General features: G+C 72.4%; 111 protein-coding genes, 2 tRNA genes, 2 pseudogenes and 1 other annotated feature (2 of these 116 only partly in view). Of the genes and pseudogenes, 59 read left to right on the forward strand and 56 right to left on the reverse strand.

All coding sequences use genetic code 11. The features are described 5' to 3' along the window. Both JSQ78_RS12850 and JSQ78_RS12855 read right to left on the reverse strand, forming a co-directional pair. On the reverse strand, positions 1-852 hold the 5' portion of the coding sequence (locus JSQ78_RS12850) for an ISL3 family transposase (RefSeq protein ID WP_211448112.1). The gene continues 459 nt to the left of window position 1, outside the view; the window shows 852 of its 1,311 coding nt (coding positions 1-852); the start codon lies at positions 850-852; its stop codon lies off the left edge, out of view. Positions 853-1,211: 359 nt separating this feature from the next. Beyond that, positions 1,212-1,835, reverse strand: coding sequence for a FlaG family protein (locus JSQ78_RS12855; protein ID WP_211448114.1), 624 nt, complete (start codon positions 1,833-1,835; stop codon positions 1,212-1,214). A gap of 185 nt (positions 1,836-2,020) precedes the next feature. On the opposite strand from JSQ78_RS12855, the gene JSQ78_RS12860 reads away from it, so the two are divergent. Further along, on the forward strand, positions 2,021-2,533 hold the full coding sequence (locus tag JSQ78_RS12860; RefSeq protein ID WP_211448116.1) for a hypothetical protein: 513 nt from the start codon (positions 2,021-2,023) through the stop codon (positions 2,531-2,533). A 138-nt stretch (positions 2,534-2,671) separates the two neighbouring features. On the opposite strand, the gene JSQ78_RS12865 is transcribed toward JSQ78_RS12860, so the two are convergent. The 3 genes from JSQ78_RS12865 to JSQ78_RS12875 are packed head-to-tail and all read right to left on the reverse strand — an operon-like array spanning position 2,672 to position 5,035. After that, positions 2,672-3,895, reverse strand: a complete 1,224-nt coding sequence (locus JSQ78_RS12865) for a pyridoxal phosphate-dependent aminotransferase (RefSeq protein ID WP_211448118.1) — start codon at positions 3,893-3,895, stop codon at positions 2,672-2,674. A gap of 35 nt (positions 3,896-3,930) precedes the next feature. Further along, on the reverse strand, positions 3,931-4,803 hold the full coding sequence (locus JSQ78_RS12870; protein ID WP_211448120.1) for a PfkB family carbohydrate kinase: 873 nt from the start codon (positions 4,801-4,803) through the stop codon (positions 3,931-3,933). Positions 4,804-4,807: 4 nt separating this feature from the next. Beyond that, positions 4,808-5,035 (reverse strand): hypothetical protein, encoded by a 228-nt coding sequence (locus JSQ78_RS12875; protein ID WP_211448122.1) that lies wholly within the window; start codon positions 5,033-5,035, stop codon positions 4,808-4,810. 126 nt (positions 5,036-5,161) lie between these two features. Here JSQ78_RS12875 and JSQ78_RS12880 point away from each other — a divergent pair, with 126 nt between their 5' ends. The 5 genes from JSQ78_RS12880 (at position 5,162) to JSQ78_RS12900 (ending at position 14,252) form a co-directional block, all read left to right on the forward strand. Then, entirely contained in the window at positions 5,162-6,799 is a 1,638-nt protein-coding gene (locus tag JSQ78_RS12880; protein ID WP_211448123.1) for an HNH endonuclease signature motif containing protein, read from the forward strand. A 79-nt stretch (positions 6,800-6,878) separates the two neighbouring features. Further along, positions 6,879-7,451 carry a TetR/AcrR family transcriptional regulator gene (locus JSQ78_RS12885; RefSeq protein WP_211448125.1) on the forward strand — a complete coding sequence of 191 codons (573 nt, stop codon included), beginning with the start codon at positions 6,879-6,881 and terminating at the stop codon, positions 7,449-7,451. Continuing rightward, positions 7,451-10,369, forward strand: coding sequence for an MMPL family transporter (locus tag JSQ78_RS12890; RefSeq protein ID WP_211448127.1), 2,919 nt, complete (start codon positions 7,451-7,453; stop codon positions 10,367-10,369). The genes JSQ78_RS12885 and JSQ78_RS12890 overlap by 1 nt, the downstream gene beginning before the upstream one ends. Further along, a complete protein-coding gene (locus tag JSQ78_RS12895; protein WP_211448129.1) occupies positions 10,366-12,549 on the forward strand; it encodes a hypothetical protein in 2,184 nt (727 codons plus the stop codon). Before JSQ78_RS12890 ends, JSQ78_RS12895 begins: the two co-directional genes overlap by 4 nt. Positions 12,550-12,560: 11 nt before the next feature. Then, positions 12,561-14,252, forward strand: coding sequence for a long-chain-fatty-acid--CoA ligase (locus tag JSQ78_RS12900; protein ID WP_211448131.1), 1,692 nt, complete (start codon positions 12,561-12,563; stop codon positions 14,250-14,252). 249 nt (positions 14,253-14,501) lie between these two features. On the opposite strand, the gene JSQ78_RS12905 is transcribed toward JSQ78_RS12900, so the two are convergent. Then, positions 14,502-15,518, reverse strand: a complete 1,017-nt coding sequence (locus JSQ78_RS12905) for a zinc-dependent alcohol dehydrogenase (RefSeq protein WP_211448133.1) — start codon at positions 15,516-15,518, stop codon at positions 14,502-14,504. Between the two features lie 91 nt (positions 15,519-15,609). Here JSQ78_RS12905 and JSQ78_RS14040 point away from each other — a divergent pair, with 91 nt between their 5' ends. Beyond that, positions 15,610-16,536: a LacI family DNA-binding transcriptional regulator gene (locus JSQ78_RS14040; RefSeq protein ID WP_211448135.1), complete on the forward strand. Its 927-nt coding sequence runs from the start codon at positions 15,610-15,612 to the stop codon at positions 16,534-16,536. 21 nt (positions 16,537-16,557) lie between these two features. On the opposite strand, the gene JSQ78_RS12915 is transcribed toward JSQ78_RS14040, so the two are convergent. Beyond that, positions 16,558-17,397: a sugar phosphate isomerase/epimerase family protein gene (locus JSQ78_RS12915; protein ID WP_211448137.1), complete on the reverse strand. Its 840-nt coding sequence runs from the start codon at positions 17,395-17,397 to the stop codon at positions 16,558-16,560. A 101-nt stretch (positions 17,398-17,498) separates the two neighbouring features. On the opposite strand from JSQ78_RS12915, the gene ilvD reads away from it, so the two are divergent. The 9 genes from ilvD to JSQ78_RS12960 all read left to right on the forward strand — a co-directional run bounded on the left by ilvD (position 17,499) and on the right by JSQ78_RS12960 (position 26,359). Continuing rightward, complete coding sequence (gene ilvD / locus JSQ78_RS12920; protein ID WP_211448139.1) at positions 17,499-19,196, forward strand: dihydroxy-acid dehydratase; 1,698 nt, start codon at positions 17,499-17,501, stop codon at positions 19,194-19,196. A 32-nt stretch (positions 19,197-19,228) separates the two neighbouring features. Beyond that, positions 19,229-21,016: an acetolactate synthase large subunit gene (locus JSQ78_RS12925; RefSeq protein ID WP_211448141.1), complete on the forward strand. Its 1,788-nt coding sequence runs from the start codon at positions 19,229-19,231 to the stop codon at positions 21,014-21,016. Then, a complete protein-coding gene (gene ilvN / locus JSQ78_RS12930) occupies positions 21,016-21,531 on the forward strand; it encodes an acetolactate synthase small subunit (RefSeq protein ID WP_021010026.1) in 516 nt (171 codons plus the stop codon). Before JSQ78_RS12925 ends, ilvN begins: the two co-directional genes overlap by 1 nt. 26 nt (positions 21,532-21,557) lie before the next feature. After that, positions 21,558-22,583, forward strand: a complete 1,026-nt coding sequence (gene ilvC / locus JSQ78_RS12935; RefSeq protein ID WP_211448143.1) for a ketol-acid reductoisomerase — start codon at positions 21,558-21,560, stop codon at positions 22,581-22,583. A gap of 182 nt (positions 22,584-22,765) precedes the next feature. After that, positions 22,766-24,268: an FAD-dependent oxidoreductase gene (locus JSQ78_RS12940; protein ID WP_211448144.1), complete on the forward strand. Its 1,503-nt coding sequence runs from the start codon at positions 22,766-22,768 to the stop codon at positions 24,266-24,268. A 32-nt stretch (positions 24,269-24,300) separates the two neighbouring features. Continuing rightward, on the forward strand, positions 24,301-25,290 hold the full coding sequence (locus JSQ78_RS12945; protein WP_211448146.1) for a DUF2332 domain-containing protein: 990 nt from the start codon (positions 24,301-24,303) through the stop codon (positions 25,288-25,290). A gap of 95 nt (positions 25,291-25,385) precedes the next feature. Next, positions 25,386-25,577 carry a hypothetical protein gene (locus tag JSQ78_RS12950; protein WP_211448147.1) on the forward strand — a complete coding sequence of 64 codons (192 nt, stop codon included), beginning with the start codon at positions 25,386-25,388 and terminating at the stop codon, positions 25,575-25,577. A 45-nt stretch (positions 25,578-25,622) separates the two neighbouring features. Beyond that, positions 25,623-26,015 (forward strand): hypothetical protein, encoded by a 393-nt coding sequence (locus tag JSQ78_RS12955; RefSeq protein WP_211448151.1) that lies wholly within the window; start codon positions 25,623-25,625, stop codon positions 26,013-26,015. Next, on the forward strand, positions 26,012-26,359 hold the full coding sequence (locus JSQ78_RS12960; RefSeq protein WP_211448153.1) for a hypothetical protein: 348 nt from the start codon (positions 26,012-26,014) through the stop codon (positions 26,357-26,359). The genes JSQ78_RS12955 and JSQ78_RS12960 overlap by 4 nt, the downstream gene beginning before the upstream one ends. Positions 26,360-26,374: 15 nt before the next feature. Here JSQ78_RS12960 and JSQ78_RS12965 read toward each other — a convergent pair whose 3' ends face one another. After that, positions 26,375-26,770, reverse strand: coding sequence for a DoxX family protein (locus tag JSQ78_RS12965; protein ID WP_211448155.1), 396 nt, complete (start codon positions 26,768-26,770; stop codon positions 26,375-26,377). Positions 26,771-27,282: 512 nt separating this feature from the next. On the opposite strand from JSQ78_RS12965, the gene serA reads away from it, so the two are divergent. Continuing rightward, on the forward strand, positions 27,283-28,875 hold the full coding sequence (serA, locus tag JSQ78_RS12970) for a phosphoglycerate dehydrogenase (RefSeq protein ID WP_211448157.1): 1,593 nt from the start codon (positions 27,283-27,285) through the stop codon (positions 28,873-28,875). 18 nt (positions 28,876-28,893) lie between these two features. On the opposite strand, the gene JSQ78_RS14045 is transcribed toward serA, so the two are convergent. Beyond that, complete coding sequence (locus JSQ78_RS14045; RefSeq protein ID WP_283245024.1) at positions 28,894-29,430, reverse strand: TetR/AcrR family transcriptional regulator; 537 nt, start codon at positions 29,428-29,430, stop codon at positions 28,894-28,896. Here JSQ78_RS14045 and JSQ78_RS12980 point away from each other — a divergent pair. Both JSQ78_RS12980 and JSQ78_RS12985 read left to right on the forward strand, forming a co-directional pair. Further along, a complete protein-coding gene (locus JSQ78_RS12980) occupies positions 29,399-31,003 on the forward strand; it encodes an MFS transporter (protein WP_211448159.1) in 1,605 nt (534 codons plus the stop codon). The two genes, JSQ78_RS14045 and JSQ78_RS12980, sit on opposite strands and share 32 nt — an antisense overlap. Positions 31,004-31,075: 72 nt before the next feature. Then, positions 31,076-31,801 (forward strand): alpha/beta hydrolase, encoded by a 726-nt coding sequence (locus JSQ78_RS12985; protein WP_211448160.1) that lies wholly within the window; start codon positions 31,076-31,078, stop codon positions 31,799-31,801. A gap of 18 nt (positions 31,802-31,819) precedes the next feature. Here JSQ78_RS12985 and JSQ78_RS12990 read toward each other — a convergent pair whose 3' ends face one another. Both JSQ78_RS12990 and JSQ78_RS12995 read right to left on the reverse strand, forming a co-directional pair. Continuing rightward, entirely contained in the window at positions 31,820-33,004 is a 1,185-nt protein-coding gene (locus JSQ78_RS12990; RefSeq protein ID WP_211448161.1) for a sensor histidine kinase, read from the reverse strand. A gap of 111 nt (positions 33,005-33,115) precedes the next feature. After that, positions 33,116-33,373 (reverse strand): DUF6458 family protein, encoded by a 258-nt coding sequence (locus JSQ78_RS12995; RefSeq protein ID WP_211448163.1) that lies wholly within the window; start codon positions 33,371-33,373, stop codon positions 33,116-33,118. 170 nt (positions 33,374-33,543) lie between these two features. On the opposite strand from JSQ78_RS12995, the gene JSQ78_RS13000 reads away from it, so the two are divergent. The 4 genes from JSQ78_RS13000 to JSQ78_RS13015 all read left to right on the forward strand — a co-directional run bounded on the left by JSQ78_RS13000 (position 33,544) and on the right by JSQ78_RS13015 (position 36,884). Further along, positions 33,544-34,626 (forward strand): 3-isopropylmalate dehydrogenase, encoded by a 1,083-nt coding sequence (locus JSQ78_RS13000; RefSeq protein WP_211448165.1) that lies wholly within the window; start codon positions 33,544-33,546, stop codon positions 34,624-34,626. Continuing rightward, on the forward strand, positions 34,623-35,711 hold the full coding sequence (locus tag JSQ78_RS13005) for a branched-chain amino acid aminotransferase (RefSeq protein ID WP_211448167.1): 1,089 nt from the start codon (positions 34,623-34,625) through the stop codon (positions 35,709-35,711). The genes JSQ78_RS13000 and JSQ78_RS13005 overlap by 4 nt, the downstream gene beginning before the upstream one ends. Next, entirely contained in the window at positions 35,711-36,487 is a 777-nt protein-coding gene (locus JSQ78_RS13010; protein ID WP_211448169.1) for a fumarylacetoacetate hydrolase family protein, read from the forward strand. The genes JSQ78_RS13005 and JSQ78_RS13010 overlap by 1 nt, the downstream gene beginning before the upstream one ends. A 70-nt stretch (positions 36,488-36,557) precedes the next feature. Continuing rightward, positions 36,558-36,884, forward strand: coding sequence for a helix-turn-helix transcriptional regulator (locus JSQ78_RS13015; protein ID WP_211448171.1), 327 nt, complete (start codon positions 36,558-36,560; stop codon positions 36,882-36,884). Here JSQ78_RS13015 and JSQ78_RS13020 read toward each other — a convergent pair. Next, positions 36,853-37,557 carry a permease prefix domain 1-containing protein gene (locus tag JSQ78_RS13020; protein WP_211448173.1) on the reverse strand — a complete coding sequence of 235 codons (705 nt, stop codon included), beginning with the start codon at positions 37,555-37,557 and terminating at the stop codon, positions 36,853-36,855. The two genes, JSQ78_RS13015 and JSQ78_RS13020, sit on opposite strands and share 32 nt — an antisense overlap. Before the next feature lie 23 nt (positions 37,558-37,580). Here JSQ78_RS13020 and gltX point away from each other — a divergent pair, with 23 nt between their 5' ends. The 4 genes from gltX (at position 37,581) to JSQ78_RS13040 (ending at position 40,997) form a co-directional block, all read left to right on the forward strand. Next, the gene (gene gltX, locus JSQ78_RS13025) at positions 37,581-39,083 is read left to right on the forward strand and encodes a glutamate--tRNA ligase (protein ID WP_211448175.1); all 1,503 of its coding nucleotides are present in this window, start codon (positions 37,581-37,583) and stop codon (positions 39,081-39,083) included. Then, positions 39,083-40,000 carry an NAD(P)/FAD-dependent oxidoreductase gene (locus JSQ78_RS13030; protein WP_211448177.1) on the forward strand — a complete coding sequence of 306 codons (918 nt, stop codon included), beginning with the start codon at positions 39,083-39,085 and terminating at the stop codon, positions 39,998-40,000. The genes gltX and JSQ78_RS13030 overlap by 1 nt, the downstream gene beginning before the upstream one ends. 72 nt (positions 40,001-40,072) lie before the next feature. Then, positions 40,073-40,819: a hypothetical protein gene (locus tag JSQ78_RS13035; RefSeq protein ID WP_211448179.1), complete on the forward strand. Its 747-nt coding sequence runs from the start codon at positions 40,073-40,075 to the stop codon at positions 40,817-40,819. Positions 40,820-40,925: 106 nt separating this feature from the next. Next, positions 40,926-40,997: transfer RNA gene (locus JSQ78_RS13040), tRNA-Gln, on the forward strand. 535 nt (positions 40,998-41,532) lie between these two features. Here the strand turns inward: JSQ78_RS13040 and JSQ78_RS14130 are convergent. Beyond that, positions 41,533-42,231, reverse strand: a pseudogene (locus JSQ78_RS14130) (pyridoxal-phosphate dependent enzyme); the annotation flags it as partial. On the opposite strand from JSQ78_RS14130, the gene JSQ78_RS13050 reads away from it, so the two are divergent. Beyond that, complete coding sequence (locus JSQ78_RS13050) at positions 42,206-42,604, forward strand: DUF1304 domain-containing protein (protein WP_211448180.1); 399 nt, start codon at positions 42,206-42,208, stop codon at positions 42,602-42,604. The pseudogene JSQ78_RS14130 and the gene JSQ78_RS13050 overlap by 26 nt on opposite strands. After that, the gene (locus tag JSQ78_RS13055; protein ID WP_211448182.1) at positions 42,604-43,005 is read left to right on the forward strand and encodes a DoxX family protein; all 402 of its coding nucleotides are present in this window, start codon (positions 42,604-42,606) and stop codon (positions 43,003-43,005) included. Before JSQ78_RS13050 ends, JSQ78_RS13055 begins: the two co-directional genes overlap by 1 nt. A gap of 4 nt (positions 43,006-43,009) precedes the next feature. Here JSQ78_RS13055 and JSQ78_RS13060 read toward each other — a convergent pair whose 3' ends face one another. From JSQ78_RS13060 to JSQ78_RS13095, 8 genes are all read right to left on the reverse strand, one after another. Continuing rightward, positions 43,010-44,263, reverse strand: coding sequence for a YihY/virulence factor BrkB family protein (locus tag JSQ78_RS13060; RefSeq protein ID WP_211448184.1), 1,254 nt, complete (start codon positions 44,261-44,263; stop codon positions 43,010-43,012). Positions 44,264-44,431: 168 nt separating this feature from the next. Beyond that, positions 44,432-46,435, reverse strand: a complete 2,004-nt coding sequence (locus JSQ78_RS13065) for an FAD-dependent monooxygenase (protein WP_211448186.1) — start codon at positions 46,433-46,435, stop codon at positions 44,432-44,434. Positions 46,436-46,457: 22 nt separating this feature from the next. Further along, complete coding sequence (locus tag JSQ78_RS13070; protein WP_211448188.1) at positions 46,458-47,267, reverse strand: HpcH/HpaI aldolase family protein; 810 nt, start codon at positions 47,265-47,267, stop codon at positions 46,458-46,460. After that, on the reverse strand, positions 47,264-48,100 hold the full coding sequence (locus tag JSQ78_RS13075; protein ID WP_211448190.1) for a 2-keto-4-pentenoate hydratase: 837 nt from the start codon (positions 48,098-48,100) through the stop codon (positions 47,264-47,266). Before JSQ78_RS13075 ends, JSQ78_RS13070 begins: the two co-directional genes overlap by 4 nt. Continuing rightward, on the reverse strand, positions 48,097-49,191 hold the full coding sequence (hpaD, locus tag JSQ78_RS13080; RefSeq protein WP_211448192.1) for a 3,4-dihydroxyphenylacetate 2,3-dioxygenase: 1,095 nt from the start codon (positions 49,189-49,191) through the stop codon (positions 48,097-48,099). The genes JSQ78_RS13075 and hpaD overlap by 4 nt, the downstream gene beginning before the upstream one ends. A gap of 25 nt (positions 49,192-49,216) precedes the next feature. Beyond that, positions 49,217-50,710: a 5-carboxymethyl-2-hydroxymuconate semialdehyde dehydrogenase gene (gene hpaE / locus JSQ78_RS13085; protein ID WP_211448194.1), complete on the reverse strand. Its 1,494-nt coding sequence runs from the start codon at positions 50,708-50,710 to the stop codon at positions 49,217-49,219. A 59-nt stretch (positions 50,711-50,769) separates the two neighbouring features. Next, complete coding sequence (locus JSQ78_RS13090; protein WP_211448195.1) at positions 50,770-51,471, reverse strand: GntR family transcriptional regulator; 702 nt, start codon at positions 51,469-51,471, stop codon at positions 50,770-50,772. Next, positions 51,468-52,982, reverse strand: coding sequence for a fumarylacetoacetate hydrolase family protein (locus tag JSQ78_RS13095; protein ID WP_211448197.1), 1,515 nt, complete (start codon positions 52,980-52,982; stop codon positions 51,468-51,470). The genes JSQ78_RS13090 and JSQ78_RS13095 overlap by 4 nt, the downstream gene beginning before the upstream one ends. A 169-nt stretch (positions 52,983-53,151) precedes the next feature. Here JSQ78_RS13095 and JSQ78_RS13100 point away from each other — a divergent pair, with 169 nt between their 5' ends. Next, positions 53,152-54,564 (forward strand): MFS transporter, encoded by a 1,413-nt coding sequence (locus tag JSQ78_RS13100; protein ID WP_249295720.1) that lies wholly within the window; start codon positions 53,152-53,154, stop codon positions 54,562-54,564. 64 nt (positions 54,565-54,628) lie between these two features. Here the strand turns inward: JSQ78_RS13100 and JSQ78_RS13105 are convergent, their stop codons facing one another. Both JSQ78_RS13105 and JSQ78_RS13110 read right to left on the reverse strand, forming a co-directional pair. Next, positions 54,629-55,045, reverse strand: a complete 417-nt coding sequence (locus tag JSQ78_RS13105; protein WP_211448201.1) for an HtaA domain-containing protein — start codon at positions 55,043-55,045, stop codon at positions 54,629-54,631. Next, entirely contained in the window at positions 55,042-55,965 is a 924-nt protein-coding gene (locus tag JSQ78_RS13110) for a LysR family transcriptional regulator (protein WP_211448203.1), read from the reverse strand. The genes JSQ78_RS13105 and JSQ78_RS13110 overlap by 4 nt, the downstream gene beginning before the upstream one ends. A gap of 98 nt (positions 55,966-56,063) precedes the next feature. On the opposite strand from JSQ78_RS13110, the gene JSQ78_RS13115 reads away from it, so the two are divergent. After that, on the forward strand, positions 56,064-59,018 hold the full coding sequence (locus tag JSQ78_RS13115) for a cytochrome P450 (protein ID WP_211448205.1): 2,955 nt from the start codon (positions 56,064-56,066) through the stop codon (positions 59,016-59,018). Between the two features lie 31 nt (positions 59,019-59,049). Here the strand turns inward: JSQ78_RS13115 and JSQ78_RS13120 are convergent, their stop codons facing one another. Beyond that, positions 59,050-60,246, reverse strand: a complete 1,197-nt coding sequence (locus tag JSQ78_RS13120; RefSeq protein WP_211448207.1) for a RimK family alpha-L-glutamate ligase — start codon at positions 60,244-60,246, stop codon at positions 59,050-59,052. A 37-nt stretch (positions 60,247-60,283) separates the two neighbouring features. On the opposite strand from JSQ78_RS13120, the gene JSQ78_RS13125 reads away from it, so the two are divergent. Both JSQ78_RS13125 and JSQ78_RS13130 read left to right on the forward strand, forming a co-directional pair. Beyond that, positions 60,284-60,772, forward strand: a complete 489-nt coding sequence (locus JSQ78_RS13125) for an ATP-dependent zinc protease family protein (protein WP_211448208.1) — start codon at positions 60,284-60,286, stop codon at positions 60,770-60,772. After that, complete coding sequence (locus JSQ78_RS13130) at positions 60,765-61,730, forward strand: succinylglutamate desuccinylase/aspartoacylase family protein (RefSeq protein ID WP_249295721.1); 966 nt, start codon at positions 60,765-60,767, stop codon at positions 61,728-61,730. Before JSQ78_RS13125 ends, JSQ78_RS13130 begins: the two co-directional genes overlap by 8 nt. Positions 61,731-61,849: 119 nt before the next feature. On the opposite strand, the gene JSQ78_RS13135 is transcribed toward JSQ78_RS13130, so the two are convergent. Next, the gene (locus tag JSQ78_RS13135) at positions 61,850-62,602 is read right to left on the reverse strand and encodes a TSUP family transporter (RefSeq protein WP_211448210.1); all 753 of its coding nucleotides are present in this window, start codon (positions 62,600-62,602) and stop codon (positions 61,850-61,852) included. Between the two features lie 18 nt (positions 62,603-62,620). Then, positions 62,621-63,055 carry a helix-turn-helix domain-containing protein gene (locus JSQ78_RS13140; RefSeq protein WP_211448212.1) on the reverse strand — a complete coding sequence of 145 codons (435 nt, stop codon included), beginning with the start codon at positions 63,053-63,055 and terminating at the stop codon, positions 62,621-62,623. Positions 63,056-63,083: 28 nt separating this feature from the next. On the opposite strand from JSQ78_RS13140, the gene JSQ78_RS13145 reads away from it, so the two are divergent. Further along, a complete protein-coding gene (locus JSQ78_RS13145) occupies positions 63,084-63,830 on the forward strand; it encodes an NAD(P)/FAD-dependent oxidoreductase (RefSeq protein WP_211448213.1) in 747 nt (248 codons plus the stop codon). Positions 63,831-63,854: 24 nt separating this feature from the next. Here the strand turns inward: JSQ78_RS13145 and JSQ78_RS13150 are convergent, their stop codons facing one another. Together JSQ78_RS13150 and JSQ78_RS13155 are read right to left on the reverse strand one after the other, a co-directional pair. After that, a complete protein-coding gene (locus tag JSQ78_RS13150; RefSeq protein ID WP_211448215.1) occupies positions 63,855-64,616 on the reverse strand; it encodes a sulfite exporter TauE/SafE family protein in 762 nt (253 codons plus the stop codon). A gap of 28 nt (positions 64,617-64,644) precedes the next feature. After that, a complete protein-coding gene (locus JSQ78_RS13155) occupies positions 64,645-65,286 on the reverse strand; it encodes an MBL fold metallo-hydrolase (RefSeq protein WP_211448217.1) in 642 nt (213 codons plus the stop codon). Between the two features lie 76 nt (positions 65,287-65,362). Between JSQ78_RS13155 and JSQ78_RS13160 the strand changes: the two genes are divergently transcribed. After that, positions 65,363-66,253, forward strand: coding sequence for a diacylglycerol/lipid kinase family protein (locus tag JSQ78_RS13160; RefSeq protein WP_211448218.1), 891 nt, complete (start codon positions 65,363-65,365; stop codon positions 66,251-66,253). An 83-nt stretch (positions 66,254-66,336) separates the two neighbouring features. Continuing rightward, positions 66,337-66,409 (forward strand) — tRNA-Glu (locus JSQ78_RS13165). A gap of 311 nt (positions 66,410-66,720) precedes the next feature. Here JSQ78_RS13165 and JSQ78_RS13170 read toward each other — a convergent pair. After that, positions 66,721-67,707, reverse strand: a complete 987-nt coding sequence (locus JSQ78_RS13170; RefSeq protein WP_211448220.1) for a malate dehydrogenase — start codon at positions 67,705-67,707, stop codon at positions 66,721-66,723. Between the two features lie 136 nt (positions 67,708-67,843). Here JSQ78_RS13170 and leuC point away from each other — a divergent pair, with 136 nt between their 5' ends. From leuC to JSQ78_RS13205, 7 genes are read left to right on the forward strand one after another with little or no spacing between them, the layout of a single operon-like run. Continuing rightward, positions 67,844-69,289, forward strand: coding sequence for a 3-isopropylmalate dehydratase large subunit (gene leuC, locus JSQ78_RS13175; RefSeq protein ID WP_211448222.1), 1,446 nt, complete (start codon positions 67,844-67,846; stop codon positions 69,287-69,289). Beyond that, complete coding sequence (leuD, locus tag JSQ78_RS13180) at positions 69,289-69,957, forward strand: 3-isopropylmalate dehydratase small subunit (RefSeq protein WP_211448224.1); 669 nt, start codon at positions 69,289-69,291, stop codon at positions 69,955-69,957. Before leuC ends, leuD begins: the two co-directional genes overlap by 1 nt. A 41-nt stretch (positions 69,958-69,998) precedes the next feature. After that, the gene (gene murA, locus JSQ78_RS13185; protein ID WP_211450649.1) at positions 69,999-71,315 is read left to right on the forward strand and encodes a UDP-N-acetylglucosamine 1-carboxyvinyltransferase; all 1,317 of its coding nucleotides are present in this window, start codon (positions 69,999-70,001) and stop codon (positions 71,313-71,315) included. After that, positions 71,315-72,130 (forward strand): lysophospholipid acyltransferase family protein, encoded by an 816-nt coding sequence (locus tag JSQ78_RS13190; RefSeq protein WP_211448226.1) that lies wholly within the window; start codon positions 71,315-71,317, stop codon positions 72,128-72,130. The genes murA and JSQ78_RS13190 overlap by 1 nt, the downstream gene beginning before the upstream one ends. Next, positions 72,123-73,121 carry an NAD(P)H-dependent glycerol-3-phosphate dehydrogenase gene (locus JSQ78_RS13195; protein WP_211448228.1) on the forward strand — a complete coding sequence of 333 codons (999 nt, stop codon included), beginning with the start codon at positions 72,123-72,125 and terminating at the stop codon, positions 73,119-73,121. The genes JSQ78_RS13190 and JSQ78_RS13195 overlap by 8 nt, the downstream gene beginning before the upstream one ends. 2 nt (positions 73,122-73,123) lie before the next feature. Then, on the forward strand, positions 73,124-74,233 hold the full coding sequence (locus JSQ78_RS13200; protein WP_211448230.1) for a D-alanine--D-alanine ligase family protein: 1,110 nt from the start codon (positions 73,124-73,126) through the stop codon (positions 74,231-74,233). Then, positions 74,158-74,778: a DUF488 domain-containing protein gene (locus tag JSQ78_RS13205; RefSeq protein WP_249295722.1), complete on the forward strand. Its 621-nt coding sequence runs from the start codon at positions 74,158-74,160 to the stop codon at positions 74,776-74,778. The genes JSQ78_RS13200 and JSQ78_RS13205 overlap by 76 nt, the downstream gene beginning before the upstream one ends. A gap of 148 nt (positions 74,779-74,926) precedes the next feature. Here the strand turns inward: JSQ78_RS13205 and JSQ78_RS13210 are convergent, their stop codons facing one another. The 7 genes from JSQ78_RS13210 to JSQ78_RS13240 all read right to left on the reverse strand — a co-directional run bounded on the left by JSQ78_RS13210 (position 74,927) and on the right by JSQ78_RS13240 (position 79,843). Continuing rightward, positions 74,927-75,700 carry an alpha/beta fold hydrolase gene (locus tag JSQ78_RS13210; protein ID WP_211448232.1) on the reverse strand — a complete coding sequence of 258 codons (774 nt, stop codon included), beginning with the start codon at positions 75,698-75,700 and terminating at the stop codon, positions 74,927-74,929. A 194-nt stretch (positions 75,701-75,894) separates the two neighbouring features. Continuing rightward, complete coding sequence (locus tag JSQ78_RS13215; protein WP_211448234.1) at positions 75,895-76,098, reverse strand: hypothetical protein; 204 nt, start codon at positions 76,096-76,098, stop codon at positions 75,895-75,897. Between the two features lie 121 nt (positions 76,099-76,219). Next, entirely contained in the window at positions 76,220-77,302 is a 1,083-nt protein-coding gene (locus tag JSQ78_RS13220) for a Glu/Leu/Phe/Val dehydrogenase family protein (RefSeq protein ID WP_211448236.1), read from the reverse strand. 177 nt (positions 77,303-77,479) lie between these two features. After that, positions 77,480-78,214: a PRC-barrel domain-containing protein gene (locus tag JSQ78_RS13225; RefSeq protein WP_211448237.1), complete on the reverse strand. Its 735-nt coding sequence runs from the start codon at positions 78,212-78,214 to the stop codon at positions 77,480-77,482. 145 nt (positions 78,215-78,359) lie between these two features. Then, complete coding sequence (locus tag JSQ78_RS13230; RefSeq protein WP_349305120.1) at positions 78,360-78,608, reverse strand: acylphosphatase; 249 nt, start codon at positions 78,606-78,608, stop codon at positions 78,360-78,362. 23 nt (positions 78,609-78,631) lie between these two features. Beyond that, entirely contained in the window at positions 78,632-78,961 is a 330-nt protein-coding gene (locus JSQ78_RS13235) for a hypothetical protein (protein ID WP_211448239.1), read from the reverse strand. 99 nt (positions 78,962-79,060) lie between these two features. Beyond that, the gene (locus tag JSQ78_RS13240) at positions 79,061-79,843 is read right to left on the reverse strand and encodes a YoaK family protein (RefSeq protein WP_211448241.1); all 783 of its coding nucleotides are present in this window, start codon (positions 79,841-79,843) and stop codon (positions 79,061-79,063) included. A 68-nt stretch (positions 79,844-79,911) separates the two neighbouring features. Between JSQ78_RS13240 and ychF the strand changes: the two genes are divergently transcribed. From ychF to JSQ78_RS13260, 4 genes are read left to right on the forward strand one after another with little or no spacing between them, the layout of a single operon-like run. Beyond that, positions 79,912-80,985: a redox-regulated ATPase YchF gene (gene ychF / locus JSQ78_RS13245; protein WP_211448243.1), complete on the forward strand. Its 1,074-nt coding sequence runs from the start codon at positions 79,912-79,914 to the stop codon at positions 80,983-80,985. A 33-nt stretch (positions 80,986-81,018) separates the two neighbouring features. Further along, positions 81,019-81,300: a type II toxin-antitoxin system RelE/ParE family toxin gene (locus JSQ78_RS13250; protein WP_211448245.1), complete on the forward strand. Its 282-nt coding sequence runs from the start codon at positions 81,019-81,021 to the stop codon at positions 81,298-81,300. Then, a complete protein-coding gene (locus JSQ78_RS13255) occupies positions 81,287-81,589 on the forward strand; it encodes a HigA family addiction module antitoxin (RefSeq protein ID WP_095796343.1) in 303 nt (100 codons plus the stop codon). Before JSQ78_RS13250 ends, JSQ78_RS13255 begins: the two co-directional genes overlap by 14 nt. Then, positions 81,586-82,410: an alpha/beta fold hydrolase gene (locus JSQ78_RS13260; RefSeq protein WP_211448246.1), complete on the forward strand. Its 825-nt coding sequence runs from the start codon at positions 81,586-81,588 to the stop codon at positions 82,408-82,410. Before JSQ78_RS13255 ends, JSQ78_RS13260 begins: the two co-directional genes overlap by 4 nt. 251 nt (positions 82,411-82,661) lie before the next feature. Here the strand turns inward: JSQ78_RS13260 and JSQ78_RS13265 are convergent. Continuing rightward, a protein-coding gene (locus JSQ78_RS13265) for an IS3 family transposase (protein WP_502756122.1) occupies positions 82,662-83,926 on the reverse strand; the annotation gives its coding sequence in 2 pieces (ribosomal slippage) (positions 82,662-83,641 and positions 83,641-83,926; 1,266 coding nt in all). Next, positions 83,514-83,641 (reverse strand) — a sequence feature (AL1L pseudoknot). (Overlaps the previous gene by 128 nt.) On the opposite strand from JSQ78_RS13265, the gene JSQ78_RS14135 reads away from it, so the two are divergent. Continuing rightward, positions 83,917-84,522 (forward strand): restriction endonuclease, encoded by a 606-nt coding sequence (locus JSQ78_RS14135; protein ID WP_502756153.1) that lies wholly within the window; start codon positions 83,917-83,919, stop codon positions 84,520-84,522. The two genes, JSQ78_RS13265 and JSQ78_RS14135, sit on opposite strands and share 10 nt — an antisense overlap. Positions 84,523-84,588: 66 nt before the next feature. On the opposite strand, the gene JSQ78_RS13275 is transcribed toward JSQ78_RS14135, so the two are convergent. From JSQ78_RS13275 to JSQ78_RS13300, 6 genes are all read right to left on the reverse strand, one after another. Next, entirely contained in the window at positions 84,589-85,254 is a 666-nt protein-coding gene (locus JSQ78_RS13275; protein WP_211448248.1) for an arsenate reductase/protein-tyrosine-phosphatase family protein, read from the reverse strand. Between the two features lie 2 nt (positions 85,255-85,256). Beyond that, the gene (locus JSQ78_RS13280; protein WP_211448249.1) at positions 85,257-85,667 is read right to left on the reverse strand and encodes an arsenate reductase ArsC; all 411 of its coding nucleotides are present in this window, start codon (positions 85,665-85,667) and stop codon (positions 85,257-85,259) included. 107 nt (positions 85,668-85,774) lie between these two features. Then, on the reverse strand, positions 85,775-86,749 hold the full coding sequence (locus JSQ78_RS13285) for a metalloregulator ArsR/SmtB family transcription factor (protein WP_211448250.1): 975 nt from the start codon (positions 86,747-86,749) through the stop codon (positions 85,775-85,777). Beyond that, positions 86,746-87,885, reverse strand: coding sequence for an ACR3 family arsenite efflux transporter (gene arsB, locus JSQ78_RS13290; RefSeq protein ID WP_283245025.1), 1,140 nt, complete (start codon positions 87,883-87,885; stop codon positions 86,746-86,748). Before arsB ends, JSQ78_RS13285 begins: the two co-directional genes overlap by 4 nt. Beyond that, positions 87,882-88,856, reverse strand: a complete 975-nt coding sequence (gene trxB / locus JSQ78_RS13295) for a thioredoxin-disulfide reductase (protein WP_249295723.1) — start codon at positions 88,854-88,856, stop codon at positions 87,882-87,884. The genes arsB and trxB overlap by 4 nt, the downstream gene beginning before the upstream one ends. Positions 88,857-89,262: 406 nt before the next feature. Continuing rightward, positions 89,263-89,577 carry a thioredoxin family protein gene (locus JSQ78_RS13300; RefSeq protein ID WP_211448253.1) on the reverse strand — a complete coding sequence of 105 codons (315 nt, stop codon included), beginning with the start codon at positions 89,575-89,577 and terminating at the stop codon, positions 89,263-89,265. 54 nt (positions 89,578-89,631) lie between these two features. Here JSQ78_RS13300 and JSQ78_RS13305 point away from each other — a divergent pair, with 54 nt between their 5' ends. Beyond that, on the forward strand, positions 89,632-90,030 hold the full coding sequence (locus JSQ78_RS13305; protein WP_211450653.1) for a heavy metal-responsive transcriptional regulator: 399 nt from the start codon (positions 89,632-89,634) through the stop codon (positions 90,028-90,030). A 689-nt stretch (positions 90,031-90,719) separates the two neighbouring features. On the opposite strand, the gene JSQ78_RS13310 is transcribed toward JSQ78_RS13305, so the two are convergent. Continuing rightward, positions 90,720-91,319, reverse strand: a complete 600-nt coding sequence (locus JSQ78_RS13310; protein ID WP_211448255.1) for a cadmium resistance transporter — start codon at positions 91,317-91,319, stop codon at positions 90,720-90,722. 205 nt (positions 91,320-91,524) lie between these two features. Beyond that, positions 91,525-92,103 (reverse strand): signal peptidase II, encoded by a 579-nt coding sequence (locus JSQ78_RS13315; RefSeq protein ID WP_211448257.1) that lies wholly within the window; start codon positions 92,101-92,103, stop codon positions 91,525-91,527. A gap of 101 nt (positions 92,104-92,204) precedes the next feature. On the opposite strand from JSQ78_RS13315, the gene cmtR reads away from it, so the two are divergent. The 5 genes from cmtR (at position 92,205) to JSQ78_RS13340 (ending at position 97,643) form a co-directional block, all read left to right on the forward strand. Beyond that, positions 92,205-92,558: a Cd(II)/Pb(II)-sensing metalloregulatory transcriptional regulator CmtR gene (gene cmtR, locus JSQ78_RS13320; protein WP_211448259.1), complete on the forward strand. Its 354-nt coding sequence runs from the start codon at positions 92,205-92,207 to the stop codon at positions 92,556-92,558. Then, positions 92,555-93,220, forward strand: a complete 666-nt coding sequence (locus tag JSQ78_RS13325; protein ID WP_211448261.1) for a cation diffusion facilitator family transporter — start codon at positions 92,555-92,557, stop codon at positions 93,218-93,220. Before cmtR ends, JSQ78_RS13325 begins: the two co-directional genes overlap by 4 nt. Before the next feature lie 92 nt (positions 93,221-93,312). After that, positions 93,313-93,945 (forward strand): DsbA family protein, encoded by a 633-nt coding sequence (locus JSQ78_RS13330; RefSeq protein WP_249295725.1) that lies wholly within the window; start codon positions 93,313-93,315, stop codon positions 93,943-93,945. 335 nt (positions 93,946-94,280) lie between these two features. Then, on the forward strand, positions 94,281-95,006 hold the full coding sequence (locus tag JSQ78_RS13335; RefSeq protein WP_211448263.1) for a competence/damage-inducible protein A: 726 nt from the start codon (positions 94,281-94,283) through the stop codon (positions 95,004-95,006). Positions 95,007-95,072: 66 nt separating this feature from the next. Beyond that, positions 95,073-97,643: an excinuclease ABC subunit UvrA gene (locus JSQ78_RS13340; RefSeq protein ID WP_211448265.1), complete on the forward strand. Its 2,571-nt coding sequence runs from the start codon at positions 95,073-95,075 to the stop codon at positions 97,641-97,643. 164 nt (positions 97,644-97,807) lie between these two features. Here the strand turns inward: JSQ78_RS13340 and JSQ78_RS13345 are convergent, their stop codons facing one another. The 4 genes from JSQ78_RS13345 to arfB all read right to left on the reverse strand — a co-directional run bounded on the left by JSQ78_RS13345 (position 97,808) and on the right by arfB (position 100,513). Next, a complete protein-coding gene (locus JSQ78_RS13345) occupies positions 97,808-98,137 on the reverse strand; it encodes a hypothetical protein (protein WP_211448267.1) in 330 nt (109 codons plus the stop codon). Positions 98,138-98,190: 53 nt separating this feature from the next. Then, entirely contained in the window at positions 98,191-99,504 is a 1,314-nt protein-coding gene (locus tag JSQ78_RS13350; protein ID WP_211448268.1) for a hemolysin family protein, read from the reverse strand. Positions 99,505-99,654: 150 nt separating this feature from the next. Further along, entirely contained in the window at positions 99,655-100,005 is a 351-nt protein-coding gene (locus tag JSQ78_RS13355) for a TraR/DksA family transcriptional regulator (RefSeq protein ID WP_211448270.1), read from the reverse strand. 67 nt (positions 100,006-100,072) lie between these two features. Next, the gene (arfB, locus tag JSQ78_RS13360; protein WP_211448272.1) at positions 100,073-100,513 is read right to left on the reverse strand and encodes an alternative ribosome rescue aminoacyl-tRNA hydrolase ArfB; all 441 of its coding nucleotides are present in this window, start codon (positions 100,511-100,513) and stop codon (positions 100,073-100,075) included. Positions 100,514-100,642: 129 nt separating this feature from the next. On the opposite strand from arfB, the pseudogene JSQ78_RS13365 reads away from it, so the two are divergent. Beyond that, positions 100,643-101,085 (forward strand): annotated as a pseudogene (locus JSQ78_RS13365) (GyrI-like domain-containing protein). Positions 101,086-101,110: 25 nt separating this feature from the next. On the opposite strand, the gene JSQ78_RS13370 reads toward JSQ78_RS13365, so the two are convergent. Then, positions 101,111-101,689 carry a hypothetical protein gene (locus JSQ78_RS13370; protein ID WP_211448273.1) on the reverse strand — a complete coding sequence of 193 codons (579 nt, stop codon included), beginning with the start codon at positions 101,687-101,689 and terminating at the stop codon, positions 101,111-101,113. Positions 101,690-101,783: 94 nt separating this feature from the next. Here JSQ78_RS13370 and JSQ78_RS13375 point away from each other — a divergent pair, with 94 nt between their 5' ends. Next, positions 101,784-103,448, forward strand: a complete 1,665-nt coding sequence (locus tag JSQ78_RS13375; protein WP_211448274.1) for an ABC-F family ATP-binding cassette domain-containing protein — start codon at positions 101,784-101,786, stop codon at positions 103,446-103,448. Further along, complete coding sequence (locus JSQ78_RS13380; protein ID WP_211448275.1) at positions 103,445-103,642, forward strand: hypothetical protein; 198 nt, start codon at positions 103,445-103,447, stop codon at positions 103,640-103,642. Before JSQ78_RS13375 ends, JSQ78_RS13380 begins: the two co-directional genes overlap by 4 nt. On the opposite strand, the gene JSQ78_RS13385 is transcribed toward JSQ78_RS13380, so the two are convergent. Next, positions 103,634-104,245: a dihydrofolate reductase family protein gene (locus tag JSQ78_RS13385; RefSeq protein ID WP_211448276.1), complete on the reverse strand. Its 612-nt coding sequence runs from the start codon at positions 104,243-104,245 to the stop codon at positions 103,634-103,636. The two genes, JSQ78_RS13380 and JSQ78_RS13385, sit on opposite strands and share 9 nt — an antisense overlap. A 131-nt stretch (positions 104,246-104,376) precedes the next feature. Here JSQ78_RS13385 and JSQ78_RS13390 point away from each other — a divergent pair, with 131 nt between their 5' ends. Next, positions 104,377-104,694 carry a hypothetical protein gene (locus tag JSQ78_RS13390; protein WP_211448277.1) on the forward strand — a complete coding sequence of 106 codons (318 nt, stop codon included), beginning with the start codon at positions 104,377-104,379 and terminating at the stop codon, positions 104,692-104,694. A 21-nt stretch (positions 104,695-104,715) separates the two neighbouring features. On the opposite strand, the gene JSQ78_RS13395 is transcribed toward JSQ78_RS13390, so the two are convergent. The 4 genes from JSQ78_RS13395 to JSQ78_RS13410 form a co-directional block, all read right to left on the reverse strand. Then, positions 104,716-105,165 carry an Lrp/AsnC family transcriptional regulator gene (locus JSQ78_RS13395; protein ID WP_249295726.1) on the reverse strand — a complete coding sequence of 150 codons (450 nt, stop codon included), beginning with the start codon at positions 105,163-105,165 and terminating at the stop codon, positions 104,716-104,718. Next, positions 105,162-106,502: an aspartate aminotransferase family protein gene (locus JSQ78_RS13400; protein ID WP_211448280.1), complete on the reverse strand. Its 1,341-nt coding sequence runs from the start codon at positions 106,500-106,502 to the stop codon at positions 105,162-105,164. The genes JSQ78_RS13395 and JSQ78_RS13400 overlap by 4 nt, the downstream gene beginning before the upstream one ends. Before the next feature lie 88 nt (positions 106,503-106,590). Then, the gene (locus JSQ78_RS13405) at positions 106,591-107,007 is read right to left on the reverse strand and encodes a universal stress protein (protein ID WP_211448281.1); all 417 of its coding nucleotides are present in this window, start codon (positions 107,005-107,007) and stop codon (positions 106,591-106,593) included. Next, complete coding sequence (locus JSQ78_RS13410; protein WP_249295727.1) at positions 107,004-108,533, reverse strand: APC family permease; 1,530 nt, start codon at positions 108,531-108,533, stop codon at positions 107,004-107,006. Before JSQ78_RS13410 ends, JSQ78_RS13405 begins: the two co-directional genes overlap by 4 nt. A 161-nt stretch (positions 108,534-108,694) precedes the next feature. On the opposite strand from JSQ78_RS13410, the gene JSQ78_RS13415 reads away from it, so the two are divergent. Next, positions 108,695-109,933 carry a saccharopine dehydrogenase family protein gene (locus JSQ78_RS13415; protein ID WP_211448283.1) on the forward strand — a complete coding sequence of 413 codons (1,239 nt, stop codon included), beginning with the start codon at positions 108,695-108,697 and terminating at the stop codon, positions 109,931-109,933. Between the two features lie 3 nt (positions 109,934-109,936). On the opposite strand, the gene thpR is transcribed toward JSQ78_RS13415, so the two are convergent. Beyond that, positions 109,937-110,311 carry the 3' portion of an RNA 2',3'-cyclic phosphodiesterase gene (gene thpR / locus JSQ78_RS13420; RefSeq protein ID WP_211448285.1) on the reverse strand. Its footprint extends 177 nt past the window's final position, so only the last 375 of its 552 coding nucleotides appear in the window; its start codon lies beyond the right edge, outside the window — the gene reads right to left on this strand; it ends in the stop codon at positions 109,937-109,939.

Consider the following 110,311-nt stretch of genomic DNA (forward strand, 5'->3'; position numbering starts at 1 on the left):
GCCCTTTCTGCCCCGATGCCCGTGGATCTGCTGCTGGATCCGCCGCCGGCAGCTGTCGAGCGCGTTCCCGGCGAGCCGGACGACGTGGAACGGATCCATCACGGCGACCGCCTCGGGCAGCTCCTCGGTGGTGGCGGTCTTGAAGCCGGAGAACCCGTCCATCGCGACGACCTCGACCCGGTCGCGCCAGGCCTGGGATCGGGCGGCGAGCCAGTGCTGGAACGCCTGCTTCGAGCGGCCCTCGACCATGTCCAGCAGCCGCGCCGGCCCCGTCCCGTCGCGGATCGGCGTGAGGTCGATGATGACGGTCGCGTAGCGGTCGCCGTGACGCGTGTGGCGCCAGACGTGCTCGTCCACGCCCAGCACCGCCACGCCGTCGAAGCGGGCAGGATCATCGAGCAGGCGCCGCCTGCCCTCCTCGAGCACGGCGGTGTTGGCGGTGTGCCAGGCGACGCCGAGCCCGGCCGCGACGCGCGAGACCGTGAGGTGGTCGAGCACCAGCGCGTCCAGCGCCCACCGCAGACCGGTGCGAGAGATCTTCGACCGCGGCTCCGCCGCCCGCGTGGTGTCCTGCCGCCAGATGCGGCCGCAGCCGGTGCAGCGGTAGCGGCGGACGCGGACCAGCAGCGCGGTGGGCCGGTGCCCGAACGGCGCGTGCGCCAGCCGCCGCGTGACCGTATCGCGCGGCACCCCTTGGCAGCCGCAGTCGCGGCACCACTCGTCAGCCTGCACGACCCGGCAGAAGAGCACCGCGCGGTCGGGCTCGAGGCGTTGGCCGATGGCTTCTAAGCCGAGCTCGTCGAGTCGGCAGAACGTGGTCAGGCAGGGCGCGTCAAAGGTAACGTCGGACACGTCGAGGTCTTTCGGACGGTGAGCGTAGGAACTTCCATCCTGGAAGACCTCGACCCCTACCCGGCCAGCGACGCACCTCGACCGTCTACACCGTCAACTGCGATGAGCCGCGAAAGCGTTGGACACGCGCGATCGATCGCCCTCTCCTCTTTGCGCAGGCGCTGGCGCAGCTCTACCCGTCGCAGACGTACGCGCGCGCGTCGCACGATCTGGGCGTGGCCCCCGGCCGACTCCGCCGCTGGGCTGGCGAGAGCGAGGAGCGAGACGGCATCGCTCCGGTTTTCAGCCTGCTGGCACGTCGACGCTAGTCGTGAAGCGCCCCGCCCCTCTTCGGAGGTGGCGGGGCGCTTTCGTCGTGCTTAGGGATGCTCGGGGTCGCCTGCGGCCGCTGGGCCTGCTGCACCCGGAGGTGCGGTCAGGAGGCGCTTGCGGAAGTCTTCGACATGGACCTTCGTCGGCTGTGTCAGGTTGCCGGCTCGCAGCCATTCAGCGCAGACGTCGCGGCCAGCTAATGCAGCGCTGTAGATCGTGTCCGCGTAGGTGGGCTGGTGCGGGTCGAGAAGGTGCGTCGCGTGTAGGTTGCCGGCGAGCTCCCCGATGAACTCGACGACGTTCGTCAACGCCTCTCGCGCTTCCCGGTCCGGGATGAGCTGAGCTGTCGCGAAGTGGTGTGAGAGGCTGTCGACCCATCCGTCGCGACCGTCCTCGCCGTCCATCCGGTAGCTGTGTCGGGCGCCGATCTCTTTGATGTACTCCTCGAGCAGAGCGGCCACGCGCTCGCGTGCGTGCGCTTCTGACCGTTCAAGCCGCGCCTCAGCCGCAACTTGCTCGCGGATCTGCTTCTCGTGCGCCCGGTTCTTGGCCGCCTCGCGCTTGGCGTCGGTGCGCTCTTCACGTGCCCGCTTGGCGGCGCGTCGATCGCTAAGCCATGTCCCGATCCACCCCAGAAGGGCCCCGCCAGCAACCAGGAGAAACTCGTTCATGTCGCCACTCTAAGCAGTGGGAAGGTTCAGACTCGGGCCGAGTGCGACCGCGGTCTCGCCGCGAAGCCGGGTTCGTACGTGGCGGTTAGCGGCTTCTGCGGCACGAGCGGCCGAGCGCGAGCGCCCCGCCCTCCTCGGAGGTGGAGGGGCGCTTCTTGCGTTGACGCGGCACTAGCGTTTGCGGCATGAGCCCCATCGTCGCTGTGTGCCCGGAGCATGGACCGTTCGCCGTCCGGGGGATCGTCGTCAGGAGCACGGCGCGCCTCAAGATCTCGGGCTCGAGTACCAACTGCTCCACGTGTGGGGCGCACTCGCCCATCATGGATGGGGAGTACAGCATCGATTCGCACGGCATCGCGACCGCGCTTTCCGCGCCGCAGTGGTCCCTCGATGCCCTCCGCGCCATTCAGGAGCCGGTGCAGCGAGCGGCCGCGGCGGTCGCCGATGCGGCGGTCGCCGAACCGGACGCGCTGCGCGAGGTGCAGAGGATGCTCAACGAGATCAAGGTCCAGAACGATGCGCTCAGCTCACGCCTCGACGAGGCACTCCGCGGGAAGCGCCGCTGGACGATCGGGCTCGTGCTCACAGCGCTTGCGACTGCACTTGGCGCGGCCGTTGACGGTTCGACCGTTGTAGCGGCGGCTCCTGACATCGCGCGAGCGTTTCTCGAAGCGCTGGAGCATCTGCAGCAGCCCTGACGCGCGCGGTCCGGTTATGCCCGACTGGCGTGCTTGGCAGGTCGCGCAACCTTACTGGGCTCGAAGGGCGCCGAGTCCCGGGGGGTGTACAGCGAGAGGGCCCGGCGTGTTGCCGGGCCCTTCGTCATGCCGCGGGCGCTACTGCCGGTATGACGACAGGAAGTTCCCGATCCGCTCGACCGCGGTGACGAGATCGCGCTTCCAGGGCAGCGTCACGATGCGGAAGTGGTCGGGCGCGGGCCAGTTGAAGCCCGTGCCGTGCGTGACGAGGATCTTCTCCTGCCGCAGCAGGTCGAGCGCGAGCCGCGCGTCGTCGTGGATCTCGTGCACCTCGGGGTCGAGCCGCGGGAACGCGTAGAGCGCGCCCTTCGGGTTCACGACGCTCACGCCGGGGATCGCGCCCAGCCCCTGCACCGCGGCGTCGCGCTGCTCGAGCAGACGCCCGCCGGGCAGGATGAGGTCCTCGATCGACTGGTGGCCGCCGAGCGCCACCTGGATGCCGTACTGCGCCGGCACGTTGGGGCACAGCCGCGTCGAGGCGAGCAGCGTGAGCCCCTCGAGGAAGCCCTGCGCATGGTCCTTCGGCCCGGTGATCGCGAGCCACGCGGCACGGAAGCCCGCTGCGCGGTAGGTCTTCGACAGCCCGTTGTAGGTCAGCGTCAGCAGGTCTGGTGCGAGCGTCGCGATCGAGACGTGCTCGGCGTCGTCGTAGAGGATGCGGTCGTAGATCTCGTCGGCGAGGATGAGCAGTGAGTGCCGCCGCGCGAGGTCGACGATGCCCTGCAGCACCTCGCGCGAGTAGACGGCGCCCGTCGGGTTGTTCGGGTTGATGACGACGATCGCCTTCGTGCGCGGCGTGATCTTGGCCTCGACGTCGGCGAGGTCCGGCGCCCAGCCCGCCGACTCATCCGTCAGGTAGTGGATGGGCGTGCCGCCGCCGAGCGAGGTCATCGCCGTCCAGAGCGGGTAGTCGGGCGCCGGGATGAGCACTTCGTCGCCCGCGTCGAGCAGCGCCTGCATCGTCATCGTGATGAGCTCCGAGACACCGTTGCCGAGGTAGACGTCGTCGACCGTGAGCTGCGGGAAGCCCGGAACGTCCTCGTAGCGCGCGACGACCGCACGGCGGGCGGGCAGCACGCCCTTCGAGTCGGAGTAGCCCTGCGCGGCGTGCAGGTTGGCGATCATGTCCTGCACGATCGTGTCGGGCGTCTCGAAGCCGAACGGCGCGGGGTTGCCGATGTTGAGCTTCAGGATCCGATGGCCCTCCGCCTCGAGCCGCGCCGCCTCGGCGGCTACCGGGCCGCGGATCTCGTAGAGCACGTGCTTGAGCTTCGACGACTGGTCGAGCGACTTGAGAGCCATTGCCCCATGCTAGGCGCGCTCCCGTGCCGCACCCGTCAGGCTGGCAGCTGCAGCAGCCCTCCAGCGGAGCGCGTCGTGGCGGCCGCGACGGCCATCGCACGCTCGAGCGGGCCGGCCCAGCCGCGCGCGCCGGAGACGACGGATGCGGTGAGTGACGCGAGCACGCTGTCACCGGCCCCGATCGTGTCGACGATCGGCGCCGCGAGCGCCGGCACAGCGGCGTCGACCGCGCCGTCGGCGGTGAGGATCGTCGCGCCGCCGGGACCGCGCGTGACGGCGACCGCGCGGGCGCCGGCCGCGACGAGCCGCGCGGCGGTCTCGTCGGCGTCCTCGCCGTAGAGGAGCTCGGCGTCCTCGTCAGAGAGCTTCACGAGCAGCGCGCGGGCGGCGAGGGCGTCGAGGCCCTGCGCGAAGCGCGCGACCGCGCCGGTCTCGCGCAGATAGGCGGGGCGGGCGTTCGGGTCGATGAGGAGCCGCTCGGCGGATCGATCGAGCGCGAGGAGCGGCGCGACCTGCCGCTCGTGCTCGAGGGCGAGGCAGGAGACGACGACGAGCGGAGCGTCGGCGAGCAGCGGCTCTAGCCCCTCGAGGTCGACGAAGCGCTCGACGCCCGCGGCGTTGAACTCGTAGCGCATCGTGTCGCCGTCGCGCACGGCGGTCGCGACAGCGGTGCCGAGCGGCGCGGGTGTCGCGACGAGCTCGACGCCGTGGCGCTCGCAGTGCTCGCGCAGCACTCGGCCGGGTTCGTCGTCGCCCACCATCGCGATGAGCCGCGCGGGCACGCCGAGCCGGGTCAGGCCGATCGCGACGTTGAGCGCGGCGCCGCCGGGGTGCGCGGCGCCGTCGATCGCGTCGACGAGCGCGTCGCCGATGACCACGACGGGCGCATCGGCCGGAGACGCCGCCATCGCGTCAGCGGCGCTTCTTGGCGGCCTTCTCGAGCTCGCGCTCGAGCTCCTGCTGCCGCGTGCCCTCGTCGCGCTGGTTCACGGCGCCGATCGCGAGCGCGACGCCGATGCCCCAGCTGACCCACAGCAGGGCCAGCCGCCAGTCGCGCGGGCCCTTCTGGGTCGCCTTCGCGATGCCGATGCCGCTCGCGACCGATGTCACGACGCCCGGGTTGAACAGGTACTTGCGCATGCCGCCTCCTCGTCCGAGCAAACCTAGCGCGCGACCAGCACGGGTTGCCGAGAGCGGGTTCGGACGCTCTCCACAGGCGCGTCTCCCGGCCGCTCGCGTGTGGGTGGTGCCGAGGAGGATATGAGCATGACGACGGGACCGGGTGAGGGGGCGGGTGCGCTGGAAGCACCGCCGCTCGAACCGCGCTCGGCTGCAGAGATCGAAGCGGATGCGGAGCTCGACGCGTTCTGGCTCGAGCTGTCCGAGCAGCTCGTCGCGATGACCGAGGAGCAGGTGACGGCCGCGGCCGAGCGGGGCGCGCCGATCCCGCCGCTGCCGCGCCCGCCGGAATCGGCGGCCGGGCGGCGGTTGCGGCTCGATGCGGAGTTCGTGGAGCGGTTCGCGGCGCTCGAGGCCGAGGCGTCGCGCATCGAGGGGGAGCGGCGGGCGCTCATGGCCGGGCACCTGCAGCGGATGATCGACCAGCCCGGCGACACCGGCGCGATGCTGCGCGAGCTCGCGTCGTTCGCGGCGGTCGAGGTCGGGCTCGCGTCGACGACGGTCGAGCGGCGCATGAGCGACGCGTGGGCGATCGTGACGACGCTACGGGCCGCGCACGACGCGGCGGCTGAGGGCAGGATCACGGTCAGCCACCTGCGAGTGATCGAGGCCGAGACGCGGCCGCTGCGCGAGGACGAGCAGCTCACGGCCGCTGATCGCGAGCGCGTCGTGGCGGCGCTCGTCGACGCGGCGGAGCGCTCGAGCGTGAGCCGGCTCCGATCGCGCGCGAAGCAGATCGTCAACGACGCGCTCTCGACGCCGCTGCAGATCCGGCACGAGACGGCTCGGCAGCGGCGGCGGGTGGAGGTGTCGGATGCGGGTGATGGGATGGCGCACCTGTACGCGTTCCTGCCGGCGCTGGAGGCGTTCGCGGTGCACGATCGGCTGACGCAGGCGGCGCGCGGGAAGCCGAAGGAGGATCCTCGCTCGTTCGACCAGTTCCGGGCGGATGCGTTCCAGGAGCTGCTGCTGTCCGGCGTCGTGCCGGAGGACCTGCACGCCACCTCCGGCATCCAGGTCAAGCCGATGATCGTGATGCCCGCGGACGCGTTCTGCTTCGACGGCACCGCCGCCGAGGCCGAGGCGGCTGGGCACCGGTTCCCGGCGATGCTCGACGGGAAGGTGCTCGTCGATCTCGACACCGCGCGTCGGCTGGCGGGGGAGGCGCCCACGTGGCTGCGGCTGTTCACGCACCCGGTCACCGGCGTCGCGGTGACGGTCGACTCCTACACGCCGACCGCGGCGCAGCGGCACGCGCTGCTCGGCCGCGACGTGCGCTGCCGAGCACCCGGTTGCGACCGGCCGGCCCGCCGCGCCGATCTCGACCACACGAGACCGTGGTCGGAGGGAGGCGAGACGAGCCTGTCGAACCTCGCCCACATCTGTCGCCGCGACCACTGCCTCAAGCACGACTCCCGCTGGGCCGTCGAGCAGCTGCCCGGAGGGGTGCTCCGCTGGACGTCACCGATCGGACAGGTGATCGACGACGCGCCCGAACCGGTCGGCCCGGTCTTCACCGACATGCCCCGCACGAGAGCCAGGCCGCCGAAGCGCACTCGCGCCCAGCGGCGAGCCGACCAGCGCGAAGCGCTCGATCGCCTCGGCCATTGGGACGATCCGACGACCTGGCCGGAGCCCGATCCCGCCGTGCTCCGCGAGTGGTACGGGCCGTCGCTCGAAGCGGCTCCGCAGGGCGAACCCCACGCACCGCCGCTGCCGTTCTGACGGCGTCGTGGCGCGCGCCAGGCCATGCGGCGGACCGATCGGTCAAACTCTGACCGATCGGTCAGTACGATGGTCGATCGTGACCACTCGCGACACGATCCTGCAGGCGGCGCTCGAGCGCTTCGCCCGCACCGGGTATCTCGGCAGCTCGATCCAGCAGATCGCCGACGACGTGGGTACCTCCAAGTCGTCCGTGCTCTACCACTTCGAGTCGAAGGAAGCGCTCCTCGCGGCCGCGATGCAGCCTGCGATCGACGCGATGTCGGCGCTCGTCGCCGCGCTCCCGCAGGCCGACCCCGACAAGCTCGAGGCGGTCCCGGCGCTCGCGACCGGCTTCGTCGACGTGCTCATGGCACACAGCGCCGCCGTCTCCATCTTCGTCACTCAGCGTGGCGCGCTCCACGACGTGCCCGTCATCGGCCGCGCGAACGCCCTCGTCGACCAGATCGCGAGCACCCTCGTCCAAGAGGCGCCGAGCGCCCGCGTGCTCACGCGCGTCTCGATCGGCCTCGCGGGCGTCGCCTTCATCCTCGGCGACGCGCTCGACGACGAGCGCGAGCACGTCGACCCCGCCGAGATGCGCGAGATCTTCATCGACACCCTCCTCGAGCTGTGCCTCGCGCAGCCTCAGTCCCTCGAGAGGACCTGCTGATGGCCACCTGGCTCTCCCGCATCGGCGCCGGATCGATGCGTCGCGCCCGCCTCGTCATCGCCGCATGGCTGCTCGCCGTCGCCGCCGTGCTCGGCGGCGCCTTCGCACTCGGCCCCGACATGCAGGAGTCGTTCGACATCCCCGGCACCGAGTCCCAGGAGGCCCTCGACCGCCTGGGCAGCGTCTTCCCGCAGGTCGCGGGCGCGGCGGTGCAGGTCGTCTACGAGGCGCCCGAGGGCGACTCGATCGAGCAGCACCGCGACGCGATCGAGCGGCAGGTCGACGAGATCACCGCGATCGACGGCATCGCGACCGCGGTCGCCCCGTGGGACGAGTTCGCCGCCGATCAGATCTCCGACGACGGCCGCATCGCCTACGCGCAGGTGCAGTTCGAGCCGCGCGAGACGGGTGGCACCCCCGCGGGCCTCGACGAGCTCGTGGCGACGGCGGATGCGCCGCGCGCGGCGGGACTGACCGTCGAGTTCGGCGGCCAGGTCTTCCAAGCCTCGAGCGTGCCCATCTCCTGGGTCGAGGGCGTCGGCGTGCTCTTCGCCGGCATCGTGCTGTTCGTCACCTTCTGGTCGCTCCTGACCGCGGGGCTGCCGCTCATCACCGCGATCGTCGGCGTCGCGATCACGATGGGCGGGGTGCTGGGCGCCTCCGCGCTCGTGACGGTCTCGAACTCCGCGCCGCTCATGGCGCTCATGATCGGCCTCGCCGTCGGCATCGACTATGCGCTCTTCATCCTCTCGAAGCACCGCTCGCAGCTCGCCCGCGGCATGGGCGTGATCGAGTCGGGCTCCCTCGCGGTCGGCACAGCCGGCACCGCGGTGCTCTTCGCCGGCCTCACGGTCGTCGTCGCGCTCGCGGGCCTGCTCATCGTCGGCATCCCCTTCCTCTCGATCATGGGCATCGGCGCCGCGATCTCGGTCATCATCGCCGTCGCGGCCGCCGTCACGCTCCTGCCCGCGATCATGGCGCTGCTCGGCGAGCGGCTCCGGCCGAAGCCCGGCAGCCGCGCCGCGAAGCTCGCCGAGCGCGACGTCGACGAGCGGCCGACGCTCGGCATGCGCTGGGTCACCGGCATCACGAAGCGCCCGTGGCTCGCCGTCGTCGGCGTGCTCGCCATCGTGGGCGTCGCCGCCATCCCCGCCGCGAGCCTCGAGCTCGCACTGCCCGACAACGGCCGTGAGGCGCAGAGCTCGACGCAGCGCATCGCCTACGACACGCTCCAGGAGGGCTTCGGCGAGGGCGTCACCGGCCCGCTCGTCGTGATGGTCGACATCACGCAGGTCACCGACGTGCTGCCGGTGCTCGAGGCGCTCGCCGACGACCTCGCCGAGATCCCCGGCGTCGAGCGCATCGGCAGCGCCTTCCCCGACGAGACGGTCGACACCGCGATCGTGCAGGTGATCGCCGAGACCGGTCCCGCCGACCCCGCCACCGCCGACGTCGTGCGGGCCATCCGCGACGCCGCCCCCGCGCTCGAGGAGGAGCACGGCACCGCGATCGCCGTCACGGGAGCGACGGCCGTGCAGATCGACGTCTCGCAGCGGCTGCAGGACGCGCTGCTGCCCTTCGGCATCGTCGTCGTCTCGCTCGCGATCGTGCTGCTCATGCTCGTCTTCCGCTCGATCCTCGTGCCCGTGACCGCCGCGCTCGGCTTCATCGGCTCGGTGCTCGCCGCCTTCGGCGTCGTCGTCGCGGTCATGCAGTGGGGCTGGGGCATCGAGCTCCTGCATGCCGAGCCCGGGCCGATCCTGTCGTTCATGCCGGTGCTGCTCATGGCGGTGCTCTTCGGCCTCGCGATGGACTACCAGATGTTCCTCGTCTCGGGCATGCGCGAGGCGCACGCGCACGGCCACGACCCCGTGAGCGCCGTCCGCCACGGCTTCGCCGCGAACGCGCGCGTCGTCACCGCCGCCGCGCTCATCATGTTCTTCGTCTTCTTCGCCTTCGTGCCCGAGGGCATGGCGATGATCAAGGCCATCGCGCTCGGCCTCGCCGTCGGCGTCGCGGTCGACGCGTTCCTCGTGCGCATGACGCTCATCCCCGCGCTCATGACGCTCATGGGGGAGCGCGCGTGGTGGCTGCCGCGCTGGCTCGACCGCGCGATGCCCGAGATGGACGTCGAGGGCGAGGCCCTCGGCCGGCACCGCGAAGCGCTGTCGTGGGCGGCGGATGCGGGAGGCCACCTCGCGCTCGAGCGCTTCCGTCCCGAGGTGGACTGGCGGCAGCCGGGCGACGCGTCGTGGACGCTCACCGCCCCGCGCGGCGCGGTCGTGCGCCTCGGCGGCGCCTTCGCCGACCGCCAGCGGCTCGCGCACGCCCTCGTCGGCGACGTCGACGCGGCCGGTCGCGCGCAGCTCGGCGGCGCCGCGCTGCCGGGCGACGTCGCGACCATCCGGGGCCGCGTCGCGATCGTCGACCTCGACGGCCACGTCGAGTCGGCGCAGCAGGCCGCGCGAGCCGCGCTGGCGCTCCGCAGCCTCTTCGCGCCCGGCCCCGTGCTCGACCGCCGGGCGGAGGCGCTCGTCGATCGCGCCGCCGAGGCGCTCGGCGCGCCGATCGACGCCGCCGCGCCGCTCTCGCGCCTGACGCCGCTCGAGCGGGCCGCGGTGCTGCTCGCGACTGCGGCGCGGCGCAGCCCGAGCCTCGTGTGGATCGACGCCGCCGCCGGCGCGCCGACCGGCGCCGCGGGCGTCGCGGCGCGCCTCATGGGGCCCGACACCACGATCGTCACGAGCGAGGCCGCGCCGGAGGCGCACGGCCGCGCCGCGATCGATGTCGAGCCCGCCGACGCGGCCGAGGCGGACCGCCTCGCCGCCGAAGCATCCGCCGCGTCCACCGCAGCCACCGGCGCGGAGCCGGACGACCCGCCCACCGAGGCGCTCGCGACCACGGGAGCAGACCGATGACCACCTCGCTCAAGAAGGCCGTCGCCCTCACGACGGCGGCCGCCACGCCCTTCGCCGTCGCCGCGCTCGCGGCGTGGTCGATCGGCCCCGCCCTCGACGGCGACCGCGACGTGCCCGCAGCCGTCGTCAACAGCGACCGCATGCTCACGACGACCGCCGAGGACGGCACCGAGTCGGTCATGTTCGCCGGCCGGCAGGTCGTCACCGACCTCGTCGGCGACGAGGAGGACGGCTTCGAGTTCCGCATCCTGAACGCCGAGGACGCCGAGGAGGCGCTCGCGGAGGGTGACGTGCGCGCCGTCGTCACGATCCCGGAGGACTTCTCGGAGCGCGTCCTGAGCCTGCAGGGCGACGACCCGCGGCAGGCCGGCATCGAGATCGTCACCGACGCGGCCTCGAGCGGCCTAGCGTCGCGCCTGGCGATCGAGACCGGCGAGTCGATCGTCGCCTCCTTCGGCGACATCGTCACGGCCGGCTTCATCTCGGGGCTCTACGGCGGCCTCGGCACGCTCGGCGAGCAGCTCGGCACTGCGGCGGACGGGGCGGATGCGCTGGGCGCGGGCGGCGGAGAGCTCGAGTCCGGGCTCGCCGACCTCGCTGACGGCCTCGACCAGCTCGGCGCCGGCGCGGGGTCCGCACAGGACGGTGCCGACCAGCTCGCCGAGGGTGCGGGACAGCTCGCGACGGGGCTCGGCGGCGCTGACGTCGGGATCGGGCAGCTCTCCGGCGGCGCGGCGCAGCTGCGCGACGGCCTCGGCGCCTACACCGACGGCGTCGACGCGCTCGCGGCCGGCGCGAGCTCCCTCAGCGACGGGGTCGACGCCTACACCGACGGCGCCGAGCGCTTCGCCCGCGGCGTGCAGCAAGCGGGTGACGAGCTGCGCACGGGCCTCGGCGGCGCTGCGGAGGCGGGCGGCATCGGCGACCTCGAGGCCGCGCTCGACGGGCAGGCCGCGCTCGCGGGATCGCTGCTCGCCGCGCTGCGAGCCGATCCGGCGACCGACCCCGCCGCGCTCGCGCAAGCGCAGCAGCTCGCGGGCGCGCTCGGGCAGCTCTCGCAGCAGGACATCAGTGGCGACCTCACCGCGGGCCTGCTCGCGGCGACGGCCGACCTCTCTGCGCTCGACACCGCGGCCGACCGGCTCGTCGCGGGCGGCGCGCCGCTGCGCGACGGCGCCGCGCAGCTCGCCGACGGCGCCGCACAGGCCTCTGCCGGGTCGCCGGCGCTCCGATCCGGCGCCGCGCAGCTCGCGAGCGGGCTCTCGCAGCTCGAGGGCGGCTTCGGCGCGTCGGTCTCGGGCGCCGCGCAGCTCGCCGGCGGCGCCGACGAGCTCGCGGCGGGCCTCGGCGACCTCGACTCCGGCGTCGGGCAGCTCGCCGGCGGTGCGCGCTCCGCGCAGTCGGGCGCCGGCGAGCTCGGCGACGGCGCGCGCGAGCTCGGCGACGGGCTCCGGCAGGGCGTCGACGCGCTGCCGCAGCTGAGCGAGGCAGAGCTCGACGACCTCGCCGACGTCGCGACGAACCCCGTCGGCTTCGACCTCGAGGAGCGCCGCGCGCTGCCGAGCGGCGAGGCTCGCATCGGCTCGCTCGCCGTGCCGGTCGGCCTGTGGCTCGGGGCGCTCGCGCTCGTGCTCGTGCTGGCCCGCTCCGCCCGCCGGGTCGCGGCGTCGGCGGAGACCGACGGCCGCGTGCTCACCGCGCTGCTCGTGCGCTCCGCGTGGATCGTCGCCCTGCAAGCGGTGCTCGCCGCGCTCGTGGTGCACGCGATCGGCGGCGTCGCGTGGTCGGCGCTGCCCATCACGCTCACGGTCTCGCTGCTCTTCGGCGCCGTCGCGACGCTCGCGAACCTCGCGCTCACCGCGTGGCTCGGCCCGGTCGGGGCGGTCGTCTCGCTCGTGCTGCTCGCCCTGCAGGCCGTCGCCGCGGGCGGCGTGCTGCCGCGCGACGTGCTCGGCTCCGCCTTCGCGTCGATCGCGCCGGTGCTGCCCATGACGCACGCCGTCGACGCGCTCGTCGCGGCCGCCGCGGGCTCAGGCTGGTCGGGCGGCGCGATCGCGATGCTCGTGCTCTTCGTCGCGATCGGGGTGCTCGCCTCGCTCCTCGCCGTGCGGTCGATGCGGCGGCGCGAGACGGCCGAGCGCATCCGGGCCCTCGATAGCCTGGCGCCCGTGACGGCGTGAGGGAGGCCGACATGGAGGGGACCGAGGTGGACGGTGGCGATGTGACCGATCGGCCGTGGCTGCGGCACTACGGCGAGGGCGTGCCGGCCGAGATCGAGGTGCCCGGCGGCTCCCTCATCGACCTCCTCGGCGACGCCGTGCGCCGCTTCGGCGGCAGCGTCGCGCTCGAGTTCTTCGGCGCCGAGACGACCTACGCCGAGCTCGGGCGCCGCGTCGCTCGAGCGGCGGAGGGCCTGCGACGGCTCGGGGTCGAGGCGGGCGATCGCGTGGCGATCGTGCTGCCGAACTGCCCCGAGCACATCGTCGCCTTCTACGCCGCGCTGCGGCTCGGCGCCGTCGTCGTCGAGCACAACCCGCTCTACACGCGCGCCGAGCTCGAGCACCAGTTCCGCGACCACGGCGCGACCGTCGCGGTCGCGTGGGACAAGGTCGCGCCGCTCGTGCAGGAGATGCCCGGGGTGCGGCACGTCGTCGCGGTCGACATGACCGCGAGCATGCCGCTCGGCAAGCGGCTCGCGCTGCGGCTGCCGATCGCGAAGGCGCGCGCCGCCCGCGCGCAGCTCACCGCCCCCGCGCCCGGCGCGATGGCGTGGCCGCGGCTGCTCGACCAGGGCGCGATCTTCGAGTCGCACGCGCGACCGGGCGCCGACGACCTCGCCGTCATCCAGTACACGAGCGGCACGACGGGCTCGCCGAAAGGCGCGATGCTCACGCACCGCAACCTCGGCGCGAACGCCGCGCAGGGCCGCGCGTGGGTGCCCGGCCTCGTCGCGGGGCAGGAGACGGTCTACGCCGTGCTGCCGATGTTCCACGCCTACGGGCTCACGCTGTGCCTCACCTTCGCGATGAGCATCGGCGCGCGGCTCGTGCTCTTCCCCAAGCCCGACGTCGAGCTCGTGCTCGCCGCGGCCAGGAAGCATCCGCCGACCTTCCTGCCCGCGGTGCCGCCCATCTACGACCGGCTCGCGCGCGCCGCGGTCGAGCGCGGCATCGACCTCTCGTCGGTGCGCTTCGCGATCTCGGGTGCGATGCCGCTCACGACCGAGATCCTCGAGCGGTGGGAGGCCGCGACGGGCGGCCTGCTCGTCGAGGGCTACGGCATGACCGAGGCCTCGCCCGTCGTGCTCGGCAACCCCGTCGGCCGCTCTCGCAGGCCCGGCGCGGTCGGCGTGCCCTTCCCGAGCACCGAGATCCGCGTCGTCGACCCCGAGGAGCCGAGCCGCGACCGCGCCCCCGGCGAGGCGGGCGAGCTGCTCGTGCGCGGGCCGCAGGTGTTCGGCGGCTACTGGGGCAAGCCCGACGAGACTGCCGCGTCGCTGCTGCCGGGCGGGTGGCTCCGCACCGGCGACATCGTCGAGGTCGACGGCGACGGCTTCGTCACGATCGTCGACCGCATCAAGGAGATCATCATCTCCGGCGGCTTCAACGTCATGCCGTCGGAGGTCGAGGCGACGCTCACGCGGTTCGAGGGCGTGACGGATGCGGCGGTCGTTGGCGTGCCGCGCGACGACGGCTCCGAGCAGGTCGTCGCCGCCGTGACTGTCGACGGCGACGTCGACGTGCAGGCCCTCCGCGAGCACTGCCGCGCATCGCTCGCCGCCTACAAGGTGCCGCGGCGCATCGAGGTCGTCGACGAGCTGCCCCGGTCGCAGATCGGCAAGGTGCTGCGGCGCGAGGTGCGGGACCGGCTGCTCGCCGACTGAGGCGCGCGACCCAGGTTCCGCCGACCGCGGGCTCAAGACCTGCTCATGCGGGCGGCCCGCTTGACAGGCGGTGTCAGGCAGCGCATGACGGCGGGCCCGCGCCCGGAAGCCCGCGTCGGATCGACTCGCTGCACGTCGACCACGGGGGAGACCTTCGACGTCGCCTCGAGCCCGGGTGACGGCGCCCTCGAAGGGGCAGCACCGCCCCGCCGAGCTCGGTGCCCGGCGGAGCGGCTCGCCTCGTCGGCGTCAGTCGAAGACGACGACGACCTTGTCGGCGGCGCCGGGCGTCTTCGCGAGCTCCAGGGCCTCGAGCGCGCGCTCGAACGGCAGCTCGTGGCTGACGATCTTCGCGTACTTGTCGGCGTGCGCGATGATCGCGTCGGTCACCTCGAAGATCTCGGTCGGGTAGCCCATCGCCATGCGGATGTCGAGCTCTTGCGAGAGGATCGCGCCGAAGTCGACCTCCACGGGCTTCTTGTGCACCGCGGGGATCGTGACGACGGCGCGGTGCTTCGCGAGCCGGAGCATCGACTGCACGACGACGGGTGCACCTGCCGCGTCGATGTAGATGTCGCTGCCCGCCTTGCCGCCGTTGCCGAGCGCGTCGGTCGCCTCGCCGTGCAGGGCGATCAAGCGCTCGGCGACGTCCTCCGTCGACGAGTCGATCACCGCATCCGCCCCCACCTCGAGCGCGACCCGGAGCCTCGAGGGCTGGATGTCGACGACGACGACGTGCTCGACGCCGGCTGCCTTGAGGCTGATGGTCGCGCCGAGGCCGATGGGTCCCGCGCCGAACACGACGGCGCGATCGCCCGCCTTCGCGCCGGAGCGGTTGACGGCGTGGTGCGCGACCGCCATCGGCTCGTTGAGCGCGGCGACGTGCCAGGGGATCTCCTTGGGGATCGAGCGCAGCTGCACACCGGGCTCGTGGTCCTTGACGAGCACGAGCTCGGTGAGCGCTCCCTGCGCGCCGCCGGAGCCGAGCAGCCCGTCGGTGAAGCGCATCGTATCGACCACCACGTGGTCGCCCACCTCGATGCCGGTGACCTCGGCGCCGATCTCGACGACCTCGGCAGCCGGCTCGTGCCCGAGCGGCATCGCGCCCTGGTGGGGCGGGAAGCCGCCGACGCTCGCGTACATCGCGTCGGAGCCGCAGATGCCGCACGCGCGCACGCGGAGCAGCACGTCGCGCGGGCCGACCTCGGGCTCGGGGACCTCGGCCCACTCGACACGGTCGACGCCGGTGATGATGACTGACCTCATGGATGCGTTCCTCTCCTCGTGCGCGTCGCCCTCGGCGCGCCTCTCGGCACGCTAGCCGCTAAAACCGTTCATCAGTGGGTACGGTGGCGTCGTGGGAGCAGGGCGCCGGACGACCATCCGCGATGTCGCGAGCGCGGCGGGCGTCTCGCCGGCGACCGTGAGCCTCGTGCTCAACGACGTGCCCGGGCAGCGCATCCCACCGTCGACGAGGGAGCGCGTGCGCGCCGCCGCCGCTGCCCTCGACTACACGCCCCATCGCATCGCCCGAGCGCTGCGCGAGGGCTCGAGCCGGCTCGTGCTCCTCGACGCCGGGCCGCTTCGCACGAGGGGCAGCGGGGCGAGCTTCATCGCTGGCCTCGACGATGAGCTGCGGCAGCAGGGCCACGCGCTGCTCGTCGCCTACGGTGAGCCCGCCGCCGACGCCGATCTGCTCGCCGCGGTCGCGCCCCGCACCGTGATGAACCTCACGCAGCTGTACTTCTCGGGCGACGAGCCGCACGGCGACGGGGGATGGGTCGACGGGCTCGCCGCCCACGCGGCGACCCAGCTCGCGCACCTCGCGGAGCGCGGGCACGAGCGCGTCGCGCTCGCCTTGCCCGACGATCCGCAGCTCGCTCCGCTCGCGGCGCTGCGCCGGCGGCACGCTGCGATCGCGTCGGAGCCCCTCGGCATCCGGCTCGTCGAGCTCACCGTGCCGCGCGACGTCCCCGCGGCGAGCGGCCGGCTCCGGCAGCTCGAGCGCAAGGAACCGGGAGTGACGGCGATCGCCGCGTTCGACGACGACACGGCGTTCGTCGTGCTCGCAGCGGCCGCACGGGAGGGCATCGCGGTTCCCGGCGCGCTCGCGGTCATCGGCTTCGACGAGGGAGAGCACGCGGCGCTGTGGAGCCCGGCGCTCACCTCGCTGCGCATCGACGCGGAGGCGTTCGGGCGCCGCGCCGCCCGACGCGCCCTGCACCTCGACCCGGGACCGTGGGCCCACCCGCGGAGCGAGGTCGTCGCGCGCGAGACGACGTGATCAGAGGGGGCGCGTCGCCGATCAGCGGTGCTCGGGCGCTGGGCCCGGCTCGCCCGCCGGTTCAGCGGCCGAGTCGACCGCGAGGTGCTCCCGCGCGAACTCGAGCGTCTCGGTGAGCATCGCGAGCCGTTCGCGCTCGTTCCGCGCGTAGCGGGTCTTGATCTCGGCGACGACCTGGCCGGTCCAGCGCCGCTCGGCGAGCATGCGCAGCACCTCCGCGACCGGCTCGTTGCCCCGGCCCGGCAGCAGGTGCTCGTCGAAGATGCGCCCGCCCTCGGCGGCGACGCCGTCGGTGAGGTGCACGTGCCGCAGCCGGTCGCCGAGGTCGAGGGCGAGCTCCATCGAGTCGCGCTTCGCGAGCGCGCAGTGCGAGAAGTCGAGCGTCGCGTGCTCGACGTCCATCTCGCTCGGATCGATGCCCGGCAGGTACGCCTGCCGGTCGATGCCGCCGGCCGCCCACGGGAACATGTTCTCGACCGCGACCTCGACGCCGTGCTTCCGCTCGGTCTGCCGCACGGCATCCTCGAAGGTGCGCGCGTACTTGCCCTGCCAGCGGAACGGCGGGTGCACGACGACCGCCGGCGCGCCGACCGCGACGGCGAGCTCGGCCGAGCGGTCGAGCTTGACGAACGGGTCGCGGCCCCACACGAACGTCGTCAGCAGCACGACGGGCGCGTGGATCGCCATGATCGGCTGCCCGTACTGCGCCGAGAGCTCGAGCAGGCGCTCGGCGCTGCGCGTCTTCGCGTCGGTCGTGACCATCACCTCGACGCCGTCGTAGCCCGCTTCGGCCGAGAGGCGGAAGCCCTCCTCGACGCCCTTCGGGAAGACGGAGATCGTGCTCAGCCCGACCTTGATCATGCACACGACGGTAGACCCTCCGGGTGAGTGCCGCGGTCCAGGAGCGGCACCAGACGCTCCGCGGCGCGGATCTGACATCCCCCGCGGCGTAGGATCGGGCCATGCCTGAGATCGACATCAAGCCGCGCTCGCGCGCCGTCACGGACGGCGTGGAGGCCACGACGAGCCGAGGGATGCTGCGAGCCGTCGGCATGGGCGACGGCGACTGGGAGAAGCCCCAGATCGGCATCGCGAGCTCGTGGAACGAGATCACGCCGTGCAACCTCTCGCTCGACCGCCTCGCGCGCTCGTCGAAGGAGGGCGTGCACGCCGGCGGCGGCTACCCGCTGCAGTTCGGCACCGTCTCGGTCTCCGACGGCATCTCGATGGGCCACGAGGGCATGCACTTCTCGCTCGTGAGCCGCGAGGTCATCGCCGACAGCGTCGAGACCGTCGTGATGGCCGAGCGGCTCGACGGCACCGTGCTGCTCGCGGGCTGCGACAAGTCGCTGCCCGGCATGCTCATGGCGGCCGCACGGCTCGACCTCGCGAGCGTGTTCGTCTACGCGGGCTCGATCGCGCCCGGCTTCGTGAAGCTCTCGGACGGCACCGTGCCCGAGTCGCTCACGATCATCGACTCCTTCGAGGCGGTCGGGGCCTTCAAGGCGGGCAAGATCTCCGCCGAGGACCTGCACCGCATCGAGTGCGGCTTCGCGCCCGGCGAGGGCGCGTGCGGCGGCATGTACACCGCCAACACCATGGCGTGCATCGCCGAGGCGCTCGGCATGAGCCTGCCCGGCTCGTCGACGCCGCTCTCGGCCGACCGCCGACGCGACTACTACGCGCGCCGCTCGGGCGAGGCCGTCGTCGAGCTGCTGCGCCGCGGCATCACCGCCCGCGACATCCTCACGAAGGAGGCGTTCGAGAACGCCATCACCGTCGCGATGGTGCTCGGCGGCTCGACGAACGCCGTGCTGCACCTGCTCGCGATCGCGCACGAGGCGGAGGTCGAGCTCGACCTCGAGGACTTCCGCCGCATCGGCGCCCGCTCGCCGCACCTCGCGGACGTCAAGCCCTTCGGCGCCTACGTCGCGCAGGACTTCGACCGCGTCGGCGGCATGCCGGTCGTCTTGCAGGCGCTCCTCGACGCGGGCCTCCTGCACGGCGACGTGCTCACCGTCACCGGCCGGACGCTCGCCGAGAACCTCGCGGAGCTCGACCCCGCGCCGCTCGACGGGACGGTCGTGCGCGCGCTCGAGGATCCGATCCACGCGACCGGCGGCCTCACGGTGCTCGACGGCACGCTCGCGCCCGACGGCGCGGTCGTCAAGACGGCCGGCTTCGATGCGGAGGTCTTCGAGGGCCCCGCGCGCGTGTTCGACCGGGAGCGGGCCGCGATGGACGCGCTCACCAACGGCGAGATCCGAGCGGGAGACGTGGTCGTCATCCGCTACGAGGGACCGAAGGGCGGGCCGGGGATGCGCGAGATGCTCGCGATCACCGCCGCCATCAAGGGCGCGGGGCTCGGCCGTGATGTACTACTGTTGACGGACGGCAGATTCTCAGGCGGCACAACCGGCCTGTGCATCGGCCACATCGCCCCTGAGGCGGTCGACTCCGGTCCGATCGCCTTCGTGCGCGACGGAGACCGCATCAGGGTCGACATCGCCGCTCGCTCGCTTGACCTGATCGTCGACGAGGCAGAGCTCGGCTCCCGGCGTGAGGGCTGGGAGCCGCTGCCCCCGCGCTACACGCGCGGAGTCCTCGCCAAGTACGCCCGTCTCGTGCAGTCCGCCGCTCGCGGAGCCGTCACGGGCTGACGCATCTCGACCGTCAGCAGCACAGGAGAGCAATGCCCATCACCGCAAGGCCTGCCCCGCCGCGCAGCGCCGAGCCCCCGACCCTCACCGGCTCGGGAGCCGTCCTCAAGTCGCTCGAGCTGCTCGGCGTCACCGACGTCTTCGGCATCCCGGGCGGCGCGATCATCCCCTTCTACGACGAGCTCATGCAGCAGTCGGCGATCCGTCACATCCTCGTGCGCCACGAGCAGGGCGGCGGCCACGCCGCCGAGGGCTACGCGGCCGCGACCGGCCGGGTCGGCGTGTGCCTCGCGACGAGCGGCCCCGGCGCCACGAACCTCGTCACCGCGCTCGCCGACGCCTACATGGACTCGGTCCCGATGGTCGCGATCACCGGGCAGGTCTTCAGCCACCTGATCGGCACGGATGCGTTCCAGGAGGCCGACATCACCGGCATCGTGATGCCCATCACGAAGCACACCTTCCAGGTGACGCGCCCCGAGGACGTGCCGGGCGCGCTGCGCGCGGCGTTCCACATCGCATCCACCGGTCGCACCGGTCCCGTGCTCGTCGACATCACGAAGGACGCGCAGCAGGACTCGGCGCCGTTCGTGTGGCCCGACCGCGTCGACCTGCCCGGCTACCGCCCGGTCGTCAAGGCGCACGGCAAGCAGATCACCGCCGCGGCGCAGCTGCTCGCGAGCTCCGAGCGACCGCTGCTCTACGTCGGCGGCGGCGTGATCCGCGCGAAGGCGTCGGCCGAGCTGCTCGAGTTCGCCGAGTCGACCGGTGCACCCGTCGTGACGACGCTCATGGCGCGCGGCGCGTTCCCCGACTCGCATCCGCAGCAGCTCGGCATGCCCGGGATGCACGGCACGGTGCCCGCGGTGCTCGCGTTCCAGGAGTGCGACCTCATCGTCGCGCTCGGCGCCCGCTTCGACGATCGGGTGACGGGCAAGGTCGCCGAGTTCGCGCCGAACGCGAAGGTCATCCACGTCGACGTCGACCCGGCGGAGATCTCGAAGATCCGCCCAGCGGACGTGCCGATCGTCGGCGACGTGCGCGAAGTGCTGAGCGACCTCTCGATCGCGTTCCAGGAGCTCGTCGCGAGCGAGCGGCCCGACCTCACCGACTGGTGGGAGCGGCTGCACGGACTGCAGGAGCGCTTCCCGCTCGGCTTCCCCGAGCCGAGCGACGGCAAGCTCTCGCCGCAGCACGTCATCCAGCGCATCGGCCAGCTCACCGGCCCCGAGGCGATCTACGCGTCGGGCGTCGGCCAGCACCAGATGTGGGCGGCGCAGTTCATCGAGTACGAGCGGCCGAACGCCTGGCTCAACTCCGGCGGCGCCGGCACGATGGGCTACGCCGTGCCCGCCGCGATGGGCGCGAAGGTCGCCGAGCCCGGGCGCGTCGTCTGGGCGATCGACGGCGACGGATGCTTCCAGATGACCAATCAGGAGCTCGCGACCTGCACGCTCAACGACATCCCGATCAAGGTCGCGATCATCAACAACTCGTCGCTCGGCATGGTGCGGCAGTGGCAGAGCCTCTTCTACGAGGGCCGGCACTCGTTCACCGACCTCGAGACCGGCGACGACGCCAAGATGATCCCCGACTTCGTCAAGCTCGGCGAGGCGTACGGCTGCCTCGCGATCCGCGTGACGAAGCCGGAGGAGATCGATGCGGCCATCCAGCTCGCGCTCGAGACCAACGACCGCCCGGTCGTGATCGACTTCATCGTCTCGAAGGACGCGATGGTGTGGCCGATGGTGCCGCAGGGCGTCTCGAACTCCTTCGTGCAGTACGCCAAGGAGCACAGCCCGGTGTGGGAGGAGGAGTGATGAGCACGCACGTCCTGTCGCTCCTCGTGGAGGACAAGCCGGGCCTCCTGACCCGCGTCGCCGGCCTCTTCGCGCGCCGCGGCTTCAACATCGAGTCGCTCGCGGTCGGCAAGACCGAGGTGCCGGGCCTGTCCCGCATCACCGCGGTCGTCGACGTCGAGGACCTGCCGCTCGAGCAGGTCACGAAGCAGCTCAACAAGCTCATCAACGTCGTGAAGATCGTCGAGCTCGAGCCCGCCCAGTCGGTGCAGCGCGAGCACATGCTCATCAAGGTGCGGGTCGACAACTCGACGCGGTCGCAGATCCTCGAGGCCGCGACGCTGTTCCGCGCGAGAGTCGTCGATGTCACGACCGACGCGCTCGTGATCGAGGTCACGGGCGACTCCCCGAAGTGCCAGGCGCTGCTGCGGCTCCTCGAGCCCTACGGCATCAAGGAGATCGCGCAGTCGGGCCTGCTGGCGATCGGCCGCGGCGGCAAGTCCATCAGCGAGCGCGCGCTCAAGCAGAGCTCCTGAACCCAGAACCAGACGAAGGAGACAGCATGACTGAGGTCATCTATGACGACGGTGCCGACCTCGGCATCATCCAGGGCAAGAAGGTCGCCATCATCGGCTACGGCTCGCAGGGCCACGCGCACGCGCAGAACCTGCGCGACTCGGGCGTCGAGGTGCGCGTCGGCCTCCAGCCCGAGTCGAAGAGCTGCCAGAAGGCGACCGAGCAGGGCTTCGAGGTCGGCACGCCGGCCGAGGTCGCCGAGTGGGCCGACGTCGTCGTGCTGCTCGCTCCCGACCAGCACCAGCGCCACATCTACAGCGACGAGGTCGCGCAGCACATGGGCGAGGGCAAGACGCTCCTGTTCAGCCACGGCTTCAACATCCGCTTCGGCTACATCGAGGCGCCCGAGGGCGTCGACGTCGTGCTCGTCGCGCCGAAGGGCCCGGGACACACCGTGCGCCGCGAGTTCCAGGCCGGTCGCGGCGTGCCCGTGATCGTCGCCGTCGAGAAGGATGCGTCGGGCTCGGCGTGGCAGACGGCGTGGTCGTACGCGAAGGCGATCGGCGGCCTCCGCGCCGGCGGCATCACCACGACCTTCACGGAGGAGACCGAGACCGACCTGTTCGGCGAGCAGGCCGTGCTGTGCGGCGGCACCTCGCAGCTGGTGCAGTACGGCTTCGAGACGCTCATCGAGGCCGGCTACCAGCCCGAGATCGCCTACTTCGAGGTGCTCCACGAGCTCAAGCTCATCGTCGACCTCATGTGGGAGGGCGGCATCGCGAAGCAGCGCTGGTCGATCTCCGACACCGCCGAGTACGGCGACTACGTCTCGGGTCCGCGCGTCATCAGCCCCGACGTGAAGCAGAACATGCAGGCCGTGCTCGCCGACATCCAGTCGGGCGCGTTCGCGAAGCGCTTCATCGAGGACCAGGACGCGGGCGCACCGGAGTTCACGCAGCTGCGCGAGCAGCAGCAGGGCCACCCGATCGAGGAGACCGGCAAGAAGCTGCGTGCGCTCTTCGCCTGGGAGCAGCCCGACGCCGACTACACGGACGGCTCGGCAGCCCGCTGACCGACGCCTGATCCGAGGAGGGGGCCCCGAGCGGGGTCCCCTCTTCGCGTCTCGCGCGTCCTCCTGCGATGTGCACGTTCCTGCGGTTTGGCACGCACACGGGCCGCAGGAGCGTGCACATCCCGACGCTCGGTGGAGCTCGATGTAGCGCGTTCCCAGGCAGGAGCGCTTGGGTGGGCCGCATGGCTTCGCTCTGGCTCGACACCGCGCCCACGATCGGCTTCGACGTAGCGGGCCGGCGCGACGCCGACGTCGTGGTCGTCGGCGCCGGCATCACCGGCCTCATGACCGCGGCGCTGCTCGCGGGTCGCGGCGCGCACGTCGTCGTGCTCGAGGCGCGGGAGGTCGTCGGCGCGGTCGCGACCGGCAACACGACTGCGAAGGTAAGCCTGCTGCAGAGCGACCGGCTGCACCGCGCGCTCGGGCTCGCGCGCCGCGAGGCGGTCGAGGCGTTCGTCGAGGGCTCGATCGCGGGGCAGCTGCGGCTGCGGGGTCTGCTCGCAGCTCGCGGCACGCCCGCCGAGGAGCGCACCGCGATCTCGTTCGCCTTCACCTCCGAGGGCGTCGCGTCGCTCGAGCGCGAGGTCGAGGCGGCGCGCGGCCTCGGCATCCCCGTCGAGTCGAGCGGCGCGGAGTCGCTCCCGTTCCGCGTCGCCGGGGCCATCCAGCTCATCGAGCAGGCGCAGGTGCAGCCCGTGGCGATGCTCGGCGCCCTCGCCGCCGAGCTGCGCGAGCACGGCGGCCGGATCGTGCGCGCGGAGGTGCGCTCGGTGCGCACGGTTGGCCGCGGCGTCGAGGTCGAGACCGACGCGGGCTCGTGGCACGCGAGCGCGGCGGTGCTCGCGACCGGCTCTCCGGTGCCGGCGCGCGCGACCTCGGCGCTGCTCACGGCGACGCGCTCCTACGCGGCGGCGTACCGCACGGCCGCGCCGCTCCCCGAGCCGATGGCGATCAGCGTCGACTCGCCGAGCCGCTCGATCCGCACCGCCGCCGGTCCCGACGGCGACGTGCTCGTCGCGGGCGGCCCCGCGCACGCCGTCGGCCGGCACGCCGACCCGCGGCGGCTCGTCGCCGAGCTCGACGCCTGGGTGCGGTCGCACTGGCCCGACGCCGAGCGCACGCACGTGTGGAGCGCGCAGGACTACGCGACGCCCGACCTGCTGCCGTGGATCGGCGCGCGCCCCGGCTCGCGCGGCCGCGTGCTGCTCGCGACCGGGTTCGACAAGTGGGGCATGTCGAGCGGCGCGATGAGCGCGATCGCCCTCGCGGGCCGCATCGCGGGGGAGGAGCCCGAGTGGGCCCGCACGCTCCGCCGGCGCGGCACGACGGTCGCCGGGCTCGGCAAGGCCGCCGGCGCCTTCGGCGCAGTCGTCGCCGCCGATGCGCGCGCGATGGCGTCGGCCCTGCAGCCCGCGAGCACGCCGGCGGAGGGCGAGGGCGAGCTCGGTCGCGAGGGCCTCCGGCTCGTCGCGACGTCGACCGTCGACGGCGAGACCCGGCGGGTGTCCGCCCACTGCCCGCACGTGGGCGCCCTCGTCGCCTGGAACACGCAGGACCGCAGCTGGGACTGCGTCGCGCACGGCTCGCGCTTCGCGCCCGACGGCTCGCGCCTCGAGGGCCCCGCGGACTGCCCGCTGCGCTCGCTCCGCCGCACCCCGCGAGCGAGCGAACCGGTCGCCGGCTGAGCGGCCGCGTCGGCCGTGGCAAGGTGGTCGCCGTGGACGACGTCACCCGGCCGGGATCCGTGGCCGCGTCGTACCGCCGCTGGGCGGCGGTCGAGGCGGACGGCCGCTCGCCCCGCTACGCCGAGTGGGCGCGCGGCGTGGCCGACGACGAGCCGCTGTGCGCGGCGCTCGCGCAGCTCGAGCCCATCAAGCGCCAGCCCAACCTGCTCTTCGCGGCCGCCCGCTTCGAGGGCGTCCCGCTCGTGCCGTGGAGCGACGCGCGCGAGATGATCGCCGAGGCCTGGGAGCGCATCCGATCGACGATGCTCGCCCGCTTGACGCAGACGAACGAGGCGAGGCGCATGGCGACGCTGCTGCCCGCGATCGCGCACCTCGAGGGGCCGATCGCGCTCGTCGAGGTCGGCGCCTCGGCGGGGCTGTGCCTCTACCCCGATCGCTGGCGCTACCGCTTCGGCGCAGGCCGGTACGTCGGCGATGCCGCGCTGCCGCTGCTCGAGACCGACGCGTCGCCCTCGACGCCGCTGCCCGCGAGGCCGCCCGTCGTCGCGTGGCGCGGCGGCATCGACCTGCAGCCGCTCGACCCCGCCGATCCGGCGACGAGGGCGTGGCTCGAGGCGCTCGTGTGGCCGGATGCGTCGGGCGGGCTCGACGGGGCGCGCGTCGACCGGCTGCGCACCGCGCTCGCGATCGCGCGGCGGGAACCGGCAGACGTGCGGCGCGGCGACCTCACGGTCGACACGCGCGCGATCGTCGAGGAGGCCGGCCGGCACGCCCCGACGGTCGTCGTCTGGCACTCCGCGGTGCTCGCCTACGTCTCGGCGTTCGAGCGCGCATCCTTCGCCGACCTGATGGCGGACCTGCAGGTCACGTGGGTCGCGAACGAGGGCGCCTCACTCGAGATCGGCCCGCCCGCGCCGTGGGCCGGAGCGGGCGACTTCGTGCTGCGCCGCGATGCCGAGCCGATCGCCGCCGTCGACCCGCACGGCGTCTCGATCACGTGGCTCAGCGACCTCGCGACGTGAGGCGGCGCCCACGCGATGGGGGAGTGACGGCGCGCGCATCGGCGCCTACGCTTGGAGGTGCCGCCCAGACCGACGCGATCGACCTCGGCGGAGGCGTGGCGATCGGCTACTTCTGGCGCATCGACGAGGACCCTGACGCGCGCATCCTGTCGCACTCTGGCAGGACGGGCAGCTTCCCGAGCGTGCTGCTCGCGGACGTCCTGAACGGCACCGCATCCATCGTGCTGTCGAACCAGGACTCCTCCGTCGACCGCATCGGCGCGAGGCTGCTCGACCTCGCGCCCTGACGCCGCCCCGCGGGCGCGTCGCGGCGCCCCGATAGGCTCAGAGGGATGAGCCGCGACGACGACGCCCTCCGCTGGGACGGTGACGAGGACCTCGACCTCGAGTCCTCCGCTGCCAGCGACGACGGCGCGCGACCCGGCGCATCCGCCCCCCTCGTCCACGAGGCCAGGCCTCGCGGGCCGCTCGGGTGGATCGCGCTCGCGCTCGCGCTCGCCGCGACCGCCGGCTGGATCGTGATCGTCGTCGCGAACCCCGTGCAGCAGCCGAGCCTGCTCGGCCTCGTGATGTACCAGCTCGGCGAGCTGCTCGCCGTCATCGCGCCGCTGCTGTGGTGGTGGTGCGTCGACCGGCTCGCGCCGCTCGCGCGCCGCGCGCCCTGGTGGATCGCCGGCCTCGCCGTCACCGCGCCGTGGCCGCTCGTCGCGGGGGTGCTCGCGTGAGCGCCCGGCAGCCCCACGAGGAGCGGCCCGGCGACGCATGGATCGTCGCCGTGCTGTTCGCGCTCGCGTTCGGCTATGACACGGTCGAGGCGGTCACGAACCTGCAGCAGCTGCCGCTCCTCTATGCGAGCGCCGGCATCGAGGCGTCGACCCCGTGGTGGCTGCTCGTGGCGAGCGTCGCGCTGCCCGTCGTGCTGTTCGCCCTCGCGCTCTGGATCGGGCGGCGGATGCGGCTGGTCGCGAAGGCGGGCATCATGCTCGTCGCGCTCGCGGTGAGCGCGCAGGCGAGCCTGCTCGCCGAGCAGCTCGCGCGCCAGATCGCGGTCGCCGCGCTCGGCGGCTGAGCGGGCTCGGCTCGCTCAGATCACCGACACGAGCACGAGCACGCCGAGCACGACCTGCCCGATCGCGCGCGGCGCGATCGGCACCGCGGCGGCGCCGAAGCGCTCGGGCTCGCGCGCGGCCTGCACGTTCGCGGGGAACACGGCGATGAGCAGCGCGATGAGCGCGATGCCGGCCGCGAAGCGCACGCCCCACCACGGCGCGAGCAGCGCCGCGCCGCCGACGATCTCGGCGACCCCGGAGATCGCGACCAGCGCGGGCGCCCAGCGCCGGTCGGGGCCCGCGAGGCCAGCGGGGATCATCGCCTGCATCGCCCGGCGCACGCGCGGCACGAAGTGGGTGATGCCCATGCCGACGAAGACCAGGGCGAGGATGATGCGCAGCACGAACTGCGCGAGAGCGAAGGCGTCCATCGCCTCCATCATCCCGCACCCCGCACCCCGCGCCGCGATCCGCCCGCCGCGGCCCGCCTCCACCGCCGGTCGGCGCCTCCTGCAGGTGCGTGGCGCTTCCCGCAGGTGGTTGGCGCCTTCCGCAGGCGAGAGGCGCCTCCCGAACCGCGTCCGCTGCGCCGCACCGCACCGCACCGCACTGAGCGGTCAACTCCGCGCGCGAGCGGTCAACTCGGCGCGTCACCGGTCAAGTCGGAGCCCCGCTCACGCGCGGAAGTGACCGCTCACGCGCGGAAGTGACCGCTCACGCGCGGAAGTGACCGCTCACGCGCGGAAGTGACCGCTCACGCGCGGAAGTGACCGCTCACGCGCGGAAGTGACCGCTCACACGCGGAAGTGACCGCTCACGCGGCGCGCGGCCGCCGGCTTGGAGCGGCGCGCTCGGCGCGGCACCCGCCCCTCAGTAGGCTGTGCTCGGCACGACGAGGTGCTGTCCGCGATCGCGAACCCTCCATCCGTGCAAGGAGCCCAGCATGACCAAGCCCGTCGTCCTGATCGCCGAGGAGCTCTCGGCCGCCACCGTCGACGCCCTCGGGCCCGACTTCGACGTGCGCCACGTCGACGGCACCGACCGCGACGCGCTCTTCGCAGCCCTCGCCGACGCATCCGCCGTGCTCGTGCGCAGCGCGACGCGCATCGACGCCGAAGCGCTCTCGCACGCGCCGCGCCTCAAGGTCGTCGCGCGCGCCGGCGTCGGCCTCGACAACGTCGAGATCCCCGCCGCGACGAAGGCGGGCGTCATGGTCGTCAACGCGCCGACCTCCAACATCGTCTCGGCCGCCGAGCTCGCGATCGCGCACCTCCTCGGCCTCGCGCGCCACATCCCCGCGGCGGACGCGTCCCTCAAGCGAGGCGAGTGGAAGCGGTCGGCGTTCACGGGCGTGGAGCTCTACGAGAAGACCGTCGGCATCGTCGGCCTCGGCCGCATCGGCGTGCTCGTCGCCGAGCGGCTCGCGGCCTTCGGCACGAAGCTCGTCGCCTACGACCCCTTCGTGAGCCCGGCGCGCGCCGCGCAGCTCGGCGTCGAGCTCCGCTCGCTCGAGGAGCTTATGGCCGAGAGCGACTTCATCACGATCCACATCCCGCGCACACCCGAGACCGTCGGCCTCATCGGCGCCGCGGAGCTCGCGCTCGCGAAGCCGACGCTGCGCATCGTGAACGCCTCGCGCGGCGGCATCATCGACGAGGCGGCGCTCGCCGAGGCGCTCCGCAGCGGCACGATCGCCGGCGCGGGCATCGACGTCTTCGTCACCGAGCCGCCGACCGACGACGCCCTCACGAGCGCACCGAACATCCAGGTCACGCCGCACCTCGGCGCATCCACCGACGAGGCGCAGGAGAAGGCCGGCATCGCCGTCGCGCGCTCGGTGCGGCTCGCGCTCTCGGGCGACCTCGTGCCGGATGCGGTGAACGTCGCCGGCGGCGTCATCGACGAGTACGTGCGACCGGGCATCGCGCTCGCCGAGCGGCTCGGGCAGTTCGCGGCCGGCCTCGCCGCCGGTCCCGTCGAGGCGGTCGACGTCGCGGTGCACGGCGAGCTCGCCGCCTACGACGTCAAGGTGCTGCGGCTCGCGGCGCTCAAGGGCTTCTTCTCGTCGATCGTGAGCGAGCAGGTGACGTTCGTGAACGCGCCCGTCATCGCCGAGTCGCGCGGCGTGACGAGCGAGCTCACGGCCGACGAGCGCAGCGACGAGTACCGCAACGTCGTCGAGGTGATCGTCGCGCGCAGCGACGGCCGCCGGGTGAGCGTCGAGGGCACCCTCACGGGCCCGAAGCAGGTCGAGAAGATCGTCGGCGTCAACGGCCAGTCGGTCGAGGTGCCGATGGCCCACCACTTCGTCGTGATGGAGTACGAGGACCGGCCCGGCATCGTCGCGGCCTACGGCTCGGCGTTCGGCGAGGCGAGCATCAACATCGCCGGCATGCAGATCGCCCGCACGCGTGCGGGCGGCGAGGCGCTCTCGATCATCACGATCGACCAGGCCGCGCCCGACGCGCTCGTCGAGCAGCTCGGCGCGACGATCCAGGCGAGGACGATCCGGCAGATCGAGATCCGCGAGCTCTGAGCGAGCCGCTCGGGGCGCTCACCCGGCGCGGATGAGCCCGTCGAGCCGCGCGATCACCCGGTCGACCGAGTCGGCGGGGATCGACTCGCTGCCGCCGAGCGCCGAGCGGAGGTAGATGCCGTCGCTCAAGCGCACGATGACGAGCGCGAGGTCGCGATCGCCGATGCTCGCCTCGAGCGCCGCGAGGTAGTGGTCGTCGAGCCGCGTGAGGGCGTCGCGCGCCGCGGCGTGCTCCTCGAGCTGGCCGAGCTGCAGCAGCGCGAGCAGCGTGCGGTCGACGGGCTGGTCGGCGATCACCGACTCGCGGAGGAACGCGGCGACCGCGTCGTCGAGCGCGCCGAGCCGCACCTCCTCCGCCTCGCCGAAGCGGTCGAGGCGCTCGGCGAGCCCCGCGACGAGCGCAGCCTTCGACCCGAAGTGGTAGAGCAGCCCGCCCTTCGAGACGCCGGCGGCCTCGGCTGTCGCGGCGAGCGTGCCGGCGCGCTCGCCGCGCTCGATCACGAGCTGCTCGAACGCGTCGAGGATGCGGTCACGAGTGTCGGCTGCCTTGCTCACGACCACACCATACCTTGCCACTGAACCGTCCGGACGGTACAGTGATCCGGTGACCCGATCGACTGCCTCCGCCATCGCCGCGCCCGCCCGAGCCGGAGCGCGCGAGTGGGGCGCGCTCGCGGTGCTCATGCTCCCGGTGCTGCTCATCTCGATCGACACGACCGCGCTCTCGTTCGCGCTCCCCGAGATCGCGGTCGCCCTGCAGCCGACCGCCGCGCAGCAGCTCTGGATCGTCGACGCCTACTCGCTCGTGCTCGCGACCCTGCTCGTCGCGATGGGCAACCTCGGCGACCGCGTCGGCCGCCGACGGCTGCTGCTCATCGGCGCGACGGGCTTCGCGGTCGTGTCGGTGCTCGCGGCGTTCGCCCCCACGGCCGAGCTGCTCATCGCCGCGCGCGCCGCGCTGGGCCTGTTCGGCGCGACCCTCATGCCCGCGACGCTCGCGCTGCTGCGCACGACGTTCCTCGACCGCGGCCAGCGCCGCCTCGCGGTCGCGATCTGGGCGACGGCGTTCTCGGTCGGCGCCGCCGCCGGCCCCGTCGTCGGCGGACTGCTGCTCGCGCACTTCGCGTGGGGCTCGATCTTCCTCATCGCCGTGCCGTTCCTGCTGCCGCTGCTCGTGCTCGCGCCGCTGCTCATCACCGAGTCGCGCGATCCCGCGCCCGGCCCGATCGACCCGCTCGGCATCGCCCTGTCGATGCTCGCCCTCGGCGGCCTCGCGGCCGGCGTGAAGGAGCTCGCGGTCGCGGGCCTCGACCCGATCGGCATCGCGCTCGTCGCGGTCGCCGCGCTCGCCGGCTGGCTGTTCGTGCGCCGCATGCGCCGACGCGCGAACCCGATGCTCGACGTCGCGCTCTTCCGCGTGCCGCAGTTCAGCGGCGCGCTCGTCGTCAACCTCCTGAGCGTCGTCGCGCTCACGGGCTTCCTCTTCTTCGTCACCCAGCACCTTCAGCTCGTCGAGGACCTCCCGGTGCTCGACGCGGCGCTCGTGCTCGTGCCGGGCGTCGTCGCGATGATCGTCTCCGGCCTCGCGGTCGTGCGCGTCGTGCGCGCCGTCGACCCCGGCATCGCGGTCGTCGTCGCGCTCGGCAGCTCGGCGGCCGCGTACGGCATCCTCGCGGTGCTCGGCGAGGACGTGAGCCTCGCGGGCATCGTCGGCGCCTTCGCGCTGCTCGGCATCGGCATCGGCGCGGCCGAGACCGTCTCGAACGACCTCGTGCTCAGCGCCGTCCCGCCCGCGAAGGCGGGTGCCGCATCCGCCCTCTCCGAGACGGCGTACGAGTTCGGCGCGGTGCTCGGCACGACGCTGCTCGGCGGCCTCGTCACGGCGGTCTACCGCTCGACGCTCGCGCTGCCGGCGGGCATCGACCCGGGCGTCGCGGCGGCGGCGCGCGAGACGCTCGGCGGGGCGATCGCGGCCGCGCCGGGCGCGGGCGAGGCGGCGGATGCCGTGATCGCGGCCGCGAGGACGGCGTTCGACCACGGCGTGGTCGCCACGAGCGCGCTCGGGGCGGGCCTCATGCTCGTCGCGATGGTCGTGGCCTTCCGTACCCTGCGGCACCCCGAGCACTGATCCGGCTGATCGCCGATCCGCCCGGCCGCTGACGGCCTGGCCCGTGTGGGCGCGCCGGGCTAGCGTCTCGCCATGGACACCACCGGAGGCGCAGCTCGCGCCCGCATCGTGCTCGTCCCCGGCTTCTGGCTGGGTGCCTGGGCCTGGGACGAGGTCGCCGCGCTGCTGCGCGAGCGCGGCCACGACGTCACCGCGCTAACCCTGCCGGGCCTCGAGCCCGATCACGCCGACCGGGGGAGCGTGCGGCTCGACGACCACGTCGCCGCGATTGAGGCGGCGATCGCGGGGGAGGGGCCGGTCGTCCTCGTCGCCCACAGCGGCGCCGCGTCGCCCGCGACCGTCGCGATCGACCGCAACGTCGACCGCATCGCGCGCTCGGTGTGGGTCGACACCGCGCCCGTCGTCGACGGGCACGCGATGGATGCGTCGTTCGAGGGCGACGAGATGCCGCTCGAGGCCGCGTGGGAGGACGAGCTCGAGCAGGGCTCGATGCAGGGGCTCTCGGACGAGCAGCTCGACGAGTTCCGCGAGCGCGCCGTGCCTGAGCCCGCGGGCGCCGTGCGCGACGCCGCAGTGCTCCGCGACGACCGCCGGCTCGACGTGCCGGCGACCATCATCTGCACGGCGTTCTCCGCGGCCGACTACCGCTCCTACGCCGAGCAGGGCGTGCCGTTCCTCGCCGGTGTGCTCGAGCACCGCGCGCTCGAGCTCGTCGACCTGCCGACGGGCCACTGGCCGATGTGGTCGAAGCCGCTCGAGCTCGCCGACCGCATCGCGGAGGTCGCCGCGCGGGTCTGACGGCCCACGGCGCGCGGCTCAGTCGCCGGCGGGCAGCAGCACCCAGACGCTCGCGCCGCCGAGCGCCGCGTCCTCGATGCCGATCCGGCCGCCGTGCGCCTGCACGATGCGACGGCAGGTCGAGAGCCCGATGCCGAGCCCCTCGACGCCCGCCTCGACGTCCGACCGGTCGCCGCGCTGCATGAGCCCGAAGACGCGCTCTCGCTCCTCGGCAGGGACTCCCGGCCCGTCGTCATCGATCGTGACGCGCCAGCCGCCGGCGATGCGCTCCGCGCGCACCTCGACGCGCGGCTGGGCGCCGTCGACGGAGGCGAACTTCACCGCGTTCGCGAGCAGGTTCTGGGCGAGGGCGCCCAGCAGCGTCGCGTCGCCCTGCACGACCGGCAGCTCCCCGACGTCGATGCTCGCGCCCGCCGCGTCGATCTGCGCGTCGAGGTCGGCGATCGCGGCGCGCACCACGTCGCCGAGCGCGACCGGGCGCCGGCGCGCGCTGCCGCCGATGCGGGCGAAGTCGAGCAGGTCCTCGACGAGCGACGCCATGCGCGCGGCAGCCGACTCCGCGCGCGAGAGGGCTTTCGTCGCGTCCGGCGCGCTCGCGAGCTCGGGGCTGTCGGCGGCGAGCTCGAGGTAGCCCGTGAGCGCCGCGAGCGGGTTGCGGAGGTCGTGGCTCACCTGGCCCGCGAACTGCGCGAGCTGCTCGTTCGAGCGGCGCAGCTCTCGCGTGAGGCGGCGCAGCTCGAGCACGTCGACGACCTGCTCGGCGAGCAGCCCGAGGCTCCGAGCGCCGTGCTCGTCGAGCTCGCGCACCTCGTCGTCGAAGACGCACAGGCTCCCGATCGGCAGGCCGCTGGGCGTGCGGAGGGGGCTGGATGCGTAGAAGCGGACGTCCGCGATCTCACCCGTCACGAAGGGGTTCTGCGCGAACCGCGCGTCGGCGCGCGCGTCGGCGACGATCGTCTGGTCGGGTCCTTCGAAGACGCGGCTGCACATCGAATCCTCGCGCGAGCACACGGCCGCCTCGAAGCCGACCGCGGCGATCTGGTGCTGCTGCCGGTCGTCGATGATGTTGATGACGGCGTTCGGCACGCCCGCGACCGCGGCGGCGAGCTCGGTGAGCCCGCGCAGGTCGGCGCCGGGCGATTCGGCGAGCACGCCGTACTCGGCGATCGCCGCCGCGCGGACGACATCCTGGGCGTTCGGCACACGGGCTCCCTCCGTCCGGGTGCGCACCCGGTCGGGTCCATCCTGGCCGATCCCGCGCGAGATCCCCGCCCGGTCGCGGCCGCGGCCGGGCGGGGTCAGATCGCCGGCGGCTCAGATGACGTCGTCGCGACGCTCCGTGCGCTCGACGCGCATGCCGGAGTCCGGGTCGACGCGCGAGCGCGAGACCTGGCTCGAGCGGCCGGAGCGCGCCGCCATGATGATGCCGAACAGCGTCACGAGGGCGCCAGCGCCGAGCAGGATGTAGCCGATGAGGGTCCAGTTGGCACCCTCGACCTGCCACAGACCCGGCAGCGCCCACGCGACGATCGCGCCGACGGCCATGAGGAAGATGCCGAAGCCGATGCTCAAGGTGCTCTCCATTCGTCCGGGCGCCCCGGGACCAGCGCGCCTGCCGCGGAACTTACCCACCGAACCTGCGAGCGTCGTGGGGGATCCGAGGCCGCCAGTAGGCTGGGGGCACGATTCCGCGCGGGTGCGGAGCCGGTCGACGCGCACCTCGCGTGCGCCTGGGAGGAACTGTGCAGCAGCTGCGGCTCGCGGTCATCGGTGGGGACGGCATCGGGCAGGAGGTCACGCTCGAGGCGCGGAAGGCGATGCGCGCCGCGCTCGACGGCGTCGAGCTCGTCGAGACCGAGTACGACCTCGGGGCGGCGCACTACCTCGAGACCGGCGAGATCCTCGACGAGGCGACGCTCGCGTCGCTCGCCCAGCACGACGCGATCCTGCTCGGCGCGGTCGGCGGCGACCCGGCCGACCCGCGGCTCGCGGGCGGCATCATCGAGCGCGGCCTGTTGCTGCGGCTGCGCTTCGCCTTCGACCACCACGTCAACCTCCGCCCGACGCGGCTGCACCCGAAGATCGGCAGCCCCTTGCGCGACCCGGGCGACATCGACTTCGTCGTCGTCCGCGAGGGCACCGAGGGGCCCTACGTCGGCAACGGCGGCGCGCTCCGCGTCGGCACGGCGCACGAGATCGCGAACGAGACGAGCGTCAACACCGCGTTCGGCGTCGAGCGCGTCGTGCGCTTCGCGTTCGAGCTCGCCGAGCAGCGCCGCGGGCGCCTCACGCTCGTGCACAAGAAGAACGTGCTCGTGCACGCCGGCGCGCTCTGGCAGCGCATCGTCGACGAGGTCGCGCTCGAGCACCCGGAGGTGTCGGTCGACTACCTCCACGTCGACGCCGCCACGATCTTCCTCGTCGACGACCCGAGCCGCTTCGACGTCATCGTCACCGACAACCTGTTCGGCGACATCCTCACCGACCTCGCGGGTGCGGTCGGCGGCGGGATCGGCGTCGCCGCCTCGGGCAACCTCAACCCGGCCGGCACGTTCCCGAGCATGTTCGAGCCCGTGCACGGCTCGGCGCCCGACATCGCCGGGCGCGGGATCGCCGACCCCACCGCGGCGATCCTCTCGGCCGGCCTCCTGCTCGAGCACTCGGGCCTGCCCGACGCGGCCCGACGCATCCGGGACGCCGTCGACGCCGACATCGACGAGCGCGACGGCAGTCGCCGCACCACGAGCGAGGTCGGCGACGCGATCGCCGACCGCATCCGCGCGCGAGCCGACGCCGGCCGCGCCACCGCGAAGGAGCACGCATGACCCTCGAGTTCACCCTCACGCGCAACCCCAGCCCGGCCGCCGTCGAGGCGCGCGAGGCGGTGCTCGCCGAGCCCGGCTTCGGCCGCCACTTCACCGACCACATGGTCTCGATCGACTGGACGCTCGAGGACGGCTGGAGCGACGCGCGCGTCGAGCCGTACGGGCCGCTGCAGATCGACCCTGCCTCGGCCGTGCTGCACTACGGCCAGGAGATCTTCGAGGGGATGAAGGCCTATCGCCGCGCCGACGGCTCGGTGTGGACGTTCCGGCCGGAGGAGAACGCGAAGCGCATGCAGCGCTCGGCCGCGCGGCTCGCGCTGCCCGAGCTGCCCGTCGAGCTCTTCGTCGAGGCCGTTCGCCGGCTCGTCGAGGTCGACGAGGCGTGGGTGCCCGCGGGCGGCGAGAACTCGCTGTACCTGCGGCCCTTCATGATCGCGAACGAGGTGTTCCTCGGTGTGCGCGCGGCGCAGACCGTGCGCTTCATGGTCATCGCGAGCCCGGCCGGACCGTACTTCGCGGGCGGCGTGAAGCCGGTCTCGATCTGGCTCTCGACCGAGTACAACCGCGCGGGCAAGGGCGGCACGGGCGCGGCGAAGTGCGGCGGCAACTATGCCGCGAGCCTGCTGCCCACCCAGCAGGCGGCCGAACACGGATGCGCCCAGGTGCTCTTCCTCGACGAGTCGGGCAGCGACCTCGAGGAGCTCGGCGGCATGAACGTCGTGCTCGTGAAGGCCGACGGCACGCTCGCGACCCCCGAGTCCGACTCGATCCTCGACGGCATCACGCGCAACTCCCTGCTGCAGCTCGCCGCAGACGCCGGCCACGCCGTCGAGCGCCGCGCTGTGACGCTCTCGGAGTGGCGCGAGGGCATCGCCGACGGCTCGATCACCGAGGTCTTCGCGTGCGGCACCGCCGCGGTGCTCACGCCGATCGCGGCGCTCAAGAGCCCGACCGAGACGATCGGCGACCCCGATGCGCCCGCGGGCCCCGTCGCGCTCGCCCTGCGCAAGCGGCTCACCGACATCCAGTACGGCCGCGCGGAGGATCCGCACGGCTGGATGGTGCAGATGGTCGAGGCGCGCTGATGCGCGTCTCCCGCTTCGCGCACGGGGAGCGCATCGGCTACGGCGTCGTCGACGACGACGCGCTCGTCGTGCTCGTCGGCGACCCGATCGTCGCCGGCTTCGACACCACGGGAGAGCGCGTGCCGCTCGCCGACGCGCGCCTGCTCGCGCCCGTCATCCCACGCTCGAAGGTCGTCGCGGTCGGGCGCAACTACGCGAAGCACGCCGCGGAGCTCGGCAACGAGGTGCCGAGCGAACCGCTCGTGTTCCTCAAGCCGAACACGTCCGTCATCGGGCCGAACGACGCGATCGTGCTGCCGCCCGAGTCGACCGACGTCCACTTCGAGGGCGAGATCGCGCTCGTGATCGGCAGGGTCGCGCGCCGGCTCACGCGCGCGACCGCGATGCACGCCGTCTTCGGCGTCACGGTCGCGAACGACGTCACCGCGCGCGACCTCCAGCAGCGCGAGCCGCAGTGGGCGCGCGCGAAGGGCTTCGACACCTTCTGCCCCCTCGGCCCCGCGATCGAGACGGAGCCCGACTACGACGCGCTGCGGCTCATCACGCGCGTCGACGGCGACGTCAAGCAGGACGGCGTCTCGAGCGACTGGATCTTCGACGCGCCGACGGTGCTCGAGTGGATCACCGCGTCGATGACGCTGCTGCCCGGCGACGTGGTCCTCATGGGCACGCCCGAGGGCGTCGGCCCGCTGCGCGCCGGCCAGACGGTCGAGGTCGAGGTACCGGGCGTCGGCACCCTGCGGAACCCCGTCGTGACGCAGGCCGTCGCGGGCTGAGCAGAGGCAGTCGCACCCACTGCGTGCAGGCTGTCTCCATATGCAGGCAGGCCACGGTTAGACTGCCCGCATGGCTTCCCCTGACGCCCTTCGCGGCCACGTCGACGCGATGCTGCTGTCGGTGCTCGCCGACGGGCCCGTGCACGGCTACGGCGCGATCGAGCGCATCCGCGAGCGCTCCGACGGCGTGCTCGACTTCCCGAGCGGCACGGTCTACCCGGCGCTCAAGCGGCTCGAGGGCCGCGGGCTCATCGAGGGGGAGTGGGCCTCGAGCGGCCGCTCGAAGCGCGTCTACCGGCTGACGCCCGCGGGCACGCGCGCGCTCGCCGACGAGCGCAGCGACTGGGCCGCGACGTCGACGATGATCAGCCGAGTGCTCGGCGCGGCGCGAGCCTGACGGCGCCCCAGCGCACGAGCACCGCCGCCGCGGCGGCCGCGAGCGCGCTGCCGACGAGCAGCGTGAGCGCGACGAGCGCGACGAGCATGCCAGTGCCGGACGGCGGCACCGCGACGGCAGCGACCATGGCGATCGCGCCCGCGACGAGCGCCACCGCGAAGACGAGCTGCAGCGCGGCGACCGCGACGAGCGCCGCGAGCGAACCGGCGCGGCGCAGCGCGACCCAGCCGGCGAGCGCGGCAGCCGCCACGAACGGTCCCGCGACGTCGAGCGCCCGCGAGACCTGCAGCATCCACCCCGCCTCGACGGGCACGCCGAAGCCCGGCACGGCCGAGAGCGACGTCATGCCCGCGAACCACGCCGCGAGCAGCACGACCGCGCCGAGCGCGGCGAGCGGCGCGAAGCGGCGCCCGTGCGCCGCGAGCAGCTCGCGCGAGAGCTCCGCGGCGATCGCGCGCGGGTCGCCGAACTCGGCGACGGCCTCGGCCGCCGCGACCGGCTCGGGCGCGCCGGCGGCGACGCGATCCGCGACCGCCTCCCGCAAGTCGCCCTCGACCTCGCGCGCGATCTCCGCGCGCCGGCGCGGCGACGCGACCACGGCTCGCTCGAGGCGGTCGACGAGCGCGCCGACGGGGTCGGCCGCGGCAGGGGCGGCCGGGCGGGAGCGGGGCACCGGCCGATCCTCCCACGCCTAGGATGGAAGTCACTATGAGCGTCCCCTTCTCGACCGCCACGGGCGGCGACGTCGTCGTCCGCTTCTGCCCCTCGCCCACGGGCACGCCGCACGTCGGACTCATCCGCACGGCGCTGTTCAACTGGGCGTACGCGCGCCACCACGGCGGGAAGATGGTGTTCCGCATCGAGGACACCGACACCGCCCGCGACAGCCAGGAGTCGTACGAGCAGCTGCTCGAGGCAATGCGCTGGCTCGGCATCGACTGGGACGAGGGTGTCGAGACCGGCGGTCCGCACGAGCCCTACCGGCAGTCGCAGCGCGGCGAGATCTACGCCGAGCTCATCGAGCGGCTCACGGCCGCTGGCCACCTCTACGAGTCGTTCGCCACGGCTGAGGAGATCGAGGCGCGCAACGTCGAGCGCGGCCGTGACCCGCGTCAGGGCTACGACAACTTCGAGCGCGATCTCTCGGAGGCCGAGCGCGCAGCGCTCCGCGCCGAGGGGCGGCAGCCGAGCCTGCGCCTGCGCGTGCCCGACGAGGACCTCTCGTTCGACGACCTCGTGCGCGGCGAGATCACGTTCCCGGCCGGCTCCTTCTCGGACTTCGTCGTCGTGCGGCCGAACGGGGCGCCGCTCTACACGTTCGTCAACCCGGTCGACGACGCGCTCATGGGCGTCACGCACGTGCTGCGCGGCGAGGACCTGCTCTCGTCGACGCCGCGCCAGATCGCGCTCTACCGCGCGCTCGCCGACATCGGCGTCGCGACCGCGATCCCGCGCTTCGGCCACCTCCCGTACGTCATGGGGGAGGGCAACAAGAAGCTGTCGAAGCGCGACCCGCAGTCGAATCTCTTCCTGCTGCGCGAGGCGGGCTTCATCCCAGAGGGGCTGCTGAACTACCTCGCCCTGCTCGGCTGGTCGATCGCCCCCGACCGCGACGTCTTCACGCGCGATGAGCTCATCGCCGCGTTCGACGTCGAGGACGTCAACCCGAACCCCTCGCGCTTCGACCCGAAGAAGGCCGAGTCGATCAACGGCGACCACGTGCGCATGCTCGCGCCCGACGACTTCGCCGCGCGCCTCGAGCCCTACCTCGGCCGCGTCCTCGACGGCGCCCCGAGCGACGAGCAGCGCGCGCTGCTCGCGAAGGCGGCGCCGCTCGTGCAGGAGCGCATGCAGCTCATCGGCCAGGCCGAGGACATGCTGGGCTTCCTCTTCCTCTATGACGAGGACATCCGCCACGACGCCGACGCGGTCGCGAGCCTCGGCGACGACGCGCTCGCGGTGCTCGAGGCGTCGCGCCGCGCGCTCGCCGAGCTCGAGTCGTTCGACACCGCATCGATCGAGGCGGTCCTCCGCGAGGTGCTCATCGAGGGCCTCGGCATCAAGCCCCGCTTCGCCTTCACGCCGCTGCGCGTCGCCGTCACCGGTCGCCGCATCTCGCCGCCGCTGTTCGAGTCGATCGAGCTGCTCGGCCGCGAGTCGACGCTGCGGCGCATCGAGCGGCTGGCCGCGAGCGCCTGATGCAGCCCGACGTCGACGTCGTCGTCATCGGCGCTGGCCCCGCTGGGCTCGCGGCGACGCTCAACCTCGCGCGCGCGCAGCGGTCGGTCGCGCTGCTCGACTCGAACCGGCCGCGGCACGCGGCCACGCTCCAGTCCCACGGCTTCATCACGCGCGACGGCATCTCGCCGCTCGAGCTGCGCGGCATGGGGCGCGAGGAGGTGCTGCGCTACCCGACGGTGTCGTTCGAGCGCACGACGGTGCGCCAGGTCGCGCGCGTCGACGGCGGCTTCGCAGTGCAGGCCGAGCAGCGCGGAGCGAGCGCCGAGAGCGAGACGCGGGCCTCGGCCGTGCTCATCGCGACGGGCCTGTCCGAGACGCTGCCCGCCTCGCAGCACGTGCGGCCGTGGTACGGCACGAGCCTGCACTCGTGCATGGATTGCGACGCCTACGACAAGCGCGGCCAGGCGCTCGCGCTCATCGGCGAGACGCCCGACCTCGTCGACCGCGCGATGGTCATCCGCCGCCACACCGCCGACCTCGCGGTGTTCACGAACGGGTCGGATGCGGTGAGCGAGGCGGGCGAGGCGAGGCTCGCCGCGCACGGGGTCGCCCTCGAGCGCACGCCCATCGCCGAGATCGAGGGCGATCGCGACGGCATGCGCGCGATCGTGCTCGAGGACGGCAGGCGCAGCGCCCGCACCGGCGGGTTCGTGCGGCCGTGGTGGCACCCGCAGCTCGAGTTCGCCGAGCCGCTCGGCCTCGACACGGATGAGGACGGCCTCGTCGTCGTCGACCGCGCGCAGCGCGCGTCGCTCGAGGGCGTCTACGCGGCGGGCGACATCACGCCGGGCTTCCGCCAGCTCTCGGTCGCCGCGGGTGCCGGCACGATCGCCGCGTCGGTCATCAACCGCGACCTCATCGCGCGCGAGCTCTAGCACCCTCGCCCGCTCCGCCGCCCGGTTGTACCCTGGTGAGCACGCGGCCACCGCCGCGAAGGAGGCCACGCCATGACGATCACCGAGGAACGACCCTCGTCGTCGACGACGCTCTCGCCGCCCGAGCGGAAGGCGCGCCGCAAGCGCATCCTCTCGTGGGTGCTGCCCGTGATCGGCATCGGCCTCATCGCCGCCCTCTTCCTCTTCACGCAGCACCTGCTCGCGAACGGCCTCGGCCAGCCGCGCGAGGCGCTGCCCGAGGAGGTCTCGGCGAACAACACGACGCAGTTCGGCGAGGCGGGCACCTCCTACGCCGTGCAGTACCAGGTCGTGACCCTCAACCTCAGCGATCGTCCGATCGACGCGGCCGACCTCTCGATGGCCGACGACGCGCAAGCGGTCATCGCGCCGGGCTACGGCTTCCTCGACACGACGATGTACGTGGGTGAGGGCGGCGGGCTCAACGGCCAGGGCTACTTCTCCGAGATGATGTCGTCCGTCACCGCGACGACCGAGCGCGGCACCGTCACGCGCATCGACATGCAGCGCGCACCCGTCGGCTGGGCGGAGTTCCCGAGCGCGATGAGCGCGATCGAGCTCGGCTCGGCCGCCTTCGGGTGGGACGTCGGCCAGGCCGACATCGACGCGTTCACGACCCGCACGGCCGAGGCGGTGCGCCAGGGCGAGCCCATCTCGTGGGAGATCGGCTCAGCAGGGCTCATGGGCGTCCCGATCAGCGGTGCCGTCAACTGCTCGGGCGAGGGGCTGTGCGTCGTGAGCTACTCGGTCGACGTGTCGGGGCAGCCCGTCGGCAACTGATCCACCGTGGCCCGGAGACCGCGGATGCGATGAGCCGGGATTCGCGCTCGAGGCCGCGAGTTGCTATGCTCGACTCTTGGCTCGCACTGCTTCGGCGCGCGGCCATTGGGGTATGGTGTAATTGGCAACACGGAGGTTTCTGGTACCTTTGTTCTTGGTTCGAGTCCAGGTACCCCAGCGTTCGGAGCCCCGCGGAAGCGGGGCTTCTTCCGTTCCGGCGCGAGCTCGCCGCTCGTGTCAGCCCGAGACCTCGCCGGCCCCCGCTGCGCCGCAGGACGCGCTCGGCCAAGGCCGTCTCGACGCTCTCGAGCGCGAGGTAGACCGACGTCGCGACGAACGGCGAGAGCAGCCACGCGACGCCGCCGTCCAGCAGGTGCAGCACCGGCAGCGCGGCGGCGAGCCCGACGAGGACCGACACGATGGTGAGGCTCGTGGCGAGCGCGAGTGTCTGCGTCGGATGCTGAGGCATCGGCTTCCGGAAGCCGCTGGAGAGCACGCCCGTGAGCGCCGTGAACGACAGGACCGCTCCCGCGGCGTACAGGAGGATCTCCGGCACGCCCGGCGCCCCCTTGACCGTCTGCATCAGGCCGAACGCCACCGTCAGGAGGATCGAGGAGCCGAAGGTCGTGCTCTCGCGCCGGCGGGTGAGGCTGCTCGCGAAGCGCAGCGGACGCGACCACGAGCATTCCGTCCGTGCCGACGCCCGCGCAGAACGCGTCGATGCGACCGCCGCCCGTGCGCACCGCCTCAAGGATCTCGCGCCCGAGCTCGCCGTAGCCGTCGAGCGCATCGGCGTTGTGGAACTGGTCGACCAACCACGCGTCCTCACGCTCGACGATGCGCTCGACCTCCTCGCGCATCCGCACGAAGAGGTCGGGCGTGATGCGCCCGCGGTCGCGGTCGACGAGCGTGACCTCGGCGCCGAGCGCGCGCATGGCGTCGAGCTTCTCCTTCGCGAACGCGTCCGACGAGACGATCGAGAGCGCGTAGCCCTTGACCGCGCACACGAGCGCGAGCGACGAGCCGGTGCTCCCGCCGGAGTGCTCGACGACGCGTCGGCCGGGCCGCAGGTCGCCGCGCCGCTCGGCCGCCTCGATGATCGACCGCGCCATGCGGGCCTTGTAGCTACCGGTCGGGTTGCCGCCCTCGAGCTTCACGAGCACTCGCGCGGCGCCGGGCGGCACGACCCGGCGCAGCCGCACGAGGGGCGTGCTGCCGATGGCGTCGAGCGGCGAGGAGAGGATGCCGCGCTCGTCCATGACCCTGCTTCCCTCGGTGTGCGCCGCGCTACGCGCGGCGCTCGCTCCAGTGATGCCACACCGCCGCGCTCGCGGCAAGCCCGCGCATCGCGGTCCGCTCGGAGCCCGACTGCCTAGACTGCGGCGCATGGACCTCGCCGTCATCGCCTGCATCGCCGCCGCGCTCGCCGCAGCCGTGCACGGCTACATCTTCGTGCTCGAGACGCTCCGCTGGGAGGAGTCCGGCACGCGCCGCGTCTTCGGCACGACGCCCGAGCAGGCGGCGCTCTCGAAGCAGCTCGCCGCGAACCAGGGGGTCTACAACCTGCTGCTCGGCATCGCCGCGCTCGCGGGCGTCATCCTCATCGTCACGGGCGTCCGCGGCCCGGGGATCGCGCTGCTGCTGACCATCACGGGCATCATGCTCGCCGCAGCGCTCTACCTCGTCGTGAGCGACCGCTCGAAGGGGAGGGCCGCCGTCGTGCAGGGCTTCTTCCCGCTCGTCGCGGTCGTCACCGGCCTCGTCGCCCTCGGTCAGAGCGTCTGATGCCGCGCATCCGCACCGCCGCCCGCGTGCTGCTCGGCGCCTCCCTCGTGCTCGCCGGCGTCAGCCACCTCACGTTCGCGCGCGACGAGTTCCGCGCGCAGGTGCCAGGCCTCATCATCGACCTCGCGCCCGTGAGCGAGGACGCGGTCGTGCTGGGCTCCGGCGTCGCCGAGGTCGCCCTCGGCGGTGCGCTGCTGCTCGCGCCGCGCGGCCGCCGCCGGACCGTCGGTCGGATCGCTGCGGCATTCTTCGCCGCGGTCTTCCCCGGCAACGTCTCGCAGTGGCTGCACCGGCGGGATGCGTTCGGGCTCGACACCGACGGGAAGCGCTTCACGAGGCTGCTCTTCCAGCCGCTGCTCATCGCGTGGGCACTGTGGTCGACGCGACGACCGCGCCGCTGACAGCTCAGTCCTTGCGCGGGAAGATCCCGAGGAACTTCCGCTTGCCCGCTGGGCGATCCTCGCTCGAGGCGCGGACCGAGGCGCGAGCGTCGCCATCGCGCGCCGAGCGCGAGCTGCGACCGTCGTCGCCGTCGCGAGCCCGGTCATCCGCGTCGTCGGCGCCGTCGCTGTGCTCCTCGCGGATCTCTCGGCCCTCGGCCTCGAGCTTGTCGCGCGCCTCGGCCTTCTTCTCGACCTTCTTCGTCGAGCGGGGCGGCAGCTGGATGGTCTCCTCCGCCTCGATGCCGGTCTGGAGCTGGCGTGCCCGCTCGGTCTCGGCGTCGACCTCGGCGCCGAGGATCAGCACGATGTTGAAGATCCAGAGCGCGAACAGCAGCGCCATGACCGTGCCGATCGTGCCGTACGCGCTGTAGCCCGTGAGGAGGGTGAAGTAGAGGAAGAGCCCGACGGCCGCGAGCGCGATGCCGACGATCGCGAAGATGGAGCCGAGGCTCACCCACGTGAACTTCGGCTGCTGCACGTTCGGGGCGAGGTAGTAGAGGAGGGCGATCATCGCGACGACGATCGCGAGCATCACCGGCCACTTCACCCACGCCCAGACGGGCAGGAACGTCTGCAGCATGAAGGCGAGCAGCCCGCCGAGGCCGAGCGGCTCGGCGATCGGGCCGAGCACGCCCTCCACGAGCGACTCGTTGAGCGCGAGCGAGACGAGCAGCAGCACGACGCCCACGAGCAGCGCGATCGTGATGAGGAGCATCGTGGCGGTCTGCTTGATGAGGCCGCGACCCTCCTCGATGCCGTAGATGATGTTCATCGAGCGCGAGAACGCCTTGACGTAGGCGGAGGCCGACCACACGGCCGTCGCGATGCCGATGATGAGCGCGATGACGCCGCCGGTCGCCGAGCTCGTCATGGTCTCGACGAGGTCGACGACGAGCGGGGCGTAGTCCTCCGGCAGGCGCTGGGCGAGGTCGTCGACGAGGCTCGTGACGGTGCTCGCGTTGTTCGCGAGCACGAGCGCGATGATCGAGAAGACGGCGAGCAGGCCCGGGGCGAGCGAGAGCACCATGTAGTAGGTGAGCATCGCGGCGAGGTCGGTGCCCCCGTCGGTGCCGAACTCCTTGATGGCGCGCTTGAGCGCGTACTTCCAGCTCGCGCCCTCGAGCTTGGGCGGGGAGTCGGGCTTCGCGTCGTGGTCCGGCGCGGGGGCGTCCGCGGCTTCGAGTGTCGCGTCGAGGCGATCGCTGCTATCGGACATGCGCTTCTCCCATCATCGTCCGGGAGCCCCCGGTGCGGGCGACTGTACCCCAGCGAGCCGAGGCGAACTTGGGAGTCGGCGGGAGTCGAGTCGGGGGATGCGCGGGCCATGGGAAGGGCCCGCGCCGAGTCGATCACGACCGCCGCGCGGGCCCTTCGGCGCTGCTCCTCAGGCCTCGGCGGAGACCTTCGCGCGCGCCCGCTGCAGCGCGCCCGGGCGCGGCTCGATCTCGACCGCCGGGTCGTGCTGCGGATCGGCCGGGAGCAGCACGCCGTCGAAGAACTCGGCGAGCAGCTCGGGGCGCTCGAGCGGCAGCACGGCGGCGACGAACATGTCGGGCCGCACGACCACGACGCACCCGTCGCGGCTGACCCCGCGGCGCTCGAAGATGTCGTCCTCCGGATCGGCGGCGTAGACGAGCTCCTCGTCGCGCAGCTGGAAGGGGCCGAAGCGCGGCCGGAAGACGTCGTCGACGTCGTGCGGCTCGATCGCGTCGTGGTCCTGCTGCCACACGACCTTGACGTCGAAGACGCTGCCGGCGTCGTCGCCCTCGCGGCGCGTGCGCACGTACGGCGACTCGGGCGAGGTGCGCAGCCACTGCGCCCACCCCTCGATCGCGCCGCCCTGCCCGGGCGCCTCGCGGCCCGCGAAGGCGTAGAGCCGCCAGCGGCCGTCGGCCCGCATGTGGTGGCCGAGCTCCATCGGCACCGCGTCGCACACGCGCACGACCGGCGCCGACCAGCAGCGCTTGCCGATCGGGAACCCGGTCGCGAGGTGCTGGTGCTCGCCCGCCTCGACGATCATCGAGGGCTCGTAGTGCGTGCCGAAGCCCGAGGCCTGCACCTCGCTCTTGAGGTAGTGCGCCGTGACCTCCTTGGGGTCGACGCCGCCGAGCTCGGGGTGCTCGGGGTCGAGCACCTTCGCGCCCATGAGCGTCGACCACTCGCGGTCGAAGTCGATGAGCTTCTGCGCGACGTCCTGGCGCTCGACCGAGTACGTGTCGAGCAGCGACTCGGGGGACCGGCCGGTGAGCACCGAGCCGAGCTTCCAACCGAGGTTGAAGGCGTCCTGCATCGACACGTTCATGCCCTGACCGGCCTTCGCCGAGTGCGTGTGGCACGCGTCCCCGGCGATGAACACGTGCGGCTCGACCGTGCCGCGCTCCTCGGGCTTCACGTCGTCGAAGGTGTCGGTGAGGCGCTGCCCGACCTCGTAGATGCTCCACCAGGCGACGTCGCGCACCTCGAGCCGGTACGGGTGGAAGATCGACTGCGCGATCTCGACGATGCGCTCGAGCGGCGTCTCGCGCACCTTGCCGTGGTCCTCGGGCGCGATGTCGCCCATGTCGACGTAGATGCGGCACAGCGCGTTGCCCTCGCGGGGGATGAGCAGGATGCTGCCCGCCTCCGACTGGATCGCGCACTTCGTGCGGATGTCGGGGAAGTCGGTGTCGACGAGCACGTCCATGACGCCCCAAGCGTGGTTGCGCGAGTCGCCGAGCAGCTGCCCGCCGATCGACTTGCGCACGACCGAGCGCGCCCCGTCGCAGCCGACCGCGTACTTCGCCCGCACGACGCGCTCAGCGCCGGCATCCGGGCCCGCCGTGCGGCGGAGGGTCGCCTTCACGGGATGCGTCTCGCCGCCCTCGACCTCGAGCCCGAGCAGCTCCCAGCCGAAGTCGGGGTTCATGCGGCTCGGCGAGTTGGCCATGTACTCGCAGAAGTAGTCCTGCACGCGCGCCTGGTTGCAGATGACGTGCGGGAACTCGCTGAGCGTCGAGCCCTCGACGCCCGCGGAGTCGGGGGTCGACTCCGCGCGGTAGATGCGCGAGCGGTCGGCAGGGTGGGGGCGCCAGAACTGCATCTCGGTGATGCGGTACGCCTCCTGCAGCAGCCGCTCGGCGAAGCCGAAGGCCTGGAAGGTCTCGATCGAGCGGGCCTGGAGGCCGTCGGCCTGGCCGAGCTCGAGGCGGCCATCGCGACGCTCGATGATGCGCGTGTGCACCTCGGGGTACATCGACAGCTGCGCGCCGAGCAGCACGCCCGCCGGACCGGTGCCGACGATGAGCACGTCCATCTCGTCCGGGAGCTCCGCGGGCCGGTCGAGGCCGATGCCCGCGGCGGGGAGGATGCGCGGGTCGCCCTTGACGTAGCCGTGGTGATGGAACTGCATGAGCTTCTCCTTCGAAGGATGTCTAGTAGCTGTCTGCCGCGGCGCGCGATTCGCGGATGCGGGCGACGGCAGCCTCGGAGCCCCGCGCCATGAGCGTGACGTCGGCGGCGACGAACACGAACGCGGCGCCGCGCGCGAGCACGCGGTCCTGGTCGGCCTCCGCGAAGGCGTTGACGCCGACCGGCTTGCCCGCGCCGCGCACGGCGTCGATCGCCGCGTCGACCGCGGCGACGACCTCGGGCGCCCCCGGGGTGCCGGGGAAGCCCATCGAGCCCGCGAGGTCGGCCGGGCCGATGAAGACGGCGTCCACGCCGTCGACGGCGGCGATCTCGGCGGCGTTCGCTACCGCGTCCGCCGTCTCGATCTGCACGGTCACCGACACGTGGCGGTCGGCGTCGCCGACGTAGCCGGTCGCCCGGCCCCAGCGCGCCGAGCGCGCGAGGGCCGAGCCGATGCCGCGCGTGCCGGGTCGCTCGCCCGCGGCGCCCGGGTAGCGCGCCGCGCGCACGGCGGCCTCGGCATCGGCGGCGGTCGACACCATCGGCACGACGATGTTCTGCGCGCCGAGGTCGAGCACCTGCTTGATGCGCACGGGGTCGTTCCAGGGGATGCGGACGATCGTCGTGACCGGGTAGGCCTCGGCCGCCTGCAGGATCTGCAGGATGTCGCGCAGCTCGATCGGCCCGTGCTCGCCGTCGACGAGCAGCAGGTCGGCGCCCGAGCCCGCCATGAGCTCGGCGGCGACGGGGCTCCCGGATGCGTTCCACAGGCCCACGAGGGCACGGTCGGCACCCGCGAGCACGTCGCGCAGGGTCGGCTTGAGCGCCGTCATCGGAACGCCACCTCGACCATCCCCGCGTCCTGGAACTCGACCCGCACGCGGTCGCCCGGGTGCACCCACACGGGGCGCGTGAACGAGCCGGCGAGGATGAGCTCGCCCGCCTCGAGCCGGTCGCCGTGCTGCGCGAGCTTGCCCGCGAGCCACGCGACGCCGTGGGCAGGGTGGCCGAGCACGCCGCCCGAGACCCCGGTCTCGATCACCTCGTCGTTGACGAAGCACTGCGCGCCGATCCAGGCGAGGTTGCGGTCGCGCGGACCGAGCTCGACATCGCCGACCACGACGGCGCCGAGCGCGGCGTTGTCGCTGATCGTGTCGACGATCGTGCGGCCCGCGAGCTCGATGTGCGAGTCGAGGATCTCGAGCGCCGGCACGACGACCTCGGTCGCGTCGAGCACCTCGTCGATCGAGAGGCCCTCGCCCTCGAGCGGCGAGCGCAGCACGAAGGCGAGCTCGACCTCGACCCGCACGTTCGACCACTGCGCGTGCTCGACCACGGCGCCCGAGCGGTAGGCCTGGTCGGCGAAGATCACGCCGTAGTCCGGCTCGGTGATGCCCGTCGCATCCTGCATCGCCTTGCTCGTCAGCCCGATCTTGCGGCCCACGAGCCGGGCGCCGGCCTCCTCCCGGCGCGCGCGCCAGATGCGCTGCACCGCGTAGGAGTCCTCGATCGTCGCCTCGGGGTATCGGGTCGAGATCCGCTCGATGGTGCCGCGGCTGCGGGTGGCCTCGGCGAGCTCGTCGGCGATCGCCGTGACGGTCGCGTCGTCGAGGCCGCGCCCGCGCCCGGGTCCGGTGGACCCGGGCGGAACAAGACCAGGCGTCACAGCTGGTTGCCGATCTTGAAGCCCTTCGCGGCCTCGCCCTTGTAGGTGCCCGAGTCGTCGCCCTCGCGGGTGTAGGAGAAGCCGTCGGCGCCGATCGTCACCTCCATCTCGCTCGAGTCGGTGCGCTCGACGATCTCTTGCGGCTTGCCGTCGAGGTCGAGCACCGGCGACGCCTCGGTGTACCAGGAGGGCACGACCGGGTTGCCCCACCAGTCGCGTCGCTGGTTGTCGTGCACGTCCCACGTGATGACGGGGTTGTCGGGGTCGCCGGTCCAGTAGTCCTGCGTGTAGATCTCGACGCGGTGGCCGTCGGGGTCGGTGATGTAGAGGTAGAACGCGTTCGAAACGCCGTGCCGGCCGGGGCCGCGCTCGATGTGGTCCGACATCCGCAGCGCGCCGAGCTTGTCGCAGATCTGGATGATGTTGTGCTTCTCGTGGGTCGAGAAGGCGATGTGGTGCATGCGCGGCCCGTTGCCGCCCGTGAGCGCGGTGTCGTGCACCGTGCCCTTGCGGTGCATCCACGCGGCGTAGGTGACGCCCTGGTCGTCCTGGATGTCCTCCGTGACGCGGAAGCCGAGATCCTCGAGGTACTTGCGGCCGCGCGGCACGTCGGGGGTGACCTGGTTGAAGTGGTCGAGGCGCACGAGCTCGCCCGCCGAGTAGAGGTCGTAGCGCTGGTGCAGCCGCTCGACGTGCTCGGTCGCGTAGAAGAACTCGTAGGGGAAGCCGAGCGGGTCCTCGACGCGCACGCTGTCGCCGAAGCCCCGCTGGAAGCCGTCCGCACGACGCTCGGTGCGGCATCCGAGCTCCCGGTAGTAGGCCTCGGCGCGGTCGACGTCCTCGGGGGTGCGCACGCGGTAGGCGAAGGCGGCGACGGCGGCGACCGGGCCCTTCCGCAGCACGAGGTTGTGGTGGATGAACTCCTCGAACGACCGCAGGTAGATCGCCTCGTCATCCTCCTCGGTCACGTGCAGGCCGAGCACGTCGACGTAGAAGGCGCGGCTCGCGGCGAGGTCGGTGACGACGAGGTCCATCGCCGCGCAGCGGATGATGTCGGGCGCGGGGACGGAGGGCTTGGGGATCTCGTTCATGGTGCTGCTCCTTGGCAGGGGAGGGTCAGGCGGATGCGCCGAAGCGGGTGGTGTGGACGTCGCCGAGCGTGATGTGCACGGCCTGCTGGTCGCTGTAGAAGTCGAGCGAGCGGTAGCCGCCCTCGTGGCCGAGGCCCGAGGCCTTGACGCCGCCGAAGGGGCTGCGGAGGTCGCGCACGTTGTGGCTGTTGAGCCACACCATGCCCGCCTCGACGTCCTGCGCGAACAGGTGGGCGCGCTTGAGGTCGTTCGTCCAGATGTAGGCGGCGAGGCCGTACTTCGTGTTGTTCGCGAGCTCGAGCGCCTCCTCGTCGGAGTCGAACGGGGTGATCGCGACGACCGGGCCGAAGATCTCCTCCTGGAAGATGCGCGCGTCGGGCGCGACGTCGGCGAAGACGGTCGGGGCGACGTAGTTGCCCTCGGGGAAGCCCTCGGGGCGGCCGCCGCCCGCGAGGAGGCGGCCCTCGCCCTTGCCGATCTCGACGTACGACATGACCTTGTCGAAGTGCTCGGGGTGCACGAGCGCGCCGACCTCGGTCTTCGGGTCGCCGGGGTCGCCCACGACGATGTTCCTCGCCCGCTCGGCGTAGCGCTCGACGAACTCGTCGTAGACGCTGCGCTCGACGAGGATGCGGCTGCCGGCGGTGCAGCGCTCGCCGTTGAGCGAGAAGACGCCGAAGAGCGTCGAGTCGATCGCCGCGTCGAGGTCGGCGTCGGCGAAGACGACGGCGGGGCTCTTGCCGCCGAGCTCCATCGAGAGCGCCTTGAGGTGCGGGGCGGCGTTGCCGAAGATGAGCTTGCCGGTGCTCGACTCGCCCGTGAACGAGATGAGCGGCACATCCGGGTGCTTCACGAGCGCGTCGCCCGCGGTCTCGCCGAAGCCGTTGACGAGGTTGAAGACGCCGCGCGGCAGCTCGGCCTCCTCGAAGATACCGGCCCACAGCGACGCCGAGAGCGGCGTGAACTCGGCGGGCTTGAGCACGACGGTGCAGCCGGAGGCGAGCGCGGGGCCGAGCTTCCACGACTCGAGCATGAAGGGGGTGTTCCACGGGGTGATGAGGCCCGCGACGCCCTTGGGCTTGCGGTTGACGTAGTTCACCTGCATTCCGGGCACCTTGTAGGTGTCGTCGCGGCCGGCGACGATGAGGTCGGCGAAGAAGCGGAAGTTCTCGGCGGCGCGCTGCGCCTGGCCCTTCGCCTGCGTGATCGGCAGGCCCGAGTCCCACGACTCGAGCTGCGCGAGCTCCTGGTCGCGCGACTCGACGATGTCGGCGATGCGGGAGAGGATGCGCGCGCGCTCGCGATTCTTCATGCGCGGCCACGGGCCCTCGTGGAAGGCGCGGTTCGCGGCGGCGACGGCGAGGTCGATGTCGGCCTGCTTGCCGGAGGCGGCGACGGTGTAGTCCTCGTTCGTGACGGGGTTGAGCACGCCGAACGTGTCGCCGTCGACGGACGCGACGCGCTCGCCGTCGATGTAGTGGGGGATGAGCTCGGGGATGCCTGCGGGCTGGTCGGCCATGATGGCTCCTTGTCTGTTCGGTTCGTCGCCGCGGGTGGCGGCTCGGGGCTGTCGGCAGCTCAGGGCTTGGGCTGCGTGCGGTGCAGGTAGGCGTCGGGCGTCGCGAGGCGGTGGGCGCGCACGGCGAGCTCGATGCGGCGGGGGTCGGCGCCCTTCTCGATGAGCCCGAGGATCGCCTCGTGCTCGTCGATCGCCGGCCCGGCGCGGTTCGGCACGAACGAGAAGGTCGACTGACGGAGCCTCGCGAGGCGCTTCCAGCACGTGTCGATGACGTCGCCGAGCACCTGGTTGGCGCAGACGTCGGTGAGCCGCCGGTGGAAGGCCTCGTTGAGCGCGGTGAACCGCACGGGGTCGAAGTCGGCGAGCGACTGCCGCATCTCGTCGTTGATCGCCTGCGCCGCCGCGACGTCAGAGGCGGAGTAGAGGCCGGCGGCGAGCGAGATCGCGGCGCCCTCGACGTAGGAGAGCGTCTCCATCGTGTCGTGGTACTCGAGCTCGTCGATCTCGGCGACCCGCGCGCCGATGTTGCGCTCGAAGGTGACGAGCCCCTCCGCCTCGAGGCGGCGGATCGCCTCCCGCACCGGCACGACGCTCATGTCGAGCTCGCGGCCGATCGCGTCGAGCACGAGCCGGAAGCCGGGGGAGTAGGTGCCGTCGACGATGCGGTCGTGCAGCAGCCGGTAGGCGCGCTGCGACTTCGAGGGGGCGACGGTGCCGCCCGACTCGGCGGCGGCAGCGGTCCGCGAGCGCCGGCCGCTCACGACCCCTCCGTCTGGGCCGTCTCGGCCTCGTACTTCGCGCGCCACTCGGCGTCCATGGGGAAGAGGCCGTCGACGGGGTGGCCGGCGTCGACCTGCGCGGCGATCCACTCCTCCTCCGCCTCCTGCTGCAGGCACTCGTCGACGAGCTCGCGCGCGAGCGCGGGCGGGATGACGAGCACGCCGTCGTTGTCGCCGACGATGATGTCGCCGGGCTGCACGGTGGCGCCGCCGCACGCGATCGTCTCGTCGAACGACCACGGCACGTGCAGGCGCCCGAGCACCGCCGGGTGGCCGCCGCCGTGGTACGTCGGCACGCCGATCTCGGTGACGACGTCGAGGTCGCGCACGCCGCCGTCGGTGACGAGGCCCGCGGCGCCGAGGTGGCGCGCGCGGAGCGCGAGGATGTCGCCGAGCGTGCCCGAGCGGTTGTCGCCGCGGGCCTCGATCACGACGACCTCGCCGGGCTGCAGCGAGTCGAAGAGGCGCTTCTGCGCGTTGTAGCCGCCGCCGTGGCGCTTGAAGAGGTCCTCGCGGTTCGGCACGTAGCGGAGCGTGCGCGCGGTGCCGACCATGCGCTTGCGCGGCTGCGTCGAGCGCAGCCCGTCGATCGAGACGTTGTTGAGGCCGCGCTTCCGGAGCCCCGAGGAGAGGGTCGCGAGGGCGACGCGCGAGAGCTTGTCGCGCAGGTCGTCGTCGAGCACCGGCGCGGTCGGCTCCTGGAACTCGGCGATCGGGCGGCCGGATGCGTCGGCCCACTGCTCGGGGGTCGGCTTCGGCTGGGCGGAGTACGCGGGCAGCCGCTGCTCGCCGACCCGCACCGTCGACGCGAGCCGCCCGGTCGAGAGCTGCTCGCCGTCGAGGGTCGTCGCCGTCACCTCGACCTCGACGCGCTGGCCGGGGGAGAAGGTGGAGGCGTTCGCGGGGGTGCCGGTGAGGATGACGTCCCCGGGCTCGAGCGTGATGAGCTGCGAGAGGTCGCTCACGATCTGCGGCAGCGAGAAGACGAGCGTCGAGGTCGAGTCCTCCTGCACGAGCTCGCCGTCGAGCCACGTGCGCACCTCGATCGCGAGCGGGTCGATGCGCGTGGCGTCGAGGAGCGCCGGGCCGATCGGCGTCATGCCGTCACCGCCCTTCGAGCGGAGGTTGGAGCCCTTGTCGACCCAGCGGAGGTCGAAGACGCCGAGGTCGTTCGACGCCGTGACCGACGCGACGTGCGCCCACGCATCCGCCTCGTCCACCGCTCGCGCGTGCGAGCCGATGACGATCGCGATCTCGCCCTCGAAGCCGAAGATCTCGGTGCCGGCGGGCACGACGACCTCGCCGCCGGTCGAGAGCGACGTCGCGGGCTTCAGGAAGTAGCCGGGCGCCTCGGGCGTGCGGCCCTTCTGCGCGGCGCGGGCGCGGTAGCCGATGTGCATGGCGAAGACCTTGGCGGGCCGGGTGCCGAGCAGCTCCCACGCGGCTTCGGCGGGTGCGAGGGACTCGGTGGGGAGCTGCGACGATGCCTGCATGGCGGCATCGTATACGATTCCGAATCTGGTCTGCAAGAGTCGCCGAGCACCGCTCGCCACCGGAGGCTCAGCGTCCGCGCAAGGCGCTTGTCGTCGTGCACGAAATCGTATATCTTCCACTCAGTCCCGGCACCGATCTCGGCGCCCTTCCCCTGACAAAGGAGTCAGCGTGTCTCATAGCACGACGCCTCGGACCTCCGCGCGAGAGCGGAACAAGGTCCTGGCCGCAGTCGTCGTCGGCACCACCATCGAGTGGTACGACTTCTTCATCTACGCCTTCATGGCGAACCTCGTCTTCGCGCAGCTCTTCTTCGAGCCGGCGGGCCCCGGCCTCGGCCAGATCATCTCGCTCGTCACGATCGGCATCTCGTTCCTCTTCCGCCCGCTCGGCGCGTTCCTCGCGGGGCACTTCGGCGACCGGATCGGCCGCCGCCCGATGCTCGTGCTGACGCTCCTGCTCATGGGTGTCGCGACCACGCTCGTCGGCGCGCTGCCCACCTACGAGCAGGTCGGCATCCTCGCCCCGATCATGCTGATGTTCCTCCGCATCCTGCAGGGCCTCTCGGCCGGCGGGGAGTGGGGCGGCGCGGTGCTCATGGCCATCGAGCACGCGCCCGCCAACCGCCGCGGCCTCTACGGCTCCTTCGTGCAGGCGGGCGTGCCGATCGGCATGCTGCTCGCGACCGGCATCCTCGCGGGCATCCGCGCGATGTTCCCGGGCGACGCGTTCCTCGAGGTCGGCTGGCGCATCCCGTTCTTCATCTCGATCATCCTCGTGGTCGTGGGCTACCTCGTGCGCCGCTCGGTCGACGAGTCGCCGGTGTTCCAGGAGATCAAGGAGACGGCGCAGGAGCAGTCGGCGCCCATCGTGCAGGTCTTCAAGAAGTACGGCCTCGTCGTGCTCTTCGCCGCGTTCGTCTTCATGGCGAACAACGCGACGGGCTACATGACCACCGGCGGCTACGTGCAGGGCCTGGCGTCGCGCCCGGTCGACGCGCCCGTGCCGGGTCTCGGCTTCGACCCGGTCGGCGTGCAGCTCGCGACCTTCGCCGGCTCGCTCTCGTGGCTCGTGTTCACGTTCGTCGCGGGCTGGGCGTCGGACCGCATCGGCCGCAAGCCCCTGTACCTGATCGGCTGGGCGGCGCTCGCAGCGGGCATCGTGCCGCTCTTCCTGCTCGTCGAGACGGGTGTCGCGGGCGTGGCCTGGGCGACGATCCTGCTGGGCGTGGGCCTCGGCCTCACGTACGGCGCGCAGGCCGCGTGGTACGCCGAGTCCTTCCCCGCCTCGGTGCGCTTCTCGGGCGTCTCGATCGCCTACGCGATCGGTGCGGTGATCGGCGGCGCGTTCGCTCCGACGATCGCGCAGGCGCTGCTGCAGGCGACCGGTTCGACGTGGGCGATCGTCGGCTACCTGCTGGCGACCGTCGTGATCTCGCTCATCGGCACGCTGCTGCTCAAGGACCGCACGGGCATCCCGCTCTCGATCGAGTTCGAGAAGTCGGGCAAGTGGGACGGATGGAAGAAGGGCGACGAGTTCGTCGCGCTCTCCGAGGTCGACCGCGAGGCGGCCGTCGACCGCTGAGCCCTGCCAGCCAGGACGGCCCCGCCCACGTGGCGGGGCCGTTCGGCGTGCCGGGCAGGATCGGTCAGCGCTCGACGCGCGGGTCGTCGATCGGCGTGCCGGGCTCGTAGGGCCCGAAGAACAGGTCGGCGCCGTCCTGCGTGAGCGCGGTGCCGGAGGCCCGCTCGCCGTCGAACGCGGCGATCGTCGCGAAGGCGAGTCGTGCGCCCGGCTCGTGGGGGTCTGCGACCTCGAGCGTCCAGCCGCCCGGCGACTGGACGATCGCGGGCTCCGCGATGACGAGGCGCAGCATCCCGCCGTGCGCGGTGAGCGTCACGGAGCCGAGGAACGCGCCATCGGTGCCGGTCGTCCTCGATCCGGCGGGGAAGCGGAAGGCGTCGTGCTCAGCCGTCGCGCCGTCGGCGGCCTCGACCGAGCCCGCCCCGCGGCCGCGCACGTAGTCGAGCAGCGACGCCTTGATGCCCCAGACGAGCGCGGTCACCGCCGGCCCGGCCACGGGAGGGAGCGCGCGAACTCGATGAGCGCGCTCGTGCGGGCGGTCGGCTCGGGCGAGGCTGGCCAGATCACGTCGATGCCGACCGGCGGCACGCGCGGCGCGATCTCGAGCATGGCGACAGGGTAGCCCTCGTAGCTCGCGTAGTTCGCGGGACGCTGCACGAGGATCCCGTAGCCGAGGCCGCGGCCGACGAGCGCGCGCACGGCCTCCGAGCTCTGCACCCGGTGCCGCACGCGTGGCGTGACGCCCGCGGCCGCGAAGAGCGAGAGCGTGTGCTCGCTCGAGGGCGGCGCGTCGAGCAGGATGAGGTCGCGCTCGGCGAGCTCGGCGAGCCGCACCGAGCCGCGGCCGGCGAGCGGGTCGTCGCCCGCGACGACGACGTGCGCCGGGAGCGCGAAGAGCTTCGCGCGGCGCGGCTCGCCCGGCACGAGGGTGTCGTAGACGAACGCGACGTCGATGCGGCCCGACTCGAGCCGGCCCTCGAGCCGGTCGTGCGTCGCCTCGACGATGTCGAGCTCGACCCGCGGATGCGCTCGGCCGAAGCCGGCGAGCAGGGGCGGGAGGATCGTCGGCGCGAGGGTCGGGTAGCAGCCGATCGTGACCGGCCCGACGAGCTCGCCAGGGGCTCCGCGCAGCGAGGTCTCGAGCTCGCGGGAGGTCGCGAGCAGCCCGCGGGCGCGAGCCACGACATCCGCCCCCGTGCTCGTGAGCGTCAGGCCGCGCGCCCGGCGGCGGACCGTGAGCTGCGAGCCCAGCTCGCGCTCGAGCTCGCTGATCGCCTCGGAGATCGCGGAGGGGGAGACGTGCAGGCGCGCTGCGGCGGCCGCGATCGTGCCCTCGTCGGCGGCGCACACGAGGTAGGAGAGCTGGCGCAGCGTGAACGCGGGCGCGTCGAGGGCATCCATGTTCGACTCCTCCGATGTAGAACGTCCGATACATCCGCTTTCGCCAACGTAGTCGTTGGCGGATGATCGGGGGAGGACCGATCACGAGGATGTGCTCCATGCCGACCGAAGCTCCCGTCGCTGACTGGGTGACGATCCCCGACCTGCACCGCGACCCGTTCCCGATCTACGAGCAGCTGCGCGCCGAGGGCGGCGTGCACTGGGTGCCCGCGGTCGGCCGCTACCTCATCACCTCCTACGAGGCGGTGCACGAGACCGAGCTCGACCAGGAGGTGTTCTCGGCGAACGAGCAAGGCTCGCTGCAGATCCGCGCCATGGGCCACTCGATGCTGCGGCGCGACGACCCGGAGCACTACCTCGAGCGCAAGGCGTGGCAGCCGGCGCTGCGCCCCGGTGTCGTGCAGCGAGTGTGGCGCTCGAAGTTCGAGCGGAACGCCGAGCGCTACCTCGACGAGCTCATCGAGAAGGGGCCCGGCGCCGACCTCGTCTGGGACTTCGCCGCGCCGTACGCCGCCGAGAGCCTGCGCGAGATCATCGGCCTGCACAGCGCCGATCAGGAGGATCTGCAGCGCTGGTCGCAGACGATGATCGACGCGACCGGCAACTACGCCGATGACCCCGAGGTGTGGGCGAAGGGCCTGCGGTCGTTCGACGAGGTCGACGCCGCGCTCGACGACGTGCTGCCGTGGCACGCTGCGAACCCGAACGAGTCGCTGCTGTCGCAGCTCCTGCGCATCCCCGACTTCGAGATGCCCATCGAGCGCATCCGCGCGAACGTGAAGATGACGATCGGCGGCGGGCTCAACGAGCCGCGCGACGCGCTCGGCGTGGCTGCGTGGGCGCTGCTGACCCACCCCGAGCAGCGGCGCGCCGTCGAGGCCGACCCGTCGCTCTGGAACGCCGCGTTCGACGAGACGATCCGCTGGGTCGCGCCCATCGGCCTCTACTCGCGTCAGGTCGCGCGCGACACCGAGCTCGCCGGCGTGCGGCTGCCGGCAGGAGCGCGCCTCGGCATCTGCATCCTCTCGGCGAACCGCGACGAGCGCGTGTGGCAGGACGCCGACCGCTTCGACGTGCGCCGCGAGGTCAAGCCGCACCTCGCCTTCGGCAAGGGCGTGCACGTGTGCCTCGGCGCATGGGTCGCGCGCTCGGAGGTCGCCGACGTGGCGCTGCCGATGCTCTTCGAGCGCTTGCGCGGGCTCGACGTCGTACCCGACGCGCCGCCCGCCATCGCCGGCTGGGTATTCCGCGGCATGACGAGCCTGCCGGTGCGGTGGGACTCGGTCGCCGAGCCGGCGACGACCGCCGCGGCGCCCGTCGCCGCCTCGCAGGCCGCCCCGCGCATCGCGATCGTCGGCGCAGGCCCCGCGGGCTGCTTCACGGCGCAGGCGCTCCGCCGCCGCTTCCCGGCCGCCGAGCTCGAGGTGCTCGACGCGCTGCCCGTGCCGTACGGCCTCGTGCGCTCGGGCGTCGCCGCCGATCACCCCGGCACGAAGTCAGTCGCGCGGCAGTTCGACCGGCTCTTCCAGCACGACGGCGTGCGCTTCCGGGGCAGCGTGCGCGTCGGGGACGACGTGCCGCTCGACGCGGTGCGCGAGGCCTACGACGCGGTCGTGCTCGCGACCGGGCTGCGCGCCGATCGGCCGCTCGGCGTGCCGGGCGACTCGCTCGCGGGCATCCACGGCGCCGGCCGCATCACGCGCCTGCTCAACGCGCACGCCGACGAGGGCGACGCGCCCTCGCTCGGCGAGCGCGTCGTGGTCGTCGGCCTCGGCAACGTCGCGATGGACGTCGTGCGCATGCTCGCCCGCGACGCCGAGGGGCTCGGCGGCACCGACGTCGACGACGAGGCGCACGAGCGGCTCGCTGCCGCCGTGCGCACGATCCACGTCGTGGGCCGCAGCGCCCCGAGCGACGCGCGCTTCGACCCCGTCATGGTGCGCGAGCTCGCGAGCCTGCCGGGCGTCGCCCATCGCGTGCACGGCGTCGCCCTCGACGGGATCGAGGCGGGCAAGGACGCGCGAGCGGATGCGGTGCGCGACCTGGTCGCGGAGCCCGCCGCGGCGCCGCGCGTCGAGGTGCACTGGTGGTTCGGGCTCTCGCCCGAGCGCATCGAGGGCGACGGCCGCGCCGAGCTGGCCGTCTTCCGCGGCGCCGACGGCGAGATCGCGCTCGAGGCGGACGCGATCGTCACGGCGGTCGGCTTCGCCGCGAGCGACGACTGCCTCGCCGAGCCCGGTGCGCACCCGAGCGGCCGGGTGGAGCCGGGCCTCTACACCGCGGGCTGGCTGCGGCGCGGTCCGCGCGGCACGATCCCGGACCAGCGCACCGACGCGCGCGAGCTCGCCCGCCTCGTCGCCGACGACCTCGAGGCGGGCGCGATCGCGATCGGGCGCGAGGGGCTGCCGCCGATCGAGGGGGAGACCGACTTCGAGGGCTGGCGGCGCATCGACGTGCGCGAGCAGCTCGGCGCCGCGCCGGGCCGCTCGCGCGCGAAGCTGCGCTCGCGCGCCGAGCTGCTCCAAGCGGCGCGAGACGCGTCGATCCCGCTGCCGGCGGTCGCGACCGAGGAGAGCGCGTCGGAGGGCGCGGGGATCCCCGCGACGGTGCTGTTCGGCACCGAGTCGGGCGGGGCGGAGCTCGTCGCCGACGAGCTGCGGCGCGGGCTCGCTGGCCGTGCGGCCGTCGAGGTCGTCGACATCGCCGACGTCGCGCCAGGCGACCTCGACGCGAGCCGCCTGCACCTGCTCGTCTGCTCGACGTACGGCGACGGCGAGGTGCCGACGAGCGCCCGGGCGTTCCTCCGCGCGCTCGTCGAGGATCGGCCGGACCTGCGCGCGATGCGCTTCGCGGCCTTCGGGATGGGCGATCGCAGCTACACGAAGACCTACTCGCGCGGCAGCGAGCTCGTCGCCGAGGCGCTCGCGGCCTGTGGCGCCGAGCGGGTCGGGGAGTACGGGCGGCACGACGCCGGCGGGCCGGTGCCGGCGACCGAGGCCGCGCTCGAGTGGGCCGAGGGGGTGCTCGCCGAGGCGGCGGTGCCCGTCGGGTGAACCTGCGAGCCGGGCCGTCGGGTCCGGCGCCTCAGTCCTCCTGCGGCGGCAGCGGCACCTTCGGCAGCTTCTTCACCCGTGCGCGCCGCTTCGGCCGCGCGGGGATCATCGAGCGCATCTCCTCGAGCCGGCCGAAGCACAGCAGCCGGTCCTCGGCGTGCAGCACCTCCGAGCCCTTCGGGTTCGGGATGACGGCCGTGCCGCGGTGGAGCGTGAGCACCGTGATGTCGCGGTCGCGCAGGCCCGACTCGTCGAGCCGCTTGCCGACGAGGTCGGCGTCGCCGTGCACGACGAGCTCGGCGACGCCGAAGCCGGTCGAGACGGCGAGCCGCTCGCGCACGTCGATCTGCGGGAAGGCGACCTGGTTGTCGATGTAGTCGATGATCGCGCCCGCGACGTCGAGCCGAGTCGCGCGCTCGATGCCCTCGAGCCCAGGGGAGGAGTTGACCTCCATCACCTGCGGGCCGTCGTTGCCCTCGAGCATGTCGACGCCCGCGACCTTGAGCCCCATGATCTGCGCGGCGCGCACCGCGACGCGCTCGAAGTCGGGGTCGAGCGTGACCGGCTCGACGCTGCCGCCGCGGTGCACGTTCGAGCGGAACTCGTCGCCCTGGGCGCTGCGCCGCATGGCCGCGACGACGCGATCGCCGACCACGAGCGCGCGGATGTCGCGGCCCTTGCTCTCGGCGACGAAGCGCTGGATGAGCACTTGCTGCTTCGTGCTCTGCAGCGTCTCGATGATCGCCTCGGCGACCTTGATCGTCGGTGCGAGGATGACACCGATGCCCTGCGTGCCCTCGAGCAGCTTGAGCACGACGGGCGCGCCGCCGACGCGCTCGATCGCGGGGATCACGTCGGCCCGGTCGCGCACGAACGTCGTGGGAGGCATCCCGATGTCGTGCCTCGCGAGGATCTGCGTCGCCCGCAGCTTGTCGCGCGAGTTCGCGATGCCGTTCGCGGTGTTGGGCGTGTAGACGTCCATCTGCTCGAACTGCCGCACGACCGCGGTGCCGAAGTACGTGATCGAGTTGCCGATGCGCGGCAGGATCGCGTCGTAGTCGGTCAGCTGCCGCCCGCGGAACTGCAGATCGGGCGCGTCGCTCGAGAGATCGATCGCGAAGCGCAGGGTGTTGAGCACCTTGACGTCGTGGCCGCGCTCGGCGGCCGCGGCGCGGAGCCGGCGGGTGCTGTAGGCGCGCGGCGCGCGCGAGAGGATGGCGAGCCTCATGCGAGGTCGACCTGCCTTCCTGCTTGGATGGGGGCCTATGGGCGACGACCATCCTCGCAGGCCTGCGATCGCCGGCTGGCGCGAATGGGTCGGCCTGCCGCATCTCGGCGTGCCGCACGTGAAGGCCAAGCTCGACACGGGCGCGCGCACGAGCGCGCTGCACGCGTTCGACATCGTCGAGACGACGCGGGACGGTGCCGACTGGGTGTGCTTCTCGGTGCACCCGTGGCAGCGCTCGGACGACGACGCGGTCGTCGTCGAGGTGCCGGTGCACGACCGCCGGCTCGTGCGCTCGTCGACGGGCCACGAGCAGGAGCGCATCGTCGTCCGCACGGCGCTCGAGCTGCTCGGCCGCGAGGTGCTCACCGAGGTGACGCTCGCGCGCCGCGACGAGATGGGCTTCCGGCTGCTCGTCGGGCGCGAGGCGCTCCGGCAGGGCTTCGCCGTCGACTCGGCGCGCTCGTACCTCGGCGGGCGGCCCACGCGCGACGTGCGGCTCAAGAACCGGGGGCGCGCCGGTGCGTGAGTCGTTCGCGATCGGCGGCGTGCGCGTGCGCGCCGGGCAGGCGAGGGGCGTCGAGCTGCCGATCGCGCGGCTCGTCACGGGCGGCGACGTCTCGCTCCCCGTGCGCGTGCTGCACGGTCGCGAGGAGGGACCGGTCGTCTGGATCGACGCCGCCATCCACGGCGACGAGGTCGTCGGCGTCGAGGTCATCCGGCAGGTGCTCGCGCAGGTGTCGCCCAAGCAGCTCCGCGGCACGCTCATCGCCGTGCCGGTCGTCAACGTGCTCGGCTTCCTGAACGGCGACCGCTACCTGCCCGATCGCCGCGACCTCAACCGCTCGTTCCCGGGCTCCGCGCGCGGATCGCTCGCGAGCCGCATCGCCCACCTGCTGATGACCGAGGTCGTCGGGCGCTGCGACGTCGGCATCGACCTCCACACGGGCTCCGACCGGCGCGACAACCTGCCGCAGATCCGTGCCGACCTCGACGATCCCGAGACGCGCCGGCTCGCCGCCGCCTTCGGCGCGCCCGTCATGCTGCACGCGAAGCTGCGCGACGGCTCGCTGCGCCAGGCCGCGCGCGAGGCAGGCGCGATCGCGCTGCTGTACGAGGCAGGCGAGGCGCTGCGGCTCGAGCAGGAGCCGATCGAGGTCGGCGTCGCCGGCGTGCTGCGCGTGCTCGCGGCGCTCGGCATGCTCGCGGCCGACGAGGCGGCGGATGCGTCGGCCGAGTGCCGCGCGAGCGGCTGGGTGCGCGCTCGCGGCACGGGCATCCTGCACCTCGACGTCGAGCTCGGCGACCGCGTCGAGTCGGGCGCGCGGCTCGGCCGGGTGGCGGATGCGCTCGGCACGGGCGGGCGGATCGTGCGCGCCGACCGCGACGGGATCGTCATCGGCCTCACGCGGGCGCCGATCGTGCACGCGGGCGACGCCGTCGCGCACCTCGCAACCCCCGAGCCTGAGGCATCTTCAACCGGGTAGTCGGGTGGGGGAGCCGAATGCCGCCGTGCCCTACCGGCTGCCCGGTTGAGTCGAACTCAGCTCGTGGCGCAGCGCCAGCGGTTGGCGCGCTGGGCGGCGCGGCCCCGGTCGCGCGGGCGCTAGGCGAGCAGGGCGACCGCGCCCGTCGCGATGAGCGCGAGGCCGCCCGCGAGCGAGAGGCCGATGATCGACCACTTCACGACCGCGCGGTTCACGAGGTGCGCGAGCCGGTTGCCGAGCAGCACGCCCGCGACGACGGGGACCACGAGGAGCGCCCACCCCCACCAGGGCCACTCGGGCGCGCCCTCCGGCGCGACGAGCGGCCGGACCGCGACGATCACGCCGCTCACGATCACCCAGAAGGGCTGCATCGTCGCGACGAACGTGCGGTCCTGCCAGCCCGAGAGCAGCGTGTAGATGCCGAGCGCGGGCGCGCCCATGCCGACGCTCGCGTTGAGCACGCCCATCGTCGCGCCCGCCGCGACGCGCAGCGGAGGGCCGTCGAGCACTCGCGCGCCGCTCGTGAAGGCGACGGAGGCGACCACCCCGATGACCGCGATGACGCCCACGATGACGCGCAGCGCATCCGTGTCCGCACCCCTCGCGAGCAGCAGCCCCGGCACCATCATCGCGACCGCCGGGACGGCGAGCCACGCGAGCCGTCGCCAGTCGATGTTGCGCCAGACGCTCGGCAGGATCACGAGGCACGCGAGCGCGCCGTAGAGGTTGACGACGAGCACCGCCGCGAGCGGACCCGCGACGAGCGCGACCGCGGGTGTGACGACGAGGCCCCAGCCCATGCCGATCATGCGCTGTCCCGCGGCGCCGATGAGCACGGCAACGGCCGCGACGACGAGGGAGGGGAGGTCCACGGCCGTCAGCGTAGGTGCTCAGGGGGATGCGCGACGGTGCAGGCGCGCCGAGTGCGCGATCGGCTGCGGCTCGGCGGTGATGAGCTCGCGGAAGCCGGGGCATTGGGCGAAGTCGCTGTGGGTGCACGACTGGAGGTGGCGGATGACGGCGAGCGCGGCCTCGAGCTCGGCCTGCTGCCGCTCGAGGCGCGTCACGTGGTCGGCGAGCAGCGCGTGCCGCTCGGCGGCGCTCTCGGTCGCGAGCACCGAGCGGATCGTCGCGAGCGACATGCCCGCGTCCTGCGCGCGGAGGATCGTGCCGATGCGCATGCGGGCGCTCTCGTCGTAGCGGCGCTTGCCGCCGACGCGCGTCGTGGGTTCGAGCACGCCCTCGGCCTCCCAGTGCCGCAGCACGTGCGGGGCGAGCTCGAACTCGGCGGCGAGCTCGCCGATCGACAGCAGACTTGACCTCATGTCGACATGAAGTCACATGCTGGAGCGCATGGCAACTCACGACTCCTCCCAGGACCCTTCGCGAGCCGGCTCCGAGCCGCTCGACTGCGTCGTCGTCGGCGGCGGACCCGCCGGGCTGCAGGCCGCGCTCACGCTCGCGCGCGTGCACCGCTCCGTCGCGCTCGTCGACGCCGGTCCGGGTCGCAACGCATCCGCGGCCCACATGCACAACGTCGTCTCGCGCGACGGCACGCCGCCGGCGGACTTCCGCGCGGTCGCGCGCGAGCAGCTCGCGGGCTACGCGACCGTGCGGCTCGTCGACGACCGGGTCGCCTCGGCCGAGGTCGGGGACGACGCCGTCGCGGTCGAGCTCGGGAGCGGCGCGCGGCTCGACGCGCGATTCCTGCTGCTCGCGACGGGCGTCGCCGACGTGCCGCTGCCGCTCGGGCTCGCGGTGATCGCGGCGCGCGGGGTCGAGGTCGACGAGCGGCGCGCGACCGGCATCGTCGAGGAGGGCGGCAGGCTCACGGCGATCGAGCTCGAGGGCGGCGCGGTGCTGCCGTGCACCGGCGTGCTCGCGGGCGGCGAGTTCCGGCAGGAGTCGTCGCTGCCGGCGGCGCTCGGCTGCGCGCTGCGGCCCGACGGCACGATCGAGGTCGACATGGTCGGCCGCACGAGCGTGCCGCGCGTGCTCGCCGCGGGCGATGCCGCGCTCTCGGGCGGGCACTCGGTCATCGCGGCAGCGGCGGCGGGCCAGCTCGCGGCGGCGGGGATCGTGCGGAAGCTCATCGCGTGAGCCGCGGCGGCGTGCGGGGTGGGGTCACGCCGCGGCGAGCAGCCCCGCGACGCCGGTGCCGATGACGGCGACGCCGCCGACGATCGAGAGCACGACGACCGCGGCGCGCGCGACGCCCGCCGGCACCCGGTGGGCGATGCGATGGGCGAGCAGCGTGCCGAGCGCCGCGGCGGCCGAGGCGCCCGCCCACGCCCACCACGGCCACTCGGGGAACCCCTCGGGCGCGAGCACCGCCCGTTGCCCGAGCGTCACGAGATTGAGCACGACCCAGAACGGCTGCATGGTCGCGGCGAGCACGAGCGGATCCCACCGGCTCACGAGCGCGTAGATCCCCACGAGCGGGGCGCCGACGCCGACCGCGGCGTTGAAGCCGCCGATCGCGAGGCCGGAGCCGATGCGCGTGCCCGGGCCGTCGAGCGTGTGGCGCGAGCGCGTGAAAACGACGGAGATCAGCACGCCCGCGATCGCGAGGATCCCGACCGCGATGCGGAGCGCATCCGCCGACACGACGCGCGCCAGGAGCAGCCCCACGACGCTCGCGGGCACCGCGGGCAGCAGCAGCCACGTGAGCCGCCGCCAGTCGACGTCGCGCCACACGCCGGGCAGCATGAGCGAGCACGCGACGACGGCGAAGATGCAGTTGAGCGGCACGGCCGCGATCGGTCCGGCGACGATCGCCGAGACCGGGCCCATCACGAGCCCGAAGCCGAGGCCGACGACGCGCTGGGCGACCGTCGCGACGAAGATGGCCGCCGCGTAGAGCAGCAGCGTGAGCGGATCGATCACGCGGTCGCGCCCGGGCGGCGCGTGGCCATCAGTGCTCGCCGATGGGCAGCGAGTCGCCGTTCTCGAGCCGGTGGTGCGTGCCTCCGTGCTCGGCGGCGGCCGCCTCGATGCGCGCGTGCGCCATGCCGAGGCCCATGGGCGAGAGCGGTGCGTCGTGCACCGCGAAGGTCGCGCGCGGCGCGACCGCGGTGACGAAGTCCATCACCTCGCCGATCTTGAGCCACGGCGCGCCGGCGGGCGCGGCGAGCACCTCGACCTTGACGTCGGGCGTGGCGTACGAGTCGCCCGGGTAGTAGAAGCGCTCGTTGACGAGCACGCCGAGGTTGTCGACGAGCGGGATCGAGCGGTGGATCTCGGCGTGCGTGCCGCCGAAGAAGCGCAGCCGGAAGGGGCCGGCGGTGACGCGCTCGCCCGCCTCGACGACGGTGACCTTGAACTCCGACGCGGCGGCGGCGACGCCGGCGGGCGCGTAGATCGGCGTGCCGGGGTTGGCCGCGAGCAGCTCGCGCAGCCGGCCCGCGTCCCAGTGATCGGCGTGCTCGTGCGTGATGACGATCGCGATGAGGTCGGGGGCCGAGACGGGGCCGGTCTGGTTGCCGGGGTCGATGACGAGCTGGCGTCCGTCCTCGTCGAGGATCATGCAGGCGTGCTCTCGCTTGGTCACTCGCATGGCATCCACGATAGGCGGTGCGCTCGGCGAGCGCAGGTGCTCGGCGCGGGGGCGCGCCTCGCTTAGGCTCGCAGCCGTGCACATCGTCGTCGCCTCGAAGCCTGCCGACCGACCCGGTCGAGGCGGTGCGGTCGGTGCGCGGACGGCTGCGCGCGTCGCCGAGCTCGGCCACGAGGTGCGGCACGTCGCCGCCGCCGACTACCGCGGTCAGCTCGAGCAGACGCGCTTCGCGATGACGACGGCGGATGCGCTCGTCGTCGTGGGCGGGGACGGCATGGTGCACCTCGGCGTCAACATCGTCGGCGGCACGTCGAAGCGCCTCGTGATCGTGCCGGCTGGCAGCGGCAACGACTTCGCCGCGTCGCTCGGGATCCGGAGCGCCGAGCAGGCGCTCGACGGGCTCGAGGCGGCGCTCGCCGCAGACCCTGAGCGCTTCGACCTCGTGCGGATCGAGCACCCGGAGGGGGTCTCGCTCGCCGCTGGCGTCGTCTCGGTGGGCTTCGACGCCGACGTCACGGTGCGCTCGAACCGGTTCACGCGAGTGCCGAGCGCGCTCCGCTACCGCGCCGCGATCGTCGCGACGCTCCTGCGGCCGCGGCACCGCACGTTCCGGATGCGCTTCGACGGCGGCGAGGAGCGCTCGTGGCGCACCCTCATCGTGGCGATCGCGAACAACAGCACGTTCGGGGGAGGAGTGCCGATCGCGCCGAGCGCGTCGCTGCACGACGGGCGGCTGACGGCGGTGCTCGCCGATGAGGTGTCGTACCCGCGCTTCCTCATCACGCTCGCGAAGGCGATGCGCGGCACGCACGAGGCGGATCCGCGGGTGCACATCCTCGATTGCGAGTCGGTCGACATCGCGAGCGACGACGCCGTGACGGTGTGCGGGGACGGCGAGATCGTGGGCCGGCTGCCGGTGCGCTGCACCGCGATGCCGGGCGCCCTGCAGGTGCTCCGCGCGCCCTGACCGGCCCGTGCTCGCTCCGATTTGGCGCACCCCCGGATCGTGTGGCACACTATCCAGGTTGCTTTCGCGAGCGAGAGCAGCACGGCCCCATCGTATAGCGGCCTAGTACGCCGCCCTCTCACGGCGGTAACGCGGGTTCGAATCCCGCTGGGGTCACAGCAGAAGCGCCCTCGGTCTCACGGCCGGGGGCGCTTCGCCGTTCCCGGCCCGGTCTCGCGACCCGCTCACCCTGCGAGCCGCACCGGTCGAGCCCTTCCTCGTCGAGGAGCCCCTGGTGCAGCGCGCTGTCGATCGAAGCGATCGCGTCGTCCCGCTCGACGCGCCGCGCGAGCTGCGCGAGCGCATCGACGAGGCTCACGCGCCACGGCTTCTCGTCGACGGTGAAGTCGCCCCAGATGTGCTCGCCCTCCGGCACGCGCGGCGGGCTGGAGTGCGGGCGGGTGGCGATCGGCACCGGGAAGCGCGGCTCAGCCCAGGTAGCCGAGCGCCCGCACCTGCTCGCGCTCCTGCTCGAGCTCGGCGACCGACGCGCGCAGCTGCTCGGCGACCTCCGGCTCGAGCTCGAGGTCGTCGACGATCGACCACTCGCCGTCGGCGGTCGTCACCGGGAACGACGAGACGAGCCCCTCGGGCACGTCGTACTCGCCGCGCGAGACGACCGACATCGAGGTCCAGTCGTCGGGTGCCGTGCCGAGCATCCACGACCGCACGTGGTCGATCGTCGCCGACGCCGCCGACGCGGCAGAGGAGGCGCCGCGCGCAGCGATGACCGCCGCGCCCCGGTTCGCGACCGTCGGCGCGAACTCGTCGCGCACCCACTCGCGCTCGACGAGGTCGGTCGCGAGCGACTCCCCGACGATCGCGTGCGTGAGGTCGGGCACCTGCGTCGTGGAGTGGTTGCCCCACACGATCATGCGCCGGATCCCCGCGACCGGCTCGCCCGTCCGCGCCGCGAGCTGCGCGATCGCGCGGTTGTGGTCGAGCCGCGTCAGCGCCGAGAAGCGCTCGCGCGGGATGTCGCGCGCCGCGGCGGCCGCGATGAGCGCGTTCGTGTTGGCGGGGTTCCCCGTCACGGTGATGCGGATGTCCTGGCTCGCGTGCTCCTGGATCGCGCGTCCCTGGGCGCTGAAGATCGCGCCGTTCGCGGCGAGCAGGTCGGAGCGCTCCATGCCCGGGCCGCGCGGCCTCGCGCCCACGAGCAGCGCGTGGTCGGCGCCCTCGAAGGCGACCGACGCGTCCGCCGTCGTGTCGACGGAGTGCAGCAGCGGGAAGGCCGAGTCGTGCAGCTCCATCACGACGCCCTCGAGCGCGGGCAGCGCATCCGGGATCTCGAGGATCCGCAGCCGCACGGGCTGGTCGGGTCCGAGCATGTCGCCGGCGGCGATGCGGAACAGCAGCTGGTAGCCGATCTGGCCTGCGCCGCCCGTGACGGCGACGGTGATGGGAGCGCGCATGCGCCCATCGTGCCCTGCGCATGCTGGACGAGGCCAGGGCAGGCGCGCGTCGTGTTCGCCGACAGAGGAGCGGCACCGGCCCCCGCGTAGACTGGGCGGATGGTCGATCGCGGCCACGCGCGTGCTGGGAGGGCAGATGGGCAAGACGCTCGCTGAGAAGGTGTGGGACGACCACGTGGTGGTGAAGGGCGAGGACGGCGCGCCCGACCTCATCTACATCGACCTCCACCTCGTGCACGAGGTGACGAGCCCGCAGGCCTTCGACGGCCTCCGGCAGGCAGGCAGGCCGCTGCGCCGCACCGACCTCACGGTGGCGACCGAGGACCACAACACGCCGACGCTCGACATCGACAAGCCCATCCAGGACCCGACGAGCAGGAAGCAGATCGAGACGCTGCGGCAGAACGCCGCGGAGTTCGGCGTGCGCATCCACTCGCTCGGCGACAAGGAGCAGGGCATCGTGCACCTCGTCGGCCCGCAGCTCGGCCTCACGCTCCCGGGCGTCACCGTCGTCTGCGGCGACTCGCACACCTCGACGCACGGCGCGTTCGGCGCGATGGCGTTCGGCATCGGCACGAGCGAGGTCGAGCACGTCATGGCGACGCAGACGCTCCCGCTCAAGCCCTTCAAGACGATGGCGATCAACGTCGAGGGCGAGCTGCGCCCCGGCGTGACCGCGAAGGACATCATCCTCGCCGTGATCGCGAAGATCGGCACGGGCGGCGGCGCCGGCTACGTCTTCGAGTACCGCGGCAGCGCCATCCGCTCGCTCTCGATCGAGGGCCGCATGACGATCTGCAACATGTCGATCGAGGCGGGGGCGCGCGCGGGCATGGTCGCCCCCGACGAGACGACCTTCGCCTACGTCAAGGACAAGCCGCACGCGCCCAAGGGCGCCGACTGGGATGCCGCGCTCGAGTACTGGAAGACGCTCCCGACCGACGACGACGCCGTCTTCGACAACGAGATCTTCATCGACGCATCCGAGCTCGAGCCCTTCGTCACGTGGGGCACGAACCCCGGCCAGGGCGTCTCGCTCTCGGGCGAGGTGCCGGCTCCCGAGTCGTTCGACGACCCGACCGACCGCTCGGCCGCCGAGCGCGCGCTCGAGTACATGGACCTCACACCCGGCACGCGGCTCAAGGACATCGCGGTCGACACCGTCTTCATCGGCTCGTGCACGAACTCGCGCATGGAGGACCTCTCGGCGGCGGCCGAGATCATCCGCGGTCGGAAGAAGGCGGATGGGGTGCGCGTGCTGGTCGTGCCGGGCTCGGCTCGAGTGCGGCTCGAGGCAGAGGCCGCCGGGCTCGACAAGGTCTTCACGGACTTCGGCGCCGAGTGGCGCTTCGCCGGCTGCTCGATGTGCCTCGGCATGAACCCCGACCAGCTCGCGCCGGGGGAGCGCTGCGCGTCGACCTCGAACCGCAACTTCGAGGGCAGGCAGGGCAAGGGCGGTCGCACGCACCTCGTCTCGCCGCTCGTCGCCGCGGCGACCGCGATCCGCGGCACGCTCTCGAGCCCGTGGGACCTGCTGGACGCCGAAGCCGAGCCGGAGCTCGCGAGGGACGGAGTCGCCTGATGGAGCAGATCAGCACGCTGACCGGCCCGATCGTGCCGCTCGAGCGCTCGAACGTCGACACCGACCAGATCATCCCCGCCGTCTTCCTCAAGCGGGTCACGAAGACCGGCTACGACGACGCGCTCTTCCACTCGTGGCGGCAGGACCCCGACTTCGTGCTCAACCGGGAGCCGTACCGGCACGGCGGCATCCTCGTCGTCGGCTACGACTTCGGCACCGGCTCGAGCCGCGAGCACGCCGTGTGGGCGCTGCGCGACTTCGGCATCACCGCCGTGCTCGGGCCCCGCTTCGGCGAGATCTTCCGCGGCAACGCCGGCAAGCAAGGCCTGCTCGTCGGCCAGATCTCCGAGGAGGCGACGGAGGCCCTATGGGCCGCCGCGCGCGCGAACCCGGGGGAGCCCGTGACGGTCGACCTCGAGGCTCGCACCGCGACCGCAGCCGGAGTCAGCCATGCCTTCCAGATCGATGACTACACTCGCTGGCGCCTGCTCGAGGGCCTCGATGACATCGCACTCACCCTGCGCGACGAAGCCGCGATCTCCGCGTTCGAGGCCAAGCGTCCGTCGTGGCTGCCCACGACGCAGGATCGGACGCCGCAGGGCCGGACGCCGCAGGGCCGGACGCCGCAGGGCCGGACGCCGCAGGCACGAACCCAAGGAGCCTCGTGAACCTCACCGAGTTCAGCAAGAGCGCCGGAGCCGCCGTCGGCATGAACGTCGACCGCATCACCGTGCGCGGCGGCAAGCCGCTGCAGGGTCGCATCCAGATGAAGGGCGCGAAGAACCTCGTCACGAAGGCGATGGTCGCGGCGCTGCTCGGCGAGACGCCGAGCGAGCTGCGCAGCGTCCCCGAGATCAGCGACGTGCGCGTCGTGCAGGGCCTGCTCGAGCTCCACGGGGTGACCGTCGAGCGCGACGGCGACACCCTGCGCCTCGACCCGGCGAAGGTGCGCACCGCGCACGAGACGTCGATCAACGCGCACGCGGGCTCCTCCCGCATCCCCATCCTGTTCTGCGGCCCGCTGCTGCACCAGCTCGGCGAGGCGTTCATCCCCGACCTCGGCGGCTGCCACATCGGCGACCGGCCGATCGACTACCACCTCGACGTGCTGCGCAACTTCGGCGCGGTCGTCGAGAAGCTGCCGAGCGGCATCCGGATGTCGGCGCCGGGCGGCCTGCACGGCGCGAAGATCCACCTGCCCTACCCGTCGGTCGGCGCGACCGAGCAGGTGCTGCTCGGCGCGGTGCGCGCGAAGGGCCGCACGGAGCTCACGGGCGCCGCGGTCGAGCCAGAGATCATGGACCTCATCGCGATCCTGCAGAAGATGGGCGCAGAGATCCAGGTCGACACCGACCGCACGATCCGCATCGAGGGCGTCGACAAGCTCGTCGGCTACCGCCACACGGCGCTCTTCGACCGCAACGAGGCCGCCTCGTGGGCGTGCGCGGCGCTCGCGACCGGCGGCGACGTCTTCCTCGAGGGCGCTCGCCAGCCGGAGATGACGACCTTCCTCAACGTCTTCCGCAAGGCGGGCGGCGCGTTCGAGATCGAGGACGACGGCATCCGCTTCTGGCACCCGGGCGGCGACCTCAAGCCCGTCGTCGTCGAGACCGACGTGCACCCCGGCTTCATGACCGATTGGCAGCAGCCGCTCGTCGTGGCGCTCGCGAAGGCCAACGGCATCTCGATCGTGCACGAGACCGTCTACGAGCAGCGCTTCGGCTTCACGGAGGCGCTCGTCGAGATGGGTGCGCGCATCCAGATCCACACCGATTGCCTCGGCAGCCACGCGTGCCGCTTCGGGCAGCGCAACTACCAGCACTCCGCCGTCATCGCCGGACCGGTCGAGCTCCACGGCGCCGACATCGTGGTGCCCGACCTGCGCGGCGGCTTCAGCCACCTCGTGGCGGCGCTGACCGCCGAGGGCACGAGCCGCATCTCCAACGTCGGGATCATCGCCCGGGGCTACGAGCGCTTCATCGAGAAGCTCGAGGCCCTCGGCGCGGACTTCGACGTGGAGGGCTGATGGGGCTGCCCGGCCGCCCGCCGAAGCCGGAGCGCACGCCCGTCTACGTCGGGCTCGCGGCGACGATCATCCCGCCGATGACGGCGATGGCGAAGCTCCGCATCCTCGGGCACGAGCACGTGCCCGAGCGCGGCGCGTTCGTGCTCTCGCCCAACCACTACAGCGAGATCGATCCGATCATCATGGCGATGGCGGTGTGGAAGGCCGGCCGCGTGCCGCGCTTCATGGCGAAGGCGAGCCTGTTCAGGATCCCCGTCGTCGGGGCGATCCTGCGCGCCGCTGGCCAGATCCCGGTCGAGCGCGCGGGCCGCAGCGCCCCAGCGGCGCCGATGGAGGCAGCGCGCACGCTCGTGCGCGACGAGCTCGGCGTCATCATCTACCCCGAGGGCTCGCTCACGCGCGAGCCTGACCTCTGGCCCATGCGCGGCAAGACCGGTGCCGTGCGCATGGCGCTCGAGGCGGGCGTGCCGCTCATCCCCGCCGCCCACTGGGGCACGCAGCACCTCATGCCGCGCTACGGCAAGGCGATCCGCCCCTTCCCGCGGAAGACGATCGACATCGTCTTCGGTCCGCCCGTCGACCTCTCCGACTTCGCGGGCAAGACCGACCAGGCGTCGATGACCGCGGCGACCGACCGCGTCATGGGCGCGATCGCAGGGCTGCTCGGCGAGCTGCGCGGCGAGCAGCCGCCCGCGGTGCGCTACGACCCCTCGCACTACGGGCAGGCCGAGACGGGCCGCTTCGAGCCGGGCCAGCAGGGGCCGGATGCGTCGGCTCGCGACGCGCGGGACGAGGACGGGCGCGCGGATGGCTGACGTTGCGGTCCTCGGCGCGGGCAGCTGGGGCACGACGTTCGCGAAGGCGCTCGCCGACGGCGGCACCGACACGGTGCTGTGGGCGAGGCGGCCGGAGGCCGCGCGCGAGATCGACGAGTCGCGCCGCAACACGCGCTACCTACCGGGCATCACGCTCCCGGCGACCCTGCACGCGACGAGCGACATCCGCGCGGCGCTCGACGGCGCATCCCAGGTCTACCTCGCCGTGCCGAGCCAGCAGCTGCGCGAGCTGCTGCGCGAGCACGGCGGCGCGATCGGACCGGACGCGCCGATCGTGAGCCTCATCAAGGGCGTCGAGGCCGGCTCGCGGCTGCGCATGAGCGAGGTGATCGCCCAGGAGCTCGCGATCGACGCCGGCCGCATCGCGGTCGTCTCGGGACCCAACCTCGCGCTCGAGATCGCGCAGGAGCACCCGACGGCCGCGGTCGTCTCGTCGTCGAGCTCCCAGACGGCTCGCGAGGTCGCGAAGCGCGCGCGGAACGACTACTTCCACTCGTTCATCAACACCGACGTCGTCGGCACCGAGTTCGGCGGCGTGCTGAAGAACCTCGTCGCGCTCGCGATCGGCATCGTCGACGGGGTCGGCTACGGCGAGAACACGAAGGCGTCGATCATCACGCGCGGCCTCGCCGAGGTGACCGACTTCGCCGTCGCCCACGGCGCCGAGCGCGAGACGATGAGCGGCCTCGCCGGTCTCGGCGACCTCATCGCGACGTGCGGCTCGCCGCTCTCGCGCAACTTCACCGCCGGCCGGCTGCTCGGCATGGGCTACTCGCGCACCGACGTCGTCGCCCGCATGGAGCAGGTCGCCGAGGGCCTCGCGTCGGTCGAGCCCGTCGCGCAGCTCGCGGCCGCGGCGGGCGTGCGGATGCCGATCCTCGAGCAGGTGCGGCTCGTGCTCGACGGCGAGATGGACCCGCGCGACATCGCGCCCCACCTGACGACCGACGACGAGCCGATCCAGGAGTGACCGTGACCGAGACCCCCGAGACCGGGCCGGCCCGGCGCATCCGCGTCGCCATCCTCTTCGGCGGCCGCTCGAGCGAGCACTCGATCTCGTGCGCGACCGCGGGCAGCGTGCTGCGGCACCTCGATCGCGAGCGCTTCGAGCCGATCGTCGTCGGCATCGCGCCGTCGGGCGCGTGGACGCTGTGGGATGGCGACCCTGCCGAGCTCACGCTCGAGGCGATGCCGGTCGTCGCCGACAACGGCTCGCGCGTGCGGCTGCCGCAGGTCGCGGGGGAGCGCGCGCTCGAGGTCGAGGACGCCGCCGGGCGCCGGCTCGAGCCGATCGACGTCGTGCTCCCGATCCTGCACGGCCCCTTCGGCGAGGACGGCACGGTGCAGGGCGCGCTCGAGCTCGCCGGCCTCCCGTACGTCGGCAACGGCGTGCTCGCGAGCGCGGTCGGGATGGACAAGCACTACACGAAGACGGTGCTCGAGCACGCGGGCATCCGCGTCGCGCCCTGGATCACGGTCTCGCGCGCCGAGTGGGCGCGCGACCCGGAGGCGGTGCGCGCGCGGCTCGAGGGCTTCCCGATGCCGGTGTTCGTCAAGCCCGCGCGCGCCGGCTCGTCCGTGGGCGTCAGTCGCGTCGCGACGATCGCGGAGCTCGACGACGCGATGACGGCCGCGCTCGCCGAGGACTCGCGCGCGCTCGTCGAGGTGGGCGTGCGCGGCCGCGAGATCGAGCTCGGCGTGCTCGCCGGCCGCGACGGCGCCCCGCCCCGGGCGTCGCTGCCGGGCGAGATCGAGCTCGACGAGGGCCGCTTCTACGACTTCGACCTCAAGTACCGCGGCGGCTCGGGCGCGCGCGTCGTGTGCCCAGCCGCGATCGACGACGCGTCGCTCGCCGAGCTTCAGGCGACCGCGGTCCGCGCATTCGAGGCGATCGAGGGGGCGGGGCTCGCGCGCGTCGACTTCTTCCTCTCGCCCGAGCACGGCGTCGTCGTCAACGAGATCAACACCATGCCGGGCTTCACGTCGATCTCGATGTTCCCGGTGCTGTGGGAAGCGAGCGGCATCGCCTACGCCGACCTCATCACCGAGCTCATCGAGCTGGGCCTCGAGGAGCAGCGATAGCCGCCGCCCTCGTCACCGTCGGCCACGGCCGGCTCGACGGCGACGGCCTGCGCTCGCTCCTCGCGGGTGCGGGGGTCGAGCTCGTCGTCGACATCCGGCGCTTCCCGGGCAGCCGCGCGAACCCCGCCGCGTCGCGCGACGCGATCGAGGGCGAGCTCGCCGCGGGCGGCATCGCGTGGCGCTGGGAGGAGCGGCTCGGCGGCCGGCGCCGGCTGCGGGCAGAGGAGGACGCCGCCTCGCCCGACGGCTGGTGGCGCGTCGACGCCTTCCGCGCCTACGCCGCCTGGACGCGGACGTCGGAGTTCGAGGCGGGCATGGCGTCGGTGCTGGCGGATGCGTCGGCTCGGCGCACGGCGGTCATGTGCTCGGAGGCGGTGTGGTGGCGGTGCCACCGGCGGGTCGTCGCCGATGTGGCCGCGAAGCTGCACGGCGTGCCGGTCGAGCACCTCATGCACGACGGATCGCTGCGGCCGCACGAGCCGAGCGAGACCGCGACCGTCAGCGATGGGGCGCTGCGGTGGCCGCCGGCGCCGGTCGCCGGCTGAGCGCCCGGTCGGGCACGCGCGTGAGCGCGACGCCGACGAGGCACACGAGCCCGCCGATGAGCGCGAGCGGGGGCTGCACCTCGCCGAGCAGCGGGCACGCCGCGGCCGTCGCGAGCCTGCCGCGATCCGTCGAGATCCCGCCAGCGCGTCAGAGCAGCACGTGGGTCGGCTCGAGCAGCCAGTGGTCGACCCCGCCGCGCAGCCAGTCGCGCAGCATCGCGTTGAAGCGCTTCGGGTTCTCGATGTTCCAGATGTAGCGCATGCCCGGCGCCGTGCGCTTCTCGGCGTGGGGCACGACCTCGCGGAGCGCCTCGAGCGACTCCGCCATCACCGCGGGGTCGAGCTCTCCCGCGAGCAGCAGCATCCGCCCCCGGTACCGGTCGAGCCCCTCGGGCATCGCGCCTGCCGAGATCTCGTCGAGCAGCACCCGCGCGGTCGTGCGGCGCACCGAGAGCCCGTGCTCGACGTAGCGCTCGACCGCCTCGGCGGTCAGGCCGAGCGCGCTCGCCTGCGCGCGCCACATCGCGCGACGGTTCCAGAGCATGAGCTGCAGCGCCGAGAGCGCGCGAGCCGTGCCGACGACAGGCATGACCGCGGTGCCGCTCGTGAGCACCGAGGCGACGAGCTGCGGGTGCCGCGCGACCACACCCCCGAGCGAGAGGCCGACGAGGTCGACGGGGCCCTCGGCTCCGAGATCGCGGATGCGTCGGGCCAGGTCGTCCGCCGCGCCTGTGATGCCCGGCCACTCCTCGGCGATACGCTCCCCGAACCCCGGGAGGTGCGGCGTGAGCGCGAGTCGGTCGCGCACAGCGGGCAGCTGCGGCTCCCACATCCAGTTCGCCGCGCTCCCGGCGTGCAGCAGCACCACGGGCCGGTGCGTGCTCGCGACCGACGGCCGGTGAGCTTCGGGGAAGGCGGTCATGGCCAGGGTGCTCCGGTGCCGAGCCGCGTGCGCCTGTGGGCGGAGCGGTCGCTGGGGGTCGTGCGCGAGGGTCGTCGCGCGATTCGGGGGACGGGACGTGTCAGGACCGAGTCGACCACCCCGCCGACCGCAGTGTCAACTCCGCGCCCCGTGCGTCCCATCGAACGACCGGCCGCCGACCGCCCCGCGACCGCTCAGGTGCCGCTCGGCGCGTCGGGGTCGAAGCCCTCTGCGGGGCTCTCGTCGATGCTCTCGCCGATCGCGGGATCGGGCTCGCTCGAGTGCGTCTGCCCGGTGTCGATGCCCTCGTCGACGACCGCTTCGTCCGGCGAATGGCTCGAGCGCTGCGTCGGGTCGACCTGCTCGCCGGGGGCGTCGGACTCGTGCTCGTCGTGCATGGTGCTCTCCTCGTCCGCGGCGTCGTCGCCGCTGGTGGCCGACGCTACGCGCCGAGGCTGGGGGAGCGCCGAGCCGGGCGGGTCGGCGTCGCGCCGCCCGCCCGGCTCCGCTGCGGCCGCCTCAGACGACGACGGCGGTGCGAGCCGACGGCGCTCGCGAGCCGCGGGCGGCATCGATGCGCGCCGCGGCGAGCGCCTCGGCGGCGGCGAGCGGCGTGATGCCGCGCTCGCGCGCGCTCGCCATGACGCCGCGCACGGTGTCGGCGATGCCGGTCAGGCGCTCGGCGATCGCGGGCCACTCCTGGCCGTGGGCCATGCCCTCGAGGTGGATGACGCCGCCGGCGTTGACGACGAAGTCGGGCGCGTAGACGATGCCGCGCTCCTGCAGGCGCGCGGCGCCCGAGCGGTCGGCGAGCGGGTTGTTGGCCGGCCCGACGACCGCGCGCACGGGCAGCGCGTCGATCGCCTCGTCGGTGAGGATGCCGCCGAGACCGGCGGGCACGAGCACGTCAGCGGGCGTCGAGAGCGCCAGCTCCGGCGCGATCCAGCGGGCGCCGAGCTCGTCGGCGAGCTGGCGCTTGCGCTCGTCGATGTCGGTGACGATGAGCTCCGCGCCGTGACCGGCGAGCATGCGCGCGAGCCGCCCGCCCACCTGGCCGAGGCCCGAGACGACGAACGAGCGTCCCTCGATCTGCTCCGAGCCGAACGCCTCGCCGAGCGTCGGCGCGATCGCCGAGAAGACGCCGAGCGCGGTCGCCCCAGCGGGCTCGCCCGCGCCGCCGCTCTCGGCGGGGAGGCCGACGACGTGCTCGGTGCGCTCGCGCACGACGAGCATGTCGTGCTCCGTCGTCCCGACGTCCTCGGCCGTGCGGTAGCGGCCATCGAGCGCCTCGACGAGGTCGCCGAGGTCGAGCAGCGCGGCGCGGCGGCGGTCGGGGTCGAGCGCCTCGCCCATCGGCAGCGCGATGACCGACTTGCCGCCGCCGGCGTCGAGCCCGGCCGCGGCGTTCTTGAGCGTCATCGCCGCCGAGAGCCGCAAGGCGTCCGCCTGGCCGTCGGCCCAGGTCGGGTAGCTCCACATGCGGCAGCCGCCGAGCGCGGGCCCGAGTGCGCTCGAGTGGAGTGCGACGGTGATGACGAGTCCGCTGCGGGCGCCCATGGAGGTCAGGACGCGCTCGTGCGAGAACTCAGGGATTGCGCTCATGGCGGCTCTCCTCATTGAGTGTCGGCGCCGCTCTCGGCGCCGTGGGTCGGGGCCGCGGATCGCGCGGCTTCCCACCATGGTGGTGCGGATGCGCGGTGCGCGCAAGCGCGTCGGCGCCCGTTGCGCGCGGAGCGCAGCCGGGCTCGCGGGAGCGCGTCAGGACTGCGCAGCCTGCCCTCAGCGGCGGTCGTCGCCGTCCGGCTCGATGCCGTCGCCCTCGACCACGATCTCCTCGCGCTGCACGGGCACCTGGATCGTCTGCATCTCGGTCACGATGCGCCGCCGCAGGCGCGGGCCACCGGCGCCGCTCGCGCTCGTCGCCCCGCGGCTCGCGTCGTGGTCGTCGTCGGTGCCGCGGCCGCGCACGCCGCGCTCGTCATCCGAGCCGCTGCCGCTCGAGTCGGCGCTGCCGGCGTCGTGCCCGCCGCCGTAGGGCGTGCGGTCGGCGTGCGCGGTCGAGGGGCCCGTGTCGTCCGCGTCGCCCGAGTGGCGCGCGTCGGCGCGCTGCAGGTGACCGCCGACGCCGCGGTCGCGGTCGTCGTCGTGGTGGTCGTGAGCGCCCTGCCCGTGGTCGCCGACGGCCGCGCGCTGCTGCAGCGGCGGCTCGACGCCGTAGTAGCGGTAGAGCTCCGCCTCCTGCTCGACCGAGAGCTCGCTCGCGTCGTCGATGCGCGGCGCGTCCTTCACGAACGCCTTCTCGAAGGGCACGACGATCTCGTCGCCGCGCTCCGTCGCGCCGGCGACCGGGATGAACGACTCGTGCATGCCGAACAGCCCCGTCTTCACGGTGATCCAGGTCGGCTCGTCGGTGCCCTCGAGCACGAAGACCTGTCCCACCTCGCCGATGCGATGGCCGTCGCTGCCGAACACCTCGCGGCCGGCCAGCTGGTCGATGTTGCCCTGGAACGTCACGATGTCTCCCCACGGTTCGGGTCCCCGTCGAGCTGCGCCGCAGGCTCCCGGCCCGCTGCGCCGACGAGGGCGGCTGTCGCCTGGCCGCGACGGTACGCGCGGATCCTGAGCAGCCCGTGACAGCCCGCTTGCGATCCGGGCGGCTTCAGCGCACCGCGAAGCCGGTCTCGCCGCGCGCCTCGATCGACTCGGTCTCGACGCGATCGACGCGAGCCGTGTCGGGGCCGTGCGCGAGCCACGCGCCGAACGCCGCCACCGCATCCGCCGCACCCTCGGCCTCCGCCTCGACCGTGCCGTCGAAGCGGTTGCGCACCGAGCCGGCGAGCCCGAGCCGCTCCGCCTCGCGGCGCGCGGCCATGCGGAAGCCGACGCCCTGCACGGTGCCGTGCACCACGAAGCGGCGTCGGGTGCGCTCGCTCAGCGGCCGTCGCCCTCGAGGCTCGGGGCGTCCTGCTCGCGCGCGGCGTCCTCGAGGTCGCGCTGGCCCTCGGCGTCCAGCTCCTCGGGCTGCTCGGCGTCGCGGCCGCCGGAGAAGTCGTCGTTCGGCGCCTCCTTGGCCTGGCCGTCGCCGTGCACCGTCTCGCCCGTGCGCGCGTCGACGCCCGCGCCGGACTTGCCGTCCTCGGGCACGAACTCGTTGTGGCGGGCGTCGAACGAGCTCGCCGAGCCGCTGTCCGCCGGCGGTGCTTCGTGGTAGACCGGGTCGCCCTCGCGCGAGTCGTAGGTCGGGTCGTTCTGGTTTGCCATGATCGCTCTCCTCCGCGGTCCGTCCCGCAGCCGTCGGCTGCGCTGTGGGCACGACGCTACGCGGGGAGGCTGGGAGGAGGGAAGGGTGCCGTCCGCCGCTCACGCCGGGCGGCGCGAGCGCCCGCGCAGGTCGCGGGCCACGGGCACGCTCGCGAAGACGAGCAGCAGCACCGCGGTCGGCACGACGGTGACGAACCCGATTGCCTGATAGGCGAGCGCGCCGGTGATGCCGCCGGCGAAGAAGGCGCTCACGAGCAGCACGTGCAGGCCGAGCCGTCCGAGCCGCGGCCGCACGGGGTCGGGGTCGTCCGCGCGCTTCGGGTAGACGAGCTTGCCGAGCTCGATGCCGATGTCGGTCACCATGCCGGTCACGTGCGTCGTGCGGATCTGCGCGTCGGAGATCTTCGTGATCACCGCGTTCTGCAGGCCCATCGTGAAGCCGAGCAGCGCGATGAGCACCCACTCGCGCCCCGCGTCGGCGGTGAGCTCGTGCGCGACGAGCCCGATGAAGAGCGCGAGCGCCGCCTCGAGCAGCAGCACGATCGCGAACCGGCTCTGCAGCCCGCGGCGCCTCGCCCAGTTGAACAGCAGCGCGCACACCGCGGCCCCGACGACGAACGACAGCAGGCCCGTGAGGCACAGCAGCGCGATGTCGAGCGAGCCGAGCACGAGGCTGTCGGCGAGCATCGCCGTGAGGCCCGTCATGTGCGAGGTGTAGAGGGCGATCGCCATGAAGCCGACGGAGTTGAGGATGCCCGCCGTGAGCGCGAGCAGCACCGCGAGGTCGCGGTTCGTGCGCGGCGTGCGATCCGGGCCCGCGATGCCCCGGAGGTACGCGACGAGGGGCGCGGCCCGTCCGCCCGGCCCCGGTGACGCATCCATGGTCCCGAGGCTAGTGCGGCAGGTCGTCGGGCCAGGGCGGCGGATGCGCGCCGGTAGGCTCGTCAGTCGTGGCACTCACGATCGGCATCGTCGGACTCCCCAACGTGGGCAAGTCGACCCTCTTCAACGCTCTCACCAAGAACACCGTGCTCGCGGCGAACTACCCGTTCGCGACGATCGAGCCGAACATCGGGGTGGTCGAGCTGCCGGACGAGCGCCTCACGCGCCTCGCGGCGATCTTCGGCTCGGCCAAGATCCTGCCCGCGACCGTCTCGTTCGTGGACATCGCCGGCATCGTGAAGGGTGCGAGCGAGGGCGAGGGCCTCGGCAACCAGTTCCTCGCGAACATCCGCGAGGCCGACGCGATCGCGCAGGTCGTGCGCGGCTTCAGCGACTCGGATGTCGTGCACGTCGACGGCAAGGTCGACCCGGCCTCCGACATGGAGACGATCAACACCGAGCTCATCCTCGCCGACCTGCAGACGCTCGAGAAGGCGGTGCCGCGCCTCGAGAAGGAGGTGCGCGGCAAGAAGGCCGACCCGGCCGTGCTCGCGGCGGCGGTCGAGGCGCAGGCCATCCTGAACGCGGGCACGACGCTCTCGCAGGCGGGCTTCGACATCGCGCCGATCCGCGAGCTCGGCCTCCTGACGGCGAAGCCGCAGCTGTTCGTGTTCAACGTCGACGAGGCGGTGCTCTCGGACGAGGCGAAGAAGGCAGAGCTCGCGGCGCTCGTCGCGCCCGCGAAGGCCGTCTTCCTCGACGCGCAGGTCGAGTCGGAGCTCATCGACCTCGACCAGGACGAGGCGCTCGAGCTGCTGCAGTCGCTCGGGCAGGACGAGTCGGGCCTCGACCAGCTCGCCCGCATCGGCTTCGACACGCTCGGCCTGCAGACGTACCTCACGGCCGGCCCGAAGGAGTCGCGCGCCTGGACGATCCGCAAGGGCTGGACCGCGCCGCAGGCGGCGGGTGTCATCCACACCGACTTCGAGCGCGGCTTCATCAAGGCGGAGGTCGTCTCGTTCGCCGACCTCGATCAGTACGGGTCGATGGCGGAGGCGAAGGCAGCCGGCCGCGTGCGCATCGAGGGCAAGGACTACGTCATGGTCGACGGCGACGTGGTGGAGTTCCGGTTTAACGTCTAGCGTTAATGACGCTCGCCGTTATATACTGGTTCCGTGATCAGATCGTTCGGCGACAAGGAGACCGAACGGCTGTGGCGTCGTGAACGCGTGAGGTCGATTGATCCGAGGATCCATCGAGTCGCATTGCGCAAACTTCGTCAGGTGGGGTCCGCGGAGTCCATCGAGGACCTCCGTGTCCCACCCGGCAACCGCCTCGAAGCTCTCAAGGGCGACCGTGCCGGGCAGCACAGCATCAGGATCAACGACCAGTGGCGGATCTGCTTCGTGTGGACCGCCGCCGGACCAGAGGAGGTGCAGATCGTTGACGACCACTGACAAGATCGAGCCGATCCACCCGGGCGAGGTGCTCATGGAGGACTTCATCGAGGGCTTCGGCATCACGCAGAACAAGCTCGCCGTATCCATCGGCGTGCCGCCGCGACGGATCAACGAGATCGTGCACGGCAAGCGAGGGATCACCGCAGACACGGCGCTGCGGCTCGCGAAGTACTTCGGCACCTCGGCCGAGTTCTGGATCAACCTGCAGAGCCATTACGAGCTTGACCGCGCCGAGGACGCGGCAGGTGAGCAGATCGCGGCGATCGCGCCGCTGCAGGTCGCGTGACCAGCTGCGTCGTGCAGCGCCCCGGAGGCGTCTGCATCGCCGTCACCGACCTCGGCGGCCACGGCCCTGTCGTCGTGCTGCTGCACGGGCTTGCCGGGAGCTCGCGAGAGTTGCTGCGCACGGCGCGAGCGTTGCAGGATCATCGGGTCCTGATCGTGGATCAGCGAGGGCACGGTGCGAGCACGCGCCTTCCCGATGATCTATCCCGCGACGCCTTCGTCGGCGACGTCGTGGCGGCGATCGAGGAGCTCGCCCCAGGGCGTCGAGCGACGCTCGTCGGGCAGTCGATGGGAGCCCACACTGCTTTTCTCGCAGCAGCAGCGCATCCAGACCTGGTCGAGGGGCTCGTGATGCTCGAAGGTCATGTGTCGGGGAGCGACGATCCGCGCGAGGCTGCTGGTCTCGGCGCGTACTTCGCGTCCTGGCCGGTTCCGTTCCGGGGAGAGGCCGCTGCCCGCGAGTTCCTCGGTGATGACGCGATCGTTGATGCCTGGGTAGCGGATCTCCAGTCGACGGATGATGGGCTCGTCCCGCGTTTCGACTCCGCGGTCATGCAACGCACGATCCAGGCTGTGCATGAACCGCGCTGGGACGAGTGGAAAGCTCTGCAGGTTCCGACGCTCGCGATTTTCGCCAAGCACGGGATGTTCAGCGATGCCGACAAGGACGAGCTGATCCGGCGCAGGCCCGAGACGGTCAGAGTCGATCTCTCCGGCGGCAGCCATGATGCGCACCTCGACGCCTTCGACGAGTGGATCGACGTGCTTCGCCGCTGGTTATCCCGCGATCAGGCGAGCGACTCGCGGACCAGTGTCCGCTGAGGTTGGTAGCTGCGGCGACGTGGTGGAGTTCCGCTTCAACGTGTGAGACACCCGCAGACCGGCCGAAATACAAGGGAAGCGACTGGCCCCAACGGTGCTCAGTCCGCGAAGAGTCCGCACGGCGCGGCGCACGATGTCGGGGATCGCCTGCGCGAAGGTTCACGGCTCCCAAGAGACCTAGGCCGGAGGGGAGCGCCCGGAGGAGCATGAACCACGGACGTTCCGCTCGGGCGTAGTGAATCGCCCCGGGTTCAGTGGAGGGCGAGTTCTCCCAGCATCGGCTGAGGCTGGGAGTTGATCTCACGGTAGTACGCGTTCTCCGCCTCGATCGGCGTGAGATATCCGATCGAGGAGTGGAGCCGGTTCTCGTTGAACCAGTGGACCCAGGACAGCGTCGCGAGCTCGAGCTCGTCGACGGTCCGGAACGGGCCGTCGAGCTTCACGCACTCGGTCTTGTAGAGGCCGACGACCGACTCGGCCAGAGCGTTGTCGTACGAGTCGCCAACGGTGCCGATGGAGGCGATCGCGCCGGCGTCGGCGAGCCGCTCGGCGTAGCGAATCGCTGTGTATTGACTGCCTGCATCGCTGTGATGGATGAGCCCGTCGACCGGCTCGCCAGCCCGCTCGCGCACCCAGAGCGCCATCTCCAGCGCGTCCAGCGGCAGCTCCGTCGGCATCCGGTTCGTGGTGCGCCAGCCGACGAGCTTGCGGGAGAACACGTCGGTGACGAAGGCCGTGAAGCCCATGCCTGACCAGGTCGGCACGTACGTGAAGTCGACGACCCAGAGCTGGTTCGGACGCTCCGCGGTGAAGCAGCGCTGCACGTGATCCGGTGGCCGCACGGCCGACTCGTCGGGGCGGGTAGTGACGAACCGCTTGCCGCGGCGCACGCCCTGCAGGCCCGCTTGGCGCATGAGCCGCTCGACCGTGCAGCGCGCGACCTCAATGCCCTCGCGGCGCAGCAGCCGCCAGATCTTCCGGGCGCCGGAGATGCCGCGGCCGAGCTTCCGGTCCCAGAAGATCCGATCGATCTCCACCAGCAGCTCCGCATCGCGCAGCGACCGCTGGGAGGGCGGGCGCTGCTTGAAGGCGTAGTAGCCGGACGGCGCGATCGGCACGCCGTGCTCGGTGAGCACGCGGCAGATCGGCGCGACGCCGAACTGGTCTCGGTGGTCGTCCACGAACGCGACTACCAGGGCAAACGCGGGTCGAGCTCCCGCGCGAAGAAACTCGAGGCCGCCAACAAGATCTCGTTCGCGCGCTTGAGCTCACGAACCTCGGCCTCGAGATCCTTGATGCGCTTCGCATCCGAGGCGGTCACGCCGGGACGTTCGCCTGAATCGATCGCGGCCTGCTTCATCCATCCGCGGAGCGTGTCGGCGTTCACGCCCGTGCGCTGTCCGATCCGCACGACCGCCGCGTTCAGCGATAGCTCCGGATCCTCCTTGCGCGCCTCCTGCACGAGCCGCATGGCCCGCTCCCGCAACTCCTGCGGGTACTTCTTTGGTGCTGGCATGGCCATCATCCTCTCGGGGAATCAGACCCTCCACCAGAACCGGGGCGATTCAGTGGGTAGTTGAATGCAAAGCCCACCGGCGTCCCATCGCGAAGGATCGCGTCCACGTTCTACGGGACGTCGTCGCCGATGTCGGTGCAGACCGAGGCATCCTGCTGTCGGAGAGCGGCTTCCAGTCGGGGGCTCGGAGCGCTGCCAACCTGACCAACGTCCGCGTCACGTCGCTGGCGGAGCTCAGGTCGACGAGCGAAGAGGAGATGCTGGACGTCGCATTGTCGTCTCTCGCGGTGCGAGTGCACGCTGCACAGGCTCGGATCCTCGCGCTATCGCGGCGCGACAGGCCCGGCTCATGGACATCGCCTTCCGTCCCGCGGTCGGTCTGGCCTGAAGGCGTTCTAGGTCTCAGCGGCCGCCTAGCGATACTCGAGGGGGGAGTCCAGCGCGCGCAGCAACGTTCGTTCCCCGCGGCCTACGGCGTCGGGGACGGCGGCGTCATGCTCAAGGCCGATCGGGGCAGCTTCGTCAAAGCCGCTGCCGAGGTCCTGGAACAACTTGAGCCAGTCGTTGCGACACTTCGAGCGCCGAAGGAACGCTGACGCCGAGAGCACACAGCCGTAGTGGCGCACTCGCGCCGCGCTGTGGCGGTACCCGCGCCGTCGACCTCAGGCGGGAGCCACGCCGAGCTGCTCCAGCATGCGGTCGACGTGGTCGATGATCTCGTCGCGGATGCGTCGCACATCGTCCGGCGTCGCGTGCTCCGGGTCGGTGAGCTGCCAGTCCTCGTAGTGCTTGCCGGGGTAGATGGGGCACGCGTCGCCGCACCCCATCGTCACCACGACGTCCGCGGCGCGCACGACGTCGTCAGTCAGCGGCTTCGGGAACTCCGCGGTGAGGTCGAGCCCCACCTCCGCCATCGCCGAGACGACGGCGGGATTCAGAGAGGCGGCAGGCATGGAGCCGGCGGACCGCACGACCAGCCCGCCCTCCGAGCGCTCCGCGGCGATGGCGGCGGCCATCTGCGAGCGTCCCGCGTTCTGGACGCAGACGAACAGCACGCTGGGTCGGTCCTGGGGAATCGCACCCTTCGCCTCGGCGAGGGCGCGCAGCCGGTCCTTCGCGAAGCGCGTGACGCGCGCGACGAGGTGCGCCTTCACGACGGAGGTGCGGAGGAGCGCCGCATAGGACTCGAGGACGTACCGCTCGATCGTCTCGGCGGCGAAGATGCCTTGGTAGGCCGCGCTCAGCTCGTCGGTGAGGGCGTGCAGGAATCGCTCGGGATAGTCGATCCCGGGCAGGCCGCGTCGGCCGCGCACGTCGAACTCGGCCATCGTCAGCTCGTGCTCGGGACGAGTTCGGCGAGTAGGCGCTCGACGCGGCCGCGGATGTCGTCGCGGACGCGGCGGACCGTCTCGATGTCCTTGCCGGCCGGGTCCTCGAGCTCCCAGTCCTCGTAGCGCTTGCCGGGGAAGATGGGGCAGGCGTCGCCGCAGCCCATGGTGATGACCGCGTCGGACTCGCGGACAGCATCGACGGTAAGCACCTTCGGGGTGTTGCCGGCGATGTCGATGCCGACCTCGGCCATCGCCTCGATCGCGACGGGATTGATCTGGTCCTTCGGTGCGCTGCCGGCGGACAGCACTTCGACGGCGCCGTTCGAGAGCGCCGTCGCGAAGCCGGCGGCCATTTGGGAGCGGCCGGCGTTGTGCACGCAGACGAACAGGACGGTGGGGTTCTCGGTCATCGTGACTCTCTCTCGGTCAGGTGCAGACCTAGTCGGCACCGCTGCATTTGTACGGGTCAGGGGTTTCGGACGGGTGAACGCACGTGGTGCAAGGGATGGCCGGTGACTCAGACGAGCTCGTCGACGAGACGGACGACGCGCTGCGCGATGTCGTCGAGGATCGCCGCCACGCCCTCGGCTGATGCGAGTGCCGGGTCGCCGACCGCCCAGTCCTCGTAGCGGACACCGGGGATGATCGGGCAGACGTCGCCGCAACCCATGGTGACGACGACATCCGCGGCGCGGACGGCGTCATCGGTGAGCGGCTTGGGGAAGGCCTCGTCGGAGTCGTCGACGTTCTCGAGCAGCGGCCGCACGTTCGGGTGGATGGCAGAGGCGGGCGACGAGCCTGCGGAGCGTGCGACGACGCGGCCGCGTGCTGCCTGGTTGACGAGGGCGGCTGCGAGCTGCGACCGGCCCGCGTTGGCCACGCAGACGAACAGCACCTGCGGCACGCCCGTCGATCGGTCGCGCGTTAGGTCGGCGAGGCGCTGCCGGGCGAACCGGTCCGTGAGCGGCACGAGGTGTGCTGTGATCCGCGCTGTTCGAGCGAGCCCGGCGTAGGACTCGCGCACGACGCCCGTGACGGCGTCGGCGCTCAGCTGCGGGTAACGGGATGCCAGGGAGTCGGCGAGATGCGTGAGTGCCTCGTCGACGTCGTCGAGGCCGTGGTAGGCGTCAGTGTCGCGGGGCGGCGCGAGTGCTGCGGGCGCGAAGCTCTCGAGCAGGGTGGTGATCGCGGGGCGTGCGGCCGCGTCGATCGAGTACCAGACCCATGTGCCTCGGCGCTCGGAGACGAGCACGCCGGCGTCCTTGAGCACCTTGAGGTGGTGGGAGACGGTGGGTTGCGAGACGTCCGCGAGCTCCGCGAGGTCGCACACGCACGACTCTCCCCGTGGGTCGGAGGCGATGGCCGACAGCATGCGGAGCCGCAGTGGGTCGGCGAGCGACTTGAGCGTGGCCGCGACGGTTGAGGCGGCATGCTCGCTGATGGCGTGCGACGCGATGGGCGAGCACAGTGCGGCTTCCGACGTGGTGGTCATGATCCTTCCCGTTCGTGGCTGGGCTGCGAAGCGGGGTGGAGGTCTTGCGGCAACGGGTCGGTGCGGAACCAGACGCGGCCGGCCCACAGCGACACGTAGACGAGGCCGACGAGCACGGGCACCTCGATCAGGGGTCCGACGACGCCGGCGAGCGCCTGGCCCGAGGCGGCGCCGAAGGCGCCGATCGCGACCGCGATCGCCAGCTCAAAGTTGTTGCCCGCGGCGGTGAACGCGAGGGTGGTGGAACGGGCGTAGCCCAGCCCCAATGCCTTGCCTGTGACGAGGCCGATCGACCACATCAGCGCGAAGTAGACGAGCAACGGCAGCGCGATCCGGGCGACGTCGAGGGGCCGCTGCACGACGTTCTCGCCCTGGAGCGCGAAGAGCAGCACGATCGTGAAGAGCAGTCCGTAGAGCGCCCAGGGGCCGACGGCCGGGAGGTAGGTGCGCTCGTACCAGTCGCGGCCTCGGGTGCGCTCGCCGATCCAGCGCGATGCGAATCCGGCCGCCAGGGGGATGCCGAGGAAGATGAGCACGTTGATCGCGATCTCGCCCATGGAGATGTCGAGTCCCTGCGTCTCGAGGCCGAGCCATGTCGGCAGCACGGTGAGGTAGAACCAGCCCAGCAGCGCGAAGGCGCCGACCTGGAAGACGGAGTTGATGGCGACGAGCACCGCGGCCGCTTCCCGGTCGCCGCAGGCGAGGTCGTTCCAGATGACGACCATGGCGATGCAGCGCGCGAGCCCGACGATGATGAGGCCGGTGCGGTACTCGGGCAGGTCCGGCAGGAGCAGCCAGGCGAGCGCGAACATGAGCGCCGGTCCGACGAGCCAGTTGAGCACGAGCGACGAGATCAAGAGGCGGCGGTCGCCGGTGATGGCGGCGACGCGGTCGTAGCGGACCTTGGCGAGCACCGGATACATCATCACGAGCAGCCCGAGCGCGATCGGCAACGAGATGCCGCCGATCTCGAGCTGGGCGAGGAGCGTCCCGACGGCAGGCACGGTGCTGCCGAGCACCAGTCCGGCGCCCATGGCAAGCGCGATCCACAGCGGGAGCCAGCGGTCCAGCGCAGACAGGCGGCGCGGCGCGGCCGCCGCGATCGGCGCCCGCTCGGGGCTGGTCGCGACGCTCACGCGACGACGCTCTCGAGGCGGTGAGCGGGCGCTGCAGGCTCAAGTGCCGCAAGGTAGTGCTGGGCGTCCTGCGCGGCTGCGCAGCCGGTGCCGGCTGCGGTGATCGCCTGCCGGTAGATGTGGTCGACGAGGTCGCCCGCGGCGAAGACGCCAGCGACGCTCGTGCGCGTCGAGGGGTGGTCGACGATCACGTACCCGTCGCCGTCGGTCGTGACCTGTCCGGCGACCAGCTCGGAGCGGGGGTCGTGGCCGATCGCGATGAACGCTCCGCTCACAGGCAGGGAGCGCTCGGCACCGGTCTCGGTGTCACGGAGGGAGATGGAATCGAGCTGCTGCTCGCCGACGAAATCGACGACCTCGCTGTTCCATGCCACCTCGACCTTGGGGTGGGTGAGGGCGCGCTCGGCCATGATGCGCGAGGCCCGGAAGGCGTCGCGGCGGTGCACGATCGTGACCTTGGATGCGAACCGGGTGAGGAACAGCGCCTCCTCCATCGCCGAGTCGCCGCCGCCGATGACGGCGACCTCCCGCTCGCGGAAGAAGAAGCCGTCGCACGTCGCGCACCACGAGACGCCGTGGCCGCTCAGGCGATCCTCGGCCGGCAGCCCGAGCCTCCGGTAGGCCGAACCCATCGTCAGGATCACGGCGCTCGCGGCGTACTCGTCGCCGGAGCCGGTGCGGATGCGCTTCACCGGTCCCTCGAGGTCCAGCTCGGTGGCGTCGTCGAGAAGGAGGCGGGCGCCGAAGCGCTCTGCCTGCGCCCGCAGCGACTCCATCAGCTCAGGGCCCTGGACGCCATCCACGAAGCCTGGAAAGTTCTCCACTTCGGTGGTGGTCATCAGGGCGCCGCCCGCGGTGACCGACCCCGCGATGACCACGGGCGCCAGGCCCGCTCGACCCGCATAGATGGCCGCGGTGTAGCCCGCGGGACCGGACCCAATGATTATCAGGTCTGTACTCTGTATCGACACGCTTCTATATTGGCGGTTGTCGATGTCACTCGCAACTTCCTGCGCGGCACGAAGTAGCCGCCGGGAGCCAGATTCGCGCCAACCTCGCTTGGGCATGTTCGAGCCTTCACCGTCCGACGCGCCGTCATCGCGTCGTTGGCTTCTTCACTGCGTGACCAGCACGCGAGTCCCGGCCCCGTTTGGCAGCGCATGCAGCCGCACCAGGCGGATCTCACGGTGACGTTTACGGGCGGCGCCACGGAGTTCCCTGGTCGGAGCCCCGCTGGGAGCGTTGTGGAGGAATCGCTCAGCGGTGCGAGGGGAATCGCTCCCGGCCGCTCCGTCGTGCACGTGGCTCAACTCGGCGTCGCTGGTTGGCCCGAGCCGGCCATGCCTTCACCGATGATCAGGAGGTCGAAGTAGTCGCTCATCGACGCATGCTTTCGGCGGTCTCGATCGCGTCGCGTAGCTGCTCCAGCGTTGGCGAGCCGGCGAATCCATCGGGAGTGAGGTAGATCCGGCAGGACAGCCCGGGCGGCGAGTCAGGCGTTGGGAAGAGAGGAACCCCGTCGATGAGCAGTGAGGGAGAGCCGTGAAAGCCCAACTCTTCCGCGTCTATCTGTGTTGCCACGAGCTGCCTGTGGACGGTCAGGTCGGGCCGTTCGGTTGCGATGGCTGCGAGGCGTTCGGCGACGGTCTCCCAACTTGGGCATCCATCGAAGTACTGCAAGGTGATCTCCATGTGCTGACCGTAAACGTTGCAGCACGGTGCAAGGTCAAGTGGTGTGATGGGAGCATGCGCATAGGACACCTCGCCGCCCTCACCGGCGTCAGCACGCAAGCCCTACGGTTCTACGAGCGGAAGGGCCTCTTGCCGACCGCAGCACGAGAGAGCAACGGGTACCGGGTCTACGAGGACGACGCTGCCGTAGCGCGAGTCGGCTTCATCCGTGCGGCTCAGGGCGCCGGGCTGAAGTTGACCGAGATCGCCGGCGTCCTTGAGCTTCGCGAGGCTGGTCAGGCCCCGTGTTCTCACGTCCGCTCCCTCCTAAATCGAGAGCGCGAGGAGATTCGCGCCCGGCAGACAGAACTCGCTCGCCTCGAAGCAGAATTAAGTCGCATGATCGAGGCAAGCCTGGCACTCGACCCGTCAGCATGCTCCCCGAGCAGCGTCTGCAATGTCATCCCGCACTAGGACGTCTTTGACGTCTGCCTTGAAGCTCGAGCGGAGCGAACGAGAGCCCGCAACGACGGTTCGAGGAGCGGCGATCGCGTATGGGTCTACCAAGCAACCTGCCTCCCAGGCTCCTAAGCGGGCGCTGCTCGACGGGCTGGGCCTCCGCACAAGCGAAGCGGGCTTGTGCATGGTGGCGGAAGCGCTGACGGGTGGCCGGCTCCGCGCGACGACTGGACAATGTCATGGCTGACGCGCGCGTGCGATGCTCGTGTTGCGGTAAGGAGTACCCGCGACGAAAGGTCCACGCGATCGGCAGGGACGGAACGTTCATCTGCCGACGATGCGGTCTCTGGGTGGCACTGCGGCTTCGGGGTGATCGAGAGGACGAGAAGCGCTGACCCTTGGATGGCTGACTCTGGATGCAGGAGCGTCGAATCGCCTCGTCAGCACTCGGTCAACCGCAGACTCCCCGCGGCCGCGCGTGTCGCGAAGTCGTCGAGGTCGCGCGCGGGGCGCAGGCGCGAAAGATGCCCCCTCGTTCGGCCATTTCCCTAGATACCCCGACGTCTCTCTGCGCCGGCCCGAGATCAGAGGTGGCCGCAGTCCTGTGGGAATCAGCTGCACTACTTGCAGCCCTCGCTCGGGGTGAGCCGGGTCGGGTCGGCGCGGCTGCGCTCGCGCCGACCCGGCCCAGCGGGCGCCAGATGCTACAGCCCGAACGCGCCGCCTTCGATCAGAATGAAGACGCCCAGTCCGATCAGGACGATCGGGAAGAGCACATGCTCCCACCGCTCCAAGACTTCGGCGATCGGCCGACGGGTAGCGACAAACTTTGCGAGGAGCACCAGAACCGCGACGAGGGCTAGGAAGACGACGCAGTAGGCGACCACGGCGGCCGGACCGACGCTGAGGAAGACGGGGACGTAGACACCGATGTTGTCGCCGCCGTTCGCAAAGGTGACGCCTGCCACCGCCCAGACCGCGACGTTCTTGGCCTCAACCTTGGCGTCGTCATCATCGTCATCGTCGCTGCGCCACGCCTTCCACGCCGCCCACAGCCCGAGTCCCAGTGGGATGAGACCGAAGTAGGGGATCACCTCCGGGGGCAGGAACGCGCTCGCCCCAAGAGACACGAGCACGGCCGCCCCGAGGATGCCTGCGAACCCGAGGTATTGCCCGACCAGGATGCGGGCTGTCGTGCCGCGCTGTCCCGCGCCTCTGGCGAAGAACAGGGAGAGGACGATGATGTCGTCGATGTTGGTGACGAGGAACAAGCCGATCGCCTGCACCGCGGACGCAAGGATCACGAGCGGACTCCGTGGGCGTAGGCGTCGAGGGCCGCGGATCGGCAGGCCCGTGACAAGGCAAGCTGCGGCGGGCCCTCCGGCTCCACAGTCCAGACGGTCATGGTCGGGGGCACGAAACGCCCACAAGTCTTGGTCAGCACTCGATGACTATACAGGATGCGCTGAACCGTCAATGTCCGTGCTCAGTCGCAGGCGCCTGCCGTGATTACGGGACTTGCGTCGCCGGAGCAAGCCGGTCAGGGCGCGTCACGAGGGTCGTGCGCAGCGCCCATAGCGCGATCCCGCACGTGGTGAAGATGTCCGCGACGTTGAAGATGGCGAACCAGTCGACCGCGATGAAGTCGACGACCCGACCCGTCAGCGGCGGCTCGCCGGCTCGGAAGATGCGGTCCGAAAGGTTCCCGAGCCCCCCGCCGGCGGCGATCGCCAGCAGTGCCGTGCCGACGAGATCGTCATCGCGAACAACACGAGCACATACCCAGCCGAGCAGCGCCGCATTGAGGACTATCAGTCCCACGACCAACGGCGCGCCAGCATCAGCCCCGATGCCGAAGGCGACGCCAGGATTGAAGACCAGCCGGAGCTCAACGAACGGCAAGATCGGGACGGTGGTGCCGCCCGACAGCGCCGACAGGGCCCAGGCCTTGGATGCCTGGTCGAGCGAGAATGCACCAACGACCGCGACGGCCGCCGCAACGGCGGCGCGCATCCGCTTCCCGGAGTTCCCCGCCAAGGGCGCCGCGACTGCGACTGCTCGGTCGGCGTCGGCATGTCGATTCAGCACTGGCTGACTATAGCGGACCGCCGTTGCCGACTGCGTCGTCGCCCGGCCACGCCTTGGCGGGTGGCTGCAACCGACCGGCAACCGACTGCTATGGTCACTGTATGCTGACCATTCCCAGTCGTCTCGATGTCATGCATCGGCTCGGGCGTGCCATGGCGGACCCGACGCGCGCGCGGATTCTGCTGCAGTTGCTGGAGAAGCCGAGCTATCCGGCGGAGCTGGCGCGCGACCTGGCCCTGTCACGCACCAACGTCTCGAATCATCTCGCATGCCTCCGAGACTGCGGGATCGCTGTCGCTGAGCCCGAAGGCCGCCAGACGCGCTACGAGATCGCCGACCCGCACCTCACGCGAGCGATCGAGGCGCTGCTGGAGGTGACGCTCGCAGTCGACGCGGACGCCCCCTGCATGGACGCCGCCTGTCCCATCGACGGCTGCTGCGAGGCCTCCTCGTGACCGCGACGCTCGCGGGCGACCGTCGCACGAGGCTGCGGCGCCGAGTGCGCTGGATCGTGGGCTTCACCATCACATACAACGTGATCGAGGCGATCGTCGCGATCTGGGCGGGCACCGTGGCGTCCTCCGCGGCGCTGATCGGGTTCGGCCTCGACTCCGTGGTCGAGGTGATGTCGGCGGCGGCGGTCGCGTGGCAGTTCACGCGCAAGGACCCCGAGCGATGGGAGGCCGTCACCGTCAAGGTGATCGCCATCGCGTTCTTCGCCCTCGCCGCGTACGTCACGATCGACGCGGTGCTCTCGCTCGCCGGAGTCGGCGAGGTCGAGCAGAGCCCGGTCGGGATCGCGATCGCCGCGCTCAGCGTCGTGGTGATGCCCGCTCTCGCATGGTTCGAACTGCGAACGGGCAAGGAGTTGAGGTCGCGCAGCGTGCAGGCGGACGCGAAGCAGCTGCTCGTGTGCACGTACCTGTCGGCAGCGGTACTCGTCGGCCTGCTCGCTAACTCGCTCTTCGGCTGGTGGTGGGCCGACTCCCTCGCCGCCCTCGTTGTCGCCGGCCTCGCCGTACGCGAAGGCATCGAGGCGTGGCGCGGCGACCTCTGCTGCGCACCGAACCTGGGACGCGACGGCGACGTTGACGAGGACGACTGCTGCGACTCCTGAGGCAGCGGCCGGAAGCAGCTGTGAGCCCGAACCATCCCGCCGCCAGCACACGCCGCAGGGTAGGGGCGGCCATCGCGATCGTCGCATCAGCAGTGGCTGTCGTGATCGTGGCGGTGCTGATGGTCGTCCGCCCTTGGGAGTCCCAGGGCGCGACCGGAGCGCAACCGCGGGCCGCCGAGACCGCACCGCCGGCTGTCCTCGTGGATGAGACGACACACGTGCTCGACGATGCCGGCCCCGATGCTCCCGTCGTCGTTGAGTTCCTCGACTTCGAGTGCGAGGTGTGCGGAGCTGTCTTCCCGACGATGGAAGAACTGCGCGAGGAGTATGCCGGTCAGGTGACCTTCGCTGTGCGCTACTTCCCGCTGCCTGGCCACTTCAACTCGGGCAACGCGGCGGTCGCGGTCGAGGCGGCCGCCCGGCAGGGACAGTTCGAGGCCATGTACCGGCGCATGTTCGAGACCCAGGCAGAATGGGGCGAAGGCCGCACCTCGGAGGCTGCGCGCTTCCGCAGCTATGCGGACGACCTGGGTCTCGACATGGCCGCCTTCGACGCTGCAGTCGCAGACCCGGCCACGCTGGCACGGGTGGAGCACGACTTCCGAGCGGGGATGAACCTGGGTGTCACAGGGACGCCCGGGATCTTCGTCGACGGGGAGCAGCTGCAACTATCGCGGCTGACCGACATCGAGGCCGCGATCCAGGTTGCGCTCGAGGACGGCTAAGCGCGCGCCTACGCGGTGCCCGGACGGCGCTTAACGTGAAGGGCGCGGGCAAGCGACAGCGCGGTTCGGGATCGGAGCCTGAGCGTTCGTTCAGCGGGTCGCGGTCTCCGAGCGCGAGGAAACCGAGGGCGCGGATGCGAGGCCTGAAGTCCGCAGCCAGTCCGCAGGAGTCTCCGCAAGTGGCGGTGCGTGCCCGTGCCGGACCGGCGTGATTCCGCTGAACTGCGGGGCTAGTTGGCCGACTCAGTACTGGTCGGGGTGCTAGACCACGTTCCGCTTCAACGTGTAGCCGAGCGTCGTCGGGCTCGCGCAGGTCGATGCGGCACGCTGGAGGCATGACGAACCCGACTGCCGCGATGCTCGTGATCGGTGACGAGATCCTCTCCGGGCGCACTCGTGAGGCGAACGCCTACCACCTGGCCGGCCGGCTCGGTGAGGTCGGCATCGACTTGCGCGAGATCCGCGTCGTCCCCGACGACCACGCCGTCATCGTCGCGGCGCTGCGCGATCTCAGCGCCGCGCACGCCCACGTCTTCACCTCCGGCGGCATCGGGCCCACGCACGACGACATCACCGCCGACGCGGTGGCGGATGCGTTCGGTGTCGGCGTCGAGGTGCGCGACGACGCCCGCGCCGCACTGCAGGCGGCCGTCGGGCCCGGGCGCACCCTCACCGATGCGCACCTGCGCATGGCACGTATCCCGCACGGCGCGGACCTCATCGAGAACCGCATCAGCGGAGCACCCGGCTTCCGCATGGGCAACGTGCACGTCATGGCCGGCGTGCCCGCGATCTTCGTCGCGATGCTGGACGCGGTGCTGCCGCAGCTCGAGTCGGGCCTGCCCGTCGTCTCCGAGGAGCTTCGCTTCGAGGTGGGGGAGGGCCGGATCGCCGATCCGTTGCGCGTCCTCGCTGCCGAGATGCCGGAGCTCAGCATCGGCTCCTACCCGTTCCGCGACGGCGGCGTCTTCGGCACCAACATCGTGGTGCGCGGCACCGACCCGGCGCTCGTGCGGGAGGCGATGGAGCGGCTCCGCGCGATCCACCGCGCCGTGGGTTAGGCCAGCACGACGCATCCGTCGGTCGTGCTCAGCATGCTTGCGGGGGATTCGCGAGAGGCTGGCGTGATGGATGCACTGGCGAGCGGAGCGCAGGACGGTCTCGATCGAGTGCGGGTACGCGGTGCTCGAGAGCACAACCTGCAAAGCGTCGACCTCGACATCCCGCGGGACGCGCTCGTGGCGTTCACCGGGATCTCCGGCTCGGGCAAGAGCTCGCTCGCGTTCGGCACGATCTACGCCGAGTCGCAGCGCCGCTACTTCGAGTCCGTCGCGCCCTACGCTCGCCGCCTGATGAGCCAGGTCGGGGTGCCCGACGTCGACGCGATCGACGGCCTGCCGCCGGCGGTCGCGCTCCCGCAGCAGCGCTCGGGCGGCTCCGCGCGCTCGACCGTCGGCAGCGCCACCTCGATCTCGAACGTCGTCCGCATGCTCTACTCGCGCGTCGGCACCTACCCGCCCGGCGCGCCGATGCTCTACGCGGAGGACTTCTCCACGAACACCGTGCAGGGCGCATGCCCGACATGCCACGGGCTCGGCCAGGTGCATGACGTGCCCGATTCGCTCATGGTGCCCGACGCATCCCTGACGATCCGCGAGGGCGCGCTCGCCGCCTGGCCGACCGCCTGGCACGGCAAGCAGCTGCGCGACAGCCTCATCTCGCTCGGCTACGACATCGACGTGCCGTGGCGCGAGCTGCCGCGCGAGCAGCGCGACTGGGCGCTCTACACCGACGAGTCGCCACAGGTGCCGATCTACACCGACCGCGGCCCCGCCGAGGTGCGGCAGGCGATCGCCGACGGCACCCCGCCGCGCTACATGAGCACCTTCCAGGGCGTGCGTCGCTATGTACTCAACACCTTCGCGGGTTCGAAGAGCGCACGGATGCGCGAGCGCGCCGCGTCGTTCATGGTGAGCGTCCCGTGCCCCGAGTGCGGCGGTCGCCGGCTGAAGAGGGAGGCGCTCGCGGTCACGTTCGAGGGGCTCGCCATCACCGAGCTCGCCGCGATGCCGCTCCGCGACGTCGCCGCCCTGCTGCAGGGCGTGCTCGAGCCGGATTGGCGGCCGCGCGGCGGTGGCGACGAGCATCCCGAGCAGCTGCTCGCCGCTCGCCGCCTGGTCTCCGACCTGCTCGCCCGCCTCGCGCTCATCATCGACCTCGGGCTCGGCTCCCTCTCGCTCGACCGCACCACCGCATCCCTCTCCTCCGGTGAGCTGCAGCGCATGCGCCTCGCGACGCAAGTGCTGTCGCAGCTCTTCGGCGTCGTCTTCGTGCTGGACGAGCCCTCCGCCGGCCTGCACCCCGCCGACACCGAGTCGCTGCTGGGCATCCTCCGACGGCTGCGCGACACCGGCAACTCCGTCTTCTTCGTCGAGCACTCGCTCGACGTCATCCGCGAGGCCGACTGGATCGTCGACATCGGTCCGGGCGCTGGCTCCGAGGGCGGCGAGGTCGTCTACTCCGGGCCGATCGACGGGCTCCGAGCAGCGGATGCGTCCGTCACCCGCCGCTACCTGTTCGACGCACCGAGCCCGAGTCGTGAGCGGCGCGAGCGCCGGCAGGGCGATGGAGCGCTCGAGCTGACGGATGTGTCGAGGCACAACGTGCAGGACCTCTCGGTCTCGTTCCCGCTCGGCGCGCTCACCGCCGTCACCGGTGTCTCGGGCTCTGGCAAGTCGACGCTCGTCGTCCAGGCGCTCCCGGAGCTGCTGCGGGCGAGCCTCGCGAGCGAGGTCGAGGACACCGCAGCGGTGGACGACGCGGCCGCCGTCGAGGATCCGCTCACGCAACGCTCTGAGGCGGAGACCGCGGGTCGCGCTCGTGGGCCCGCGGGGCGGCTGCGCCGCGTGGTGCAGGTGAGCCAGCGGCCGATCGGCCGCACCTCGCGCTCGAACGTCGCGACCTACACGGGGCTCTTCGACCGCGTCCGCGCCCTGTTCGCCGCGACGCCCGAGGCGAGGCGGCGCCGCTACGCCCCGAGCCGGTTCTCGTTCAACCTGCCGGCCGGGCGCTGCCCGACGTGCAAGGGCGAAGGGACGATGGAGGTCGAGCTGCTCTTCCTGCCGACCGTGCATGCGCCGTGCACGACGTGCGCCGGCACCCGCTACAACGCCGAGACGCTCGAGATCGAGCTCGACGGGCGCTCGATCGCGGACGTGCTGGCGATGAGCGTGCGCGACGCCCGCGCATCCCTCACCGACGATGCAGACGTCAACCGGCACCTCGACGCGCTGCTCGACGTCGGGCTCGGCTACGTCGCCCTCGGGCAGCCCGCGACCCAGCTCTCCGGCGGCGAGGCGCAGCGCGTCAAGCTCGCCGCCGAGCTGCAGCGGGGCCAGCGCGGCGACACGCTCTACCTGCTCGACGAGCCGACCTCGGGGCTCCACGCGGCCGACGCCGACCGGCTCTTGCAGCACCTGCACCACCTCGTCGACGGCGGCAGCACCGTCATCATGGTCGAGCACGACATGCGCATCGTCGCCGAGGCCGACTGGGTGATCGACCTCGGCCCGGGGTCGGGGGATGCGGGGGGCCGGGTGGTCGCGGAGGGCACGCCCGAGCAAGTGGCCGAGAGTGACGCGAGTGCGACCGCGCCCTACCTCGCGGCGGCGCTCTCGGCGCGCGGGTCGGACGCGTAACCCATCCGGCCGGGACGCGTCTTCAGCCGGCCCTCGGAGGACTCCCAGCCAGGCCCGACATGATCGCTCTCGGAACTCCTGGGGCGCCCGATGCCTTGGACGAAGGCCACGCGAATGCCCCTCCGCAGCGACTGCGAGAGGGGCTCTCGCCGTTCCGGGCGGCGTCAGCCGATGCCGGCGCCGGCGCCGAAGGGCGGGTGGAGCGCCATGGCGAGCGCGAGGGCGACGACAGCGGCCCCGATGGCGAACAGGCTCGGCGCCAGCGGCGGGCTCGTCGCCCCCCGCGCACGCCACATCGCGAGCAGCGCGACGACCACCGCGAGGGTCGACCACGCGAGCAGCACCCACCCCAGCAGCCACGCCAGCTCGACCGGCGCCTGCGGCAGGAGGTCCATCGCCGCCGCGACCTGCAGCGAGAGCGCGCCGAGCGCCGCGAGCACCGCGGCGATGAGCGCCGGCGCCCACGCGTCGTGGGTCGCGCCCGCCTTCAGCATGACGGGAGCGTAATCGCGACTGCGACTGCTCCGCTAGGGGCCTTGGACCGGCGTCACGCCTCGCCGCGCGTCTCGCCCTCCGGAGCCGGGTCGACGACGGGCGTGACGAAGAGCTCGGCGATGCGATGCCGGTCGAGCGCCGTGACCTTCAGCAGCGCTCCGTCGATCCCCACGACGTCACCGACCTTCGCCAGGCGCCCGAGCCGCTCGAGCACGAAGCCGGCGACGGTGTCGGCGGAGCTGCTCGGCAGCCGCACGCCCGTCGCCTCCTCGAAGTCCTGGAAGTTGAGTCGGCCGTCGACCGTGCCGCCCTCCGTCGAGAGCTCACTCGGCCCGGTCTCGGTGTCGTACTCGTCGAAGATCTCGCCGACGACCTCCTCGAGGAGATCCTCGAGCGTGACGATGCCGTCGGTGCCGCCGTACTCGTCGATGATGACCGCGATGTGGTGCCCCTCGGCACGCATCGTCGCGAGCGTCGGCAGCACGCGAGCGGTTGCCGGGAAGTAGGGGATCGGCCGGCCGATGTCGTCGAGGGTCGCGGCCGAGCGGTCCTGGAGCGCGTCGAAGAGGTCACGCACGTGGACGAACGCGGTGATGTCGTCGATGCCGCGATCGATGAGCGGGTAGCGCGAGTACGGCTGCTCGCGCACGGAGGCCGCTGCCTGCTCGATGGTCGCGGTGCCGTCGAGCGCGGCGACCTCGGGTCGCGGCCGCATGACCTCGCTGAGCTGGCGGTCGCGGAGCGACAGCACGTCGTCCAGGATCCGCCGCTCCTCGTCGGGGAAGCCGGCGTGGGTCGAGACCATGTCGCGCAGCTCCTCCTCCGTCATCTCCTCTCCCGTCTTGTGGGGATCGCCGCCGAGCAGGCGCACGATGAGGTTCGTCGAGACGGACAGGAACCAGATGACGGGCTTCATGACGATCGCGAAGCCGTTCAGGACCGGCGCGACCGCGTAGGCGAACGCGGTGTTGCGCTGGATCGCGAGCCGCTTGGGCGCGAGCTCGCCGAGCACGAGCGAGAGGTAGGCGATCGCGAGCGTGAGCACGACGGTCGCGACCGTGCCGGCGACCTGCTCGCTCAAGCCGAGCTGCGTCAGCAGCGGCGTGACGTGCGGCGCGATCGACGAGGCGCCGAAGGCGGCCGAGGCGAAGCCCGCGACGGTGACGCCGATCTGGACCGCGGAGAGGAAGGTGTTGGGGTTGCGGGCGAGCGCCGCGACCTTCGCGCCGCGCTTGCCGCGAGCGGCGAGCGCGTTGAGCTGACCCTCGCGAAGGGTGACGAGCGCCATCTCCGTGGCGGCGAACACGCCGCCGATCAGGACGAACGCCACGACGAGGGCGATGTTCGTCGCGAGATCCGCGCTCATCGGCGGAGCTCCGCGGGCTGGGGCGCGCCCAGGGTCACCTGGGCGTTCGGACTATGACCGTCGGGGGCGTCCCGGCTCGCGTTGCGTCGCACGGAGACAGGCTCGAACCCGCTGCTCTGCGCGGACCCAGCGCGAGCGCTGGTCGCGCGCTCAGGCCTCGAGGCGGCGCGCGCAGTCGATGCACGTCGTCGCCTGGGGCCGCGCCTCGAGCCGCTCGGGCGCGATCGGCTTGCCGCAGACGCTGCACAGCGAGTCCTCGCCTCGCTCGTGCCGGGCGCTCGCTTCGCCGATCGCGGTCAGTGCCTCGCGCTGCGTCTGCCGGAGCCCTTCGAGTCGCGACCACTCGGAGGAGAGGGAGACGCCGTCGGGGTCGTGCTCGTCGTCGTCGTTCAGGCCCTCCCGCATCCGTCGCAGCTCCACGAGCTCGCGCTCGAGCTCCTCGAGCCGCGCGAGCACCTCGCGGCGGCGCTCAGCGATGCTGTCGGCGCGTGATGGATGCATACGGGGTCCTCTCCTCCAGACCGGGTCGTCGGGCCAGGCTAGCTGTGGCCGCTGACATCCCGGCTCGTCACTCCGGGCGGGGAGGGCGGCGGTGCTGCTTGGTCGCGGAGCGCCGGAGCTTCGCCTCGACCCGGCGCAGCTGGGAGCCGCGCGTCGGGCGGGTCGCGCGGCGCGCCCGCTGCGGCACGACGGCGTCGCGGAGCAGGTCCGCGAGGCGGCGCCTGGCAGCCATGCGGTTGTCGAGCTGCGAGCGATGCTCCGAGGCGCTGATGGTGAGCACCGTGCCCGCGAGGCGCGGCGCCAGGCCGTCGAGCGCCCGGCGGCGCTGATCGTCGTCGAGTGCCGTGGTCGCTCCGAGGTCGAGGCTCAGCTGCACGCGGGAGTCGGCAGTGTTGACGCCCTGCCCGCCGGGGCCCGACGACCGGGAGAACTGCTCGACGAGCTCGGTCGCGGGCACGCGCAGGCCACGCGGGGCGCCGGGGCCGGGCGGCACGAGCAGATCGTCCATGCCTCGAGTGTGCCCGGTCGCTCGTCGACGTGCCCGCGCGACCACTGTCGCGATCGACGATCGAGCCGGGCACCGATCATCGGGTGCGCTGTCGGGCTCGCGATCACGATGGAGTGCGGAAGGAGGACCATGATCGGCACGCTGAACGCTCTCGTCGAGCTCGTCGAGCGCGACCCGGCCGAGCCGATCGACGCTGCTCGCCTCGCCCGGGAGCACGCGACGACCGAGTACCACGTGCGCCGGATGTTCTCGGCGCTCGCGGGGATGCCGCTGTCGGAGTACGTGCGACGGCGGCGCATGACGCTCGCAGCCGCGGAGCTCGTGCGCGGGGCGCCGAGCCTGGCGGGATCCTCGCCGTCGACGTCGTGCGGGCGGACGCCGGCACGTGGGCGGTCTTCCGCTCGAGCGGACCGTTCCCCGATGCGCTGCAGTCGATGATGGCCGCGACCGCGACCGACCGGTTCCCGTCGAACCCGTGGCGGCTGCGCCCCGGCCCATCGATCTTGCGGCACCTCGAGCTCACCCAGTCGCACGCGACGTGCGAGTACTGGCTGCCGATCGAGGCGGCGTGACACCGCCGCGCCGCACTGCTGCGGATCAGTAGCGCTCCGGCCATCCGTACGGATCACCGTCACCCAGCAGGTCGCTCGCGGCGTCGATCTCGGCCGCGACGCGTTGACGGAATCGAGCGTCGATGCCGCGCCTGAGCAGCTCGCGACCGAGCTGCCGACGGACCGCTGCGAGCTCCATGTCGGAGCTCCTGGCGACGGCGACCGCGAACGCCAGCGCCAGGAGCTCGGCATCCTCCAGTGCCGGGATGCCTCGCTCGGCGCGCGCCGCCTCCGCCTCGCGCTGCGCCTCCCACGGCGATGGGAGGCGCTGCGCGAGTGCCGCGAGCCAGTCGTAGTCGCCGTTCGCGTCGAGCTGGCGCAGCCGCGGCAGCACGAGGTCGGCGGCCAGGTGCCGCTCGTCGGCGGGCAGCATGCGGTGCAGCTGGCCTCGGAGGCCCTGCTCGGTGCGACCGACGCGAGCGGCGATCTCGTCGAGCGAGCCGCCGTCGCGGATCGCGCGCATGACCGCGCGGTAGTCCTCCTCCGTCCACGGCTTGCCGTGGCGTCGCGGCAGCGGATCGCCTGGCAGATGTGCGACGAGGTCGTCGCGCGTGATGTTCGTCATGTCCGGCACTGTGCCGGGTCCCGCGAGCGCAGGAGCGAGCAGCGGCGGTGCCTGTGGATGAGCGCCGCGTGCGTGCGGCTGGGAGGATGGCGGGATGACCGCAACCCTCGTCGCGCAGGGGCTGGCCGGCGGCCACGGCCACCGCACGCTCTTCGACTCCCTCGACCTCACCGTCGCACCCGGCGATGTCGTCGGCGTGGTCGGGGCCAACGGCGCGGGGAAGTCGACGCTGCTGCGGATCCTCGCGGGCGTCGACGAGCCGCAGGCCGGCACCGTGTCGCTCGCGCCGGCCGACGCCTTCGTCGGCTGGCTGCCGCAGGAGCACGAGCGGGTCCCGGGCGAGACCGTCGTCGACTACATCGCCCGCCGCACCGGCTGCGCAGCCGCGACGCGCGAGATGGATGCTGCCGCGGACGCGCTGGGTGACCCCTCGCTCGCGCCGGTCGGGACCGACCCGGCCGACACCTACGCATCCGCCCTCGAACGCTGGCTCGCGAGCGGCGCGGCGGATCTCGAGGAGCGCACGCCGATCGTGCTCGCCGAGCTCGGCCTCGAGCTCGACGGCGAGCCGATCGAGCAGGCGCTCATGACCTCGCTCTCGGGCGGGCAGGCAGCGCGCGTGGGGCTCGCGGCGCTGCTGCTGAGCCGCTTCGACATCGTGCTGCTCGACGAGCCGACGAACGACCTCGACCTCGACGGGCTCGAGCGGCTCGAGTCGTTCGTGCAGGGGCTCCGCGGCGGCGTCGCGCTCGTGAGCCACGACCGCGAGTTCCTCGCCCGCTGCGTCACGCGCGTGCTCGAGCTCGACCTCGCGCAGTCGTCGAACCGCATCTACGGCGGCGGCTACGACTCGTACCTCGAGGAGCGCGCGACGCTCCGGCGGCACGCCCGGGAGCAGTACGAGGAGTTCGCCGAGCAGAAGGCCGACCTCGTCGCCCGCGCCCGCCGCACCCGCGAGTGGTCGAGCCAGGGCGTGCGCAACGCGATGAAGAAGGCGCCCGACAACGACAAGAACCGCCGCCGAGCGATGACGGAGTCGAGCGAGAAGCAAGCGCAGAAGGTGCGGCAGATGGAGAGCCGCATCGCGCGGCTCGAGGAGGTCGAGGAGCCCCGCAAGGAGTGGCAGCTGCAGTTCGAGATCGGCGCTGCGCCGCGCTCGAGCACGGTCGTCGCGACCCTCAACGGCGCGGTCGTGCGGCAGGGCGCGTTCACGCTCGGGCCCGTCTCGCTGCAGGTGAACGCGGGGGAGCGGATCGGCATCACCGGGCCGAACGGCGCCGGCAAGTCGACGCTGCTGCGCGCGCTGCTCGGCCGCCGGGAGCCCGACGAAGGATCGGCGAGCCTCGGCTCGAGCGTGCAGGTGGGCGAGATCGACCAGGCGCGCTCGCTGCTCGCGGGCACGAGGCCGCTGGCGGATGCGTTCGAGTCGCTCGTGCCGGAGCTCGCGTCGGGTGAGGTGCGCACCCTGCTCGCGAAGTTCGGGCTGCGCGCCGATCACGTCGGACGCGCCGTCGACGAGCTCTCGCCCGGCGAGCGCACGCGCGCCGCGATGGCCCTGCTGCAGGCGCGCGGCGCCAACCTGCTCGTGCTCGACGAGCCGACGAACCACCTCGACCTGCCCGCGATCGAGCAGCTCGAGCAGGCGCTCGAGACCTACGACGGCACCCTCTTGCTCGTCACGCACGATCGGCGGATGCTCGAGGCGGTCACGCTCGACCGGCACTGGAGCGTGGAGGCGGGGGTCGTGTCCGAGCGTTGACCCGGATCTCGCTCGGTGCGGATCGCGGAGCCCCGCTCTCGGCCTCGCGGCAGACCGTGCCGCGACCCACGAGCGACGCGACGATGCCCGAGCCGGGAGCGACCGGCGAGGAGCTGGCCGCGGAGCTGACGAAGGCCGAGGCGTCGGAGCACGTCGAGCGCCTCCGCGACCAGCAGAGCGGCACCTCAGCCTGAGCGAGCTGCGTCGCGCACGACGCGGTAGGTCACGTGCGCGACGAGCGGGTTCGCGCGCGCCGAGACCGTCTCGAGCCGCACATCGCCCGAGCGCACGAAGAGCCGCTCGCCGGCCCCGAGCACGATCGGCGCGACGTGCAGCCGCAGCTCGTCGATGAGTCCCGCCGCGAGGAACTGGTCGACCGTGCTCGCGCCGCCCGCGATCGAGATCGAGCGCTCGCCGGCCGCTTCGCGCGCTCGCGCGAACGCCGCCTCCACGCCGTCGGTGACGAAGTGGAAGACGGTGCCGCCCGCCATCCCGATCGGCTCCCGCTGGTGGTGGGTGAGCACGAACACCGCCGCGCGGTACGGCGGCTCCCGGCCCCACCAGCCGTCCCACGGCTCGTCCCACGGCCCGCGGATCGGCCCGAACATGTTGCGGCCCATGATGTATGCGCCGTGCCCGAGGATCGCGTCGATCTCCTCGCGGTTCTCCTCCGGCGCCTCGAACATCCAGCGGTGCAGGTCCTCGCCGCCGACGCCGAGCGGCTCCTCGCGGCTCTGCGACGGCCCCGCGGCGAAGCCGTCGACCGAGACGCCGATGTCGCAGCTGACGATCCCCATGGCGCCGCATCCTGCCGTGCCGGGGCCCCGAGCACCACCCTCGATCGCATTCGAGCGGGGGGCGGATGCGTCGGGCGGCGCGAGCGCGCCCGGCACTGCCCGAGGCGCGCCGCGAGGAGTAGCGTCGCGGCATGAGCGAGCAGCAGCCGGTCGTGCGGGTGTGGACCTGCGCCGTGCGCACCCAGGACCGCGAGGAGTACGTCGACTACGTCGAGCGTACCGGCATGGAGGCCTACCGCTCGACGCCCGGCAACCTCGACGCGTGGATCCTCACGCGCGACCTCGGCGACGGCCACACCGAGATCACGACCGTCTCGCGCTGGGAGTCGATGGCGGCGGTCATCGCGTTCGCGGGCGATGACCCAGAGCGCGCCGTCTACTACCCGGAGGACGACCGCTACCTCGTCGAGCGCGACGACCGCGTGCGGCACTACCTGCAGCGCGCCTGACGCAGCGACGGGCACTGCGCCTCAGCGCACGCCCCACGCGTACGTCTGCTGCTGCAGCTTCAAGTACATGAGCGTGTCGGTCTCGCGCACGCCGTCGATCTGTCGGATGCGGCCCGAGACGAGATCGAGCAAGTGGGCGTCGCTCTCGCACACGACCTCGGCGAGCACGTCGTAGCTGCCCGCCGTGATGACGACGTAGTCGACCTCCGGCAGCGCCGCGAGCGCCTCCGCGACCGGCTCGAGCGCGCCCGACGCGCGGATGCCGATCATCGCCTGGCGCGCGAAGCCGAGCTGCATCGGGTCGGTGACGGCCACGATCTGCATGACCCCCGCATCCGTCAACCGCTTCACGCGGTTGCGCACCGCGGTCTCGCTCAGGCCGACGGCGTGCCCGATCGCCGCGTACGACGCGCGGCCGTCGCGCTGCAGCTCGGCGATGATCGCCTTGTCGTGGCCGTCGGGCAGACTCACAGGTGCGACCACGCCTCCGAGAGCACGCTCCGCAGGATCTGCCCCATCTCGTCGAAGTGCGACCGATCGCAGATGAGCGGGGGAGAGAGCTGGATGACGGGGTCGCCGCGGTCGTCGGCCCGGCAGTAGAGCCCGGCGTCGAACAGCGCCGTCGAGAGGAAGCCGCGCAGCAGCCGCTCCGCCTCGTCGTCATCGAAGGTCTCGCGCGACTCCTTGTCCTTCACGAGCTCGAGCCCAAAGAAGTAGCCGTCGCCGCGCACGTCGCCGACGATCGGCAGATCGGTGAGGCCCTCGAGCGTCGCGCGGAACGCGCCCTCGTTCGCCCGCACGTGCTCAAGCACGCCCTCGCGCTCGAACGCCTCGAGGTTCGCGAGGCCGACCGCGGTCGCGACCGGGTGGCCGCCGAACGTGTAGCCGTGCGCGAACATCGCGCCGGGCTCGGCGAAGGGCTCGAACAGCCGGTCGCTCGCGATCATCGCGCCGAGCGGCGCGTAGCCCGACGTGAGCCCCTTCGCGCACGTGATGATGTCGGGCTGGTAGCCGTAGCGCTCGGCGCCGAACATCGTGCCGAGCCGGCCGAACGCGCAGATCACCTCGTCCGAGACGAGCAGCACGTCGTACCGATCGCAGATCTCGCGCACGCGCTGGAAGTAGCCCGGCGGCGGCGGGAAGCAGCCGCCCGAGTTCTGCACCGGCTCGAGGAAGACCGCCGCGACCGTCTCAGGCCCCTCCTGCTCGATCGCGACCGCGATCTGGTCAGCGGCCCAGCGGCCGAACGCCTCGGGGTCGTCGCGGTGCACGGGCGCGCGGTAGATGTTCGTGCTCGGCACGCGGAACGTCGAGGGCACGAGCGGCTCGAACATCTGCTTGAGGCCCGGGAGCCCCGTGATCGACAGCGCCCCGTGCGTCGTGCCGTGGTAGGCGATCGCGCGGCTGATGACCTTGTGCTTCTGCGGCTTGCCCGTCAGGCGGAAGTAGTTCTTCGCGAGCTTCCACGCGCTCTCAACCGCCTCGCCGCCGCCGGAGGTGAAGAAGATGCGGTTCAGGTCGCCGGGCGTGAGCGACGCGAGCTTGTCGGCGAGCTCGATCGCGCTCGGGTGCGCGTACGACCAGACGGGGAAGAAGGCGAGCGTCTCCGCTTGCTTCGCCGCGACCGCCGCGAGGTCGGCGCGGCCATGTCCGAGCTGGTTGACGAACAGGCCGGCGAGCCCGTCGAGGTAGCGCTTGCCGCGGTCGTCCCAGATGTAGGCGCCCTCCCCGCGCACGATGACGGGCGCCCGGTCGGCGTCCGCCATCCGGGTGAAGTGCATCCACAGGTGGTCGGCGGGCGTGCTCATGCGTGTCGGTCCTTCGTCGGTGTCGAGTCGGTGTCGGTGTCGGTCGTTGGTGAGCGGATGCGTCGGGACGGTGAGCGGATGCGTCGCGTCACTCGAGCGCGGGCACGCACAGCACCGGGCGGGTGCTGAGGTGCAGCAGCTTGTGCGGCGTCGAGCCGAGGATCGCGCCGCGCATGGGGCTCTCGCCCCACGTGCCGACGACGATGAGTCGCGCGTCGTGCCGCTCGGCGGCGTCGAGGAGGGCAGGGGCCGGGCGCTCCGAGACCAGCTCGACCACCGCATCCACCCCCGCCGCCCTCGCCTCGGCGAGGGCGTGGCCGGCGGCCTCGTTGCCCGCTTGCCGCAGCGCCGCCTCGTGGCTGCGCGCCTCCTCGCCGAGCGATCCGGGCGGCGCGGTGCCGTAGACGATCACGAGCCGCTCGCCGAAGCGGCGCGCGAAGTCGATCGCGACGGGCAGCGCGGCGCGCGCGCCGGGCGACTCGTCGTAGCCGAGCGCGATCGTCATGCGTCCGTCCCCTCCCTGCGGCCCGTCGTCGCGTCGATGCGCACGATGGGCTGCTCGGCGGTGCTCGGCCGCTCCGCCCAGAAGCGGCGGTCGCGGAAGTACCAGACGATCATGAGCACGATGCCGGTGAGGAAGATGCCGACGCCGATCACGAGGGGCGGGCCGACGCCGAACCACGGGGTCTCGGTGTAGGAGTTCTCGGGGTTGCCGTAGTCGATGATCGCGGCGACGAGCAGCCAGAGGAGCATGAGCGAGCCGAGCACGGGCCCGACGCCGATGAGCAGGAAGCTCTTGGCGCTGCGCGTGAGCCGCTTGCGGAAGTAGACGGCGCACGCGATGCCGGTGAGCGCGTAGTAGAAGGCGATGAGGAGGCCGAGCGCCGTGAGCGTGTCCCACAGCGCCGTCTCGCTCAGCAGGCCCACGACGAGGTAGTAGGCGATCGCGATGCCCGCGACCCACCAGGTCGAGACGTCGGGGGTGCGGAAGCGGGGGTGGATGTGCCCGAAGGTCTTGGGCAGCGCGCCGCGACGGGCCATGCTGAGGCCCGTGCGCGAGGCGGGGATGATCGTCGTCTGGGTCGAGGCGATCGCCGAGGTGGCGACCGAGAGCATCACGACCCACGCCCACGGGCCCATGGTCTCGCTCGCGAGCACCTGGAAGATCGCGTCCTCCTCGTCGGCGTTCTCGGCGAGGAACGCGTCGCCGGCGAGCGCGACGACCGCGATCGTCACCGAGAGGTAGGTCGCGAGCAGCACGATCGTCGACCAGATGGCGGCCTTGCCGGGCGCTTGCGACGAGTTGGTCGTCTCCTCGGTGAGGTTGACGGCCGACTCCCAGCCCCAGTAGGCGAAGACGCCGAGCAGCAGGCCGGCGGTCACGCCCTCCCAGCCGCCGCCGAAGGGGTTGAGCCACTCCCACGACGGCGTGAGCGAGTCGAAGGGCGAGTTCCCCGAGAACACGAGCGCGAACGCGACGACCGCGAACGCGAGGAGCGAGAGCACCTGGAAGACGATGAGCACGTTCTGCAGCCGCGCAGAGATCTCGGTGCCCCAGACGCAGATCGCCGTCATCACGAGGATGAGCACGACGGTCAGCACGCGGATGAGCACCGGGTCGTATGCGGCGTCCTCGAGGCCGAAGGTGAGCAGCGAGTAGCGCACGCCCACCTCGGCGAGCGAGCCGACGATGAGCACGCCGGTCATGGCGATCGCCCAACCGCCGATCCAGCCGAGCCACGGTCCCATCGCTCGCGTGACCCACGAGAAGGTCGTGCCGCAGTCCTGGTCGACGGTGTTCAAGTAGTAGAAGGCGGATGCGATGAGCAGCATCGGGATGAAGCTCGCGAGCATGATGCCCGGGGCGTGCACGCCGCTGAAGAGCACGAGCCCGCCGATGATCGCGGCGATCGTGTACGCGGGGGAGGTCGACGCGAGGCCGATGACCATGGCGTCGAAGAAGCCGATGGCGTTCGGCTTCAGCCCCGACTGCGGAGCGGGCGGCCGCGCCGCGATGGTGTCGTCGCTCACTGGTGCTCCTCGTCGCGCATTCGGCGGATACCGTGGCCATCGCCCGCCATGGGTGACGCATCCGCTGCTTCTGCTGGCAGACGATACTGATTCCGTCGCCGCTGCGCTACAGTCTGGGCCAGCCGGGATCCGTGGGCGATGCCGGTCGGAGGGGTGAGTCCATGCGGATCCTGCTGATCGGAGCCGGAGGAGTGGGCGGCGCGTTCGCGGCGATCGCCGCCCGGCGCGACTTCTTCGAGGCGATCGTGATCGCCGACTACGACGCGTCGCGCGCGGAGCGCGCCGCCGCGGCCGACGCGCGCTTCACGGCCGCGCGAGTGGACGCATCTGACCCCGAGTCCGTCGCGGCGCTCTGCCGGGAGCACCGGATCACGCACGTGATGAACGCGGTCGACCCGCGCTTCGTGATGCCGATCTTCGACGGCGCGCTCGCCGCCGGCGCCGACTACCTCGACATGGCGATGAGCCTGTCGAAGCGCCACCCGGAGGATCCGTACCGGAAGGTCGGGCTCAAGCTCGGCGACGAGCAGTTCGCGAAGTCGGGGGAGTGGGAGGCGGCCGGGCGGCTGGCGCTCGTCGGGATCGGCGTCGAGCCGGGGCTTTCGAACGTGCTCGCGCGCTACGCCGCCGACGAGCTCTTCGACCACATCGACGAGCTCGGCACGCGCGACGGCGCGAACCTCGCCGTGCACGACGAGCACGGGAAGGAGATCTTCGCGCCCTCGTTCTCGATCTGGACGACGATCGAGGAGTGCCTCAACCCGCCGGTCATCTGGGAGCGCTCGCGGCAGGACGTCGACGGCGGCTGGTACACCACCGAGCCGTTCAGCGAGCCGGAGGTGTTCGACTTCCCCGAGGGCATCGGGCCGGTCGAGTGCGTCAACGTCGAGCACGAGGAGGTGCTCATGATGCCGCGCTGGCTCGAGGCCGACCGCGTCACCTTCAAGTACGGGCTCGGCGAGGAGTTCATCGGCGTGCTGCGCACGCTCAACACGCTCGGGCTCGACCGCACCGACAAGGTGAAGGTCGGCGGCGTCGAGGTGAGCCCGCGCGACGTCGTCGCCGCGGTGCTGCCCGACCCGGCGACGATCGGCCCGGTCATGACGGGCAAGACGTGCGCGGGCGTGTGGGTGCGCGGCACGGGCAAGGACGGGCAGCCGCGCTCGACGTACCTCTACCACGTGGTCGACAACGAGTGGTCGATGGCCGAGTACGGCCACCAGTGCGTCGTCTGGCAGACGGCGATCAACCCGGTCATCGCGCTCGAGCTGCTCGCGCGCGGCGAGTGGTCGGGCGCCGGCGTGCTCGGCCCCGAGACGATGCAGCCTGCGCCGTTCCTCGACCTGCTCGGCGAGTACGGCTCGCCGTGGGGCCAGATGGAGGTCGCGGCGAAGGCGTGACGCCTAGCCGCCGAGCGGCAGGCGCGCGACCGTCTCGTGCAGCGGCCGCCTGCCGTGGCCGAGCAGCTGCGAGTCGACGAGCTCCACCTCGTCGACCCTCCAGCGGCGCGAGCGGTAGGTGTCGAGCACGCGGAGCCAGCGCAGGGCGCTGCGGTCGCGCGGCGGGCGCGCGAGCGTCACGTGCGGCGTGAAGCGCTTGCCGTCGGGCGGCGCGCCCGCGGCGTTCGCGCCGTCGCGCACGCGGCGGGCGAGCCGCTCGAGCGCGTCGCCGCCCTCGCCGACGCCGAGCCACAGCACCGCGGGGCGGTCGGGGTGCGGGAAGGCACCGGCCCCCGCGAGCGAGCACTCGAACGGGTCGACGCCGCGAGCGGCGCTCGC

Source organism: Agrococcus sp. Marseille-Q4369 (genome assembly GCF_018308945.1).
In the GTDB taxonomy this organism is placed as follows: Bacteria; Actinomycetota; Actinomycetes; order Actinomycetales; family Microbacteriaceae; genus Agrococcus.

Bases quoted from the DNA above. Each gene is read 5' to 3' on its own strand.
- JSQ78_RS12875 (WP_211448122.1), bottom strand. From the start codon at position 5,035: ATGCGCAAGTACCTGTTCAACCCGGGCGTCGTGACATCGGTCGCGAGC.
- JSQ78_RS13415 (WP_211448283.1), top strand. From the start codon at position 108,695: ATGCGGATCCTGCTGATCGGAGCCGGAGGAGTGGGCGGCGCGTTCGCG.
- JSQ78_RS12855 (WP_211448114.1), bottom strand. From the start codon at position 1,835: ATGAACGAGTTTCTCCTGGTTGCTGGCGGGGCCCTTCTGGGGTGGATC.
- JSQ78_RS13030 (WP_211448177.1), top strand. From the start codon at position 39,083: ATGCAGCCCGACGTCGACGTCGTCGTCATCGGCGCTGGCCCCGCTGGG.
- JSQ78_RS12895 (WP_211448129.1), top strand. From the start codon at position 10,366: ATGACCACCTCGCTCAAGAAGGCCGTCGCCCTCACGACGGCGGCCGCC.
- ilvD (WP_211448139.1), top strand. From the start codon at position 17,499: ATGCCTGAGATCGACATCAAGCCGCGCTCGCGCGCCGTCACGGACGGC.
- JSQ78_RS12980 (WP_211448159.1), top strand. From the start codon at position 29,399: ATGCGGTCACGAGTGTCGGCTGCCTTGCTCACGACCACACCATACCTT.
- JSQ78_RS13035 (WP_211448179.1), top strand. From the start codon at position 40,073: ATGACGATCACCGAGGAACGACCCTCGTCGTCGACGACGCTCTCGCCG.
- hpaE (WP_211448194.1), bottom strand. From the start codon at position 50,710: ATGGCCGACCAGCCCGCAGGCATCCCCGAGCTCATCCCCCACTACATC.
- JSQ78_RS13340 (WP_211448265.1), top strand. From the start codon at position 95,073: ATGGATGCACTGGCGAGCGGAGCGCAGGACGGTCTCGATCGAGTGCGG.
- JSQ78_RS13050 (WP_211448180.1), top strand. From the start codon at position 42,206: ATGGACCTCGCCGTCATCGCCTGCATCGCCGCCGCGCTCGCCGCAGCC.
- JSQ78_RS13350 (WP_211448268.1), bottom strand. From the start codon at position 99,504: ATGAGCGCGGATCTCGCGACGAACATCGCCCTCGTCGTGGCGTTCGTC.
- JSQ78_RS12915 (WP_211448137.1), bottom strand. From the start codon at position 17,397: ATGATCAAGGTCGGGCTGAGCACGATCTCCGTCTTCCCGAAGGGCGTC.
- JSQ78_RS13015 (WP_211448171.1), top strand. From the start codon at position 36,558: ATGGCTTCCCCTGACGCCCTTCGCGGCCACGTCGACGCGATGCTGCTG.
- JSQ78_RS13220 (WP_211448236.1), bottom strand. From the start codon at position 77,302: ATGAGCGCAATCCCTGAGTTCTCGCACGAGCGCGTCCTGACCTCCATG.
- JSQ78_RS13095 (WP_211448197.1), bottom strand. From the start codon at position 52,982: ATGCAGGCATCGTCGCAGCTCCCCACCGAGTCCCTCGCACCCGCCGAA.
- JSQ78_RS12865 (WP_211448118.1), bottom strand. From the start codon at position 3,895: ATGGCTCTCAAGTCGCTCGACCAGTCGTCGAAGCTCAAGCACGTGCTC.
- ilvN (WP_021010026.1), top strand. From the start codon at position 21,016: ATGAGCACGCACGTCCTGTCGCTCCTCGTGGAGGACAAGCCGGGCCTC.
- JSQ78_RS13335 (WP_211448263.1), top strand. From the start codon at position 94,281: ATGACGAACCCGACTGCCGCGATGCTCGTGATCGGTGACGAGATCCTC.
- arfB (WP_211448272.1), bottom strand. From the start codon at position 100,513: ATGGACGATCTGCTCGTGCCGCCCGGCCCCGGCGCCCCGCGTGGCCTG.
- JSQ78_RS12880 (WP_211448123.1), top strand. From the start codon at position 5,162: ATGACGACGGGACCGGGTGAGGGGGCGGGTGCGCTGGAAGCACCGCCG.
- JSQ78_RS12860 (WP_211448116.1), top strand. From the start codon at position 2,021: ATGAGCCCCATCGTCGCTGTGTGCCCGGAGCATGGACCGTTCGCCGTC.
- JSQ78_RS13010 (WP_211448169.1), top strand. From the start codon at position 35,711: ATGCGCGTCTCCCGCTTCGCGCACGGGGAGCGCATCGGCTACGGCGTC.
- JSQ78_RS13405 (WP_211448281.1), bottom strand. From the start codon at position 107,007: ATGACGATCGCGCTCGGCTACGACGAGTCGCCCGGCGCGCGCGCCGCG.
- JSQ78_RS13355 (WP_211448270.1), bottom strand. From the start codon at position 100,005: ATGCATCCATCACGCGCCGACAGCATCGCTGAGCGCCGCCGCGAGGTG.
- JSQ78_RS13110 (WP_211448203.1), bottom strand. From the start codon at position 55,965: ATGGATGCCCTCGACGCGCCCGCGTTCACGCTGCGCCAGCTCTCCTAC.
- JSQ78_RS13280 (WP_211448249.1), bottom strand. From the start codon at position 85,667: ATGACCGAGAACCCCACCGTCCTGTTCGTCTGCGTGCACAACGCCGGC.
- leuC (WP_211448222.1), top strand. From the start codon at position 67,844: ATGGGCAAGACGCTCGCTGAGAAGGTGTGGGACGACCACGTGGTGGTG.
- ilvC (WP_211448143.1), top strand. From the start codon at position 21,558: ATGACTGAGGTCATCTATGACGACGGTGCCGACCTCGGCATCATCCAG.
- JSQ78_RS13400 (WP_211448280.1), bottom strand. From the start codon at position 106,502: ATGAGCACGCCCGCCGACCACCTGTGGATGCACTTCACCCGGATGGCG.
- JSQ78_RS13195 (WP_211448228.1), top strand. From the start codon at position 72,123: ATGGCTGACGTTGCGGTCCTCGGCGCGGGCAGCTGGGGCACGACGTTC.
- JSQ78_RS13235 (WP_211448239.1), bottom strand. From the start codon at position 78,961: ATGGCAAACCAGAACGACCCGACCTACGACTCGCGCGAGGGCGACCCG.
- JSQ78_RS13060 (WP_211448184.1), bottom strand. From the start codon at position 44,263: ATGTCCGATAGCAGCGATCGCCTCGACGCGACACTCGAAGCCGCGGAC.
- JSQ78_RS13240 (WP_211448241.1), bottom strand. From the start codon at position 79,843: ATGGATGCGTCACCGGGGCCGGGCGGACGGGCCGCGCCCCTCGTCGCG.
- JSQ78_RS13190 (WP_211448226.1), top strand. From the start codon at position 71,315: ATGGGGCTGCCCGGCCGCCCGCCGAAGCCGGAGCGCACGCCCGTCTAC.
- JSQ78_RS13285 (WP_211448250.1), bottom strand. From the start codon at position 86,749: ATGACCACCACGTCGGAAGCCGCACTGTGCTCGCCCATCGCGTCGCAC.
- JSQ78_RS13055 (WP_211448182.1), top strand. From the start codon at position 42,604: ATGCCGCGCATCCGCACCGCCGCCCGCGTGCTGCTCGGCGCCTCCCTC.
- JSQ78_RS13390 (WP_211448277.1), top strand. From the start codon at position 104,377: ATGAGCGAGCAGCAGCCGGTCGTGCGGGTGTGGACCTGCGCCGTGCGC.
- JSQ78_RS13145 (WP_211448213.1), top strand. From the start codon at position 63,084: ATGGCAACTCACGACTCCTCCCAGGACCCTTCGCGAGCCGGCTCCGAG.
- JSQ78_RS13305 (WP_211450653.1), top strand. From the start codon at position 89,632: ATGCGCATAGGACACCTCGCCGCCCTCACCGGCGTCAGCACGCAAGCC.
- JSQ78_RS13120 (WP_211448207.1), bottom strand. From the start codon at position 60,246: ATGAGGCTCGCCATCCTCTCGCGCGCGCCGCGCGCCTACAGCACCCGC.
- JSQ78_RS12940 (WP_211448144.1), top strand. From the start codon at position 22,766: ATGGCTTCGCTCTGGCTCGACACCGCGCCCACGATCGGCTTCGACGTA.
- JSQ78_RS13070 (WP_211448188.1), bottom strand. From the start codon at position 47,267: ATGACGGCGCTCAAGCCGACCCTGCGCGACGTGCTCGCGGGTGCCGAC.
- JSQ78_RS12965 (WP_211448155.1), bottom strand. From the start codon at position 26,770: ATGGACGCCTTCGCTCTCGCGCAGTTCGTGCTGCGCATCATCCTCGCC.
- JSQ78_RS12890 (WP_211448127.1), top strand. From the start codon at position 7,451: ATGGCCACCTGGCTCTCCCGCATCGGCGCCGGATCGATGCGTCGCGCC.
- murA (WP_211450649.1), top strand. From the start codon at position 69,999: ATGAACGTCGACCGCATCACCGTGCGCGGCGGCAAGCCGCTGCAGGGT.
- JSQ78_RS13300 (WP_211448253.1), bottom strand. From the start codon at position 89,577: ATGGAGATCACCTTGCAGTACTTCGATGGATGCCCAAGTTGGGAGACC.
- JSQ78_RS13345 (WP_211448267.1), bottom strand. From the start codon at position 98,137: ATGCTGAAGGCGGGCGCGACCCACGACGCGTGGGCGCCGGCGCTCATC.
- serA (WP_211448157.1), top strand. From the start codon at position 27,283: ATGACCAAGCCCGTCGTCCTGATCGCCGAGGAGCTCTCGGCCGCCACC.
- gltX (WP_211448175.1), top strand. From the start codon at position 37,581: ATGGAAGTCACTATGAGCGTCCCCTTCTCGACCGCCACGGGCGGCGAC.
- JSQ78_RS12900 (WP_211448131.1), top strand. From the start codon at position 12,561: ATGGAGGGGACCGAGGTGGACGGTGGCGATGTGACCGATCGGCCGTGG.
- JSQ78_RS12985 (WP_211448160.1), top strand. From the start codon at position 31,076: ATGGACACCACCGGAGGCGCAGCTCGCGCCCGCATCGTGCTCGTCCCC.
- JSQ78_RS12955 (WP_211448151.1), top strand. From the start codon at position 25,623: ATGAGCCGCGACGACGACGCCCTCCGCTGGGACGGTGACGAGGACCTC.
- JSQ78_RS13125 (WP_211448208.1), top strand. From the start codon at position 60,284: ATGGGCGACGACCATCCTCGCAGGCCTGCGATCGCCGGCTGGCGCGAA.
- JSQ78_RS13155 (WP_211448217.1), bottom strand. From the start codon at position 65,286: ATGCGAGTGACCAAGCGAGAGCACGCCTGCATGATCCTCGACGAGGAC.
- JSQ78_RS13370 (WP_211448273.1), bottom strand. From the start codon at position 101,689: ATGACGAACATCACGCGCGACGACCTCGTCGCACATCTGCCAGGCGAT.
- JSQ78_RS13005 (WP_211448167.1), top strand. From the start codon at position 34,623: ATGACCCTCGAGTTCACCCTCACGCGCAACCCCAGCCCGGCCGCCGTC.
- JSQ78_RS13375 (WP_211448274.1), top strand. From the start codon at position 101,784: ATGACCGCAACCCTCGTCGCGCAGGGGCTGGCCGGCGGCCACGGCCAC.
- JSQ78_RS13170 (WP_211448220.1), bottom strand. From the start codon at position 67,707: ATGCGCGCTCCCATCACCGTCGCCGTCACGGGCGGCGCAGGCCAGATC.
- JSQ78_RS12905 (WP_211448133.1), bottom strand. From the start codon at position 15,518: ATGAGGTCAGTCATCATCACCGGCGTCGACCGTGTCGAGTGGGCCGAG.
- cmtR (WP_211448259.1), top strand. From the start codon at position 92,205: ATGCTGACCATTCCCAGTCGTCTCGATGTCATGCATCGGCTCGGGCGT.
- leuD (WP_211448224.1), top strand. From the start codon at position 69,289: ATGGAGCAGATCAGCACGCTGACCGGCCCGATCGTGCCGCTCGAGCGC.
- JSQ78_RS13140 (WP_211448212.1), bottom strand. From the start codon at position 63,055: ATGAGGTCAAGTCTGCTGTCGATCGGCGAGCTCGCCGCCGAGTTCGAG.
- JSQ78_RS13385 (WP_211448276.1), bottom strand. From the start codon at position 104,245: ATGGGGATCGTCAGCTGCGACATCGGCGTCTCGGTCGACGGCTTCGCC.
- JSQ78_RS13275 (WP_211448248.1), bottom strand. From the start codon at position 85,254: ATGGCCGAGTTCGACGTGCGCGGCCGACGCGGCCTGCCCGGGATCGAC.
- JSQ78_RS13065 (WP_211448186.1), bottom strand. From the start codon at position 46,435: ATGCAGTTCCATCACCACGGCTACGTCAAGGGCGACCCGCGCATCCTC.
- JSQ78_RS13115 (WP_211448205.1), top strand. From the start codon at position 56,064: ATGCCGACCGAAGCTCCCGTCGCTGACTGGGTGACGATCCCCGACCTG.
- JSQ78_RS13210 (WP_211448232.1), bottom strand. From the start codon at position 75,700: ATGACCGCCTTCCCCGAAGCTCACCGGCCGTCGGTCGCGAGCACGCAC.
- hpaD (WP_211448192.1), bottom strand. From the start codon at position 49,191: ATGAACGAGATCCCCAAGCCCTCCGTCCCCGCGCCCGACATCATCCGC.
- JSQ78_RS13215 (WP_211448234.1), bottom strand. From the start codon at position 76,098: ATGCACGACGAGCACGAGTCCGACGCCCCCGGCGAGCAGGTCGACCCG.
- JSQ78_RS12870 (WP_211448120.1), bottom strand. From the start codon at position 4,803: ATGGCGGCGTCTCCGGCCGATGCGCCCGTCGTGGTCATCGGCGACGCG.
- JSQ78_RS12925 (WP_211448141.1), top strand. From the start codon at position 19,229: ATGCCCATCACCGCAAGGCCTGCCCCGCCGCGCAGCGCCGAGCCCCCG.